114 protein-coding genes, 13 tRNA genes and 3 pseudogenes (1 of these 130 running past the window's edge) are annotated in these 115,343 nt (G+C 37.0%); 70 read left to right on the top strand and 60 right to left on the bottom strand.

What is annotated here, in order from left to right; all coding sequences use genetic code 11:
- On the top strand, window positions 1-226 hold a 226-nt coding region (locus A3854_RS09625), incomplete at its 5' end, for a hypothetical protein (RefSeq protein WP_180378661.1).
- A 221-nt stretch (window positions 227-447) separates the two neighbouring features.
- Here A3854_RS09625 and A3854_RS06145 read toward each other — a convergent pair.
- Both A3854_RS06145 and A3854_RS06150 read right to left on the bottom strand, forming a co-directional pair.
- Window positions 448-1,473 (bottom strand): annotated as a pseudogene (locus A3854_RS06145) (ABC transporter substrate-binding protein).
- 211 nt (window positions 1,474-1,684) lie between these two features.
- Window positions 1,685-3,520 (bottom strand): aryl-sulfate sulfotransferase, encoded by a 1,836-nt coding sequence (locus A3854_RS06150; protein WP_084041751.1) that lies wholly within the window; start codon window positions 3,518-3,520, stop codon window positions 1,685-1,687.
- Window positions 3,521-3,808: 288 nt separating this feature from the next.
- Here A3854_RS06150 and A3854_RS06155 point away from each other — a divergent pair, with 288 nt between their 5' ends.
- From A3854_RS06155 to A3854_RS06185, 7 genes are all read left to right on the top strand, one after another.
- Entirely contained in the window at window positions 3,809-4,555 is a 747-nt protein-coding gene (locus A3854_RS06155; RefSeq protein ID WP_084041752.1) for a carboxymuconolactone decarboxylase family protein, read from the top strand.
- A gap of 115 nt (window positions 4,556-4,670) precedes the next feature.
- Window positions 4,671-5,327, top strand: a complete 657-nt coding sequence (locus A3854_RS06160; protein WP_084041753.1) for a thiol:disulfide interchange protein DsbA/DsbL — start codon at window positions 4,671-4,673, stop codon at window positions 5,325-5,327.
- Window positions 5,328-5,335: 8 nt separating this feature from the next.
- The gene (gene dsbI, locus A3854_RS06165) at window positions 5,336-5,956 is read left to right on the top strand and encodes a protein-disulfide oxidoreductase DsbI (RefSeq protein WP_084041754.1); all 621 of its coding nucleotides are present in this window, start codon (window positions 5,336-5,338) and stop codon (window positions 5,954-5,956) included.
- A 45-nt stretch (window positions 5,957-6,001) separates the two neighbouring features.
- Window positions 6,002-7,651 carry a sensor histidine kinase gene (locus A3854_RS06170; RefSeq protein ID WP_084041755.1) on the top strand — a complete coding sequence of 550 codons (1,650 nt, stop codon included), beginning with the start codon at window positions 6,002-6,004 and terminating at the stop codon, window positions 7,649-7,651.
- 1 nt (window position 7,652) lies between these two features.
- Entirely contained in the window at window positions 7,653-8,333 is a 681-nt protein-coding gene (locus tag A3854_RS06175; RefSeq protein WP_021090255.1) for a response regulator transcription factor, read from the top strand.
- A gap of 90 nt (window positions 8,334-8,423) precedes the next feature.
- A complete protein-coding gene (locus tag A3854_RS06180; RefSeq protein ID WP_084041756.1) occupies window positions 8,424-8,993 on the top strand; it encodes a hypothetical protein in 570 nt (189 codons plus the stop codon).
- A 92-nt stretch (window positions 8,994-9,085) separates the two neighbouring features.
- A complete protein-coding gene (locus A3854_RS06185; protein ID WP_084041757.1) occupies window positions 9,086-9,820 on the top strand; it encodes a hydroxymethylpyrimidine/phosphomethylpyrimidine kinase in 735 nt (244 codons plus the stop codon).
- A 4-nt stretch (window positions 9,821-9,824) separates the two neighbouring features.
- Here the strand turns inward: A3854_RS06185 and A3854_RS06190 are convergent, their stop codons facing one another.
- From A3854_RS06190 to purM, 3 genes are read right to left on the bottom strand one after another with little or no spacing between them, the layout of a single operon-like run.
- A complete protein-coding gene (locus tag A3854_RS06190) occupies window positions 9,825-10,247 on the bottom strand; it encodes an RDD family protein (RefSeq protein WP_084041758.1) in 423 nt (140 codons plus the stop codon).
- A gap of 1 nt (window position 10,248) precedes the next feature.
- Entirely contained in the window at window positions 10,249-10,506 is a 258-nt protein-coding gene (locus tag A3854_RS06195) for a hypothetical protein (RefSeq protein WP_084041759.1), read from the bottom strand.
- Window positions 10,506-11,489, bottom strand: coding sequence for a phosphoribosylformylglycinamidine cyclo-ligase (purM, locus tag A3854_RS06200; RefSeq protein WP_084041760.1), 984 nt, complete (start codon window positions 11,487-11,489; stop codon window positions 10,506-10,508). The genes A3854_RS06195 and purM overlap by 1 nt, the downstream gene beginning before the upstream one ends.
- Window positions 11,490-11,569: 80 nt before the next feature.
- Here purM and coaE point away from each other — a divergent pair, with 80 nt between their 5' ends.
- Together coaE and dapF are read left to right on the top strand one after the other, a co-directional pair.
- The gene (coaE, locus tag A3854_RS06205) at window positions 11,570-12,166 is read left to right on the top strand and encodes a dephospho-CoA kinase (protein WP_084041761.1); all 597 of its coding nucleotides are present in this window, start codon (window positions 11,570-11,572) and stop codon (window positions 12,164-12,166) included.
- Window positions 12,167-12,213: 47 nt separating this feature from the next.
- On the top strand, window positions 12,214-12,957 hold the full coding sequence (gene dapF / locus A3854_RS06210; RefSeq protein ID WP_084041762.1) for a diaminopimelate epimerase: 744 nt from the start codon (window positions 12,214-12,216) through the stop codon (window positions 12,955-12,957).
- A gap of 228 nt (window positions 12,958-13,185) precedes the next feature.
- On the opposite strand, the gene rplT is transcribed toward dapF, so the two are convergent.
- Both rplT and rpmI read right to left on the bottom strand, forming a co-directional pair.
- Window positions 13,186-13,542 carry a 50S ribosomal protein L20 gene (gene rplT, locus A3854_RS06215; RefSeq protein WP_004317321.1) on the bottom strand — a complete coding sequence of 119 codons (357 nt, stop codon included), beginning with the start codon at window positions 13,540-13,542 and terminating at the stop codon, window positions 13,186-13,188.
- Between the two features lie 99 nt (window positions 13,543-13,641).
- Complete coding sequence (gene rpmI, locus A3854_RS06220) at window positions 13,642-13,833, bottom strand: 50S ribosomal protein L35 (protein ID WP_054195943.1); 192 nt, start codon at window positions 13,831-13,833, stop codon at window positions 13,642-13,644.
- Between the two features lie 202 nt (window positions 13,834-14,035).
- Between rpmI and A3854_RS06225 the strand changes: the two genes are divergently transcribed.
- From A3854_RS06225 to A3854_RS06315, 18 genes are all read left to right on the top strand, one after another.
- Window positions 14,036-15,532, top strand: coding sequence for a C69 family dipeptidase (locus tag A3854_RS06225; protein WP_084041763.1), 1,497 nt, complete (start codon window positions 14,036-14,038; stop codon window positions 15,530-15,532).
- A gap of 540 nt (window positions 15,533-16,072) precedes the next feature.
- Entirely contained in the window at window positions 16,073-18,346 is a 2,274-nt protein-coding gene (metE, locus tag A3854_RS06235; protein WP_084041764.1) for a 5-methyltetrahydropteroyltriglutamate--homocysteine S-methyltransferase, read from the top strand.
- Between the two features lie 66 nt (window positions 18,347-18,412).
- On the top strand, window positions 18,413-19,300 hold the full coding sequence (locus tag A3854_RS06240) for a DNA-binding protein (protein ID WP_084041765.1): 888 nt from the start codon (window positions 18,413-18,415) through the stop codon (window positions 19,298-19,300).
- Window positions 19,301-19,411: 111 nt separating this feature from the next.
- A complete protein-coding gene (locus tag A3854_RS06245) occupies window positions 19,412-20,782 on the top strand; it encodes a mannose-1-phosphate guanylyltransferase/mannose-6-phosphate isomerase (protein ID WP_084041766.1) in 1,371 nt (456 codons plus the stop codon).
- Between the two features lie 3 nt (window positions 20,783-20,785).
- A complete protein-coding gene (gmd, locus tag A3854_RS06250; RefSeq protein ID WP_084041767.1) occupies window positions 20,786-21,928 on the top strand; it encodes a GDP-mannose 4,6-dehydratase in 1,143 nt (380 codons plus the stop codon).
- A 3-nt stretch (window positions 21,929-21,931) separates the two neighbouring features.
- Entirely contained in the window at window positions 21,932-22,987 is a 1,056-nt protein-coding gene (locus A3854_RS06255; RefSeq protein ID WP_084041768.1) for a GDP-L-fucose synthase family protein, read from the top strand.
- Window positions 22,977-24,299 (top strand): flippase, encoded by a 1,323-nt coding sequence (locus A3854_RS06260; RefSeq protein ID WP_257639882.1) that lies wholly within the window; start codon window positions 22,977-22,979, stop codon window positions 24,297-24,299. Before A3854_RS06255 ends, A3854_RS06260 begins: the two co-directional genes overlap by 11 nt.
- A gap of 55 nt (window positions 24,300-24,354) precedes the next feature.
- Entirely contained in the window at window positions 24,355-25,377 is a 1,023-nt protein-coding gene (locus A3854_RS06265) for a polysaccharide pyruvyl transferase family protein (protein WP_084041769.1), read from the top strand.
- A gap of 119 nt (window positions 25,378-25,496) precedes the next feature.
- Complete coding sequence (locus A3854_RS06270; protein WP_180378662.1) at window positions 25,497-26,291, top strand: nitroreductase family protein; 795 nt, start codon at window positions 25,497-25,499, stop codon at window positions 26,289-26,291.
- A gap of 5 nt (window positions 26,292-26,296) precedes the next feature.
- Window positions 26,297-27,394 carry a DegT/DnrJ/EryC1/StrS family aminotransferase gene (locus tag A3854_RS06275; protein WP_084041771.1) on the top strand — a complete coding sequence of 366 codons (1,098 nt, stop codon included), beginning with the start codon at window positions 26,297-26,299 and terminating at the stop codon, window positions 27,392-27,394.
- Window positions 27,384-28,151 (top strand): DUF268 domain-containing protein, encoded by a 768-nt coding sequence (locus A3854_RS06280; RefSeq protein ID WP_084041772.1) that lies wholly within the window; start codon window positions 27,384-27,386, stop codon window positions 28,149-28,151. The genes A3854_RS06275 and A3854_RS06280 overlap by 11 nt, the downstream gene beginning before the upstream one ends.
- On the top strand, window positions 28,148-29,293 hold the full coding sequence (locus A3854_RS06285) for a glycosyltransferase family 4 protein (RefSeq protein ID WP_084041773.1): 1,146 nt from the start codon (window positions 28,148-28,150) through the stop codon (window positions 29,291-29,293). The genes A3854_RS06280 and A3854_RS06285 overlap by 4 nt, the downstream gene beginning before the upstream one ends.
- Window positions 29,290-30,054, top strand: coding sequence for a glycosyltransferase family 2 protein (locus A3854_RS06290; protein WP_084041774.1), 765 nt, complete (start codon window positions 29,290-29,292; stop codon window positions 30,052-30,054). Before A3854_RS06285 ends, A3854_RS06290 begins: the two co-directional genes overlap by 4 nt.
- Entirely contained in the window at window positions 30,041-30,832 is a 792-nt protein-coding gene (locus A3854_RS06295) for an FkbM family methyltransferase (protein ID WP_159070924.1), read from the top strand. Before A3854_RS06290 ends, A3854_RS06295 begins: the two co-directional genes overlap by 14 nt.
- Window positions 30,816-31,751 (top strand): acyltransferase family protein, encoded by a 936-nt coding sequence (locus A3854_RS06300; RefSeq protein WP_257639886.1) that lies wholly within the window; start codon window positions 30,816-30,818, stop codon window positions 31,749-31,751. The genes A3854_RS06295 and A3854_RS06300 overlap by 17 nt, the downstream gene beginning before the upstream one ends.
- A gap of 79 nt (window positions 31,752-31,830) precedes the next feature.
- A complete protein-coding gene (locus A3854_RS06305; protein ID WP_219336937.1) occupies window positions 31,831-32,769 on the top strand; it encodes a glycosyltransferase family 4 protein in 939 nt (312 codons plus the stop codon).
- Window positions 32,766-33,917 carry a glycosyltransferase family 4 protein gene (locus A3854_RS06310; protein WP_084041778.1) on the top strand — a complete coding sequence of 384 codons (1,152 nt, stop codon included), beginning with the start codon at window positions 32,766-32,768 and terminating at the stop codon, window positions 33,915-33,917. Before A3854_RS06305 ends, A3854_RS06310 begins: the two co-directional genes overlap by 4 nt.
- The gene (locus tag A3854_RS06315; protein WP_084041779.1) at window positions 33,914-34,669 is read left to right on the top strand and encodes a glycosyltransferase family 2 protein; all 756 of its coding nucleotides are present in this window, start codon (window positions 33,914-33,916) and stop codon (window positions 34,667-34,669) included. The genes A3854_RS06310 and A3854_RS06315 overlap by 4 nt, the downstream gene beginning before the upstream one ends.
- Before the next feature lie 252 nt (window positions 34,670-34,921).
- On the opposite strand, the gene A3854_RS06320 is transcribed toward A3854_RS06315, so the two are convergent.
- Entirely contained in the window at window positions 34,922-35,110 is a 189-nt protein-coding gene (locus tag A3854_RS06320) for a hypothetical protein (RefSeq protein WP_141081840.1), read from the bottom strand.
- Between the two features lie 224 nt (window positions 35,111-35,334).
- Between A3854_RS06320 and A3854_RS06325 the strand changes: the two genes are divergently transcribed.
- A tRNA-Val gene (locus A3854_RS06325) sits at window positions 35,335-35,410 on the top strand.
- 74 nt (window positions 35,411-35,484) lie between these two features.
- Here A3854_RS06325 and A3854_RS06330 read toward each other — a convergent pair.
- The 3 genes from A3854_RS06330 to A3854_RS06340 all read right to left on the bottom strand — a co-directional run bounded on the left by A3854_RS06330 (window position 35,485) and on the right by A3854_RS06340 (window position 39,297).
- Window positions 35,485-36,903, bottom strand: a complete 1,419-nt coding sequence (locus tag A3854_RS06330; RefSeq protein ID WP_084041781.1) for an alanine/glycine:cation symporter family protein — start codon at window positions 36,901-36,903, stop codon at window positions 35,485-35,487.
- Window positions 36,904-37,579: 676 nt separating this feature from the next.
- Window positions 37,580-38,746 (bottom strand): replication-associated recombination protein A, encoded by a 1,167-nt coding sequence (locus A3854_RS06335; protein WP_257639887.1) that lies wholly within the window; start codon window positions 38,744-38,746, stop codon window positions 37,580-37,582.
- Between the two features lie 20 nt (window positions 38,747-38,766).
- Window positions 38,767-39,297, bottom strand: coding sequence for a pyridoxamine 5'-phosphate oxidase family protein (locus A3854_RS06340; protein WP_084041783.1), 531 nt, complete (start codon window positions 39,295-39,297; stop codon window positions 38,767-38,769).
- An 81-nt stretch (window positions 39,298-39,378) separates the two neighbouring features.
- Here A3854_RS06340 and A3854_RS06345 point away from each other — a divergent pair, with 81 nt between their 5' ends.
- Window positions 39,379-39,672: a hypothetical protein gene (locus tag A3854_RS06345; RefSeq protein WP_072594049.1), complete on the top strand. Its 294-nt coding sequence runs from the start codon at window positions 39,379-39,381 to the stop codon at window positions 39,670-39,672.
- A 1-nt stretch (window position 39,673) separates the two neighbouring features.
- Here A3854_RS06345 and ung read toward each other — a convergent pair whose 3' ends face one another.
- The gene (gene ung / locus A3854_RS06350) at window positions 39,674-40,366 is read right to left on the bottom strand and encodes a uracil-DNA glycosylase (RefSeq protein WP_084041784.1); all 693 of its coding nucleotides are present in this window, start codon (window positions 40,364-40,366) and stop codon (window positions 39,674-39,676) included.
- Window positions 40,367-40,430: 64 nt separating this feature from the next.
- On the opposite strand from ung, the gene A3854_RS06355 reads away from it, so the two are divergent.
- The 3 genes from A3854_RS06355 (at window position 40,431) to infC (ending at window position 43,683) form a co-directional block, all read left to right on the top strand.
- A complete protein-coding gene (locus tag A3854_RS06355) occupies window positions 40,431-40,997 on the top strand; it encodes a YbaK/EbsC family protein (RefSeq protein WP_084041785.1) in 567 nt (188 codons plus the stop codon).
- 350 nt (window positions 40,998-41,347) lie between these two features.
- Window positions 41,348-43,168, top strand: coding sequence for a threonine--tRNA ligase (thrS, locus tag A3854_RS06360; protein ID WP_084041786.1), 1,821 nt, complete (start codon window positions 41,348-41,350; stop codon window positions 43,166-43,168).
- A complete protein-coding gene (gene infC / locus A3854_RS06365) occupies window positions 43,165-43,683 on the top strand; it encodes a translation initiation factor IF-3 (RefSeq protein WP_054195973.1) in 519 nt (172 codons plus the stop codon). Before thrS ends, infC begins: the two co-directional genes overlap by 4 nt.
- 1,271 nt (window positions 43,684-44,954) lie before the next feature.
- On the opposite strand, the gene gdhA is transcribed toward infC, so the two are convergent.
- Window positions 44,955-46,313, bottom strand: a complete 1,359-nt coding sequence (gene gdhA, locus A3854_RS06370) for an NADP-specific glutamate dehydrogenase (protein ID WP_084041787.1) — start codon at window positions 46,311-46,313, stop codon at window positions 44,955-44,957.
- A gap of 196 nt (window positions 46,314-46,509) precedes the next feature.
- A complete protein-coding gene (locus tag A3854_RS06375) occupies window positions 46,510-47,097 on the bottom strand; it encodes an SMI1/KNR4 family protein (RefSeq protein WP_084041788.1) in 588 nt (195 codons plus the stop codon).
- A 260-nt stretch (window positions 47,098-47,357) separates the two neighbouring features.
- On the opposite strand from A3854_RS06375, the gene A3854_RS09825 reads away from it, so the two are divergent.
- Both A3854_RS09825 and A3854_RS09830 read left to right on the top strand, forming a co-directional pair.
- Complete coding sequence (locus tag A3854_RS09825; RefSeq protein ID WP_257639883.1) at window positions 47,358-47,651, top strand: PQQ-binding-like beta-propeller repeat protein; 294 nt, start codon at window positions 47,358-47,360, stop codon at window positions 47,649-47,651.
- 56 nt (window positions 47,652-47,707) lie between these two features.
- Window positions 47,708-47,860 carry a hypothetical protein gene (locus A3854_RS09830; protein ID WP_257639884.1) on the top strand — a complete coding sequence of 51 codons (153 nt, stop codon included), beginning with the start codon at window positions 47,708-47,710 and terminating at the stop codon, window positions 47,858-47,860.
- Window positions 47,861-47,900: 40 nt separating this feature from the next.
- On the opposite strand, the gene A3854_RS06385 is transcribed toward A3854_RS09830, so the two are convergent.
- The 6 genes from A3854_RS06385 to glmM all read right to left on the bottom strand — a co-directional run bounded on the left by A3854_RS06385 (window position 47,901) and on the right by glmM (window position 52,593).
- The gene (locus A3854_RS06385) at window positions 47,901-49,340 is read right to left on the bottom strand and encodes an acetyl-CoA carboxylase subunit A (RefSeq protein ID WP_054195976.1); all 1,440 of its coding nucleotides are present in this window, start codon (window positions 49,338-49,340) and stop codon (window positions 47,901-47,903) included.
- Between the two features lie 116 nt (window positions 49,341-49,456).
- Entirely contained in the window at window positions 49,457-50,002 is a 546-nt protein-coding gene (locus A3854_RS06390; protein WP_084041789.1) for a hypothetical protein, read from the bottom strand.
- Window positions 50,003-50,011: 9 nt separating this feature from the next.
- Window positions 50,012-50,446, bottom strand: coding sequence for a CopD family protein (locus A3854_RS06395; protein WP_004317437.1), 435 nt, complete (start codon window positions 50,444-50,446; stop codon window positions 50,012-50,014).
- Window positions 50,447-50,455: 9 nt separating this feature from the next.
- Complete coding sequence (locus A3854_RS06400; protein WP_084041790.1) at window positions 50,456-50,818, bottom strand: NINE protein; 363 nt, start codon at window positions 50,816-50,818, stop codon at window positions 50,456-50,458.
- Entirely contained in the window at window positions 50,808-51,260 is a 453-nt protein-coding gene (gene lspA, locus A3854_RS06405) for a signal peptidase II (protein WP_084041791.1), read from the bottom strand. Before lspA ends, A3854_RS06400 begins: the two co-directional genes overlap by 11 nt.
- Entirely contained in the window at window positions 51,253-52,593 is a 1,341-nt protein-coding gene (gene glmM / locus A3854_RS06410; RefSeq protein ID WP_004317384.1) for a phosphoglucosamine mutase, read from the bottom strand. Before glmM ends, lspA begins: the two co-directional genes overlap by 8 nt.
- A 157-nt stretch (window positions 52,594-52,750) precedes the next feature.
- On the opposite strand from glmM, the gene rpsT reads away from it, so the two are divergent.
- The 4 genes and pseudogenes from rpsT to A3854_RS06430 form a co-directional block, all read left to right on the top strand.
- Window positions 52,751-53,020, top strand: coding sequence for a 30S ribosomal protein S20 (rpsT, locus tag A3854_RS06415; RefSeq protein WP_004317319.1), 270 nt, complete (start codon window positions 52,751-52,753; stop codon window positions 53,018-53,020).
- 13 nt (window positions 53,021-53,033) lie between these two features.
- Complete coding sequence (prfA, locus tag A3854_RS06420; RefSeq protein WP_084041792.1) at window positions 53,034-54,101, top strand: peptide chain release factor 1; 1,068 nt, start codon at window positions 53,034-53,036, stop codon at window positions 54,099-54,101.
- A gap of 326 nt (window positions 54,102-54,427) precedes the next feature.
- Window positions 54,428-54,847 carry a TOBE domain-containing protein gene (locus A3854_RS06425; protein WP_084041793.1) on the top strand — a complete coding sequence of 140 codons (420 nt, stop codon included), beginning with the start codon at window positions 54,428-54,430 and terminating at the stop codon, window positions 54,845-54,847.
- Between the two features lie 174 nt (window positions 54,848-55,021).
- Window positions 55,022-55,257, top strand: a pseudogene (locus tag A3854_RS06430) (FAD-binding protein); the annotation flags it as partial.
- A gap of 29 nt (window positions 55,258-55,286) precedes the next feature.
- Here A3854_RS06430 and A3854_RS06435 read toward each other — a convergent pair.
- Complete coding sequence (locus A3854_RS06435) at window positions 55,287-55,514, bottom strand: replication/maintenance protein RepL (protein ID WP_084041794.1); 228 nt, start codon at window positions 55,512-55,514, stop codon at window positions 55,287-55,289.
- 1 nt (window position 55,515) lies between these two features.
- On the bottom strand, window positions 55,516-55,881 hold the full coding sequence (locus tag A3854_RS06440) for a diacylglycerol kinase (RefSeq protein ID WP_084041795.1): 366 nt from the start codon (window positions 55,879-55,881) through the stop codon (window positions 55,516-55,518).
- 53 nt (window positions 55,882-55,934) lie between these two features.
- Here A3854_RS06440 and A3854_RS06445 point away from each other — a divergent pair, with 53 nt between their 5' ends.
- Entirely contained in the window at window positions 55,935-56,693 is a 759-nt protein-coding gene (locus A3854_RS06445) for an exodeoxyribonuclease III (RefSeq protein WP_084041796.1), read from the top strand.
- 3 nt (window positions 56,694-56,696) lie between these two features.
- Here A3854_RS06445 and A3854_RS06450 read toward each other — a convergent pair whose 3' ends face one another.
- Both A3854_RS06450 and A3854_RS06455 read right to left on the bottom strand, forming a co-directional pair.
- Window positions 56,697-59,117, bottom strand: coding sequence for a bifunctional diguanylate cyclase/phosphodiesterase (locus A3854_RS06450; protein WP_084041797.1), 2,421 nt, complete (start codon window positions 59,115-59,117; stop codon window positions 56,697-56,699).
- A complete protein-coding gene (locus A3854_RS06455) occupies window positions 59,107-59,979 on the bottom strand; it encodes a cytochrome-c peroxidase (RefSeq protein ID WP_084041798.1) in 873 nt (290 codons plus the stop codon). Before A3854_RS06455 ends, A3854_RS06450 begins: the two co-directional genes overlap by 11 nt.
- Before the next feature lie 141 nt (window positions 59,980-60,120).
- Here A3854_RS06455 and A3854_RS06460 point away from each other — a divergent pair, with 141 nt between their 5' ends.
- Entirely contained in the window at window positions 60,121-60,567 is a 447-nt protein-coding gene (locus A3854_RS06460) for a type II secretion system protein (protein WP_054195989.1), read from the top strand.
- A gap of 248 nt (window positions 60,568-60,815) precedes the next feature.
- On the top strand, window positions 60,816-62,147 hold the full coding sequence (locus A3854_RS06465; RefSeq protein ID WP_084041799.1) for an MATE family efflux transporter: 1,332 nt from the start codon (window positions 60,816-60,818) through the stop codon (window positions 62,145-62,147).
- On the opposite strand, the gene A3854_RS06470 is transcribed toward A3854_RS06465, so the two are convergent.
- Genes A3854_RS06470 through A3854_RS06485 form a run of 4 tightly spaced genes read right to left on the bottom strand, consistent with a single transcriptional unit; the run spans window position 62,128 to window position 66,171 of the window.
- Window positions 62,128-62,934 (bottom strand): metal ABC transporter permease, encoded by an 807-nt coding sequence (locus A3854_RS06470; protein WP_084041800.1) that lies wholly within the window; start codon window positions 62,932-62,934, stop codon window positions 62,128-62,130. The genes A3854_RS06465 and A3854_RS06470 overlap by 20 nt on opposite strands.
- 1 nt (window position 62,935) lies before the next feature.
- Window positions 62,936-63,721, bottom strand: coding sequence for a metal ABC transporter ATP-binding protein (locus tag A3854_RS06475; protein WP_084041801.1), 786 nt, complete (start codon window positions 63,719-63,721; stop codon window positions 62,936-62,938).
- The gene (locus A3854_RS06480; RefSeq protein WP_084041802.1) at window positions 63,718-65,223 is read right to left on the bottom strand and encodes a nickel/cobalt transporter; all 1,506 of its coding nucleotides are present in this window, start codon (window positions 65,221-65,223) and stop codon (window positions 63,718-63,720) included. The genes A3854_RS06475 and A3854_RS06480 overlap by 4 nt, the downstream gene beginning before the upstream one ends.
- A 3-nt stretch (window positions 65,224-65,226) precedes the next feature.
- Window positions 65,227-66,171 (bottom strand): metal ABC transporter solute-binding protein, Zn/Mn family, encoded by a 945-nt coding sequence (locus A3854_RS06485; RefSeq protein ID WP_084041803.1) that lies wholly within the window; start codon window positions 66,169-66,171, stop codon window positions 65,227-65,229.
- Between the two features lie 146 nt (window positions 66,172-66,317).
- On the opposite strand from A3854_RS06485, the gene A3854_RS06490 reads away from it, so the two are divergent.
- A complete protein-coding gene (locus tag A3854_RS06490) occupies window positions 66,318-66,677 on the top strand; it encodes a Fur family transcriptional regulator (RefSeq protein WP_084041848.1) in 360 nt (119 codons plus the stop codon).
- Here A3854_RS06490 and A3854_RS06495 read toward each other — a convergent pair.
- Window positions 66,668-67,060 (bottom strand): acyl-CoA thioesterase, encoded by a 393-nt coding sequence (locus A3854_RS06495; RefSeq protein WP_021090236.1) that lies wholly within the window; start codon window positions 67,058-67,060, stop codon window positions 66,668-66,670. The genes A3854_RS06490 and A3854_RS06495 overlap by 10 nt on opposite strands.
- 46 nt (window positions 67,061-67,106) lie before the next feature.
- On the opposite strand from A3854_RS06495, the gene A3854_RS06500 reads away from it, so the two are divergent.
- Window positions 67,107-67,832, top strand: coding sequence for a class I SAM-dependent methyltransferase (locus A3854_RS06500; protein WP_084041804.1), 726 nt, complete (start codon window positions 67,107-67,109; stop codon window positions 67,830-67,832).
- Here the strand turns inward: A3854_RS06500 and A3854_RS06505 are convergent.
- Both A3854_RS06505 and A3854_RS06510 read right to left on the bottom strand, forming a co-directional pair.
- Window positions 67,829-68,710 carry a DMT family transporter gene (locus A3854_RS06505; protein ID WP_084041805.1) on the bottom strand — a complete coding sequence of 294 codons (882 nt, stop codon included), beginning with the start codon at window positions 68,708-68,710 and terminating at the stop codon, window positions 67,829-67,831. The two genes, A3854_RS06500 and A3854_RS06505, sit on opposite strands and share 4 nt — an antisense overlap.
- A complete protein-coding gene (locus A3854_RS06510; RefSeq protein WP_021088817.1) occupies window positions 68,707-69,456 on the bottom strand; it encodes a DUF4197 domain-containing protein in 750 nt (249 codons plus the stop codon). The genes A3854_RS06505 and A3854_RS06510 overlap by 4 nt, the downstream gene beginning before the upstream one ends.
- Window positions 69,457-69,564: 108 nt before the next feature.
- Here A3854_RS06510 and A3854_RS06515 point away from each other — a divergent pair.
- Window positions 69,565-70,126: pseudogene (locus A3854_RS06515) on the top strand (manganese efflux pump MntP).
- Window positions 70,127-70,209: 83 nt separating this feature from the next.
- Here A3854_RS06515 and A3854_RS06520 read toward each other — a convergent pair.
- A tRNA-Glu gene (locus A3854_RS06520) sits at window positions 70,210-70,284 on the bottom strand.
- Between the two features lie 68 nt (window positions 70,285-70,352).
- Here A3854_RS06520 and A3854_RS06525 point away from each other — a divergent pair.
- The 5 genes from A3854_RS06525 to A3854_RS06545 are packed head-to-tail and all read left to right on the top strand — an operon-like array spanning window position 70,353 to window position 76,322.
- Window positions 70,353-70,823, top strand: a complete 471-nt coding sequence (locus A3854_RS06525; RefSeq protein WP_084041806.1) for a hypothetical protein — start codon at window positions 70,353-70,355, stop codon at window positions 70,821-70,823.
- Window positions 70,820-71,671 (top strand): deoxyribonuclease IV, encoded by an 852-nt coding sequence (gene nfo, locus A3854_RS06530; RefSeq protein WP_084041807.1) that lies wholly within the window; start codon window positions 70,820-70,822, stop codon window positions 71,669-71,671. The genes A3854_RS06525 and nfo overlap by 4 nt, the downstream gene beginning before the upstream one ends.
- Window positions 71,668-72,900, top strand: a complete 1,233-nt coding sequence (locus tag A3854_RS06535) for an OmpP1/FadL family transporter (RefSeq protein WP_084041808.1) — start codon at window positions 71,668-71,670, stop codon at window positions 72,898-72,900. The genes nfo and A3854_RS06535 overlap by 4 nt, the downstream gene beginning before the upstream one ends.
- 12 nt (window positions 72,901-72,912) lie before the next feature.
- On the top strand, window positions 72,913-74,589 hold the full coding sequence (locus tag A3854_RS06540; protein ID WP_084041809.1) for a fatty acid--CoA ligase: 1,677 nt from the start codon (window positions 72,913-72,915) through the stop codon (window positions 74,587-74,589).
- Window positions 74,589-76,322 carry an ATP-binding protein gene (locus A3854_RS06545; RefSeq protein ID WP_084041810.1) on the top strand — a complete coding sequence of 578 codons (1,734 nt, stop codon included), beginning with the start codon at window positions 74,589-74,591 and terminating at the stop codon, window positions 76,320-76,322. The genes A3854_RS06540 and A3854_RS06545 overlap by 1 nt, the downstream gene beginning before the upstream one ends.
- 603 nt (window positions 76,323-76,925) lie before the next feature.
- Here the strand turns inward: A3854_RS06545 and fliI are convergent.
- Both fliI and folE read right to left on the bottom strand, forming a co-directional pair.
- Window positions 76,926-78,218 (bottom strand): flagellar protein export ATPase FliI, encoded by a 1,293-nt coding sequence (gene fliI, locus A3854_RS06550; protein WP_374057405.1) that lies wholly within the window; start codon window positions 78,216-78,218, stop codon window positions 76,926-76,928.
- Between the two features lie 11 nt (window positions 78,219-78,229).
- Window positions 78,230-78,802, bottom strand: coding sequence for a GTP cyclohydrolase I FolE (gene folE / locus A3854_RS06555; RefSeq protein WP_021090409.1), 573 nt, complete (start codon window positions 78,800-78,802; stop codon window positions 78,230-78,232).
- Window positions 78,803-78,939: 137 nt separating this feature from the next.
- Between folE and tig the strand changes: the two genes are divergently transcribed.
- The 19 genes from tig to A3854_RS06650 all read left to right on the top strand — a co-directional run bounded on the left by tig (window position 78,940) and on the right by A3854_RS06650 (window position 88,243).
- Window positions 78,940-80,271: a trigger factor gene (tig, locus tag A3854_RS06560; protein ID WP_084041812.1), complete on the top strand. Its 1,332-nt coding sequence runs from the start codon at window positions 78,940-78,942 to the stop codon at window positions 80,269-80,271.
- Window positions 80,271-80,861 carry an ATP-dependent Clp endopeptidase proteolytic subunit ClpP gene (gene clpP / locus A3854_RS06565; RefSeq protein WP_054196008.1) on the top strand — a complete coding sequence of 197 codons (591 nt, stop codon included), beginning with the start codon at window positions 80,271-80,273 and terminating at the stop codon, window positions 80,859-80,861. Before tig ends, clpP begins: the two co-directional genes overlap by 1 nt.
- Before the next feature lie 8 nt (window positions 80,862-80,869).
- Window positions 80,870-81,892, top strand: a complete 1,023-nt coding sequence (locus A3854_RS06570; RefSeq protein ID WP_084041813.1) for a GGDEF domain-containing protein — start codon at window positions 80,870-80,872, stop codon at window positions 81,890-81,892.
- Between the two features lie 14 nt (window positions 81,893-81,906).
- Window positions 81,907-82,425 (top strand): peptide deformylase, encoded by a 519-nt coding sequence (gene def / locus A3854_RS06575; protein ID WP_084041814.1) that lies wholly within the window; start codon window positions 81,907-81,909, stop codon window positions 82,423-82,425.
- Entirely contained in the window at window positions 82,422-83,927 is a 1,506-nt protein-coding gene (locus A3854_RS06580; protein WP_084041815.1) for a YifB family Mg chelatase-like AAA ATPase, read from the top strand. The genes def and A3854_RS06580 overlap by 4 nt, the downstream gene beginning before the upstream one ends.
- A 1-nt stretch (window position 83,928) precedes the next feature.
- A complete protein-coding gene (locus A3854_RS06585) occupies window positions 83,929-85,332 on the top strand; it encodes an NAD(P)H-hydrate dehydratase (protein WP_084041816.1) in 1,404 nt (467 codons plus the stop codon).
- Window positions 85,314-85,901 carry a phosphoribosylglycinamide formyltransferase gene (gene purN, locus A3854_RS06590; RefSeq protein WP_084041817.1) on the top strand — a complete coding sequence of 196 codons (588 nt, stop codon included), beginning with the start codon at window positions 85,314-85,316 and terminating at the stop codon, window positions 85,899-85,901. Before A3854_RS06585 ends, purN begins: the two co-directional genes overlap by 19 nt.
- Window positions 85,894-86,616 (top strand): TerC family protein, encoded by a 723-nt coding sequence (locus tag A3854_RS06595; protein WP_084041818.1) that lies wholly within the window; start codon window positions 85,894-85,896, stop codon window positions 86,614-86,616. The genes purN and A3854_RS06595 overlap by 8 nt, the downstream gene beginning before the upstream one ends.
- A gap of 428 nt (window positions 86,617-87,044) precedes the next feature.
- Window positions 87,045-87,122: transfer RNA gene (locus A3854_RS06600), tRNA-Pro, on the top strand.
- Window positions 87,123-87,131: 9 nt separating this feature from the next.
- Window positions 87,132-87,208 (top strand) — tRNA-His (locus A3854_RS06605).
- Between the two features lie 6 nt (window positions 87,209-87,214).
- Window positions 87,215-87,291: transfer RNA gene (locus A3854_RS06610), tRNA-Arg, on the top strand.
- A gap of 15 nt (window positions 87,292-87,306) precedes the next feature.
- Window positions 87,307-87,383, top strand: a tRNA-Arg gene (locus tag A3854_RS06615).
- 15 nt (window positions 87,384-87,398) lie between these two features.
- Window positions 87,399-87,483 (top strand) — tRNA-Leu (locus A3854_RS06620).
- A gap of 138 nt (window positions 87,484-87,621) precedes the next feature.
- Window positions 87,622-87,697: transfer RNA gene (locus A3854_RS06625), tRNA-Lys, on the top strand.
- Between the two features lie 13 nt (window positions 87,698-87,710).
- A tRNA-Glu gene (locus tag A3854_RS06630) sits at window positions 87,711-87,786 on the top strand.
- Between the two features lie 16 nt (window positions 87,787-87,802).
- A tRNA-Val gene (locus A3854_RS06635) sits at window positions 87,803-87,878 on the top strand.
- Between the two features lie 8 nt (window positions 87,879-87,886).
- A tRNA-Asp gene (locus tag A3854_RS06640) sits at window positions 87,887-87,963 on the top strand.
- Between the two features lie 121 nt (window positions 87,964-88,084).
- Window positions 88,085-88,160, top strand: a tRNA-Lys gene (locus A3854_RS06645).
- A gap of 8 nt (window positions 88,161-88,168) precedes the next feature.
- Window positions 88,169-88,243, top strand: a tRNA-Glu gene (locus A3854_RS06650).
- Between the two features lie 584 nt (window positions 88,244-88,827).
- Here A3854_RS06650 and A3854_RS06655 read toward each other — a convergent pair.
- The 26 genes from A3854_RS06655 to rpsU all read right to left on the bottom strand — a co-directional run bounded on the left by A3854_RS06655 (window position 88,828) and on the right by rpsU (window position 115,107).
- The gene (locus A3854_RS06655; protein WP_084041849.1) at window positions 88,828-91,203 is read right to left on the bottom strand and encodes a tetratricopeptide repeat protein; all 2,376 of its coding nucleotides are present in this window, start codon (window positions 91,201-91,203) and stop codon (window positions 88,828-88,830) included.
- Between the two features lie 22 nt (window positions 91,204-91,225).
- Window positions 91,226-92,716: an NADH-quinone oxidoreductase subunit NuoN gene (nuoN, locus tag A3854_RS06660; protein WP_084041819.1), complete on the bottom strand. Its 1,491-nt coding sequence runs from the start codon at window positions 92,714-92,716 to the stop codon at window positions 91,226-91,228.
- On the bottom strand, window positions 92,713-94,224 hold the full coding sequence (locus tag A3854_RS06665; protein WP_084041820.1) for an NADH-quinone oxidoreductase subunit M: 1,512 nt from the start codon (window positions 94,222-94,224) through the stop codon (window positions 92,713-92,715). The genes nuoN and A3854_RS06665 overlap by 4 nt, the downstream gene beginning before the upstream one ends.
- Window positions 94,224-96,062, bottom strand: a complete 1,839-nt coding sequence (nuoL, locus tag A3854_RS06670) for an NADH-quinone oxidoreductase subunit L (protein WP_084041821.1) — start codon at window positions 96,060-96,062, stop codon at window positions 94,224-94,226. Before nuoL ends, A3854_RS06665 begins: the two co-directional genes overlap by 1 nt.
- A gap of 3 nt (window positions 96,063-96,065) precedes the next feature.
- Window positions 96,066-96,368: an NADH-quinone oxidoreductase subunit NuoK gene (gene nuoK, locus A3854_RS06675; protein ID WP_084041822.1), complete on the bottom strand. Its 303-nt coding sequence runs from the start codon at window positions 96,366-96,368 to the stop codon at window positions 96,066-96,068.
- A complete protein-coding gene (locus A3854_RS06680) occupies window positions 96,365-96,901 on the bottom strand; it encodes an NADH-quinone oxidoreductase subunit J (RefSeq protein ID WP_084041823.1) in 537 nt (178 codons plus the stop codon). Before A3854_RS06680 ends, nuoK begins: the two co-directional genes overlap by 4 nt.
- A 23-nt stretch (window positions 96,902-96,924) precedes the next feature.
- Window positions 96,925-97,542 carry an NADH-quinone oxidoreductase subunit NuoI gene (gene nuoI, locus A3854_RS06685; protein ID WP_084041824.1) on the bottom strand — a complete coding sequence of 206 codons (618 nt, stop codon included), beginning with the start codon at window positions 97,540-97,542 and terminating at the stop codon, window positions 96,925-96,927.
- 8 nt (window positions 97,543-97,550) lie between these two features.
- Window positions 97,551-98,546: an NADH-quinone oxidoreductase subunit NuoH gene (nuoH, locus tag A3854_RS06690; protein WP_084041825.1), complete on the bottom strand. Its 996-nt coding sequence runs from the start codon at window positions 98,544-98,546 to the stop codon at window positions 97,551-97,553.
- On the bottom strand, window positions 98,539-100,839 hold the full coding sequence (locus A3854_RS06695) for an NADH-quinone oxidoreductase subunit G (RefSeq protein ID WP_084041826.1): 2,301 nt from the start codon (window positions 100,837-100,839) through the stop codon (window positions 98,539-98,541). The genes nuoH and A3854_RS06695 overlap by 8 nt, the downstream gene beginning before the upstream one ends.
- Window positions 100,836-101,546 carry an NADH dehydrogenase gene (locus tag A3854_RS06700; RefSeq protein WP_084041827.1) on the bottom strand — a complete coding sequence of 237 codons (711 nt, stop codon included), beginning with the start codon at window positions 101,544-101,546 and terminating at the stop codon, window positions 100,836-100,838. The genes A3854_RS06695 and A3854_RS06700 overlap by 4 nt, the downstream gene beginning before the upstream one ends.
- On the bottom strand, window positions 101,543-101,773 hold the full coding sequence (locus A3854_RS06705; RefSeq protein ID WP_072593998.1) for an NADH-ubiquinone oxidoreductase subunit E family protein: 231 nt from the start codon (window positions 101,771-101,773) through the stop codon (window positions 101,543-101,545). Before A3854_RS06705 ends, A3854_RS06700 begins: the two co-directional genes overlap by 4 nt.
- Window positions 101,770-102,999: an NADH dehydrogenase (quinone) subunit D gene (gene nuoD, locus A3854_RS06710; protein WP_084041828.1), complete on the bottom strand. Its 1,230-nt coding sequence runs from the start codon at window positions 102,997-102,999 to the stop codon at window positions 101,770-101,772. The genes A3854_RS06705 and nuoD overlap by 4 nt, the downstream gene beginning before the upstream one ends.
- A complete protein-coding gene (locus tag A3854_RS06715; RefSeq protein ID WP_084041829.1) occupies window positions 102,996-103,754 on the bottom strand; it encodes an NADH-quinone oxidoreductase subunit C in 759 nt (252 codons plus the stop codon). Before A3854_RS06715 ends, nuoD begins: the two co-directional genes overlap by 4 nt.
- Window positions 103,751-104,263 carry a NuoB/complex I 20 kDa subunit family protein gene (locus A3854_RS06720; protein WP_012001120.1) on the bottom strand — a complete coding sequence of 171 codons (513 nt, stop codon included), beginning with the start codon at window positions 104,261-104,263 and terminating at the stop codon, window positions 103,751-103,753. Before A3854_RS06720 ends, A3854_RS06715 begins: the two co-directional genes overlap by 4 nt.
- A complete protein-coding gene (locus A3854_RS06725; protein WP_021090439.1) occupies window positions 104,245-104,634 on the bottom strand; it encodes an NAD(P)H-quinone oxidoreductase subunit 3 in 390 nt (129 codons plus the stop codon). Before A3854_RS06725 ends, A3854_RS06720 begins: the two co-directional genes overlap by 19 nt.
- A 105-nt stretch (window positions 104,635-104,739) precedes the next feature.
- Window positions 104,740-106,374, bottom strand: a complete 1,635-nt coding sequence (locus A3854_RS06730) for a multidrug ABC transporter permease/ATP-binding protein (protein ID WP_084041830.1) — start codon at window positions 106,372-106,374, stop codon at window positions 104,740-104,742.
- Complete coding sequence (locus tag A3854_RS06735) at window positions 106,374-107,738, bottom strand: coproporphyrinogen III oxidase family protein (RefSeq protein ID WP_084041831.1); 1,365 nt, start codon at window positions 107,736-107,738, stop codon at window positions 106,374-106,376. Before A3854_RS06735 ends, A3854_RS06730 begins: the two co-directional genes overlap by 1 nt.
- 185 nt (window positions 107,739-107,923) lie before the next feature.
- Window positions 107,924-108,934, bottom strand: a complete 1,011-nt coding sequence (locus A3854_RS06740) for a hypothetical protein (protein ID WP_084041832.1) — start codon at window positions 108,932-108,934, stop codon at window positions 107,924-107,926.
- Window positions 108,935-108,964: 30 nt separating this feature from the next.
- Window positions 108,965-109,756: a DUF2314 domain-containing protein gene (locus A3854_RS06745; protein ID WP_084041833.1), complete on the bottom strand. Its 792-nt coding sequence runs from the start codon at window positions 109,754-109,756 to the stop codon at window positions 108,965-108,967.
- A 393-nt stretch (window positions 109,757-110,149) separates the two neighbouring features.
- A complete protein-coding gene (locus A3854_RS06750; RefSeq protein ID WP_021090433.1) occupies window positions 110,150-110,647 on the bottom strand; it encodes a YajQ family cyclic di-GMP-binding protein in 498 nt (165 codons plus the stop codon).
- Window positions 110,648-110,663: 16 nt separating this feature from the next.
- Window positions 110,664-111,422, bottom strand: coding sequence for a hypothetical protein (locus A3854_RS06755; RefSeq protein WP_084041834.1), 759 nt, complete (start codon window positions 111,420-111,422; stop codon window positions 110,664-110,666).
- Window positions 111,422-112,357: a D-2-hydroxyacid dehydrogenase gene (locus tag A3854_RS06760; RefSeq protein WP_084041835.1), complete on the bottom strand. Its 936-nt coding sequence runs from the start codon at window positions 112,355-112,357 to the stop codon at window positions 111,422-111,424. Before A3854_RS06760 ends, A3854_RS06755 begins: the two co-directional genes overlap by 1 nt.
- A 2-nt stretch (window positions 112,358-112,359) precedes the next feature.
- Entirely contained in the window at window positions 112,360-113,541 is a 1,182-nt protein-coding gene (locus A3854_RS06765) for a glutathionylspermidine synthase family protein (RefSeq protein ID WP_084041836.1), read from the bottom strand.
- 3 nt (window positions 113,542-113,544) lie between these two features.
- The gene (locus A3854_RS06770) at window positions 113,545-114,162 is read right to left on the bottom strand and encodes a UPF0323 family lipoprotein (RefSeq protein ID WP_084041837.1); all 618 of its coding nucleotides are present in this window, start codon (window positions 114,160-114,162) and stop codon (window positions 113,545-113,547) included.
- Window positions 114,159-114,791 (bottom strand): DNA-binding protein, encoded by a 633-nt coding sequence (locus tag A3854_RS06775; RefSeq protein WP_084041838.1) that lies wholly within the window; start codon window positions 114,789-114,791, stop codon window positions 114,159-114,161. Before A3854_RS06775 ends, A3854_RS06770 begins: the two co-directional genes overlap by 4 nt.
- Before the next feature lie 103 nt (window positions 114,792-114,894).
- Window positions 114,895-115,107, bottom strand: coding sequence for a 30S ribosomal protein S21 (gene rpsU / locus A3854_RS06780; protein WP_009294994.1), 213 nt, complete (start codon window positions 115,105-115,107; stop codon window positions 114,895-114,897).
- A gap of 138 nt (window positions 115,108-115,245) precedes the next feature.
- On the opposite strand from rpsU, the gene ccoG reads away from it, so the two are divergent.
- Window positions 115,246-115,343 carry the 5' end (the start) of a cytochrome c oxidase accessory protein CcoG gene (ccoG, locus tag A3854_RS06785; protein ID WP_084041839.1) on the top strand. Its footprint extends 1,228 nt past the window's final position, so the window shows 98 of its 1,326 coding nt (coding positions 1-98); the start codon lies at window positions 115,246-115,248; its stop codon lies beyond the right edge, outside the window.

Genomic DNA, 115,343 nt, shown 5'->3' on the forward strand with positions numbered 1-115,343 from the left:
ACTAGATATGACTAATGGAGAAAAGACAACCTTATCTCTTACAGCTAGCAATGTTCAAGATATATTACGTGATAGTAATGAGAATAAGCTAAAAATAGATGGTGATAGTAACGATGAGCTTACTCTTGGAAGTAGTTGGACTAAAGGTGCTAGTTCTGGTGGTTATACTACTTATACTAGTGGTACAACTACAATCGAAGTTCAAGACCAAATACACGTACTTTAATATCTAGACTTTTAATCCCAAAGGAAATTCCTTTGGGATATTCTTTCTTATCATTAAATTTTTATAATTGTTTATATTTTTAACTAGCATCAGATCTACAAAATTTTAGTTGTTTAAGTAGTTGGTATATATAAATCAGTAAGTCTGGATGATAAATAAAAGTTGAAAATGGATTAAAATTTGGTGGTAAATGTAGATAAATTTACCGCCGTAAGGATAAATTATTTTCCAGTTGGGTCTAAGCCATTTAAGATGTAATTTACTTCATCATCGCTTAGCTCGTAGTGTAAAAACTCTTTATAAAATTTCTTTGTCTCAGCTGCTATATCTATATCTTTAAAAATTTCAGGGTGTAATATCTTAGCCGCCCATAAAATTTGCAATGCTCCCTCGGCGCCGTATCTATCCCAGCTAAAAACGCCAGTAGGATTTACGTAAACTCTTTTATTTTTTACAGCGTTAATGTCTGCGTAGATAGGGTTTTCATATATCTTTTTTAAAATTTCGGGAGCTTTGGCTCTACCTATGATGATCACATCTGGATTTATATTTGGGATCTCTTCTGCGTTTAGTTCAAGCATATTTCCAGCTTTTTGTACTGCATTTACTCCGCCTGCGACTCTTATCCACTTGTCTATGATTGTATTTGTGCCATCAACCTTGAATAAATTTTTGCCGCCGGCTATGTGAAGTACTTTTGGTTTATTGTATGATGGCGCGATCTTGCCTATTTCGTTTTGTACTCTTTTAAGGTTGCCGTCAAAATACTCATTAAATTTTTGAGCTATCTTCGGCGCTTCGCCGCCTATGACCTCAGCCATTATAGATACGCTTTTTTTCATATCCGCATGATTCGTAAATGATGGATAAAGTACGGTAAAGCCGTTTTTGGTTAGCTCTTCTTTGTTCTTTTTATCGGCGGCTATAACGATGTCTGGGCTTAGTTTAATTAGCTCTTCTACCTACAAATCTTTGCCGTTTACGCCGTTTGGGATGCTTGAAATTCTAGGATAAACGTGCGCAAACCATTTGTTATTTTTGATTAGATCGGTAGTCGCTACTATCTTGTCTGCGCCGCCTAGCATTAATATGATTTGATTGTTCGCATACCAAAGCGTGGCGATTTTTTCTACTTTTGCGGGAACCTTTACGACGTCGCCAGTGACGTCTTTGACGTCTCTAAACTCAGCTGCATTAAGTAAAATGCCTGCAAACAGCACCACTAAAGCCATGAAAAATTTTGTCATTTTTTCTCCTTATATTAAATATATATTTTTATATATAAGTGCTAATACTATATGTTATCGCCTTAATAAATAATATCTTTACAATATAAATTTCTAATTTTATAGTTTTAAAATTTATGAGCGAATGTAGATTTTTATCTATTATTGATAGATTAAATTTGTAGTAATGGCTCCCCTTCTTGCACTTGGCAAAAAGGGGAGAAAAGAGAGATTATTTCTCGAAAGCTTTTTGTAAGCTAAATGGAAATGCTTGATAGCCCATAGTATTTGTCATTTTTATCTCGATGCTAGGCTCTTTTGCGCCCCACTCAAACTCATCGATGTGCGGACTAGGAAGTCCTACTGGGCGACCTTTTGCGATGTCAAACTGCATGCCAGCAACAGCTGAATAGACCATCACACTATCAAGGTCATCTTGATACTGCGTAAGGCTAGTAACTGAGCTATACCACTCTTTGCCGCGCTCTTTGCCGTACTCCCAGATCTGCTCAACGGTCTTTTTGTTCTCATCGATCTTATAAACGACCGCACGAGAGTACTTCATGCCAGCGATGGCTGGTTGCTCCATGCCCCTTGTGTCGCCGTTATCAAAGACGCTTAGATAAATTTCGCCTTTTTTAGACTTGCTATCTATCCTAAATGCAGTATGTTGCGTCCATTGCCAGTCAAAGCCACCTTTATCGCTCTCGTATCCTGGGCATTTTGAGTACTCATCTTCGCAGACTATTTTATTGCCTTTGCTATCAACTGGCTGGAGGAGTTTGTCTTTAAATTTATCGCTCCAGCCCTTGTGAGCACCCATAATCCATTTTACTTGTTTATCACGGCCGATCTTGATAACTGCGTCTTGGTGGCGGCTTGAGATGATGATACTATCATCGCTTGGGTCATAATCCACGCTATTTACGTGCGCCCAGTTGCGTCCGGGACCAGCGCCAACTATGTCGCCCCATTTATCGTGCGTATCCATAGACTGAAGCTCATCTGTGCTTGCAGTGTGGCCTGCTTTTTTAGCGTCTATATTTAAGCAAACTGCGCCTTGATCAAGCGTTTTTAGCACGATGTCGCGATAAGGATCAAGAATTTCATATAGTCTAAAGTCATCAACTACGTTGCCATCGCGGTCAAGCTCAACGATCACGTCGCGCACTGTTCTTACGTTTTTGCCATCAGCTCTTTTATAATCAGCATTTGCCACGCGTAAGAAGTAGTGTCCGTTTTGTGCTACGTCCATTGAGTGAGAGAAGTCGTTGTAGCTAGCTGGTAGCTCACGGTTGAAAATTTCTCTACCCATGATGTCGTATTTTGCGTATCTTTGACCATATCCCCAAGTCATCGCACCATCGTCATTTTGCTTAAAGCCCATCATTACGCCAGCGTGAAATGGCTGTTTTAGATCGTAAATTTTACTTGGTTCAAGATACCATCTAACCTCGCCTTTTGTATCAAGGATGAAGTTATTTGGGCTGTAGTTCCACTCGATCGCACCGCCAGCTGGGTTGTTCCAAACGACTTTTGTGCCCTTGCCTGTTTTATTTACGAAGTTATTTACGTAGTAGAGGCGGTTTGCAAATTTAGCACTCGCAGGCTTAGTAACCTCGATCTTATCAAAGAGCGCGCCCTTTTGATTTGGTGTGCCTGAGCTTTCTAGGTAGATAGCTGGAGCGTAAATTTTATAGCTCTCTTTTACGTGCTCGCTTTTGCCCTTGTAAATCTTGTCGTATTCGACTTCAACTGTATTTTGATAGTCAGGATACATGCCAAAAACTGGAATACCGCCATGTGTGCGAAGATGCTTGTCAGCCACTTTATAGCTTATTACTTGACCGCCTTGTTTTGGTACGATGGTTACTTTGGCATTGCTTAGTGTGTAGCCACCATTTTTGATAACTGCGGTAAGTGGAGCAGTGTCGTAAGGATTTACTACTACTTCGCCGATTTGCCCAGTGATAGCATAGTCAAGCTTGGCTCCACTTGGACCTCCTATGGCAAAGGCCGATGAACAAAGCACAGAAGCTAGTGCAAGACAACTCAAAGTATTTTTCATAACATCTCCTTTAAATAAATTTTATAAATTCTACCCATAGAACTTATAAAATTTAGTAAAGCCCTGGAACACCCAAGGCTTAAATCAGGTAAAAGGAGTAATAAAAAATAATTGTCTCCTTTGTAATTGTAATAAAACCTTATAACATAAAAATCACAACAAGCTTTATAGTAACTTAAAATTTAAAAATATATTTAATTTGAGGGCAAAAATAGGCGTATCAAAGTGCTTAAGCTGGCATTTACGCTTTAGTACTTATAATCTGCCCTAAACAATGGAGCAGACCTCATGAAATTAACTAATAACGCAAAGAAAATTTATGAAACTTGGTTTAACTCAAGTTGTGAGCTTGAGTCAGATAGTAGCGATTTTCTAGAGGATTATTTAAATTTTTTAGGTGATATCGGCGATAAGATAAACATCGACGAACAAACAAGGCTTTTGGTTATCGTCGCCTCTCTTTGCGTGAGTGGAGGCGCAAAAAGCTCATTTAAAAGCTTTGTTAGAGCTGCTTTAAACGTAGGCATATCAGCAGGAGATATCAAAGAAATTTTATATCAAGCAGTCCCTTATGCCGGGCTTGGCAGAGTAGAAGATCAGATATTTTTAGCTTATGAGATTTTTAATGATCGTTGCATAAAGCTCGAAAATATGCCTAAAAAATCAAGAGAAGGTAGAGGTGAACGAGGCCTTGAGATACAAAGAAAACTCTTTCCAGCAGTTGATAAATTTATCGCCTCAACGCCAAATGACCAAAGGCATATAATGGAATTTTTATCGCAGAACTGCTTTGGTGACTTTTATGCAAGAGGTGTGCTTAGCCTGGAGCTTAGAGAGCTTTTAACCTTTGTTTATATTGTAACTCTTGGTTTTGCAAAGCCACAGCTTTTAGGACACATTGCGGCAAATTTTGGCATCGGCAATGATAGAGCTAAACTAATAAGCGTTGTTACGACACTTATACCATTTATAGGCTATCCAAGTGCTTTAAACGCATTATCAGCAATAAATGAGATAAGTTCTAGTAAAAATTAAATTTTTAATCAATGCGATATCTTATAAATTTCAGCCAAAATTTATTCTAGCGTTAAATTTGCGGTTGAGCTTGGTTGTAGAATAACTCAAAATAAATCATCTAAAGGAGATTGTTATGAGTTTTCTATCTAAATTTAGCAAGGCTATCTTTGCTGTTGCGGTGGCTGGAGCGATTAGTGCTAGTGCATTTAGTGAGGGCGAGGACTACGTCAAGCTTGAAAAGCCACTAAGCGTCGGACAAAATACGCTAGTTAAAATTTTTAGCTACGCTTGCCCATTTTGTTACAAGTACGACAAGAGCGTCACTCCAAAGGTGGTCGAGAAAATTCCTGGACTAAAATACGAGCCATTTCACCTAAAGACAAAGGGCGATTATGGCGAGGTTGCGAGTAAGATTTTTGCCGTGCTTATCGTTATGGACGAGGCAAAGGGTATTAGCTTATTTGATGAAAATTCGCTATTTAAAAAGGCTAAATTTGCCTACTACAAAGCTTATCACGACAAAAAAGAGCGCTGGGGTGATGGCAAAGACGCTGAGGGCTTTTTAAAGACTGGACTTGATGCTGCTGGCGTTAGTAAAGCAGACTACGAAAAAGAGCTAGCTAATCCAAAAGTGACTGAGCTACTTAAAAAGTGGGATGAAAGCTATGACGTGGCTAAAATTCAAGGCGTACCAGCATTTGTCGTAAATGGCAAATATCTCATCATGACAAAATCAATCAGCTCGCTTGACGGCATGGCAGCACTCATCGAAGAGCTTCTTAAAAAATAAGGCGCCACATGAGCTTTTTTAAAAAAATGGCTAAATTTCAAGACTCACGCATCTCTTGGGCGATCTTAGTCTTTGTAAGCGTCGCGCTTGTCGTTATCGCGCATTCGCTCTTTCAAAACTACGCCTATATGCCTCCTTGCGAGCAGTGCGTCTATATACGTTTTGCATTTTTATGTATGGCGCTTGGCGGCGTGATCGCTATGATAAACCCAAAAAATTTGTTCTTTGCTCTAATTGGCTACGTCTTTGCCTTTTGGGGAGCGGTGCAGGGCATAATGTATAGCGTAAAGCTAGCTAAAATTCACGATGCAGTGCATGGCGATGATCCTTTTGGTGTGCAGGGCTGCTCGACTGAGCCGCACTATCCGTTTGGTTTGCCACTTGAAAAGTGGGCGCCTGACTGGTTTATGCCAACAGGCGACTGCGGATATGACAGCCCTATGGTGCCTGACGGAGCGGTGCTAAGCGATTTGCAAAAGAGCATAGTTGATCTTTATGCGGACGGCTGGTATCTTGTGCCATCATCTAAATTTATGTCGATGGCTGATTGTACGCTACTTGGATTTGGTGTTTGTTTTGTAGTGCTTGCACTTATGCTCGTTTCAAAGCTTTTATCCTTTTTAAAATGAATTTAGTTAGCCCAAATTTGGGCTAACTTAGGATATACTGCGCGTATGGGTATTAATTTAAAATCACAAAATATTAAAATCTACGCCATTATCTTGCTTGCTAGCCTTTTTGTGATACTTCTTGGGCTAAATATTTACAGCAACGCCAAAGAGAAAATCATAGAGCTATCTGATAAAAATAACATAGCAGTTAGCAAAAATATCGTAAACAACTTTCAAATTTGGCTTGATGAGCGGATAAATTCACTCATTCGTGCGTCAAAATTTATACAAAATGCAGGCATCGTAGATGACGATGAAAAGATAGCTGGCTTTATAAAGCTCTTTAAACAAAACGCGAAAGAATTTGATCTAATGCAGCTTTTAAGGGATGATGGAGAAATTTTTGTAGACGGAGAAAAAATTTTAGAAGAAGTTATGCCAAAGAGTGAAAGAGCAGGGCTTATCTGGTATGTGGAGACAAAAAATACAAATGCCCCAAGTGTAAATTTCATGCAAAAACATAAAATTTTAAAAGGCTCAACTCTAAATTTATGCGTTCCAGTCACAAAACAAGCGGAATTTAAAGCAGCACTTTGTGGCGTCGTGCGTATAGAAAATATCTTTAACAGCATTAAAAATTTTACTCTTGCGCCAAATTCTTACTCATTTTTAGTGACTCATAGCGGTGAAATTTTAACATCGATACCTGATCTTGCTTTAAAAAAAGAGATCGAGGAGAAATTTAAAGAGTTGTTTTTAAAAGATGAAGACATTACAAGCTTAAAAATAGGACAAAATTTAATCCAAGTAGCTGAGATACCAACGATAAATTGGTTCATAGGAGCTGGCACAAATAATGAAGAGGAAATTTCAGCTTTAACAAAAGAAGCTTTAAAAAATGCTCTAAGCTTGCTCTTTGCCTTCGTTGCGCTCACATTTTTGGCAAATATTCTTCATAATTTTATGTATAACAAGATAAAAAAGATACAAGATGAGTATGAAACCTTACTAACTCATAGAGCCAAAATGAGTGAGGCTGGCGAGCTAATAAGTGGTATCAATCATCAATTCATTCAGCCAGTAAATTCGCTAAAACTAATGCTAAGCTCGGCGATAATGTTAAAAAAAGAAGGTAAATTAAGCGACGAGGAGCTAATAAATTTGCTTGAAAAAGGACAAAGCTCAGTCAAACTTCTTTCAAGTACTATTGAAATTTTTAGAAATTTTTACAAAAGCGCTGAAAATGTGAGCGAATTTGAGGTGCAAACAAGCATTAAAAATCTAATAACTCTTATGCACACAGAGCTAAGCCGTGCAAATGTTAGTGTAAAATTTAGCGGCTTTAACGAGCAAAAAGTTCGTCAGATAGAAAATATAATCCAACAAATTTTACTAATCCTAATACACAACGCAAAAGACTCACTTGTCGAAAGCTACAAAGATGAGCCACTAAAACGTATCATCGAAATAAAATTTAGAAGCTTTGAAGATAAGTGCTACATCGGAGTTTATGACAATGGAAATGGCGTAAGCGAGCAAATGAGTGAGAAAATTTTTACTTGGCTAAATACCACCAAAAAGCAAGGAAATGGTATAGGACTTTATTTTGCTAAAAAGCTAGCACAAGAAAAGCTAAATGGTGACGTAAGACTCGTAAATAACGCAAAGCCAACGGTGTTTGAGCTAAGTTTTGATATAAATTTAAAGGACTAAAATGCAAGAAGTCTTAGAAATTTTAAAAAAGACGTCCGTTTTGGTAGTCGAAGATGACGATATGGCAAGAGAGCTTATTATTAGTGGGCTTAAGCCTTATTGCGAACAGGTAATTGGTGCTTGCAATGGACAAGATGGCGTGGAGAAATTTAAAAAGCAAGGCTTTGATATTGTGATGAGTGATATTCACATGCCAGTGCTTAATGGCTTTGAGATGATGAATGAGATGAAGCGTACAAAACCGCACCAAAAATTTATCGTCTTTACCTCTTATGATAGCGATGAAAATTTGATAAAAAGCATGGAGGAAGGGGCGATGCTCTTTTTAAAAAAGCCTATTGATATGAAAGATCTTAGAGCAATGCTTATTAGTTTAAGTTTTGAACGAGATGAAAAGCTAGTTTATTTAAGCGATGAGGTGAGTATAAATTTAAAAAGAGAGAAAATTTATAAAAACGGTATTGAAATTTATCTTAGCTTTTTACAAAATAAGATATTTTGGCTCTTTGCTTATAATCTAAATAAGCTAGTTACTTATGAGATGATAGAAGAATTTGTCTATGAAAGCGATGTTAGCAAGGCGGCTATCCAAAATGTGATACTTCGTCTAAAGCGTGAGCTTGGTGTGAAATTTAAAAATATCAGCGAGAGTGGATATATTTTAATCACAAAATCTGAATGATTTAGAATTATCGCCACCTTGTACCATAGTACAATATACAAAAGTAATTAAATATACTAAAATACCGACAAATAAAAATAAGGAATAAAGATGGCAGCAGTAGCTGGTATAGTTAAAAGCGTTTCATCTGATGTTATAGCGATAGACCAAAATGATCATGTAAGAGTTTTAGACGTAAATGATAAAGTATATATCGGAGAGGCTATAAAGGGCGAGAGTGAAAGCTCAAGCATCACAATCACTGCAAATGATGGACAAGATATATCAATAAACGGATATGATACTCTTTGGCTAGATAGTAGCGTAGTAAGCGATGATATTGGTGAGTCTAGCATAGATACTGACGCATTGTTTAAAGCACTTCTTGGCAATGATTATGTATCGATTTTAGATCATATAAATGAAAAAGTAGATGATATTCTTAGCGCAACCAATTTAGAGCAAGAAGAGCCAAATGATGAGGCTAGCGTAAATATTAGTTTTAATGAAATAGATCCAAATTTAGCAAATGAGCATGGATTAAGAGAAGATGATCTTTTAACTAAAATGAATGAACATAAAGAGAGCGATAAGCATATAGATCCTAGCTTTGAGCATACAAATCTTAATGCAACTACGATATATATAGATATCGATAACGACTTAAATAAACTTTCATAAATTTGAGCTTTTTGCTCAAATTTCTTCTGTTTTAAAAAACTCAAATTTATCTAATATCCTCTATAATAAGCCAAAAATTTCAAAGGAAAACGATGAAAAAAATTCTAATCATCGCAGGCTCTTGTAATAGTGGCACAGCTGGGCTTCAAGCAGATATAAAAACATGTGCTAGGCTTAATTGTTATAGTGCAACAGCAGTAACCTCTTTGGTCGCTGAGACTACGGATGCTGTAAAGAGTGTAGTTTGTTTAGAGCCTAGTTTTGTCAAAGATCAGCTAAATACGCTCGCGGAAGAATTTAGTTTTGATGCGATAAAAATTGGCATGCTATTTAGTGAAGAGATCATGGAGGTGGTGCGTGAGTTTTTACTAGCTCAAAATACCAAAGTAGTGCTTGATCCAGTTTGCGTCTCAAAAAGCGGACACAAGCTTATAAAAGATAGTGCGGTGGCAAAACTAAAAGAGCTAATGAGCTTAGCTACAGTAACTACTCCAAATTTAGATGAGGCAAATGTGCTTTTTGGTGATGATTATAAAGATTTGCCTTGTGACGTCATCGTAAAGAAACATATCAGTGAAGATAGCAGTATAGACACACTTTATAAAAAAGATGGCTCACTAAGGAATTTTAAAACCCCACTTGTTAATCCGCTTGTAATGAGTGGGACTGGTTGTAGCTTTTCAACTGCACTTGCTTGCTTTTTAGCAAAGGGCAAGAGCTTAGAGGAGTCTATACAACTTTCAAAAGAGTATATTTGCTCTATTATAAAAGAGAGCATTGATACAAAGCTTGGCAAAAACCGCCTACTTTGGCATGGAGCTAAGTAAAAATTTACCCCTCTGATCTTTGCACGGCAGCTGAGTGAGTGATGATGTCGTGCAGATTTAGTTTATCTTTTCTAAAAAAACAAAGGCAAAGTCCAACTATGCTAAAGCCAGCAAAAGCAAAGCAAATTTGGCGCAAGATGGTGTGAAAAAAGCTTAGTTTTCTGCCAGTTTTTAGGTTTATCAGATAAATTTCTTGTGCTTTATAGCCTGGAGTTTGTGCTTTTATGCTAAAAAAAAGGCACATTATAAGTGAGATCAGGCTATTTGCACCAAAAATAGCAATTTGGTTATGCAAAAATGCCTCTTTACCATCAAGCACAAGATATGTTGTCGCATAAAATATCGGCATACCGATGATAAAAAGATCGATGATAAAGGCCTTCGCTCTAGCCCAAACAGATGCGATTTTTGCCTTTTGTTTTGCCAACTCAATTTCCTGTATTTATGTAGATACGGCTAAATTTCTCCCAGTCATATAGATAGACTAGGTTGTCACTCTCGCCGCTATCATGCGTGACGCAGAGCATAGTAGAGGCACGTGAGACCTTGCACCAGTGACTATAGAGATCAAGTTTTTTGATATCGCTTTCTAGTACACCAAAACAGCCTATATATTCATAAATACTAAGATCAAAAAAGCTCTTATTTTCGGTCTTTAGCAGGCGTTTTTTGCTATTTTCTTGCATTAAACTAGCTCTACGCCTTTACCATTTACTACTTCACCGATCACGTAGCCATCGCTACTAGCTAGGACGGTATCAACATTTTCTTTTGGCACAACTAATATCATGCCAACGCCCATGTTAAAAGTCCTCATCATCTCACTTTCTTCTACTTTTTGAGCGATGATTTTAAAAATTTCAGGCGTTTTTATAGCGTTTTTTTGAACCTTCGCACCAAGTCCAGCAGGGAAGACGCGAGGCAAGTTCTCAACTATGCCACCACCAGTGATGTGAGCCATTGCTGTGATCTTATCTTTTAAACTTAAAAAGTCGCTCACATAAATTCTTGTTGGCTCAAGAAGCACGTCGATGAGCTTTTTATCGCCTACTTTTTCATCAAATTTTAGTCCAAGCTCGCTTACCACTTTTCTTGCAAGAGAGAAGCCATTTGAGTGTAGACCACTGCTTGGAAGTGCAACTAAAACATCACCAGATTTTACAAATTTGCTTCTGTCGATCTCATCAGCCTCGGCAATACCAACGGCAAATCCAGCAAGGTCAAAATCACCCTTTTCATACATCGATGGCATCTCGGCTGTCTCACCGCCTATTAGCGCGCATTGAGCCTTTTTGCAACCATTTGCGATGCTTTTTACTACCTCTTTGGCACTCTCTATCTCAAGCTTTGCTGTTGCGTAGTAGTCGAGGAAAAAGAGTGGTGTAGCGAAGTTGCAGATGAGATCATTTACGCACATTGCGACTAGATCCTCGCCCACACCGTCAAATTTCTTAGCATCGATAGCTAGGCGAAGCTTTGTGCCAACGCCATCAGTTGCACCTAAAATGGCAGGATTTTTATATCCACTTGGTAGTCTGACCGCTCCTGAAAATGACCCAATGCCACCTATGACGTTTGGTGTTTGTGTAGATTTTACGAAAGGCTTTATCGCCTCAACAAAGCTATTTCCAGCATCTATATCCACTCCAGCATCTTTATAGCTTATCATCTTTGCCCTTTTTTGTAATTTTTTAAAACTTTAGCCAAAAGTTGCTAAAATTGTCATCAATTTTCAAAAATGGAGCGAGTTTGCAGAAATTTCCAAACGCTTATGTCTTTACAGGCTCTATTGCTAGCGGTAAAAGCACAGCTATAAATTTGCTAAAAGAACGAGGCTTTAGCGTGATTGATGCGGACCTCATCGCGCACGAGCAGCTTGAAATTTGCAAATGTGAGATAGTAGAAGCTTTTGGCGAGCAAATTTTAGATGAGGCTGGCAAGATAGATCGCAAAAAATTAGGTGACACCGTCTTTAACGAGCCAAAAAAACTTAAAAATTTAGAGCAAATTTTACATCCAAAGATAAAGGAAGAAATTTTGTCTTGCGCTGTAAAGCTTGAGTGCTTGGGGCAGGTTTATTTTGTCGATATCCCTTTGTTTTTTGAAAAAGAGGATCGCTACGATGAGTTTAAAAATGTAGCCGTGATCTACGCGCCAAAAGAGCTTTTGCTAAGCCGCTTAATGAACCGAAACGGTCTAAAATTAGAAGAAGCAAAAGTAAGAGTGGAGCTTCAGATGGATATCGAGCAAAAGCGAAAAAAAGCAAATTTTATAATAGATAATAGTGGCGATAAAGAAAATTTAGAGAAAGAACTAGAGAAATTTCTAAGGCAAATTTGTGGCTGAGTTTATATAAATTTGGCAGAAAATAGAGCAATTTTAAAGGAAAAATAATGCAAGTTTCAAAGTACAACGCTAGCGGCAATGATTTTGTCATATTTCATACATTTTTGAGCAAAGATAGAAGTGAGCTAGCAAGGCAAATTTGCAGCCGAACAAACGGCGTGGGAGCTGATGGGCTAATAGTACTTTTGCCTTACGAAAAGGGCGTGAAATGGGAGTTTTACAACAGCGATGGAAGCTACGCTGCGATGTGTGGCAATGGCTCGCGCGCGGCTGCTAGATATGCCTATCTAAACGGTCTTGTTAGTTCAAACGAATTTGTCTTGCTAACTGGCAGTGGCGAGGTGATGGCAAGCGTGAAAGACGAGTGCGTCGAGGTCGTGCTAACAAGTCCAAAAATTTTAAGCGAGCCACTAAATGAAGGCGGCAAAACTTGGTATTTTTACGACACAGGTGTGCCTCATCTTGTAAATTTCACACAAAATTTAGATGAATTTGACATCAAAGAGTGCAGGGTACTTCGTCAAAAATACAATGCAAATGTAAATTTAGCCAAATTTGAGGGTGGAGTTTTAAAGGTTAGAACCTACGAAAGGGGTGTGGAGGACGAGACGCTAGCTTGTGGAACTGGCATGGCGGCTTGCTTTTACGGCGCTACTTTAAATTTAAACGCAGCGCAATGCCTAAAAGTCTATCCAAAAAGTGACGAGGAGCTTGGACTTAGGCTAGAAAATGATAAAATTTTATTTAGTGGAGCGGTGAAACACTGTTTTGATACGAGTATTGAAATTTAGCTTTTAGAACGAGTTTTAAGGTCTACTCTTAGCTAGTTATGGTAAGCAAATTTTTCAAATTTATATTACTAAATTTGCACCTAGCTGATGAAGTAAAATTTTATAGTGGCATTAATTTAAAATTTGAATACAAAATAACTAATTAAAAACTCAAAAAAATAGATTTTAATAAAAATTTGAATAGAAATTTAAAAAAAAGAAGATCTCCGCCGAAGCGGAGAAAAGGTGTTATTTTAAAGCATCTTTTGCTTGTTTTGCAAGTGCCGCAAATGCCTTCGCGTCATTCATAGCTAGATCAGCTAAAATTTTTCTATCAAGTTCGATCTTAGCTTTGTTTAAGCCGTTGATAAATCTTGAATAGCTAATGTCGTTTAGTCTGCAAGCTGCATTGATACGAACAATCCATAAACGTCTGAAATCACGTTTTTTCTGGCGTCTGTCGCGGTATGCGTAAACTAAACTTCTCTCTAGTTGCTCTTTAGCTTTTCTAAAGTGTTTGTGTCTAGCACTAAAAAAGCCACGTGCTAGCTTTAAAACTTTCTTATGGCGTCTTCTTCTAACTACGCCTGTTTTTACTCTTGCCATATTTATCCTTTTACAAATTGGCGCTCACGAAGTGAGTCTTGCCCCTAAATTTGGGGGAGTTTGAATGACTTTTTTGTCAAAAACTTAAATCTACGCTGCTTATACGCCGAGCATTTTGCGAACGGCTGAGACATTTGTGCTATCCACGTAGTGTGGGCCACGAAGGTCTCTCATACGCTTACTAGGTTTTTTTGTTAAGATATGGCTTCTAAAAGCAGAGCCTCTTTTTATCTTATTTTTACCTACTTTAAAGCGCTTAGCAGCACCGCGAACGGTTTTCATCTTTGGCATGCTAATCCTTTTTAAAATTTTATACGCAATTGCGTAAGTTTTGGATTATAGCGAAAAATCCTTTAGAAAATTTAAATTTCACTTAGACAAAATTTGCAATAAATTTACATTAAACTTAAAAGAATTTTAAAATTTATAATTAAATTATTAAAAATTGCATATAATTACATAAAGAAATTTTATTTCACTAAAGGAGTAAAGAATGAAAGGCAAAATTCTTGCATCAATTGTTGCTATGAGTGCGATTTTAGGCACAAGTAGCTTGGCATGCACTACCATTTTAGTAGGAGATAAAGCTTCAAATGACGGTTCCATGCTGGTTGCCAGGAGTGCAGACAGCAAGGCTGTAAAGGCACAAGTCTTTTTGATCCATCCAGCAAAAAAGAATCAAACTGGTATGCATAGCTCAAAAGCCCATGACGGCGCAAATGACTTTACATATCCGCTTCCAAAAGATGGTATGAGATACACAACCATCGCAAACTCGCACACAAAGCTTCATGGAGCGGTCGGCTACAATGAAGCTGGCGTTGGGCTAAGCGGCACTGAGACTATTTACGCAAAAGACGAGCTTTTAAAGATCGACCCATATAACGAAGAGAGCGGCATCACCGAGGATGACATCCCAGACGTGCTTTTGCCACGTATGAAGAGTGCAAAAGAGGGTGTTAAGCTCCTTGGCGAGATAGTCGAGACTAATGGCGCTGGAGAGGGCTTTGGTGTGGTATTTATCGATGCAAACGAGCTTTGGTACTTTGAGACTGGTACAGGCCATAAGTGGATCGCTACAAAGATCGCTCCAGATGAGTACTTCGTCACTGCAAACCAAGGCAGACTTCACGCTTATAAAGAGAATGATCCAAATTTCATGGGAGCAAAAGACGTCATTAAATTTGCGATCGATAACAAGACTTATGACCCTGCAAAAGATGGCGAATTTAACTTCACAAAGGCCTATACAAGGGATGATGAGAGAGATGTGACTTACAACTACCCACGCGTTTGCTGGGTACAAAGCATGTTTAACCCAAGTCTAAAACAAGACTTCGCCGATGGTCAGAAATTTCCTGTATTTTTAAAACCAGAGAAAAAAATAAGTGTTGAAGACCTAAAAGCTGCGATGAGAGCCCACTACAACGGCACTGCGTTTGATAACTACGCTAGCAAAGACGAAGATAAGAAAAACATCTACCGCGCCATAAGCGTCTTTAGAACATACGAGTCTCACGTCATGCAGGTACGCCCTTGGCTACCAAAAGAGATCGGCCGCGTGACATATGTAGCTCTTGGCATGGCTGATCTTAGTGTTTATTTGCCGTATTACGAGGGACTTGATGGCTTTATAAAAGGCTACTCAGATGGCTCATACGACGCTGATGACACCTCAATATACTGGGTTTATAGAAAGCTTCAAACCCTTGTGATGACTGATTATGAGAAGTATTCGCCAGTGGTTAAAGAGGCCTACGCTAAATTTGAAAAGGAGTTGGCGGTAAAACAGGCTAAATTTGAAGATGAGTACATGAAGCTTTACAAAAAAGATAAGAAAAAAGCAGACAAACTCTTAAACGAATTTAGCCAAAAGACTATGCAAGAGGCTAAAGATCTAACTCAGCAGCTTACAAATAAGGTCTTTACGATGCTCACAGCTGATATGGATGCTAAGCTAAAATCCCTAAATAAAGGTAAAAAAGACTAAAAAAATCTGGGCGTGAAATTTAGTAGCGCCCAAACTTTAAACAAAAATTTGGCAAAGAGCGTTTATAATGCCGGACAAAATTTATCTCAAAGGAAAAACGCTGATGCCTTGTCCCATGCATAAAGCTCATTAATCTCGGCAAAAAACATATCAGCGATTTTCAAAAATCACGCAAATTTTTAAACAATTTCACATTTTTTTATATTGAAATAAATCCCTTTTTGCTAGCAGGTCCGCTGCATTGTAACTGCATTTTTAATAGCAAAGCTAAGCAGTGTTTAAAATTTGGCAAGGATCTTTTTAGTAGAGCTTTTTATAAATTTTACTTTAGTTTAAGAAGAAGCGGGTGTCATCCGCCGTGTTTTGGGTGACCCAGACTTGTGCGCAGCACAACAACATTGAACATGCTGGGGGTTTGGGTCGCAGGGATAAGGGGGCGGTTTCGTAATTCTGACCCCTTGTACCTGCATAAAAATATTCAAGGTTGCTGTGCAGGGTACAGATTTAATTTAAAAAATTAGAAATTTATAAAGGATAAAAATGATAAAAAGTTATGTTTTAGGTTTTCCAAGAATCGGAGAAAAAAGAGAGTTAAAGCGTGCATTAGAGGGCTTTTGGGCTGGTAAAGAGGGCTTTAGTGAAGAAAATTTACAAGAGACTGCAAAATCGCTTCGCCAAAGACACTGGAAATATCAACAAGACGCTGGCATCTCGGCTATCAGCGTCAATGATTTTTCATTTTACGATCTAATGCTTGATAACATCATCGCTTTTGGTGCTACGCCTCCAAGATTTGCAAATTTAAGCGGCTTGGAGCAATATTTCGCTTGCTCAAGAGGCAACAAAAGTGGCGTTGCGATGGAGATGACAAAGTGGTTTAACACAAACTACCACTACATCGTGCCAGAGCTTAGCAGCGAGAGTAAATTTAGCCTAAAAGCAGACAAAATTTTAAATGAATACAAAGAGGCGAAGGCTAACGGCGTAAAAGGCAAGGTAAATTTGATCGGCCCTATCACATTTTTGGCCCTTTCAAAGACGACTGACGGTAGCTGCCCATTTAAGCATCTTGACGCGCTTGTAAGCGAGTACAAAAAGTTACTTGAGCAAATTTCTAAGCTTGATGATGAAATTTTAGTGCAGTTTGACGAGCCGATCTTTGTAACAGACAAAAACGAAAGCGATCTTTTGCCACTTATCACAAAGGTCTATAACGAGCTAACAAGCGTAGCTAGCAACGTTAAGATCGTATTTGCGACATATTTTGAGCATGCGATTAAAGCAGTTAGCGAAGTGGCTAAAACTAAAATTTACGGCATCGCACTTGACTTCATCCACGGTAAGAGAAATTTCGAAGCACTTGAGACTATCAAAAACAGCCATTTGACGCTATTTGCTGGCGTGATCGACGGCAGAAATATCTGGAAAAGCAACATCGATGAGAAAGTAAAACTTGTTTGTGAAATTTCAGAGAAAATAGGCGGCAAAGACTTTTACATCGGCACTTCGTGCTCGCTTCTTCACGTACCATACACTCTAAAATATGAAGAGAATTTAAACAAAGAGATCAAAAGCTGGCTAAGCTTTGCGGTTGAGAAGCTTGATGAGATCAAGATCATCACAAAACTAGCAAATGGTGAGAAGCTTGATGAGAGCGAAACAAAAATTTACGAAGAGAACAAAAATGCCGTTAAAACTCGCGCTACTTCAAAGCTCATCCACTCTGAAAGCGTTCAAAACCGCGTTAAAAATTTAAGCAAATTTGAGCGTGATGAGAAATTTGAAGACCGCATCAAAATTCAACGTGAAACGCTAAAATACGGCATCTTACCAACAACAACGATAGGTAGCTTCCCTCAAACGGTTGATCTTCGTGTACTTCGCCAAAATTTCAAAAAAGGCGAGATCGACGCAGCTGCTTATGAAGCTGGCATCAAAAAATATATCGATCACTGCGTGAAATTTCAAGAGGATATCGGCCTAGACGTGCTAGTACACGGCGAGCCAGAGAGAAACGACATGGTTGAGTACTTTGGCGAGCAGATCAGCGGATATGCATTTAGCCAAAATGGCTGGGTACAAAGCTACGGCAGCCGCTGCGTCAAACCACCACTTCTCTTTGGTGACGTAAGCCGCCCAGAGCCGATGACTGTTAAGTGGATGAAATACGCTCAAAGTATCACAAAACACGTAATGAAGGGTATGCTAACAGGTCCTGTGACTATGCTAAACTGGAGCTTTGTGCGTGATGACTTGCCAAGAAGTGAGGTGGCAAAACAGCTTGCACTTTGTATCTATGACGAGATCGCAGACCTTCAAAATGCGGGCATCAGAGTGATCCAAGTCGATGAAGCGGCGTTTAAAGAGGGCTATCCGCTAAGAGCTGAAAATATCCCAGCTTATGAGAAATTTGCGGTTGATTGCTTCAAGCTTTCAGTAAGCTCGGCTGAAGCAAAAACTCAGATCCATACGCATATGTGCTACTCTGAATTTAACGATATTATTAAGACCATCGAGGCAATGGACGCTGATGTTATCAGTATCGAAACTGCGAGAAGCGGCAACGAACTACTTAAAATTTTCAAAGCCGTTGGCTACAAACAAGAGGTCGGACCTGGCGTTTACGACATCCACAGCCCACGTGTGCCAAGTGTCGAGGAGATCGTCGCTCAGATCAAAGCTCTACTTGAAGTCTTGCCAAAAGAGCAACTCTGGATCAACCCAGATTGTGGCCTAAAAACTAGAAAATGGGAAGAGGTCGAGCCAAGCCTTAAAAACATGGTAGAAGCTGTCAAGATCGTAAGAGGTCTATAATCCAAATTTTAGCGTCTAGCTAGCCTAGGCGCTAAACTCCGTTTAAATTTCAAAAAAAGTTAGAAAATGTTAAAAGATAAGATCATAAACAATGAAAGTGGCATAGTGCTTTATGGCCTAACGCCTCCAAAGGCTGAATTTGACGAGGTGAAGCTTAAAGAGATCGCTGCAAAATGGGACAAGAGGATTACAGATGTGCAGGCTGATGGCTTGGTGCTTTACGAGATCCAAGATGAAAGTAGCCGCATAAAAAGCGAGCGAACTTTTGAATTTAGCGATACATTAAGCCCTGAAATTTACTATTCAAAATATCTAAATTTAAAAACACCAAGTATCTTTTATAGAGTCGCAAATAAATATAATGAGAGCGAATTTAGAGCAAATTTAGCCAAAAGTAGTAGCGATATAAATGTCTTTGTTGGCGTTGCTTCTGGTAAAGTAGAGTCTAAAATGAGCTTAGAGCGTGCTTATAAGATCGCTAGAGACGAGTTTAAAGAGCTTGTAGTGGGTGGTGTTTGCATAGCTGAGAGGCACGCTAAAAAGGGTGATGAAGAGCAAAGGATGAGCCAAAAGGCCAAAATGGGAGCAAAATTTTTCATCTCACAGGCGGTTTTTGATGTAAATTTGGCTAAAAATTTACTAACAAGTGTGGCAAGAAGTGGGTTAAATTTGCCTATTATTTTGACATTTACCACTTGTGGCACGCCAAAAACGCTAGAGTTTATCAAGTGGCTTGGAATAAGCGTTGATGAAAAGAGTGAAAAAAGGATGCTTGAGAGTGATAATTTTTTAGCCACGGCATCGCAAATTTGCCTTGAAAATTTTGCAGAGCTTTATGAATTTACTAAAAAGCTTGGTATAAATATCGGTGTCAATGTTGAAAGTGTAATGGCAAAAAGAGCCGAGATAGAAGCGAGCCTAGAGCTAACGCATAAGATGAGAGAGGTGTTTTGATAGTTTAAAAGCTATCAAAACTTATATTTTATATGGTTTTAGTAAGTTCTTAGTCTTTTTTAGCTTTAATTATATAAGATTTTTAAGCTCATTTTAAAGTAGATAAAATTTATGACAAATATATTATTATGTGGTGGTTCTGGTACGAGGTTGTGGCCTATTAGCAGGACTTTAATGCCAAAACAATTTATTAAATTATTTGACAATAGGTCACTTTTTCAGCTAACTGCACTACGAAATAGTGAAATTTGTGACAATACATTTGTGATTACAAATATTGATCATTACTACTTGGCGATAGATCAGATAGAGAATTTAAATATCACAAATTTCAAATATCTTCTCGAGCCAGTCGGTAGAAATACTGCACCAGCGATCACATTGGCTTGTCTAGCACTTGATCCAAATGAAGTGGTTTTAGTAACGCCATCGGATCATTTGATAAAAGAGATTAAAGCATACCACACAAGCGTAAAAGCTGCAAAAGAGCTGGCAGAGCAAAATTTCTTAGTTACTTTTGGCATAAAGTCAAGGTCGCCTGAGACGGGATTTGGATATATAGAAAGCTATAATGGTGATGTAAAGGCTTTTTATGAAAAGCCAGACTATGAAAGGGCATTGAAATTTCTAAAAGATCAAAATTTCTACTGGAATTCAGGTATGTTTGTCTTTAAGGCAGGCGTTTTCTTGGATCAGATGAAAACTTTTGCTCCTGAGATACTTGAAGCATGTAAATTAGCTTTTGATAACGCAAAAAAAGACGAAATTGATATCAAGATAGATGTTATTGACATGCAAAATATTCCGCAAAATAGCATAGATTATGCTGTGATGGAAAAGTCTGATATCGTAAAAATGGTAGCCCTAGATGCATCTTGGAGTGATCTTGGAAGTTTTGATAGTTTGGATGAGCAGCTACAAAAAGATATCAATGGAAACACAATAAATAGCGATCTGGTGCAGATAAATTCTCACAATAATCTAGTCCTATCTAGTGGTAAAAAAATAGCTTTGATAGATGTTGATGATCTAACTATAGTTGATACAAAAGATGCTCTTTTAATATCTAAAAAATCCTCTAGCCAAAAAGTAAAAAATGTGGTGGAAATTTTAAAAGAGGAGAGCTCTGAGCTTTGTAATACTCATCTTACTACGAACAGACCATGGGGAAACTACACTGTCCTTGAAAATCAAGATGGTTATAAGATAAAGATAATAGAGGTAAAACCTGGCAAAAGACTATCTTTGCAAAAGCATTTTCATAGAAATGAGCATTGGATAGTGTTATCAGGTAGCGCTACCGTTACGATAGGTGAGACAACTAGACTCGTTTGTCCTAATGAGTCTATCTATATAAAAATGGGTGAAATTCATAGGCTGTCTAATGAAGGAAAAATTCCTGTGGTTTTAATAGAAGCTCAGGTCGGTGAATATACAGGTGAAGATGATATAATTCGCCTAGATGATGATTTTAAAAGGTGATTTATGGATAAAAAAGTAGCGTTAATAACTGGTATAACTGGTCAAGATGGATCGTATTTAGCGGAATTTTTACTAAAAAAGGGCTATATAGTCCATGGTGTAAAAAGGCGAACGAGTCTTTTTAATACAGATAGGATAGATCATCTTTACCAAGATCCTCATGTTGATAATAGAAATTTTTTCTTGCACTATGGCGATATGACAGACTCTATGAACTTAACAAGGATCATCCAAGAAGTACAGCCAGATGAAATTTACAACCTAGCTGCCATGAGCCACGTGCATGTTAGCTTTGAAACCCCAGAATATGTCGCAAATGCTGATGGCACAGGCACTCTTAGATTGCTTGAAGCTATAAGGATATTAGGGCTTGAGAAAAAGACTAAAATTTATCAAGCCTCTACATCTGAGCTTTACGGAAAAGTGCAAGAGACACCGCAAAGCGAAACGACTCCATTTTATCCAAGAAGTCCTTATGCGGTCGCAAAGATGTATGCGTACTGGATAACGGTTAATTATAGAGAGGCTTATGGCATTTTTGCTTGTAATGGCATATTATTTAATCACGAATCACCAGTTAGAGGTGAGACATTTGTAACTAGAAAGATCACAAGGGCAGCTAGTAAGATAGCGCTTGGGCTTCAAGACAAGCTTTACCTTGGAAATTTAGACGCCAAAAGAGACTGGGGTCATGCAAAAGATTATGTAAAGATGATGTGGATGATACTACAAGCCCCAGAGCCAGAAGACTGGGTGATAGCAACTGGACAAACAACAGCGGTTAGAGATTTTGTAAAATTTGCATTTGCTTATGCTGGCATAAATTTGAGATTTGAAGGGGCTGGTGTAGATGAGGTAGGAGTCGTGGACTCACTAAATTTTGAAAAAGCAAAAGAGTTAAATTTAGATATATTACATTTAAGTATCGGACAAACTGTGGTTTGCGTAGATCCAAGATATTTTAGGCCAACAGAGGTTGACTTACTGCTTGGAGATCCTAGTAAAGCAGAGAAAAAACTAGGCTGGAAAAGAGAATTTAACCTTCAAGACCTAGTAAACGATATGATGAAGTCGGACTTAAAGCTCATGGCAAAAGATGTCTATCTAAAATATGGTGGATATGAGATAATGAGCTATTTTGAGTAAAAAATGGATAAAAATAGCAAAATTTATGTAGCAGGACATAAAGGACTAGTAGGCTCTGCTATAGTGAGAAATTTAAAATCAAAGGGCTATGAAAATATAATCACAAGAACTCATAGCGAGCTTGATCTAATGGATCAAAAGGTAGTTTGTGAGTTTTTTGAAAAAGAAAAGCCCGAGTACGTGGTGCTAGCTGCTGCAAAGGTTGGTGGAATAGTGGCAAATAGTACCTATAGAGCTGACTTTATCTATGAAAATTTACAAATTCAAAATAATGTGATCCACCAAAGCTATGTGCATAAGGTAAAAAAACTACTATTTCTGGGAAGTACTTGTATATATCCTAAAAATGCTCCACAGCCAATGAGCGAAGATGTGCTTTTGACATCTCCACTTGAATATACAAATGAGCCATATGCGATCGCTAAAATAGCTGGCATGAAGATGTGTGAGAGCTATAATCTGCAGTATGGTACAAATTTTATATCTGTTATGCCTACAAATTTATATGGTCCAAATGATAACTTTGATCTAGAAACCTCGCATGTGTTGCCAGCACTTATAAGAAAGATACACTTAGCAAAGCTTTTAAGCGAAGAAAAATTTGACGCAGTGGTAAAAGATCTAAAAGCAAAAGATATAAATGAAGCTATGGCTTATCTTGGTAAATTTGGTATTTCAAAAGATAGAGTAGAAATTTGGGGTACAGGAGAGCCTAGGCGAGAGTTTCTACACTCAGAAGATATGGCCGATGCTTGTGTATTTTTACTGAAAAATAGAGACTTTAAAGATACTTATGACAAAAATAGCAAAGAGATAAGAAATACGCATATAAATATAGGAACTGGCAAAGATATCTCTATAAAAGAGCTAGCAAATTTGGTTAAAAACATAGTTGGCTTTAAAGGTGAGCTATATTTTAATGATAACAAGCCTGATGGAACGATGCTAAAACTAACTGACCCATCTAAGCTCCACTCTCTTGGCTGGAGTCATAAAGTAGAGCTTGAAGACGGGATAAAGACACTTTATGAGTGGTATTTGAAAATAAATGATAGATAAAATAATATTATTAAAAAATCATCAAGGCTTTATGAAGTATTTTAAAAATACCTCATGGATTTTTTTTGAAAAAATACTCCGTATGTTTGTTGGACTTTTTGTGGGTATTTGGGTGGCTAGATATTTAGGACCTGAAAGATTTGGGCTTTTTTCATACGCTCAAAGTTTTGTAGGACTTTTTACTACTATTGCTACACTTGGACTTGATAGTATAGTGGTGCGAGAGATAGTAAAAGATGAAAGCAAAGCAACCGAGCTAATAGGTACCGCTTTTTATCTTAAGCTCATGGGTGCTATTTTGACGCTATTGGTTTTGGCAATTGCTACCTATTTTACTTCGAATGATAGATATACAAATTTATTAGTGTTTATTATAGCTAGTGCTACTATATTTCAAGCATTTAATGTTGTCGATATGTATTTTCAATCAAAAGTTTTATCGAAATATATAGTGTTTTCTAATATTATCTCTCTTTTTGCAAGTAGTATAGTAAAAATTATACTCATTTTGATTGATGCCCCACTCGTAGCTTTTGCATGGGCTATTCTATTTGATAGTATAGTTTTAGCTTTAGGGTTTATTTATTTTTTCTTGAAATATTCAACTCTTATGGTAAGAAAAATATATTTTAGTAAATTGATTGCAGCTGATTTATTAAAAAATTCTTATCCGATTATATTGAGTTCGGCAGTAATTGCAATTTATTTGAAAATAGATCAAGTTATGATTAAAAGTATGTTAGGAGAAATAGCTGTTGGACAATATACGGCTGCAACTAAGTTAAGCGAATCTTTTTATTTTATTCCACTGGTTATTTCTTACAGTTTCTTTCCTGCGATTGTGAATTCAAAAAATTGCAATGAAATATACTATGCTAGGCTTCAAATGCTTTATAATTTGGTGGTATGGATAGCTATTGCGATAGCGCTCCCAGTTACTATTTTGTCTGATAATATTATAGATATACTTTATGGTGATCAATATTATCAGGCTGGAAGTATTTTAATAATACATATTTGGACCAACATACTGATTTCCATAGGTGTTATTAGTGGAGATTGGTTTATAGCGGAAAATTTACAAATTTTTGCATTTTGGAGATCATTTTGTGGAGCTAGCATAAATATAATTTTAAATTTTGTATTAATTCCAAAATATGGAATTCAAGGGGCTGCTGTTGCAACTTTGATTAGTTACTTTATTTCAAACTTAGCTTTTGATTTTTTTAATAAGAAAACTAGAAAAATTTTTTTTATTAAATTAAAAACAGTTATTTTAACAAGAAGAATATTGTCATGGCGTCAATTTTAATTTTAAAAGATTTATTTTATATAAATAAAACTATAAATATATTTTGGAATAAAGTATGAAAATAGGCATTATAACAACGTATGACGAATTAAATTTTGGAGCCTATCTTCAGGCCTATTCGTTATCAAATTTTATAGAAAGTTTGGGGCATAATGTTGAGCTTGTTAATTATAAAAGCTTAGAATATAAGATAGCTGAACTTAAGGCAACATATAAAATAAAAAATCCAATATATCTTTTAAGGGTATTTTATAAAAGTATAAAATTTAATAGAGTGCTTTCGCTATTAAATATATCTAAAAATTTTAATAATATTAAAGAAATAAATGATTGTTCATATGACCTATTGATCTTTGGAAGCGATGAGATATGGAATTTAAACAATGCCTTAGGCGGCATTATAGATACGTATTTTTTTGGAGATGGGCTGGCTGGTAAAAAAATTTCTTATGCAGCCAGCTTCGGAAGTACAGATGTATATGATGGAAAAATAAGTAATATTAAAAATATGCTTTTAGACTTTTCAGCTATTTCTGTTAGAGACCAAAATTCAAAAGATATTGTGTCAAAAATTTCTAATATGCCAGTAGACATAGTTCTTGATCCGACATTTTTGATAGATCATAACGTTCCAAAGCCAAATTTGGACGGTAGGTATATTTTTTATTACTATCTTGGCAATAATAAAAATTTAGAAGATGAAATGATAGCTTTTGCCAAAGGAAAATCACTTGATATCATTTCTTTTGGATATAAGAGTAAAAGATTTAAAAATATTATTTCTATAGATCCATTCGAGTGGTTAAGTTATTTAAAATATTCCGATTTCGTAGTTACTAATATGTTTCATGGAACGGTTTTTTCTATTTTATTTGGTAAAAAATTTATGGTTGATATTACGGATTATAGAAAAAACAAACTAGAGTTTTTAATAAATATGTTTGAGCTAAAATATAGAAAATATTGTGAGGGTTGCTTTCAAAATATTGATAGTGATATAAATTATGAGCACGTATTTAATATCCTTAAAGCCCATAGAGCCACTTCTATAAACTTTTTAATGGAAGCATTAAAATGATAAATATATTAAGAACCATAAAAGCTTATATTATGTTGTATTATTCGTGTTTGTCTGATATACATAGGTATTTTAAATACTCATTAACAAATCCAAATAATAAATTTAAAGATGATAATATGAGTTCTATAGTATTGGCTCAAATACATTCGATAGAAAGAGCGTTTAGTTTAAAAAATATTAAAAAGGAGTTTGGAAAAGAATTAGTAAGTAATTTGAAAAATAATATTAAATTTATAAAAAATAATGAGAATTATAAATACGAGTTAACACTTTTTAATAGCGCTATTGCGGAATATAATAAACATCATGATTATTCCAAGGAAAATATTTTAGAGATAAAACCGTATAAAAAATATAAACATATCAGATTTAATACATCTAGTAGCTTTAAAAAAGTTATATTAAGTAGACACTCCATAAGAAATTTTGGCGATACAAAGATAAATGATTCTGATGTTGTCAAGGCTATATATATGGCAAAAAACACAACCCCATCTGTGTGTAATAGGCAAGGATATGAAGCATTAGTTGTAAGAAACAAAGAAACCTGCAAAAAAATATTGGCACTACAAAATGGCAATAGTGGAATAAGCGGTATTCAAAATATAATTGTAGTTTGTTCTTTGATACCGTCGTTCTTTGGGTCAAATGAGAGAAATCAGCCATATATAGATGGTGGGATATTTTTAATGTCCCTATTGAATTGTCTTCATTTTAATAATATAGCAAGTTGCACGCTAAATTGGTCTACGGATACAAAGACAGACAAGAATCTTAGGGGGTTGTTGAAAATTCATGACTCAAGGGTTATTATAGCGTTAATAGCTATTGGCACATATGAAGTAAAAGAGATAAACATAGCGTCATCACACAGAAAAAAATTAAATAAAATTATTAAAATAGTGGAGTAGTTAAAATGGAAAATATACCAATATCTATGCCTTATATAGGTAAAAAAGAAAAGGAATATGTTCTTAAAGCATTAGAATCCGGATGGGTGTCATCTATAGGTGAATACATAGATACTTTTGAAAAAAAATTTGCAAAATATTGTGATACCAAATTTGCCCTAACTACATCAAATGGTACCACTGCTTTGCATTTGGCTTTAGCGGCATTTGGTATTTCAAGTGGAGATGAGGTGATTGTACCAGATTTTACATTTGTTGCTACAGCTAATGCTGTAAAATATACTGGCGCAAATGTAGTTTTTGCTGATATAGACAAAGATAGTTTGTGTATTTGTGTAGACAGTATAAAAAAACTAATAACAAAAAAAACAAAGGCCATAATACCGGTTCATATATATGGTCATCCAGCCAACATGGATGAAATAAATAATATAGCTAAAGAAAATAATCTTATTGTTATAGAGGATGCGGCTGAAGCTCATGGTGCCGAGTGGAATGGTAAAAAAGTTGGTAGTCTTGGAGATGTTGGAATTTTTAGTTTTTATGGTAATAAGATTATAACCTCTGGAGAAGGAGGTATGATCACAACAAATGATGAAAACATATATAGTAGGCTTAGATTTTTACGAGATCATGCCATGAGCAAAGAGAAAAGATATTGGCATACAGATATAGGTTTTAACTATAGGATGACAAATATCCAGGCAGCATTAGGGTTGGCCCAGTTGGAGAGTATTGACAAATTTATAGATAAGAAAAGACTTATCTATAAATGGTATAAAGATGAATTAAGTGGTATTGAAAATATAAGATTAAATTATGAGCACCCTTTAGCGAGAAATGTTTATTGGATGGTGTGTTTAGAGTTAAAAGATTATTCAGAAGAGAAAAGAGCGGAATTTATGCAAAGAATTAAGGAATTGGGCATTGACTCTAGACCATATTTTTATCCTATATCTGATATGCCAATGTATAGTGGTGTCAATTGTGATACTAAGATCACTCATATGATTTATAAGACTGGAGTGAATTTGCCAAGTTACTATACTATTACTCAAGAGGAAGTTAAATATATTTGCGGGAGTATTCAAAATGTTTTATAAATTTTTAAAGAAGCATCCAGTAAAGGAGTTTAGTGATTTTAAGAAAAAGGTTCAACACAAGTACAACACTCTTGGTATAGATTTTAATATCATAAATTATCCAGTTAGTAAAGAAAACCCTATGGAAAATCCAGATCACTATGCAATATTTGCATACTGGATAGCAAAAAAAATACTTAATAATAGATTGATAGAGGGGGGGGGTGAATCTAAGTTGGAAATACTAGATGCAGGAAATACGAAATTTTCTAATATGTTTAATAGTATTACTAATAATGTTACTGCATTAGTACTAGAAGAGCCTTTGGACAATATATCGGACGTGAAATATATAAAACATGATATATCAAACGCGTTACCATTTTCAGATAAAACTTTTGATGTCTTTACTTCTCCAGGAACACTACATCTTATTGGACAAGGAAGATATGGTGATGAATTAAACCCTTGTGCTTTATTGGAATTTTTAGAGGAATTAAATAGAGTGACAAAAGATAATTCTAAAGCATATATCATGCTTCCATTGGGTAAAGATGCTTTATTATTCGGATATCATTTTATTTATTCATATGAGTCTATAGTAAAGATATTTAAATATTGGAATGTTACAGATTATATGGTAGATAATTTAGTAAAATTTGGAACTATTTCAAAGTTACCTTTACCATCTTGTGGTAGATTTAATAAGGATACAGATATATCTAATTTTAAAATAGGCGATTATAAAATTATATATTTAGAGCTCTCTAAAAAATGAAAAAAATAGGTATTCTTGCATTTGGAGATCCAGAAGGTGGTGGTGTTTATCAATATACTCGCTCTATTATAGATATAATCATTCAAGACAAAGATAATACATATATTGTATTTGCTGATGCTAACAATGATAGTTTTGATGACTATAATATAGAGATTAGAAAGATAAATAAACCAAATATCTTTATTTTCAATAAATTAATAAGATTCTTTCAAATTTTATTATTAATTAGAAAGCCATTGTTTTTTACAAAATCTGAGAAGGATATTTTTCTTGATATAGATAAATTCATTTGTCCTGCTATATCCTTATATCCGCATTTCTATTTAAATAAGCCTTTTGTTTTTACATTGCATGACATGCAAGAAAGATACTATCCATATTTTTTTACATTAAGAGATAAGGTTATAAGATGGCTAAATAATAGGTCTTTATCAAAAACAGCAGATAAAATTTTATGTGAATCTCAATTTGTAAAAAGTGATATTATAAAATTTTTGGGAGTTGATCCCAATAAGGTGCATGTAGTCCAATCACCGCCTCCAAAGTGCTTTAATAGTAGCACCATAGATGAAAATTTGTATAAAACCATAAAAGCAAAATATAACCTTCCTGAAGAATATATCTTCTATCCAGCTCAATTTTGGCCACATAAAAACCATATAAAATTATTAGAAGCCTTTAGCATTGTTAAAAAGGAATTCAAGGATTTAAAATTGGTCTTTACTGGTTCAAAGCAAAATAACTTTCAAAATGTGGATCATAAAATAAAAGGACTACAATTGCAAAATAGTGTTATTTATCTTGGATATATAGATTATTCTGATCTTCCATTCTTATATAAGATGTCTAAATTTTTGGTGATGCCCACACTTTTCGAGAGCATTAGCATCCCCATATATGAAGCATTTTCATTAAAAGTTGCAGTTTGCTGTTCTAATGTTGTAGCTTTGCCTGAGCAAGTGGGTGAGGCTGGCTTGTTATTTGATCCAAATAATGAAAAAGATATTGCTAAAAAGATGACCATGTATTTAAGAAATGATGAGCTACTGACAGAAAAAGCAGAACTAGGGTGTTTAAAAATAAATAGTTTTGATTATGAGACTTACAAAAAATCCATCCTAGAGATAATAAATTCATGAGCTTAGAACAACCAAAAATTTCTATTATAACAGCTGTTTTCAATGGTGAGAAGTATTTAGAGCAGACTATTAAAAGCATCATAAATCAGACCTATAAAAATTTTGAATATATCATAATAGATGGTGGAAGTACCGATGGCACAGTAGAGATCATTAAAAAATATGAAGATAAAATTTCTTATTGGACCAGCGAAAAAGATAAAGGTATAAGTGATGCTTTTAATAAGGGTGTAATGGCTGCAAAAGGCGATTATATAAATTTTCAAGGCGATGGTGATGGATTTTTGTCTGGTGAAACTTTAGAAGAGATTTTTAAAGATATAAAGGCTGGAGAGCTATCTATAATAAGCACAAGAATACAAAGGGTAGATGAAAATGGAAATGAAATTTATAGGTCCAAATTTATAAAGAATTTTAATAAAAGATCACTACTATTTAGGATGTCTTTACCGCATCAGGGGTTGTTTGTGCCAAAGAGCTATTTTGATAAATATGGTCTTTTTGATCTAAATAATAAATTTTGCATGGACTATGAGCACTTGATTAGAAGTTATAAAAATTTCCCAAGCGTTATAACTATGGATATTATTTCTGCTAGATGGCGAGATGACGGCATTGGGAATGGAAGAACTCTGGAGATATTTAAAGAGTATGATAAGATAAAAAGAGATAATAAAGTAGCCAGTGCATTAGTTTTGGATCTAATTAAATATTGGATTTTATTTAAATACTATGTCAAAAGGTTTATTGGGAGATCATGAAATGCTAAATGTATTAAAATATATATGGAATAAAAATAATGGTATATATAAAATAAAATATTTGTTTATTGGCATATCTTTTCAAATTTTTAAAAGATTATCAAAAAAGATAATATCAAAGACCATTTTTAATGGCAAAAATATTTTTTTATATCCTAATTGCAATGTGTCGAGCATGTATGCATATACCGATATACCAGATAGAGAAGAAATTTTACTATTAAGAGAATTTGCAAAGCAAAACAATTGTCAGAAATGCGGTAAAACTATATTTTTAGATATTGGTGCAAATATTGGTTCCTATAGTATCTCAATGATGGATGTTTGTGATAGTATTATAGCCTTTGAGCCACATCCATATACTTCCAAAAGATGTAAAATAAATTTTTTGCTAAATAATTTGGACGAAACACTTGTAAAACAATTGGCTCTATCAGATAGTATAGGTAGTGTTCATTTCTCAGATTATGGCGGGAGTTCAACTGTAAATCATATAATTCAAACGGAAGATGGCATAGAGGTACAAGCAATAACATTAGATAAATTTATCGTTGATAATAATTTTGCCCAAGATGATAGATATATAATAAAAATAGATGTTGAAGGCTTCGAAGAACAAGTGCTAAAGGGAGGAAGGAACTTTTTTACACAATATAATGTTCAAGCTATTGTATTTGAATGTTTTTCTCAAAATAGAGTATTTAATATATTAAAAACGTATGGTTTTACAGAAATTAAAAAATTAAGTGAGAATAACTATTGTGCAACAAAGAGTTGAATGGGTTGATACTTTAAAATTCATAGGAATATTGTCGGTTATATTAGGTTATATAAATTTCCCACTAAATGGCTTCATATATACTTGGCATATGCCGCTGTTTTTTATGGTCTCTGGCTTTTTTATAAAATTTGAAACCCATTTTAAAGATTTTGTAGTTAAAAATTTTAAAAGATTAATGATCCCATACTTTATTTTTTCTATTGTTGGTCTTTTTATAGAGATACTAAAAAGATATCTGCTACATAGAGAGGCTCTAGATTATACACATGAGATCAAGGGAACTTTTATAGATATGGATTTCGCTGGACTTTGCAACACCTATGCTTTCGTGCTATGGTTTTTGCCAGCACTATTTTTTTCAAGAGTATTTTTATATTTGATAAAAAATAAAATACCTAGCTTGCTCTTACAATCACTTGTAGTTGTGTTTTTATTTATGGCTAGCTTTTATATCGATCTCCCATTTGGGATTGATAATGCCCTTAACTCATTTATGTTTGTCTATGTGGGGAATATTATTTTTGAAAAAAGATTGCCTAATATATTGGTTTTGCTGTCTTTTACAGTGCTTGTGGCGATCTATCTTTTTGGATTTAACTTAAATTTGGACATGGCAAGTAAGGTTTATTCTAACAAATTTTTAAATGTGATTTGGACTGTCTCTTTCGTCTATGGGCTTATTTTTTGCATAAAAAATATAAGATTAAATAGTAAATTTATCAAAATATGGGGCAGCAACACCATGCTACTTTTTATACTGCACCCATATACCAACAATATTGCTCACATAGTTGTTCAAAAGGTTTTACAATCAGATTACTGGTTGTTTAAATTTATTATTTCTATAGTGTTACTATCTCTTGTGATTTTTATAAAAGAGAAAAATAAAAGTTGGTTGGTTTTTAAATATGTATGATTATTTGATAATTACACATATACCAGCTTTTTACAAAGTAAATTTATATAATGAACTGGCAAAAAGATTAAAAATATTTGTGATATTTATCTCTTCAGATACTTCAGAAAAGCGCTCAAATAGTTTTTCTAGCGTAAATGATGTATTGTTTGATTATGAGATTTTATACCAAGGAAATTTTCAAACAAGAAAAATTTTTAAAAATATACTGGCTATTCAAACCATACTCAGCAGAGTAAAATTTAAGAAGATTTTGGTTAGCGGATGGGATTTGCCAGAATTTTGGTATATAGCTTTTATGAGCAAAAAAGGCAAAAATTGCCTGGCTCTTGAGTCAACTATCTTTGAAAGTAGTTATAAGGGATTAAAGGGTTTTATAAAAAAGATCTTTTTGTCAAGGATTTCTACTGTTTTTGCCTCTGGTAGCTTGCATTATGATTTGCTAAAAGCATTAAATTTTCAAGGAGAAGTAAAAGTCACAAATGGTGTTGGTATCATAAATAAACCAGAATTTATAAAAACTCAAAAGAAATTTAGTGGTAGATTTTTATATATTGGCAGGATTGTGGATATCAAAAATTTAAAATTTATAGTAGAGATTTTTAATGCTATGCCAAATTTTACCCTCACTATTATCGGTGTTGGGGAGCAGCAGGAGTTTTTGCAGTCTATTTCAAATAAAAATATAATCTTTAGAGGAGCTGTAGAAAATAAATTTATGGGTGACGAATTTGCCAAAAACGATGTTTTAATTTTGCCTAGTTTGATCGAACCTTGGGGGTTGGTGGTAGAGGAGGCGTTGTATTTTGGACTACCGGTTTTGGTAAGCGATCGTTGCGGATCTTCTGAATTAATCAAAAACGGTATAAATGGCTTTACATTTGATCCTGCAAACAAAAATAGTCTTATGCAGATAATAAGAAATTTTGACGATACATTATTGCAAAATTTGTGTAGCAATGCTGATAGCTATGATATTAATGCCAAAGATACACAGCAAATAAGCGCATACTTATGAAAATTCTAATAATCCACAATAAATACCAATCAAACAATATTGGTGGTGAGGATATTGTTTATAAAAATGAGCTAAACGTCCTACGCAAAAAACTAGGAGATGAAAATGTTTTTTGCTATGAAGTTTCAAATGATAATATCAATAAATTTAAACTTCTTTTTGAGATATGGTTTTCAAAAAAATATTACAAAGAGGTTAGAGAAATAATAAAAGAAAATGGTATTGAAATTGTTCATGTTCATAACTTTTTCCCACTTCTTACGCCTGCTGTTTTTAAGACCGCTAAAGATAGTAAAACAAAAGTAATCCATACCCTGCATAATTATAGATTATGGTGCATATCTGGGATCTTATATAGAGATGGTTTTGGTATTTGTGAAATTTGTGCGCATAAAAAATTTTCTTTATCTGGCATTTTAAATAGATGTTATAGAAAGTCGCTTTTGCAAAGTTTTGTGGCACAGCTAGCTTTTTGGTTTTATAAATTATCTGGGGTTTTTAAAAACATTGACTACTTTTTTGTCTTAACAAATTTTCAAAAAGATAAGATTAAAAGTTTTGGAGTAGATGAGGGTAAGATCATTTTAAAGCCAAATAGCTTACAAATGAGTTTTAATACGGAGACACAAAAATACGACTATGTATATGTAGGGCGGCTAGAAGAGTCAAAGGGGATTTTGAAACTTTTAGAAATCTGGGATCAGCTGGACGAAAAGTATATTTTAACCATTGTTGGTGGTGGAGATATTGAGGCACAGCTTAGACAAAAATATAAAAAGCCAAATATAATATTTAAAGGGAAGTGTTCAAGAAAAGAAACTATGACTATCGTATCACGTTCAAAGTATTTGATACAATCATCGCTCTTGTATGAGACTTTTGGTTTGACTATTATCGAAGCTATGAGCGCAGGAGTGCCTGTTATAGGATATGATATAGGAACTCGTCGAGATTTTATAGAAGATGGCATAAATGGATTTTTAAGTGGGCCTGATGAGCTAAAAAGTGTGATAGAAAGATCATATGACTTTGAGGGCTACGATAGACTTTCAATGGCTGCAAAAGAGAGTGTAAAGCAATATGAAAATGAGTATGTTATTGAAAAGCAGATTGAAATTTATAAAAATATTCTGGAGAACAAAATTTGAAAATATCAATCATAACGGTAGTATGGAACAATGCAAAAACTATAAGAGATGCTATAAATTCTGTTTTAAATCAAAGCTATAAAGATGTAGAGTATATCGTTGTAGACGGAGCTAGCACTGATGGTACTATTAAGATAGTTCAAAGCTATGGTGATAAGATCAAATTTATCAGCGAAAAGGATAATGGCCTATACGATGCTATGAATAAAGGCATTAGGATGGCTACTGGGGATATTGTGGGTATATTAAATAGTGATGATTTTTATGCCAGTGATAAAATTTTACAAATAGTGGCTAATGAGTTTTTAAATAGTAATACCGATAGTGTATATGCAAATCTTGAATACGTATATGCAAATAATCCAAAAAAAGTTATAAGATATTGGAAGTCAAAAAAATATCAAGATAGCCTTTTTAGGTCCGGTTGGCATCCTGCACATCCTACCTTTTTTGTTAAAAGTGAAATTTATAAAAAATATGGAATGTTTGATCTTAGCTTTAAAATCGCCGCTGATTATGAGCTCATGTTAAGATTTTTTGAAAAATATAAGATCACAAGTAGTTATGTTGATGAGGTTTTTGTCAAAATGAGGATGGGTGGTGAAAGCAACAAAAGTATTAAAAATATTATAAAAGCAAATATTGAGTCATATAGAGCGTGGCAGGCCAATGGGCTTTATATAAATCCATTAATGTTTCTTCTAAAACCTTTTTCAAAGATAGTTCAGTTTATAAATAAATCATATGGGTAAAAGTATTTCTGCTCTAATGCTTGTCAAATATCGCTAGAATACCTTAAAACAAAAAGCTTATACAGATTTCTTAAATTTTAAAAACTAAAATTTATTATTTTATCTTTAGTATTTCTATAAATTTTGCCAATTTAGATTTATCTATATCTTTATAATAAAATTTGTATTAAAAAGCTTTACGTAAGAGATAAAATTAGGCAAGATTAAAGTACTTACCTGATTTACTAGAAAGTTTAAACTCCGCCCCGCTAACTATGTATTGTTCCTATCAGCCTTTTGCTTTAAAAATTCATCTTCCTCTTTTGTAGGGTTATAATCATCTCTCAAAATTTTTTTCTTAGTATCAATCTTTTGCTCCAACATCTTATTTTCATAAATTTTTATATATTGGCTTCCAGTATTCAAGGTAATTTCCAAAGCTAGTGCTATGTCCTGCATCATAGTGGCAGCTTGCACGTTTTGGCTCTTTATCGCTATCAAGGAGTTTTTATGACGACATGTGAGTTGCAGATATTGACTAGGTAGTTTTCATCTTTACCGATAACTGCGAAGCAAGCGTTAGCTAATTCTAAATTTATCCATTGCATTTACTGCTTATAAACAAATTTAATTACTAAAGAATTAAGCTAAATAAAATAGAAAATAAAATATAATCCCAAATCTTTGGTCCCGTAGCTCAGTTGGTAGAGCACTACCTTGACATGGTAGTGGTCGATGGTTCGAGTCCATTCGGGGCCACCACTTCTAATAAAACATCCTAAACAAGAGATTTAAAAATTAATTATTAGTAAATTTTATAAAGATGCGGTAAAGACTTATTTTAAATAATCTTTCACATCATACTCTTTACCAGCATCGTGATCTTTTAAAAGCTTTGCCACAATAGGGCTTAAAATGATGATGGCAATTAAATTTGGTACGACCATCAAGCCATTAAACATATCTGCTAGGCTCCAGACAAAATCAACCTTTTGCAAGCTTCCCAAAAAGACAAAAACGACTACTAAAATTTGAAAAGCTCTGACCGCTTTTGCCCCAAGAAGATATCTTACGTTGATCTCAGCAAAATAGTACCATCCAAGAATCGTTGTAAATGCAAAGAAAAATAGGCAAACAGCTACGAAACTATATCCGCCAACCTTGCCAAAGATATGCGATGAGAAGGCTTCTTGCACTAAGGTTATACCTGTAAAGACTGCTTTACCATTTTCAAAGCTAATAACATTTGCAGTGAGCACTACAAAAACGGTTATATTTAAAACGATAAAAGTATCTACAAAGACGCTCATTATGCCAAGTACGGCTTGATCGACTGGGTGTTTGACATTAGCTGCGGCGTGTGCGTGTGGAGTTGAGCCCATGCCAGCTTCATTGCTAAAAAGCCCTCTTGCTATGCCGTATCTCATCGCAGCTGCTATGCTAGCTCCAGTAGCTCCACCCCACGCAGCTGAGGGATCAAATGCTGCTTTGTAGATAAGCAAAACTGCATCTGGAATTTCGTGAAAATTTAAAGCGATAATGATTAGTCCAACACCTACATAAAGTAAAGCCATCAAAGGCACGATCTTTTCAGCCACTCTTGCGATCGCCTTTACGCCACCTATAAAGATGACCGCGCAGATGACTGCTAAAAAAGCTCCAGTTATCCACTGAGGTATACCAAAAGCACCTTTAAAGCCGTCTGAGATAGAGTTTGCTTGAACCATATTGCCGATAAAGCCAAGTGCGATGATGATAGCGATAGCGAAAAATCCAGCTAAAATTTTTGCCCATTTTCCCTTTAATCCACGACTTATATAAAATGCCGGACCGCCTATCGTGTGTCCGCTATCGTCTTTTGTTCGGTAAATTTGAGCTAGGCAAATTTCAGCAAAATTTGTAGCCATGCCTAAAAACGCAGCGCACCACATCCAAAATATCGCTCCAGGACCACCCATGATAAGTGCTGTTGTCGCACCTACTAGATTGCCAGTGCCAACTTGTGCGGCGATTGCGGTTGCAACTGCTTGAAACTGGCTCATACCAGCCTTGCCAGCAGCTTCGCCGTGAAGCGAGAAATTCCCAAAAAGCTCTTTTAAGCCCATTTTAAACTTAAAAATTTGAACAAACCCAAGCCTAATAGTAAAAAATAGTCCAGTGCCGCAAAGTAGGGCGATAAGGAAGTATGGACCCCAAAGAAATGAATTTATACTTTCAACACAATTATTTAAAATTTCAGCAAAATTTGTAGGCATTTTCTTGACTTTCATTGGTGTAGTTTAGAGAGCGAGTATATTTAAAAAAATATAAAATTAGAATAAATAAGAAAAATTTTTTAGCTTGGCTTAAAATTTCGTGCTAGTTTTCGGCTTACTCGTGGCAAGCGTGTTTTTGATAGCTAGATTTTATAGCAGATATTTTTACGCTCTAAGTTATTTTTTGATTGATAATTTCTAAATTTATTCCGCAAAGACGGCTTATGAGGACTAAAATTATTTCTTGATTTTTGGATTTTAAAATTAGGTTTTTGCGTGTTTAAGACGGCTTTTTAAGAGAAATTTGCAATTTTTATTGCGCGGATATAACTTGGCAAAACGTATTTAGCTCTTAGTTTTGCTAAAAATTTTATCAAAAGCGTTTAAAAGGCTTTGGCGTTAAATTTTGCTTCATTGTTATTTGCTGGATTTGCCATATTTTATCCGCTATTTGACTTGTCAGTAGCCACGCTCTGCGTCAAATTTTTCTCGCCGATCGTCGCCTAAAGCTGTTTAAAAATTTCTGGAAATTCGCTTGCTCTGCTATAAGCCGTCGTTAATCTACCCCGAGGCACGTATTCTATCTTTAAATTTGTGATGTATGCTAAATTTTGCTCGTTCATCTACATTTCGTTTAAAATTTACTCCATAAATCCGACAGAGTAAAGCCAAAAATTTAGCCCTTGGATTTTATTTTCTCTAGCCACTCATTTAGCGTTTTTTCAAAGCCTATGCCCTTGCTTTTGTAAAAAACGAGCGGTTTTTCTAGGTATTTTTGCTCGACCCAGCCGCCAAAATCATGCGGATAAAGGTAGTCTTTGCTCTCTTTTGTGTGATTTTTTAGGTATGGTGGAATCTTTAAAATTTCTTCGCTTTGCACGTATCTTAGTGCGGCATTTATCGCGTTGTAGCTGGAGTTTGACTTTGGCGAGCTGACTAGATAGATAGCACACTGAGCCAGTATGATCCTAGCCTCTGGAAAGCCTATCTCTTTTACCGTGCTTACCGTACTTGCGGCTAAATTTAGCGCATTTGGGTTTGCGTTGCCGATGTCTTCGCTCGCAAATATCGCCATGCGTCTTGCGATAAAATCTGCACTTTCGCCAGAGTCTATGAGTCTTGCGAGATAGTAGATGACGGCATTTTCGTCGCTTCCGCGCAGGCTTTTTATAAAAGCGCTTGCTAGCTCGTAGTGCGTATCGTCCTCTTTTGCCCCCTCTTTTAGGGCGTTTTGGCGAAGTGTCTTTAAATTTTCCAGACTCACATTTTCATCAAGCGTGATGGCAAATTCAAGTAAATTTAGCATGGCTCTTGCGTCACCACCACTACTTTTAAATAAATATTCTTTGGCTTCATCATTTATACTAAAAGAAATTTGCTCTCTGATCTTGCCAAGAAGCTCCTCAAAATCGCTACTGCTAAGCGGTCTAAACTCAAAGAGCATCGAGCGGCTTCTGATACCTGAGCTTAGTGTGAAAAAGGGATTCTCCGTGCTAGCGCCAATAACTAGGGCTTTGTAGTTTTCCATGGGGATTAGCAGTGCTTCTTGTTGGGTTTTGCTAAGCCTGTGGATCTCGTCTATGAAAAAGAGTGGCTTATTTAGGGCGTTTTCGTAGTTTTTTAAAATTTTGCGAAAGTCATCTATCTTTAAATTTCCGCCATCAAACTCGTAAAAGTCGTAGTTTGCACCACTTGCCACCGCCCTTGCAAAGCTTGTCTTGCCACAGCCTGCTGGACCATAAAAGATGGAGTGTGGGATTTTGCTAGAGGCTATAAATTTTAAAAATGCCGCCTTAACCGCCTTTTGTCCGCAAATTTCATCCAAGCTTTTTGGTCTAAACATCAGTGCAAGTGAGCTCAAATTTACTCCTTTGCCGCTTTTGGCAAAATTTTGGCCTTTGCGCTAAGGCTCTCTATCTTTAGCTCGTAAATTTTCATGTTTTTTAGCCCATACTGCGCCGCTGTTTCAAAGGTGTTCATCGCATAAGCTGTGTACTTTAGGCTGAGAATTTTTAAAATTTCATATTTTTTAGCTTCGTCTGTGATCTCGTAAACTTTAGTTTTTGCGATGGCACTTTTATATTCAGTCGTAAAAACCTTGCCACCAAGTGCCTTGCCGTCGTCTTTTATCGCCTCTAGCTCGCTATCATTTAGATGCGGGACTTTATTAAAGCTTACACAAACAAACTCCACTTTTCGTCCATCTTGAAGTAGTTTTGCCTTACAGCCAGCGGTAGCTCCGTGTATAAAAATGCTTTCACCAACTCTAACAGGCGAGATCGGTACGCTAAAAATTTCTCCCTCATCATCCACGCATGAAATTACTGCATATTCGCATTCATCTATGATTTTTAGGCCATCTTCGCGGCTTAGCTCTCTATCTTTTCGTCTCATTTTTTATCCTTTTTTTGAAAGAGCATTTTAAAATTTAAGTGCTTAAAGGCTAGTATAACGCAAAATTTTTCAAGGAAAAACATGAAAAAAATAGCTATTTTTGCCATTTTACTTGGCGTAAATTTAGTCCATGCAAACGATGTTTGCAATGAATATATCAAGCAAAGTAGGCTCTATCTTGATGAGTTTTATGCCAAAGAGAGCAAACGACTCGCAAACGATGAAAAGGCGTTAAGGCTTTTTGAGCTTAAATTTGATGAGTTTAAACAAAGGCAAAGCGGCCAAGAAGCCATAATTTTGCAAAACAAAGATGAAAAATTTTGCAAAAGAAAGCTTGAAGAGACAAACAAACTTTTAAATGATCTAAAAAAATAGATCAAATTTTTACGTTTAGATCCCAGTCTATTGGCGTTTTGCCGTGTTTTGCTAGATAAATGTTTGCTTTCGAGAAGTGACGGCAGCCAAAAAATGCTCCACGAGCCAGTGGGCTTGGGTGGGCTGCTTCTAAGATGAGGTGCTTGCTAGCGTCTATTAGCGGCGCTTTGGCTCTAGCCGGGTTGCCCCAAAGCATGAAAACTACGTTTTGTAAATTTTGGCTAACTTTTTTTATTACAGCGCCAGTAAAGCCTTGCCAGCCAAAGCTTGCGTGGGAATTTGCCACTCCAGCGCTGACGCTTAAAGTCGAGTTTAGTAGTAGTACGCCTTGTTTTGCCCATTTTGTGAGATCGCCGCTATTTGGCTCTTTTATGCCAAGATCAGCATAAATTTCTTTATAGATATTCACAAGACTTGGCGGGACTTTTACGCCACTAGGTACTGAAAAGCTTAATCCCATGGCTTGATTTGCGCCGTGATATGGATCTTGGCCTAGGATTACGACTTTGACATCGTGAAATGGCGTTAGGTTAAATGCATTAAATATAAGCGCACTTGGTGGATAGACGGTGCCAGCGCTCTTTGCTTTTAAGAAATTTTCTTTGATACGCGCGAAATTTTCACTCAAAAACTCATCTTTTAGCACCTCTTTCCAGCTTGGCTCGATCTTTATGTCGTCTAAATTTATCTGCATTTTCCTGCCCTTTATAAGTTTTAGCGGTATAATTTTAACTAAAATTTATCCAAAGGAAAGAGCTGTGTCTGAGCAAATTTTTAATAAGATATATGAGCTTCTTAGCAAGAATGAAGCCAAATTTAAAGTCCTAAATCATGAGAGTGCGACCACTTCAGAAGAAGTGGCAAAACTTAGAGGAACAAAGATGAGCCAAGGCGCAAAGGCTCTAGTTTGCTCTATTAAAGGAGTGAATGAGGAGAAATTTAGGCAAATTTTTAAAGATGAAAATGTGCTAAATGATTATTTGCTAAGCGATGAAAAGCCAGCGATGAAGGCTGGTAAAGCTTATATCTTGGCTATTTTGCCAGCCGATATGCAAGCAAATCTTGATAGCTTGACAAAAAAATTTGACGGCAAAAGGGCAAGCCTAGCTAGTCCAGATGAAGTTTTGGCATTGACAGATTGTGTTTTTGGTTCGGTGCCACCATTTAGCTTTCATAAAAATTTACACATTGTAGTTGATGAAAGGTTGCTACAAAGAAACGATGAGATCGCATTTAATGCAGGACTACTTGATAGATCGATCATTTTAAATACAAAAGATTATACGAAGATAGTACGACCAACGCTAATAAATTTTGCAGAATAAAAAAGTGCTAGGCTAACCACTTCCTAGCACTAAATATTGTCGGGAGAAAAATGAATTTAAATAATGCAAAGACGAGAAATTGCTAAATTCATTTCAAGAACAAATATTATCAAGCATAATCTTAAAATATAATAAATTATATAAATAAAAAGCTTTAAATTTAGGGATTTACATATTTAAATATAAATATATATATTTCATAAATAAATTTATATATCAAAGCTTGTGGATTTAAAAAGAATTTATAAAAAATTGCTTAGTAAATATTAAGTTTAGCTTAAAGCCCATTTAGATAAAATCCTTAATCGTTCTTTTATCGTAAAAAAGACAATTTGATATAAGGAAAAACAATGAGCGATATCATCGCATACAAACTAAATGGCGAAATAGTCGATACTCAAAGTATCGCAGGGCGCGAGAGTAGTGCCGAGCCTATCTATTTTGACAACTCAAAAGAAGCACTACACGTTATTAGACACTCCTGTGCGCACCTAATGGCACAAGCTATCAAATCACTCTATCCAAAGGCAAAATTCTTTGTCGGACCAAACGTAGAAGATGGATTTTATTATGATTTTAGAGTTGATGATGAGGGCACGAAGCTAGGCGAGAGCGATCTAGCTGCAATCGAAGATAAGATGAAAGAGCTTGCTGAGAAGAAATTTGACATCGTAAAAACCTGCTCAACCAAAGCTAATATGAGCGATAAATTTAAAGATGACGACCTAAAACAAGAGGTCTTAAAAAGAATCCCAGATGGCGAAGTGAGCAGCTACTCACAAGGTGATTTTGAAGATCTTTGCCGTGGACCACACGTACCAAATACTAAATTTTTAAAATTTTTCAAACTTACACGCGTGGCTGGCGCATATCTTGGCGGCGATGAGAGCCGTGAGATGCTAACTAGAATTTACGGCACAGCCTATGCAGATAAAGAGAGCTTAAAAGAGCACATCCGAATCATCGAAGAGGCCAAAAAGCGTGACCACAGAAAGCTTGGCACCGAGATGAAACTATTTACTTTTGATGAAGAAGTGGGTGGCGGCTTGCCGATATGGTTACCAAATGGTGGACGGTTGCGATCGAAGTTAGAGCAAATTTTATACAAAGCTCACCGCGACCGCGGCTACGAGCCAGTGCGTGGGCCTGAGCTTTTAAAGGCCGACGTATGGAGAAGAAGCGGCCACTACGCAAACTATAAAGAAAATATGTACTTTACGACGATCGACGAGACAGAATATGGCATAAAGCCGATGAACTGCGTTGGTCACATCAAAGTTTATCAAAGTGATATCAGGTCTTACCGCGATCTACCGCTTAAATTTTTCGAATACGGCGTAGTGCATCGCCATGAAAAAAGCGGCGTTTTACATGGACTTTTTAGAGTTCGCGAATTTGCACAAGATGACTCGCATATCTTTTGTATGCCAAGCCAGATCAAAGAAAATATCCTAGAAATTTTAAAATTTGCCGGCAAAATAATGGAAAATTTCGGCTTCCACTACGAGATGGAGATTTCGACCAAGCCTGCAAAAGCGATCGGTGGCGATCAAATTTGGGATACAGCTACAAAAGCGCTAAAAGAAGCTCTTGATGAAAATGGCTTTAAATACGGCATCGATGAGGGTGGCGGCGCATTTTATGGACCAAAGATCGACATCAAGATCACTGACGCACTTAAGAGAAAATGGCAGTGTGGCACGATCCAAGTTGATTTTAACTTGCCAGAGCGCTTTGATCTAGGCTACATCGACGCAAATAATGAACGCCAGCGTCCTGTAATGCTACATAGAGCCTTACTTGGCAGTTTTGAGAGATTTATAGGAATTTTACTTGAGCACACTGCTGGCGAGCTACCATTTTTCATAGCTCCTACGCAAGTCGTCATTGTGCCGATTAGCGACGCGCATTTAGACTACGCAAAAGAAATTTCACGCGAGCTAAGAAAGATCAACGTCGATAGTGAGATCGCAAGTAAAAATGAGAGTTTAAATAAGAGAATAAGAACGGCAGAAAAACAAAGGGTGCCTATGATAGTCGTGCTAGGTGACAACGAAGTAGCAAACAAGAGCGTTGCGCTACGCGACAGACAGGCTAGGACGCAGAGCGATATGAGCTTGGCGGAATTTATAAATTTAACGAAGGAGAAACTTAGTGAGGTACATTTTTGAGTAAGGAAAATGAAGTATTGCTCAATGAGGACATAAGGGCGAGAGAGGTAAGATGTGTAGGGGATGATGGCACGGCATACGGTGTCATCTCAAGAGAAGAGGCTTTAGAGATCTCAAATAAGCTTGGGCTTGATCTAGTGCTTATAGCGCCAGACGCGAAGCCACCAGTTTGCAAGATAATGGACTACGGCAAATTCCGCTATCAGCAAGAGAAAAAGCAAAAAGAGGCCAAGAAAAAGCAAAAAACCATCGAGATAAAAGAGATAAAACTCTCTGTCAAGATCGCCCAAAACGATATAAACTACAAGGTTAAACACGCAAGCGAGTTTTTGCAAGATGGCAAACACGTTAAATTTCGTGTATTTTTAAAGGGTCGCGAGATGAGCACCCCAGAAGCTGGCGTAGCTATGCTTGAGAAGGTCTGGGAAATGATAAAAAATGAAGCTGATCGTGATAAAGAACCTATGATAGAAGGTCGTTATGTAAATATGCTTGTAACTCCAAAAAAGGGTTAAATTTTCACAAAGAGCAGGCTAGGGCTTGCTCTTTGTTACATTAAATTTTTTAATACAAAAACTTATAAATAACTATTTTCAAAAATCCTATCATTTTTATATGTGTTAAATTTACGCAAAGGCGTTTGCAGGGTTGATATACCTTATGGTTAAATTTGATAGGCAAAATTTGGATGTGGCTTAAATTTAGTAAATTTTGGTCTTTACTTGCTGGAATTTACCCGCTTTGTTATCGCTCATATGGATGTTGTGCTGAAAATAATCTAGGCAAATCGACTCTCTTGCGAGCTTACAAATTTTTAGTACTTGCGTGAGTATTTTTAAGCTAAATTTTGCCTAATATTTAGCTAAATTTGGTAATGGGATATCGCTTTAATAATACTTTTTATAAAAAGCTTTGACTACTCTTGGTTTTATGTGGCGACCAAATTTGACGAAAAATTTGCTTGTTCGTGGATTAAATGTAGCAAATTTTAATTTTTACTTACTAGAATTTATTCCATCCTTTTTCCGCCAACCATTACATGGGCACTTTGCTGAAATTCGACTAGGCAAGAGCTCGCCTGAAAGAGTAAATTTGATAACTTCTTTCGAGTTGTAAATTCATGGTGCCTGTGCGAGTGTTATAAGCTAAATTTCGCCTAGTAGCTGTATAAATTTGCTAAAAAATCGCTTGTTTGTAGTTTAAATTTATAAAAGAGAATTTAGGCTGGGTGAGCATAAATTTACTAAATTTTATAAGCCACTTCTTGGCAAAAATCAAATACCCTATAATCTGCTTGGATAAAATTTAGTGTTTGCTCATTCTCTGCCAGGACTTCTTCATTTTGTCTTGCTATATCTATGCCAGCTAACACTATAAAAATTTCTCGATCGCAACGCGCCTGCTACAAATTTCTTCATTTTTAAACAGCCACACATAAACATACCACTCGTGTAATCAAGCAAAAGCATCCATGGCAAAAACTTTCAAATTTGTTGCACAAACCTCGCCACTCCACCATTTGCCACCGTATCAGCTCTTTTGGTAAAATTTGCACTAAAAGATCTAAAAATAGTGATCTGCTCGCCAACTTAGTGTAAATACTTTAAATTTAGGCGAGCTTCAAATCCACATATATACAATGCTTCAATCCAGCATAAATTTTAATAGTTTGCTATTAAAATTTGCCATACAAAAGGCAAATTCCTTTTTACCTAAAAGCCCAAAGTAACTTCATATTGAAATTTAACTTGGACGTAATTTTATAAAGCTAAGAGATAAAATTAGCCTACACATATCCTTGATCTATCATCGCATCAGCCACTTTTCTAAAGCCCGCGATATTTGAGCCAAGTACCAAATTTCCCTCGTCGCCAAACTCCTTGCTAGTCTCGTAGCTAAGCTCGAAGATGTGATTCATGATGCCGTGCAGTCTGTGATCGACCTTTTCAAAGCTCCACGCGGTCATGCCAGCGTTTTGCATCATCTCAAGGCCGCTTGTGCCCACGCCGCCCGCGTTTGCCGCCTTTGCCGGAGCGAAGTAAAAATCCTTTTGCGCTAGCATAAAATTTATCGCATCAAGCGTGCTTGGCATATTTGCGCCCTCAGCCACGAAGCGACAGCCGTTGGCGTAAAGCACTTTTATGTCGGCTAGATGCAGCTCGTTTTGCGTCGCGCACGGAAACGCTCCGTCGCACGGCACATCCCACACGCCGTTTCTGCCCTCTTTGTACTCGCTTACGCTTACGTATTTTGCGTTCGGTCTAAATTTAACGTATTCGCTAAGGCGCGCGCGTCTCACTTCTTTTAGCTCTTTAAGCACCGCTAGATCGATGCCCTCGGCGTCGTAAACGTATCCGTTTGAATCAGAAACCGTGATAGGCAGCGCGCCTACTTGATAGAGCTTTTCTGCCGTGTAGATGGCGACGTTTCCGCTACCGCTTATGCTGCATTTTTTGCCCTCTAGCCCCAGGCCCGCCTTTTGCAGCATGTTTTGCGTAAAATAGACCAGTCCGTATCCGGTCGCCTCCGTGCGCGCTAGGCTGCCGCCCCAGTTTAGCCCCTTGCCCGTTAGTATGCCGTCAAATCTGCCCGTGAGTTTTTTATACTGCCCAAACATATAGCCGATCTCGCGCGCGCCCACGCCGATATCGCCTGCCGGTACGTCCACGGTGTTGCCGATGTGGCGGTATAGCTCGCTCATAAATGCTTGGCAAAAGCGCATTATCTCGCCCTCGCTCTTGCCTTTTGGATCAAAGGTGCTGCCGCCTTTTGCGCCGCCGATATTTACGCCCGTGAGCGAGTTTTTAAAAATTTGCTCAAATCCTAGAAATTTTAGCACGCCAAGATCCACGCTAGGATGCAGTCTGATGCCGCCTTTATAGGGGCCCACGGCTGAGTTAAACTGCACGCGGTAGCCGTTATTTACCTGCGGTCTGCCGTCGTCGCCCGTGTACGTGACGCGAAAGATTACCGTGCGCTCAGGGATAACTATGCGCTCTAGGATCGCGTGTTTTTGGTACTTGCTCTCTCTTTTTATAAGCGGCTCGAGGCTGTTTAAAACCTCGGTCGCAGCCTGGACAAAGACACCTTGACCCGGATTGGTCTTTTTTATCCACTCCATCGTTTTTTCGATGTACTCGCTCATTTTGGCTCCTATTCGTCAAATTTTCGTAGTTGAATATTAACTCTCCTAGAAAAAATTTTTATTTAAATTTATTTTTATATTTTTATTTTAGGCAATGAGCGTTACATATCGAAACTAAATTTATAAAAAGTGGTTTTTGTTTCGATCGCTGGGATAAATTTATAAAAGAGATTTTAGGCTAAGAAGCCTAATTTTGCTAAATTTCATATGCCATCTCTTGCCAGAAAAGAAGAGCTCTACCATCTGCTTGGACAAATTTTAGGATTTGCTCGGTTGATAGCATAGCTTTATCATTTAGTCTTGCTATATCGATGCTAGCAAGTGCTATGAACAATTTCTCAAAGTCACTTGCGATGCATCTACCGCAAAGCTCCTCATCTCCAAAGAGCCATGCATAGACCGCGCCACTTGTGCAATCAAGCAAAAATATCCACGGATCACCCATGGCAAAGACTATCAAATTTAAAGGGCGAGCCTTGCCACTCCACCATTTGCCACCAAACTCATCTACGCTATTTAGCCGCACTAGCTCGCTCGCGTAATCGCCTCTGGAGCCAAATTTGACATTGCAAATTTCAAAATTTCCAAGGTCAAATTTGCTTATTAGCTCTAAAAATTTAGCTGGGAAATTTACGCCAAGAGCCTTTTCTGCGTTTTTAAGTGCTTGTGTGGTAGCTTTAATGTCATTTTGAAGCAAGAGTCTCATGCCAGTCATACCCTCTTGCTCTAGTCGCAAGAAAATTTGATCTAACTTTTGAGCGATTTCATCTAGCTTTAAAAACATATCAGTCCTTTAATCTGCTGGATTTTGGCAAATTTTATCAAATTTATTTCAGTACATTTTTAATTTTAACCCATTTGTCGCCAAATTTAGACCACAATCTTCATAAATTTAAGAAACTGGCAGAGATAACTAAGAAAACTAGCAATCACTAAATGTGAGATGTTATAAAGGATTAATGATGAGGTAAATTGGCTTGGTAAAGCCACGTAGCCCATAAAAGAGAATTGAAACTACGCTAAAGCATACGAGCTTGAGGACTTTTGCGTACGAATGAGCTCGCACTTATAGTGGGGTGTAAAGAAAATTTGGGCGGCGCAGCATTCAAAAGTGAAGCAAAAGATGAAAATTTAAATGAGAGTGTGTCGCCTAAAGAGCAGAGTGTAAGAATAGGCAAAACTATCTGGCGGCTAAAGCTTGGCATATATCTTTACGCGCCAGTTTGCCTGCGCGAGGGAGTGCTATACTTTGGCACCGCTGACAAGGGCGGAGATCTATACGCAGTGGAGGCGAAAAGTGGCGAGGTGATATTTAAATTTAAAACAAGTGGCACATAGCACTTTGCTTGAACTAATGGTTAAATTTTGCTCGCAAACCGCAAAATAAGCCAGTTTTGATAAATGCTAAAAATGGCTTGCTATTAAAAGAGATAGAGTTTGAAAATTTTGGTTTAGTCACAGATCGGATCATGCTAGTAAGCGGTGGCAAGCTCTATGCTATGGCAAATGACGGAGCTAAGACGTACGCAGTTTGCGCGAGGATTTAGCCTTGGCGAAATTTATCGCCAAAGCCGCAATGAGATAAATTCATCTCTTCTTTTTATATCTTTTTATCGCCTCTACGATGACCTCTTCTAGGTCGTCATTTGGCTCTTTATTCATATCGTCATAGGTGTTTTCAAGGATAGTTTTTAAGTTTTTCTCAACGTAGCTAGTATCGAAAAATCCTCGTCTAAACTCCTTACTTTTGCTGATCGTTAGCAAAAATGGGATGATCGTTCGCACGCCTTCGATGGTAAATTCTTCAAGTGCTCTTTCAAGCTTATTTACCGCTAGATCGTAGTCGGTCGCCTTTACGATCAACTTTGCGATTAGTGAGTCATAAAATGGCGGTATGGTGTAGTCTTTATAGACGTGGCTATCGACACGCACAGATGGGCCAAGGGCTGGGTAGTAGCCCTCGATCGTGCCTGGTGCTGGGATGAAATTCTCCCAGACATTTTCAGCCGTGATCCTTGCTTCTATCGCGTAGCCGCGCGGCTTGATGTCGCTTTGCTCGATCTCTAAAATTTCACCCGCAGCGATCCTTATCTGCCTAACGACTAAGTCGTGGCCGGTGATCTCTTCAGTGATGCCATGCTCCACTTGGATACGGGTATTCATCTCCATGAAGTAAAAGTTGTTGTAGTCATCTAGCAAAAACTCGATCGTTCCGACGTTTGAGTAGCCCACAGCCTTTGCAGCAGCCACTGCGGTCACACCCATTATCTTTCTTAAATTTTCGCTGATCGATGGGCAAGGTGCGATCTCAATGATCTTTTGGTGGCGCCTTTGGATAGAGCAGTCACGCTCGCAAAGGTGGATGATATTGCCGTAGTTGTCACCTAAAATTTGAAACTCGATGTGACGAGGATTTACGACAAGCTTCTCCATAAAGACTTCATCGTTGTTAAAGTAGGTCTTTGCTTCTCTGGTGCACGACTCAAAGGCATCTTGCATATCTTCTTCTTGCCAAACTTCTCTGATGCCACGTCCGCCTCCGCCTCCACTTGCTTTTAAGATGACTGGGTAGCCGATGCGTCTAGCGTGCTCTTTTATGGCATCCATGCTCTCGTCATTTAGCTTTTCTGTGCCTGGAACGATTGGTATGCCGTTTCTCTTCATTAGGTATCTTGCGATATTTTTATCACCCATTTTTCTGATCACTTCAGCCTTTGGACCGATAAATATAAGCCCAGCATCCTCAACCGCCTTTGCAAATTCGTAGTTTTCGCTTAAAAAGCCGTATCCTGGGTGTATCGCGTCAGCCCCGCACTCTTTAGCAAGCTTTACGATAGCTTTGGCGTCAAGATAGCCTTTGATCGGATCTTCGCCCACTTGATAGGCCTCATCAGCGATCCTCACATGTAAGCACTCGCTATCTGGTGCTGTGTAAATCCCTACGCTTTGAATGTGTAAATCCCTACAAGCTCTGACTATCCTAACTGCGATCTCACCACGATTTGCGATAAGAATTTTATGTATCATAGGCTATCCTTTTTGAGTTTTGCTTATCATATAACTATTCGTTTTATTTTTAGATAAATTTATTAAGTCTGGTTTTAAAATTTGAGTGCAAAGGCTAAATTTACACTCAAATTTGTCTATCTATTGATGATTTGTGGAAAAGGTGTGGCTAGGGCTTTTTTGCTAAAATCTTGCGACTCGATCGTAAAATTTGTAGCAAATCTTTGAATGCCCTCTTTTTTATAAGCACGCCTTTGGATGGTAAAAAGGACTAAATTTCCGCCTTGTTTGGTGTAGCGATATATCGAGTGCTCGGCTGTTGGAGTGCCATTTAGGTTTGAAAATATCGTGATATCAAGATAAATTTCATTTGCGAGTGAGCCCTTTTTATAAGCTACTTTTAGCCCTTTTGCTTTTAGCTCTTTTAGATCATTTATCTTTTGCTCGACCGCTTGCTCTGGTGTAGCGTCAAATTTAAGGGTATTTAGCGAGAGCATGTAGCTAAAACTATCTATCTTCTCGCCAGGGAGCAAGTACTCCTGTGTGAATAAATTTGGCACAGGCTTGGCTGAATATGCTAGTGAATATAGTCTGTTGTCAAATTTTATCTGCATCGGCTCAAAATACTGAGTAGCTGCGAGCAAGAGCGCTGGCAAAGTGATAAATGCTAAAAATTTCTTCATCAAATTCCTTTAAAATGGATTTACTATCATTACCCAGATGATGATGAGCATCGCGATAGTTGGCACTTCGTTGTAAGCTCTAAAGAAGATGCCGCTTTTGTTACAGCGTTTTTCTTTGAGCTGCTTCATGTAGCGTCCAAGGTCTAGGTGATAGATAGCCATTAAGATGACAACTAAAATTTTGACATGGATGTGACCAGTTTTTATAAGATCAGGCATCGCGATAAGTATCAATATACCAGTGACAAATGAGCCAATTAGTGCGACCCAGCCGATGTAGTGATACATTTTGTACTCCATCACTTCGACTACTTTTACAAAGTCAGGTTTATCCATGTTTTCTACGTGATAAACGTAGAGCCTTGGCTGATAAAACAGCACTGCCATCCACGAGATGAAAAACAAATAGTGGAGGTATTTTAAGTAAAGATAATATTCTGCCATAACGTCTCCTTATCTAAAAAGTATCTCTTTTCTAGCTTCAAATTCAGCCTTGCTGATCGCACCACTCTCAAAAAGCTCGTAAAGCCTTTTTAAGTCCTCTTCTTTATCTTTTAGTTTTAGTCTCTCTTTTAGCTCGACTTTTTGTAAATTTTTCTCGACATAAGCGCCAACTAAAAATGCATCGATGATCCACCAAATGCCCCAAATAGCTAAGAATAAATAACCAACGAGGATGATTTGTAAAGAGTAGCCGATAAAAAATAGTCCCATCATCAAAAAGCCAGTGATAAATTTACCAAGGTAAATTCTATGCGCTCCAAGCCAGCCAGTAAGTAGCCAAAGCGCGTATGCGACGTAGATATTATTTCCCACTCTCTCTCCTTTTTCTAAAACTTTGCCAAAATATCATCACAACGCAAAGATCGATCATCACATCAGCGAAGTTAAAGACTGCAAAGTTAAACCACTTGTGCCAAAAGACGTAATCCACGACGCCGCCATGGATAAATCTATCTGTGATATTTGAGCTGCCAGCTCCTAGCAAAGCTCCAAGCCAAATGGCATGCGAGCAAAGCAGTTTTTTTTCAATGACTAGATAGACAAAAACACCTAAAATGAGAGCTATCTGGATAAATTTAAGCCACTTATCTAAAAAGGCAAACATCGAAAATGCAACGCCCTTATTATATGTAAGAACTAGCGAGAAAAACTCGCCCTCCCACGAAAAACCATCTATAAATATCATCTTTATCGCTTGATCAACGATAAAGATGAGAAAAAACGCTATGAAAAATTTAATCAAATTTTTACGCATTTAGGGCTTTTACAAAAAATTTCTCAACTTCATCCATGCGTTTTTCAACTAAAGTTTGATTTTTACCTTCAAGCAAAAGTCTGATCAAATTTTCAGTGCCAGAGTATCTAAAGAGTGATCTTATGCCCTCTTTTGCGAGGCTAGCCTCAAGCTCTTTTAGCCCCTCTATCTTATCAAGTGGCTTTTTCTCTGTGATCTTTAAATTTAGCAAAATTTGTGGATACGGCTTTAACTCGCCAAAAATTTCACTAGCTTTTTTACCTTTTTTAAGCATCATAGCAACTACTTGCATCGATGTAACAAGGCCGTCTCCAGTCTTGGCGTAGTCGTTAAATATGACGTGGCCGCTTTGCTCGCCACCAAAATTTATGCCATTTTCTTTCATCATCTCAAGCACGTATTTATCGCCTACGTTTGAGCGAAGTAACTTGATCTTATGGGCTTTTAGATAGTCATCAAGTGCGGCATTACTCATCACCGTAGCCACGATGGCTCCACCTTTTAGCGCCTTTTGCTCGTGTAAAAATGCAGCTAGTGAGCCAAGTATCGCATCGCCATGCACAACTTCGCCGTTTTCATCGACGACTACAAGTCTATCAGCATCGCCGTCAAATGCAAAGCCGATGTCAGCACGAAGCCTTTTTACCTCGCTTGCTAGATCTTCTGGGTGAAGTGCGCCGCAGTTTTGGTTGATGTTGCTACCATTTGGCTCGTTGTTTATGACGATGACATCAGCTCCAAGCTCGCTAAATACAGTTGGTGCGACCTTGTAAGCAGCTCCATTTGCTACGTCTAAAACTACTCGTAAATTCTTTAAATTTAGCTCTTTTGGGAATGAATTTTTGATCTGCACGATATATCTGCCGATAACGTCGTCAATTCTCTTGTTTGCACCGATCTCTGTCATTGTCTTTTGGGCGTTTGCGATGAGCTCGTCATCGTAGAAGATTTTTTCTATCTCGGCTTCTATCGTCTCATCAAGTTTGTTGCCAAAGCTATCAAAAAATTTGATGCCGTTATCGTAGTATGGGTTGTGCGATGCGCTTATCATTATGCCAGCGTCACAGCGCATATTTTCTGTTAAAAATGCAATCGCAGGTGTTGGCATAGGGCCTATTTGAAGGACGTTGTAGCCAACTGCAGTTAGCCCTGCAACGATGGCGGTTTCTATCATATAGCCACTTTTTCTAGTATCTTTTCCAACCAAAATCACATTTGTCGCTGAAGTTTTTCTAAAATAAATTCCAGCTGCCATTGCAAGACGCATAGATGTTTGAGCTGAAAGCTTTTCGCCAGCCTTACCACGAACTCCATCCGTTCCAAATAGTTTCATAAATTTATCCTTTTTATTATAAAATTGTGCTATTTTATCAGAATTTACCTAATTTAAAATCTAAAATTTTACTTTCATTAAGGATGACTTAAATTAAGGTTAAATTTATTATATCTTTAATATAATCATCGACTAAAATTATTCAAAAAGGTATATTATGGCAAACCATAAATCTGCTGAAAAAAGAGCTAGACAAACTATAAAAAGAACAGAAAGAAATAGATTTTACCGCACAAGACTTAAAAATATCACAAAAGCAGTGCGTGTAGCTGTAGAAGCTAAAGATCTAAATGCTGCAAATGAAGCTTTAAAAGTTGCTAACAAAAGCATACACAGCTTCGTAAGTAGAGGCTTTTTGAAGAAACAAACTGCTGCTCGTCGCGTTAGTCGTCTTGCACAATTAGTAAATACTCTAAAAGCTGCTTAATCTATAAAATTTAATGTTTGCTGATAAACTTCATCCATTTTTGGATCGCTATAATGAAATTTCTGCGCTTCTAAGCGATCCAAATATAGCAAACGATATCGAAAAGATGACAAAGCTCTCAAAAGAGCAATCATCTATCGAGCCAGTCGCAACTGCCTCAACAAAATATCTAGAAATTTTAAAAGACATCGACGAAAATAAAGCCCTACTTGAGGACTCTGAGCTTGGCGAGCTTGCAAAAGATGAGCTTAAAAATTTAGAAATTTCAAGAGAGAAGCTTGAAGAAGAGATCAAAATTTTACTTCTTCCAAAAGATCCAAACGATGATAAAAATATATTTTTAGAAATTCGCGCAGGTACTGGTGGTGACGAGGCTGCACTATTTGTTGGAGATCTTTTCAATGCTTACATTAGATATGCTGAGCTTCGTGGATATAAATTTGAGATCGTTAGCCAAAGCGAAGGCAATACTGGCGGCTTTAAAGAGATCATAGTGCTTATAAAAGGTAAAGGTGCTTACTCAAGGCTAAAATTTGAAGGTGGTACACATAGAGTTCAGCGTGTGCCAGAGACTGAGAGTCAGGGCAGGGTGCACACTTCGGCTGTGACTGTAGCTATCATGCCAGAGGTTGAGGATAGTGAGATCGAGATCAATCCAAATGATATAAGAGTCGATGTGATGAGAAGCTCAGGCCATGGCGGTCAGTCAGTAAATACAACTGATAGTGCCGTTAGGATCACGCACATACCAACTGGACTTGTTGTCACAAACCAAGATGGCAAGAGTCAGCACAAAAATAAAGAAGCTGCGATGAAGGTGCTAAAAGCTAGACTTTATGAGATACAAGAGCAAGAGAGACTTGCAAAAGAAACTAGTGAGCGAAAGAGCCAAGTTGGCACTGGGGATCGTTCTGGTAGGATAAGGACATACAACTATCCGCAAAACCGCATAAGTGATCACCGTATAAATTTAACACTTTACCGCCTTGATGCGATTATGGCTGCGGGATTATTTGATGAGATCGTCGAGCCACTTATTACGCATTATCAAGCAGAAGCTATGCTAGAAGCTGGCATTTAAACTTTCAAATTTCTATTTCAAATTTTATAATTTATTTCTTTACCTAAAAATACTTTTAAATTTACAAAGCTTTAAAGTCAAATTTACAAGAATTTTATAAAAATAGATATTTAGAAGTAGTAGCTAGTAATATTTTTTCTCATTTTTTTCAAAATAATATAAATTAAATTTTTAGATTTTATTTCTCAAATAGCGATTTATAGGGCATCTAAAAGTATAAAGTTTTTATTTTTGATATTATAATTTTGTATAAATAGTTTTTAAGTTTTACTTAATAATTCTACCTTACAATTTCACCATAATTTAATTCAAAACAAGGAGACAAAATGTCAATAAGTGCAAGAAATCAACTAAATGTTGAGATCACAGAGGTAAGAACAGGTGCGGTAAATTCGCTAATATCTGGCAAACTAGCAGGTGGCGAGGTGCTAAAAGCAACTGTTACAGTTGATAGTGAAAAAGGTCTTGATCTTAAAGTTGGCAAAAAAGCTATCTTTTTATTCAAAGCTTCAAGCGTTATCGTTTCAAAAGACGACAGCATCAAGCTTAGTGCTACAAACCAAATCAAAGGTGTTGTTAGCGAGATAAAAGACGGAGCTGTAAATGCTGAAGTTATTATCGATGTAAATGGCAGTAAAATTTCAGCTATCATCACAAGAGAGTCAGTTAGCAGCCTAGCTTTAAAAGCAGGGGATAAAGTAACTGCGATCATTAAAGCAACTCAAATTATAGTTGGTGTTAAATAATTTACGGAGCAATTTTGCTCCGTTCCTTCTAAATTAAATTTTATTCTTAAGCTAAAATCTAAAATACTCTAAAAATTATCAGCCAAGTTATAAATTTAAAGAAGTTGTAGTAAATATTTTTAAAGCTATTTACTTAAAAATTTATAGCTAAAATTTATATTACTTTTTACTTTTGTAGCCTATCCATCATTTTATGCAGAGTGTAGCATGCCAAAAGTTCAGCACACAATAGGTGGTCTAAATATCAATACAAAAGTCCATGTCATAAGCTCTCAAACAGCTGTGCCTATACCAAATCTATATGTAGCTGGCAAGATCACTGGTGGCGTTCATGAGCTAGCCGTCTAGGATCAGTCGTGATAACTGATTGCTTGATATTTGGTATGATTGCTGTTAAGGCTATCGGCTAAAAAGAGGTAGCAGGTGGGTTTGCTTGCCACTATAAATTTTTAAATCTATAAACTCCATTTTTCACTCGCTCGAAAATTTTCTTCTCTTCAAGTAGCTTAAACGTATTTATCACGGTTGGTTTGCTCACATCTAGCTTTTCACAAATTTCTGAAATTTTTACTACAATAAAGCCATTTTCATCACAGCTTTTAACTAGCAAATTTATAATTTCTACCTTTTTCTCACCAATGATTGCCTTGTAAATTCCTTCATTCATGCTAGCCCCAAATTTTATATCCTATTGCCACGCACCAAAGCGCGCCACATAAGAAATTTGCGATCATCACAGCTGCACTTCCTGCATCTTTTGCCGCCTTTGCTAGGGCGTGATAGTCTGGGCTTGCAAGATCAGTTACTCGCTCTAAGCCAGAGTTTAGGCACTCGCAAACTAGCACAAATGCCATGCTAAAGATCAAAAATAGATTAAAAACAAGATCAAAATTCCAAAAAAATAACGATAGTGCTACTAATAAAAATATGCAAATTTCTATCCTAAAGCTCTTTTCATTTTTAAAAATTTCAGCCAAACCCTCTCTTGCGTAGCCAAAATTTTTAAAAAATTTATACTCTGGCTGGTTTCTCATAATTTTCCTTTTTGCGATTTTTGGCATAATTATAATTAAAAAAAGGATGAAATTTGAAACTTATTAGCTGGAATGTAAATGGCCTTAGAGCACTTGTAACAAAAGATGGCTTTGGTTGGCTTGATGAGATAAGGCCTGATTTCCTGGCACTTCAAGAGATCAAGGTCAAAGAAAGTGACGTGCCAAAAGAAATTTATAACCTTGGCTTTAAAGATATAAGTGTAAACTCAGGCGAGAGGGCTGGATACTCTGGCGTGATGAGCCTAGCAAATTTTGACATTTCAACACAAAAGGCAGTTTTTTTTGACGATACGGAGGGGCGTGTTTTGGAGCATAGATTTAGCGATATCGTGCTTTTTAATATCTATTTTCCAAACGGCCAAAAGGATGACGAGCGCCTAGCCTATAAAATGGATTTTTATGAGAAATTTCTAGCTTACTGCAAAGAGCTTATAAAAAGTGGCAAAGAGGTGATATTTTGTGGCGATGTAAATACCGCTCACCGTGAGATCGACCTTAAAAATCCAAAGGCAAATGCCAAAACTTCAGGCTTTTTGCCTATTGAGCGAGCGTGGATAGATGAGGTGCTAAAAAGTGGCTTTATAGATACCTTTAGAGCCATAAATGGCGACGTAGCGGACGCTTACTCGTGGTGGAGTTACCGCTTTAATGCAAGGGCGAAAAATGTTGGCTGGAGGATTGATTATTTCTTTATCTCGCAAGGATTAAAAGATAGGCTAAAAGACGCATTTATTTTGCCAGAGATCACAGGCAGCGATCACTGCCCAGTTGGGATAGATATAGAAATTTAGCTACTATTCCATTCTACGAGGCTTGCCCAGTAAGAAACCTTGTGCGTAAGGTATTCCAAAATTTTTGATTTGGTTTAAAATTTCTTCTGAGCTTGCGAACTCGGCTACTATTTTGTAGCCTTGTTTTTTTGCAAAGCTTACGATGGTTTCTACTAGAACTCTAGCATTTTCGTCAAATGGAAGCTTTTTGATTATTGAGCCATCTATCTTTATGGTGTCTATATCAAGCTCCAAAATTCGGTAATAGTTTGAGTATCCTGAGCCAAAGTCATCAATCGAAATTTTACATCCATAGCCTTTGACGCGTTTTATGAAAGAATTTACCGCAACATAGTCGCTAAGCTCTTCGCTCTCTAGCATTTCAAAACAAATTTTATTAGGATCTTTGCACTCTATTAGTTTATTTTCTATAAGCTCTCTCATACTAGCGTCGGCTATGTCTGTATTAGATAAATTTATTGAGAACATATAATCTGGATATCTTTTAGCTAGATCAAACGCAAGACTTATCACCTTTTTGGTTATTTGCGGATATAGTTGCGTCTTCATGGCAATATCTAAAAATTCGCCCGGATAGTGTATCTTGCCATTTTGATCGATTATACGAACCAAAACTTCATAATATTTTGCTTCAGTTTCATTTTCTTCTAAGTTAAAGATGCCTTGTGCTTCTACGATGACTCTATCATTTTCTAACGCATCTTCGATTAGCTGAACTGCTAGCTGGTTTTTGTGATATTTCATCTCAATGGCGTCATTTTCTAAATAGTAGTAAATATTGCTACCATTTTCTATTGCGAGCTGATTTGCAAGGACTGATTGCATTAGACGGTTAGTTTGTGGGGTATCGTTTGGCAATGAAACACCAAATACCATCTTTATGCCTGGTAAATTTTCAAATTTTTCATCAATAGCAACATTTATTCTATTTGAACCAAAATATTCTCTAATATACTCAATATCTCTTACGATATTATCGCCTTCATACCACATATAAAATGCGTCATCTTGAAATCTAAATAGCTTTGCTTTTATCTCAGAAGTATCTATACAAAGCTTTAGTGTATCAGCCACTGCTTTTAGCATTGCATCAATAATCTTAGTTTGATAAAAGAATCTTAAAATTTTAAAATTTTTAATGCTTAAGCAAATTAGCACTCCATCTTTTTGTGCGTCTAAAATTTCAGTTAAAGCAAAGTAGTTACCAAAGCCTGTTAGCTTATCGATCGAAGATTGTATTTTTATTTGTTCATTTTTTTGAGTCAGCTCGTTTAGTATTAGCGTCTCTTTAGTCCTATCAAGTTTTACCGCTATATAGCCCTCAAATTTATTTTTAAAGAAAAATGGTGAAAATTTTACCTTTTCATATAAAAAATTACCGTTTTTTGTTCTGCTTATAAGCTCATCGCTCTCCCAAGGTAGAGATTTTTGCAGAGCATCTTTTATGGATTCATAAAAGCTTTGTGGGTGCATATATGATTTTAGTATTCTAGGATTTTTGCCTATTACTTCTTTTAGCTTGTAGCCAGTTTTTTCTTCAAAGGTTTTATTTACATATGAAATTCTATTGTATTTGTCGCAATAGACAATAGAGCTATGATCATTTTCGATTGTAGAACTTAGAAGTTTGATCTGCCTTAAGCGCTCTGAGGCCATTTTAATTTGATATAGGCCAAATGCACAAAATATTATAAATGCAAGTAAGCAAATTGTTTGAGCTATTTTTGTGTTATCTACTGCGTCAGAGTGAAATTCTAGGATTTTATTTCTAAAATTTTCTAGCATATTATCAAGATGTAGCTCTTTTGCACTATTTGAGATTGTATGTAAAGTTTTTGTAGCTTGAGTTGCATAAAGTATCTTGTCTAATACGCTTTGAGCTTTTTGGTTATCTTTATACTCGTTTTTATACATTTTTATTTGCTTTGAAATTTCATCTATTGCTTCAGGACTAAGCATCAAAGCACCTTTTATCGCATAAAATATAGGCTCAAGCTTATTTGGAAGTGCGAGATTTTGTATTTCATATTGACTTATTTGGATATAAGAATCTATAGATGAGTTTACATAAGCTGATCTTTGTAAAAAAAATACTTTTTTAATAAATACATCTCTTATGTTTTGTAGGTCTTTTGTTATTTCATTTTGATGAAACAACATCATCTCATCACTAAGCATTGAAAGGTTGCTCAAATTTGTATCAAAAGAATTTATGTCAGCATTGAGTTTGTCGTAGTTCGAGACATCATAAATATTATTCAAAGAAAAAGTTATCTCATTGTCTATAAATTTTAGATTTAAAATTCCATCATCAAATTTATGAGCCGTATCAATGGCTATATTTGCTTTATATATAAAAAATGCACTAATGAAAAATATAGCTACTAAGAAGCTAAGTACGGTTCTTGTTCGTTTAGTACTCATTTAGTATCCTAGGCTTTTTACCATTTAATGTTAGAAAAAATGAGCATAAAGCATCAATTTCATCTTTGCTAAGAACGTATCCTAGCTGATAGTTGCCAATAAAGCTTATAGCCTCTTTTAGATCATTTATCTCTCCATGGGATAAATATGGGGCAGTTTTTGTAATATTTCTTAGTGATGGCACTCTTCTTAATCTTTTGTTTGTATCTAAGGCAGAAATTCTTTCTCGGCCAATATCTTGTGTCAAATTTCCTCCTAAATTTCTACCATTGTGACAAGCGGCACAGCCTATATTATTAAATATCTCAAATCCTTTCTTAGCGCTATCATCTATGGCATTGTTATCACCTGATATAAAACGATCAAATGGCGAATCAACACTTAAGACAGCCTTTTCAAACTCAGCTATTGCATCTGCAATATTATCAAAATTAATGCCGTCATTATAAATTTTTTTAAATAAAATTTTGTACTCAGAGATATTATTTACAGAATCCACTATTTTGTCGTTATCTGAGTTTAGTTCTATTCTAGAGGTTATGGACTCTTTTACTTGATCTTTTAAATTGCTAATCTTTGCATCGCTATAAAATAGATAGTTTGCTGCAGCATTTAATATGGTTGGGGGATTTAAAGTGCCTTTTTCCATGCTATCTTGGTTGCTCCCACTTAAATTCCAATATAAGTTGTGACAAGTTTGGCAAGAGTAGTTTTCGTTTGGGCTTAGTCTTTTGTCAAAAAAGAGTTTTTTACCAAGCAGAGCCTTTTCTTCATTATATTTTACTACCGTAAGAGGTTTGTAGGATTCATATTTGCAAAATGAAATCGTGATGATAAATAGACAAAGTATAACGCCCTTCATAACGCCCCTAATTTTTAATTTTCTTTTTTATATCGGCAAATTTTTGATTTTTTATATAGTACATTATTTTATTGTTTTTTTGAAATTTATGATACAATTCGCTCGATTTAGAAAATATTTATATTTCAGGGAGGAGAAGTCATGAAAAAAGGCTTTACGATGATTGAGTTGATCTTCGTGATCGTTATATTGGGCATATTAGCTGCGGTTGCTATACCAAAATTAGCTGCAACAAGGGATGATGCAGAGATAGCAAAAACTGCTACAAATATACAAACACTTATTGCTGATTTGGGTTCTTACTACACTTCACAAGGTGAATTTGCTAGTAATTCGGATATTAAAGAAGCTGTCAAAAAAATGTCAAATGTAAAAATACCAGTAAAAGCAAAAAATGATGAGTGTTTAGAGGTACGTCCTGGAAATAACACTAGTGGTGAAATAGGCATTACTATAAAAACAGGTGGTCTTTGTGAACAAGTTTGGGGATTGCCAGGACTAGTAGATGTTAAAGCTCTAATCGAAAGTAGCGACAATAAGACAGCTAATACGCTTAAATTTGGCGGTATGGGCATAAAATATAAATAAAATTTTTAGCAAGGTTTTTCCTTGCTTTTTATGATATTTGGCCTACTAAATTTTTAATATAACAAAGACTAATAGAAATACAAATTTTTTACACAAATAATTTATATACATAAAAATAAGCTTTCTAAGATTTAATGCGTTGCCAAAAGATATCAATCATAATTATGCTAATGGGTAATGGCTTTTTATTAAATTTAATTGATTTTATCCTTTACAAATTTTAAAGATAAAAAACGTAAAATCAAACCATGGATTTACTAAAAGACCCGTTAAACAAGCTCATCATTTCGCTTTCGCTTCCAGCTGGCACCGCAATGATGTTTAATACTCTTTATAATGTTACCGGCACATTTTTTGCAGCAAAAATTTCTACCCTTGCCGTAGCTGGTATGGCTATGAGCTTTTTGCTTTATCTAAGTATTGTAGGCATTGGGCTTGGTTTTGGCTCAGCACTAACTGCGCTAATAGGTAATAGCCTTGGAGCAGGAAAGATAAAAATGGCTAAATTTTATGCAGCAAATGGAATTATCTTTGTGCTAGTATTTGCTATTTTTATGGGGTTTTGTGGCTATTTTTTAGCACCAAATTTACTCACTTTTTTAGGAGCCGATCATCACTATTTAAAAGAGGCGCTTGATTATGCGGGTGTTATCTTTCTTGCTGCGCCATTTTTCTTGATTATCAAATCTCTAAACGGAGTGCTTGTGGCACTTGGAGATACAAAAAGTTACCGCGATTGGCTATTTTATGGCCTTTTTATTAACGCATTTTTTTGCTACTTTTTTGCATTCATTTTGGATCTTGGTGTAAAAGGACTTGCTCTAGCAACAGCGAGTGTTCAGCTTTTGGGCATGATCTACCTTTTTGCAAAAGTTAAAAAAGCTAAGATGATCGAGCCAAGAAATTTAAGCTATTTTGTGCCAAATTTTAGCATTTGGACAAAGATTACAAAGCAAGCTCTACCAGCTTGTTTGAACTATCTATCGATGTCGCTTGGCTCACTTGTACTTTTAAAATTTATAAGCTACTATGGTGTAAATGCCGTAGCAGGATATGGTATAGCTTTAAGGATAGAGCAAATTTTGGTATTGCCGACCATTGGTATGGCCGCAGCAGTTTTAAGTATCGTTTCAAGAAACTATGGTGCTAAAAATTTTAAAAGAGCTAAGCAATGCTATAAAATTTCGCTTCTTTTTTTACTTATTTATTGTGTATTTGCTTGTGTTTTTATTAGATTTTTTGGTGAAGATATGATAAGAATCTTTGATGATACGCCAGCGGTTTTGGAGATAGCAGGGCTTTATCTTGGTATAAATTCTCTTGCTTACGTAGCCTATGGCACGATAAATGTCTCAGGCAGCACTCTTCAGGCCATAAAACGCCCAGTGGCCATCTTTTTGCTAAATGGATTTAGGCAATTTGTGCTTCAAGGATCACTTTTTTACGCGGTAGTCTTCTATTTTGATCTTGAGATAAAATTTATATGGCTGGCTCTATTTTTTAGTGTCTATCTCACAGCCATTTGCTTCGTCTTTTGGACGCTTTATCAGCTAAAAAGGGCTACTGGCGTAAGCTTTTAAATTTAAAACAAAAAGCAAAAAAGCAAAGTGAAGCAACTAAGATTATGCTAGCTCCGCCTGTTAGGTTAAAATAAAAGCTAATAAATAGACCGCTAAAACAAAAAATGATTGAAAAGATAGTAGAGATTAGCATCATCAGTCCAAGTCTTTTGGCAAAAATTTGTGCTAAATATGGCGGTATAGTAAGAAGAGCGATGACTAAAATCAGCCCAACAACACGAATCGTAGCCACCACACAAAGTGCCATCATGCACACTAATAAATAGTGAAAAAATGTTGTATTTACACCGCGCAACTTTGCAAACTCTGCATCAAAGCTAATAGCTACAAACTGACGATAAAAAAGAGCAATGAGTGCTAAAAATAAGATATCTAAAATACTCATAAATGTTATATCTTGCCCACTTACTGCTAAGATAGAGCCAAAAAGATAACTCATAAGATCGGCATTGTATCCCGGAGTTAAGTCAATAAAGATGATACCAATAGCCATGCCAAATGCCCAAATAGCACCGATAACTGAGTCGATGTTGGTTTTATCTTTTAACGTGATAGTGGCGATTATAAGGGCTAAAAAGAGTGAAAATATGCTAGCGCCAAGAAGTGGTTCAAGCGAGAAGAAAAAGGCAAGTCCTATGCCGCCATACGCTCCGTGCGCGATACCGCCAGCGATAAAAGTCATTTTATTTATAACAACAAGCGAGCCTATGAGCCCACAAATGATACTAACTAAAATGCCAGCAATAAAGGCATTTTGCATAAAATTTAACTCTAAAATTTCACTCATTTTATCTCTTTAGCTTAAAAACATTACTTTTGATTTTGCACTCACATTCGCCAAGTGCGATCTCGACATCGCAAAAATGGCTATGAGATTTTGCTAAATGCTCTATAAATTCTCTTTTTGCAGTATCTTCATGAGTTTTATGAATATGTAAATTTTTACTCACGTAGGCGATTTTTGTAGCATAATTTAGCACGATATTTAGATCGTGACTTACTAAAACTACGCCAACACCACTTGCATTTATATTTTTTAAAATTTCATAAATTTCAGCCTGGCCCTTTGTGTCGATACTAGCTGTTGGTTCGTCTAAAACGAGAACTTTTGCATTTGCACAAAGCGCTCTTGCGATATATACACGCTGTCTTTGACCACCGCTTAGCTCACCAATTCTAGCGCTTGCAAATTCTTTCATGCCAACTTTCTCAAGGGCAGCAAGAGCCATTTGTTTCTCACCTCGCGAGTAAAAACCAAAAATTTTTTTGTCTATTAGCCCCATTAAAACTACTTCTAAAACCATCATTGGAAAGCTTTGATTTGAGAGAAAATTTTGAGGCACATAACCTATAAATTTACTGACTTCACTTGGCTCTTTTCCAAAGAGCTTTATCTCGCCACTTTGAGGTTTAAGTAGCCCTAAGATAAGCTTTAAAAGTGTGCTTTTGCCACCACCATTTGGACCGATGATGGCTAAAAACTCATCGCTACTATAATCTAAATTGATACCTTCTAAAACCACTTGCTTATCGTAGCTAAAGTTTAAATTTTTAATTTTTATAATTTCTTTCAAAACAGACTCTTTTGCGTAAATGTCGTAGTAAAAATAAAAAGTCCAAGCCAAAGCATAACGCTAAGAGCCATAAATTCGGCATAGATTTTAAACTTTTTTAACTTAATGTTTGTGCTCTCATTTATCTTGGCTCCAAAAATAGCCGCTAAAAATATCACTGCGCTCATGCCAAGCGCCATAAATAGGCCGCTTATAATGCCTGCAATGTAGCTGCCTAGCTCATTTGCTAGCACAAAGACAAGTATCGTGCCGGGACAAGGAATAAGTGCCGCAGCAGCCGCAACCAGCCATTCTTCTTTGCTTTTTGGTTTTTTTGTAATGCAGATATTACAGCCACAGTCGCTAGTAAATTTTGTATTTTTACTCAAATTTTGGCTTAAACTTGAGCTAAAAATATAAAATTTATTTAACTCTTTTTTGCTTGAAAGATAAATTTTGACCTTTTTATAAAGCATAAAAATCGCTACAAAAAAAATAATAATGCCAGAAAATGCTGTCGTAACGCTTGCTGTATCTTTTGTCAGATCGCTACTGATCTCACGCAATATCATAAAACTAGCAAGCACAAAGATAAAAGCACCCACAACATGTAAAAATCCGATCTTTAAAGAGAAGAAAAAGGCTTTGGCGTAGCTTCCACCAGTTGCGGCAAAATAGGAGCTTGTAAGCACCTTGCCATGTCCCGCAGATGCAGCGTGCAAAAAGCCATAACCAAATGATATGAGCGCTAAAAATAGCAGAGTTAGCGGACTTTTTTGATCAAAATTTCTTAGAATTTGCTTTAATCTATCAAGCATGCTTAGACTTGTTTTTGAAACAAGATCAAACTTAGCTTCATCGATTTTATCGATCTGGCTTAAATTTTCATCTTCAAAATTTACTGAGTTTGGCTCTTTTAGAAGCTCTTTTAATGCAGGTTTTTCGTTATGAGCCTTGGCTGCAGCCTTACTTGAAAATGTAAAAAATATTAAATTTGCATTTGGATTTGGTATCGTCCAAAACTGATCTGATACCAAAAATGCGTTATTTTGTGTAAATTTAAAATTAAAATATCCCTCTTTATCGTCCATTTCGACAGACACCACAAAGCCATCTTTGATAAGCAAATTTGTCTTAAAACTAACATCGAATTTTAATCTGCCCTCATCAAAATAGAGTTTATACTTTTTTAAATTTAGCTCAAGCTTTGTAGCATTTTCATCTTTGTAAAAGTACTCAATATTCGTTAAATAGTGCCTTGGCACAAGATAATCAAGTAAATTTAAGCGGATCTTTTTGATCTCGCTTTCATCTATCTTTTCATCCTGATTTAGGTCAAAATTTTGCCTCATAAGCTCTGAGAAATTTTGTGAAAATGTCCATGAAAAAGCAATTATAGTGATATTGTTTTCGTTTGAGTCAAATTTAACGCTCACGTGAGCGGTCGGGCTATAAAGCGAGCAAAGAGCACACCCGAAGGCATTTATAGCAAAGAAGCAAATGACAATCAGGCGTGCTAACATTTTTTATAGACTCTTAGCAAAAATTTCTGCTGTTTTTTTCATCTCATTTAGCCAATTTTCTGGGAGCTGATCAATGCTTATGACCTTTGAGCCAGTCTCTTTTGCTACTAAATTTGCAGCCTTTGTTGGAAACTGCGGAGCCACGAAAATAACCTTTACACCGTGCTCTTTAGCCTCTTCGATGAGCTCTTTTAGCTCAGCTGGCTTTGGCTCTTTGCCCTCTATCTCGATGGCAATTTGCTCTAAGTTATAGCGTTTTGCAAAATATCCCCAAGATGGGTGATATACGATAAATTCGCGAGTTTTCACATCTTTTAGAGTATTTTTGATAAAGCCATCAAGCTCGTCAAGACTAGCTTTAAATTTAGCTAAATTTTCCTCATAGAGCTTTGCATTTTGCGGGAATTTCTCTATTAGCGCCTTAGCTATATTATCAGCTTGAGTTTTTACTAAAACTGGATCAAGCCAAATGTGTGGATCAAGGCCGTCATGATGATGGTGATGATGTTCGCCAGCTTCGTGGTCATGGTCATGGTGCTCGTGATGCTCATGTTTATGCTCGCCCTCATGCTTATGCTCGTGATGTTCATGGTGTTCATGGTGTTCATGATGCTCGTGTTCATCGTTCATAGCGATCTTTTCGATACCTTCTTGTGTTTTTACAATGTGTAAATTTTTAAAAGATTTTGAAAAACGCTCTAGCCAAGTATCTTCAAACTCAATGCCTATAGCAAAGTAAAGCTCGCTCTTTTCAAGCTCCTTCATCTGTTTTGGCTTTGGCTCATAAGTGTGCGGATCAGCACCTTTGCCAACCATTGTATTTACGCTTAGTGTATCACCAGCGATCTGCTCAACAAAAAATTTTGTAGGCAATATACTAGTCGTAACAACTGGCTTTGCAAAAAGTGACAAAGCGCAAACTGCTAAAAAAACAAAAATCTTTCTCACCATCTCTCCTTTGTTTGAAAAATATTGCGGAAGTTTAGCAGATTGCAACTTGGTTGCAACTTAAAGAACGAAAGCCTAAATATAGTGCTTTTTAAATGAAATTTAAAACTTTTAGCGTTAATATACAAAAAATAAAAAGGGCAAAGATGAATGCAAGAAATTTCTTAGAAGAGCATAGTATCAAGGCAACTGCTTTTCGCATAAAGCTCGTTGAAATTTTGCAAAATGCCAAAACTCCATTAAGTTATGATGAAATTTTAGAAAGCCTTAATGCAAATAAAACTACTTTTTATAGAAGCATAGAAATTTTTGAAAAAAAGGGCCTTGTCATAAAAACCGAAAATAATCATAAAAGCTACTACGAACTAGCAAATGAAGCAAAAGCGTACTTTATCTGCGATATCTGTCATAAAGTCACAAACATCGATATGCCTCATCTAAACGTCGCTAAAAATATAAAAAGCGCCGTGATAAAAGGCGTTTGTGATGAGTGTGATCACGAGTAAAGAGCGATGATCTCAGCTGGAATAGCTTTTGGGCGATTTGTTTTTAGATCAACATAAACAAACTCGGTCTTACCAGTTGCTATTAGCTCGTCATCTTTTTTAAACTCAAAATATCTACAAGAAGTCGCCTTGCCTTCAGCTTGTGTGTAAGTGTGAATTTCTATCTCATCCATCAATTTTACGCTTTTTATATATTTGGCTTCATTTTTTCTAATGAGCCAAATTTCACCCCTTTTATACTGCGCCTCGACCGTATCGCCAACCGCGGCAGAGTGTGCGAATGCAGCCTCTTGCATAAGAGTAAAATAATAGACATTATTCATATGTCCGTGCATATCAATGGCTTGTGGCGGGATTATTACTTTGTAGATAAAATCTTTCATTTCTAGCCTTTTTTGCTAGAATTATAACCAAAAATAAGGAGCTAAAATGCAAAATTTATGGGATAAAAAGGCGTCAAATTATCAAAGGTTTGATGGCAAAGTAAGTGCTATCCAGCAACAAATTTTTGCTAAAGCCTTAGCTTGGGGAGTTGATTTTAGCGGTAAAGAAATTCTTGATATAGGTTGTGGTACCGGTGTTTGGACGATATTTTTATCAAAAACTGCAAAAAATATAACAGGTATCGATAGCTCAAAAAATATGATAGAAATTTTAAATGAAGATGCTAAAAGATTTGGGGTGACAAATTTAACTAGTGAGGTTTGCTCTTGGAGAGAATTTAAGCCCGCAAAGCACTTTGATCTTGCAATTTGCACGATGAGTCCAGCGATTGCTAGCGATGAAGATTTCGCTAAATTTCATAGCATCGCAAAGCAAAAACTCTACCTTGGCTGGGATAAGCCTAGAAGCTCTGATTTGATTGAGCCATTTTTTGAAAAATTTGGACGCACTCTCTCTCAAAAAAATGTTGTAAATAGACTTGAAGCGTGGCTAAATGAGCAAGGGATCGCTTATAAGAGTGAAATTTTAAACGAAACAAGGATCGCTAGACGAAGCATGCAGGAAGCTGCTGAGAATATCTGCTGGCACCTTGAGATAAACGGAGCTAAAAACTACGATGAAAAGGCGGTTTTAGCGATGTTAAAAGAGAGATTTGATGGCGAGTTTATAGATGAAAAGATAGAGTCGCAGATGAAGCTTTTTGTCTTTTAAGCTAGTTTTGATCTGGAGAAAAATTTTTTACCAAATTCGCTAAAAATAACTCCAAAGATTATTAAGATCGCGCCAAAAATTTGTATGAGTGTTAGCTTTTCACCAGCGAAAAAATAGCCGATAAAGCCAGCAGAAACTGGCTCAAGACAGAAAAATAAAGCTGCTTTGCTGGCTGTTGTATATCTTTGAGCGATGGTTTGTACAAAGTAGCAAAAAATGGTACCAATAAATGCAGTTATAAAAATTGCTATAAAAAATTCCCTATCGTAATTTGGCACCACACTACCTTCAATAAACGCAAAGACAAATGAGAGTAAAGATACAGTGAGAAATACCACAAATACAAGCAAATAAAGCTCGCATTTTCTTACAAAGTGGCCATTTAAGCTTGTATAAAGTGCGTAAAATATGGCACAAAGTAGGGCAAATGCCTCGCCAGCTCCTAAAGCAAGAGTGGCTCCACTTAAAAGCCAAAGCCCAAAAATGGCAACAAGTGCGCCAAAAATAGCAAAAATGGTTATTTTATTTTTAAAAATGAGTGCTGTCATAAAAGGCACAATCACACACTCAAGCCCTGTAATAAAAGCAACACTTGAGCTAAAAGTAAGCTTTAGAGCGTAAGTTTGAGCAACAAACGAGCCAAATAGAACTACGCCAAGGATAATGCCATAAACTACACTTCTTTTATCAAAAATTTTAGAAAATTTAAATGCTATAAGTCCCATAAAGACAGCGGAAATAAAAAATCTACAAAAGAGCATGACAAAGACGCCATTTGTCTTTAGCGCGTTTGACATGGGTAAAAACGTAGCGCCCCAAACGATAGCAACTACGATAAGAGCGATGTCGGCTTTGTTTTGAGCGCTTAAATTTCTCATTTAAAGATCGAGTCTAGCACCTTTTTGCCGCTATCTAGGCTAAAGCCGCTTCTTAGCCCCTTTTCCTTCTCGCTCATCACGTTAAATAGCCCATCTAGCGTCTTTCTCGTGATATAGGCGTTTAGATCCTCGCCATCATCTGGCACATACTCGCTTGCGCCTAAATTTTTAGCTAGGCTCTTTACTGATTTTATCGTTTCGTTGTTTTTTACTGAGCCGCCGATGAAAGAATTTAGCCCATTATAGGCAGTCGCAAAGCTATTATCACTCATCATTTTCTCAATTATCGGCGTAAATGCCGCCTTTAGCTTTTGACTGGAGCTTTTCTCTAAATACTTCGTAACGCTGTCGCTGCCGCCGTTAAAGAGCTTTTTGACGTCAGCCTCGCTCATATTTTTTATGCTCTCGCTAAAAATTTCAGCAGCCTTTGGCACGGCCGTGGTTGCGGCGTTGTTTATCGACTTGCTAAGGTCCTGCGCCCACTTCTCGCCGCCCACTTTTTTGGCTAAATTTGACGCCATTTCAAGGCTTTTTGGGAGTGGGATTTTGGCTGTGGCATTGTTTATAAAGCCCTCTTTTGAAAGCTCGCTCACAGCGGCATTTAGTGCCTCGCTAACTAGGCTTTTATAGTCGCCACTTGATGCGTGAGTGGCGATTTTGACACCTTTGTTTATCATATCATCCATGCTTGCGGCTTGCAGATTTAAAGCAAGCGCGCCACAAAGAATAACAAGAGATCTTTTCATCTTCTCTCCTTTTTTAAATTTAAAGCAAAATCATACAAAAAATATCTAAACGCTTAAAATAAATTTAATATTTTTGCACTAAAATTCGCTCTTTTTTAAAGGGAATTTATGCAGCTTTTACTTCTTAGCTTCGCTCTTAGCATGGATAGCGCAGCTCTAAATATGGCAAACGGCGCAAGGTATAAAAGCCTTGCTCTTGGCAAAATTTTATTTATCGCTTTTATGCTTGGCTTTTTTCAGTTTCTCATGCCGCTTCTTGGCTATTTTCTAGGCATTAGCTTTGCTAAATTTATAAGCTCTATCGATCACTTCATAGCATTTTTTATACTTTGTTTTCTTGGTTTTAGAATGTTTAAAGAGGCCTGTAGCAAAGAGGAGTGTGAGTATCTTAAGATAGGATTTAAGACCATTTTGTATGGGACGTTTGCTACTAGTGTGGATGCTCTTGCCGTTGGCGTCACACTTAGCTTTGAAGAGATAAATATCTTTCAAAGCTCGCTCATCATCGGTATAGTCTGCTTTGCATTAAGTTTGATTGCTTTTTATATAGGTAAATTTATGGGTGAAATTTTAGAAAAAAAAGGCGCTCTTTTTGGGAGGAGCGATATTAATTTTTCTAGGTTTTAAAATTTTAATAACGCATTTAATTGGAAGCGGCGCGGTTCAATAAAAATTTAAAATAACAATTAAAAATAATATTTAAGATTAACTATATTTTAAAGCTTATATGGATAAGATTTTGATTTTTAGAAGTGGTGACCCATACGAGACTCGAACTCGTGTTACCGCCGTGAAAGGGCGATGTCCTAACCGCTAGACGAATGGGCCACATGTCGGTTATGAAGTTGGGATTATATTTCTTTTATACTTAATTTTAGATTAATAAGGAAAAATTTTTGAAAAATTTTTTATTTACTTTGTTATCTGTTTTTATTTTTACAGGTTGTGTAGCTACCAAAACACCGCAAAATTCACAAGCTTTTCAAGTTACTTTATTTTCTCCGATGATCAAGATAAATGATGTTGGATTTTTCCATAAATATAAAAATGAGCTAAATTTGCAAATTTATAGTTCTGGCGTAAATACCGCAAATATAAACATAAGAGATAAAATTTGTATAAATAGCGCTTGTTTTAACAAGACTGAGTTTAATGAGAAATTTTTTCTAGCTCCGCACTATGAGAGCCTTTTTGAGGAAATTTTGCAAAAAGAAAAGATTTATGATGGCAAAGGCTTGATAAATACGGAGTGTGGCTTTAGACAAGATCTAAGTTCATATTTTATAAAATACGAGGTTTGCGACAACTACGTCAAATTTATAGATAGCAAAAATAAAATAAGAGTGATAATAAAAGAGTTAAAATGAGATACATCGGAGCTCACGTAAGTGCTGCTGGGGGCGTGTTTAACGCTCCATTAAATGCTGCAAAAATAGGAGCAAATGCCTTTGCGCTTTTTACAAAAAATCAACGCCAGTGGAATGCAAAAGAGCTAAGTGCTAGCGAAATAGAGCAGTTTAAAGAAAATCTAAAAATTTCTGGCATAAGCACAAAGCATGTTTTGCCACACAGTAGCTACTTGATAAATTTAGGCCATCCAGATGAGGAGGCAAGAGCAAAGTCGCTTGAGGCCTTTGTGGATGAGATAGATCGCGCTAGTAAGCTTGGGCTAGAGCTTTTAAATTTTCATGCAGGCTCGCACCTAAAACAAATAAGCGAAAAAGAGTGTTTAGATAATATCGCAAGCTGCATGAACACAGCACTTAAGCGCACAAGCGGTGTAAAGCTAGTCATCGAAAATACAGCTGCGCAAGGCTCAAATTTAGGCTTTAGTTTTAAGCAGATCGCTTATTTGATAGAGCGAGTAGACGATGAGAACAGAGTTGGTGTTTGCTTTGATACCTGTCACGCATTTGCTGCTGGATATGATCTAAGAAGCAAAGAGGCCTACGCTAAAACTATGGAGGAATTTGATGCGATCATTGGCTATAAATTTTTATCCGGCATGCATTTAAATGATGCAAAATTTGGGCTTGGCTCGAAAAAAGATAGACACGAGAGTCTTGGCAAGGGCGAGCTTGGATTTAGTGCTTTTAAAAATATAATAAATGATGATAAAATAGGCGAAATTCCTTTAATATTAGAGACGATTGACGAGAGTATTTGGGAAGACGAGATAAAAATTTTAAGAAATTTCGAAAAGGAAAAACTATGAAAAAAGTGCTATTAAGCATTATTATGGCATCTACTTTGCTAAATGCTGGAGGTTATAAAGTTCCTGAGCAAAGCGCTGATTCTTTAGGCCTTGCTGCTAGTAACGTGGCCTTTAGTTTTGGAGCTGATGCGGCGTATTTTAACCCAGCAAATATGATGTTTTTAGATGGACGCCATCACATAGAAAGTACCCTCGGCTGGTTTCATATAAATAAGCTTGAGTTTAAAAGTGATAGTGGTAAAAGCTACAAGTCAGAAAAATTTGACTCACTAGCTGGTACATTTAGTTTTGTAACGCCGGAAATTTATGAAAACTGGAAATTTGGTTTAGCTCTTGCCGTTCCTGCTGCTGTTGGTGTATCATGGGAAGATCCAGCTACCGCATTTACCGCTAAAAGGTTTAAACTGCAAGTTGTTGAGTTAAATCCAACCGTAGCTTACCGCATAAACGATAAGCTCGCCGTTGCTCTTGGTGCTAGAGGTGTTTACACCAAAGGTAAGATAGCAAGTGACTTTGGACGAATAGGCTACAGAGAGATAAAAGGCGATGGTATGGGCTATGGCTATAATGTCGCGCTTACTTATAGGCCTATTGAGGATTTAAGCTTTGCCGTTACTTACCGCTCAAATGTAAATTTAGAACTTAAAGGCCATACAGATGCTGATTTTAACGGAGCGCTATCTCCTATAAGCTATCATGGCAAAACAAAAGTCGAGATCCCACTTCCTGCACAGCTTGTACTTGCAACTGGATATAAATTTAGCGATTTTACCCTTTTGCTAGCTTTTGAGAGGACGTATTGGTCTAAATTTAAAGGCTATGACTTTGAATACATGGATAAAGGTCCTGCTCACTCGAATCAAGCTTTTGCAAGATTCATGGATGATCCAGTCATTAAAAATGCAAAAGATACAAATACATATAGACTAGGTCTTGCCTACGACGTAAATGAAAAATTTAGGCTAATGGCTGGCTTTGCCTATGATGAAGACATTACAAGCAGTAAGCATACTGGATTAGAGCTTCCAAATACTACATCTAAGGTGTATTCTTTTGGAGTAAATTATAAATTTACACCAAATCTTGAAATGGCACTTGGATATGTTTATCAACACCGTGATAAGAAGCGTGCGACAGGTATTACCAACAGTATTGCTACAAAAATGTCAGGGGAATTTGATACTGGTACGATCCAAATCCTTGGTACGACTTTTAAATATACATTTTAGTTAGGGTCAAGAATGCGATACTCTTATAATAATTTTTATGAAATTTTAACCAAAGTAGCAAAGGAAAATCCAAATCAAGTAGTTCTTTTTGAAGAAAAAGAGAAGCTAAAATATCGCGAATTAAAGCAAAATGTCGATAAAGTGGCAGCTTATTTGCAACTTGCTGGAGTAAAATTTGGTGATAAAGTAGCTATGGCGGTTACAAACTCGAAAGAATTTATCATCTCATACCTTGCGATAACCGCAATAGGCGGTATCGCAGTGCCTATGAATACTTTTTTAAAAGCAAATGAGTTTGAATATATCATAAATGATTGCGGCGCAAAGGTGCTTTTTGCGTCTAGCTCGCTTGCAAAAGAGTTAATCGCATTAAATGAGCTTGAAATTTTAAGAAAGATAATCTGGATCGGAGCAATACCAAAGAAACTTCAAAGTGCCTCAAAGGATGAATATATAGACACTGACGAAGAGTATGGCGAGAGCGCGTATCTTACTTCAACACCTCAAATTTCAAAAGAGGATATGAGCAAGGGCTATGAAAATAATGGGCTCGTTAAAAACATAAATTTTACAGAAACTCTAAATCACAAATATGCTCTTAGTATCACAAAGTATCCGGTAATAGATGATTTAATGCATATAATTTACACTTCAGGTACTACGGGTAAGCCAAAGGGTGCGATGATAAGCTATAAAAATATCTTTTCAAATTTAATTGGAGCTCATGATCGTTTCATAGTAAAAAAAAGTGATCGTTTCATAGTCTTTTTGCCGATGTTTCATAGTTTTACGCTAACTGCAATGGTGTTGCTTCCGATATTTGCGAGCGCTTCGATGGTTCTTGTAAAATCAGTATTTCCATTTTCAAATGTGTTAAAACAAACCTTGTTAAAGCGTGTAACTGTATTTTTAGGAATCCCAGCCATCTATACAGCTATCGGTAAGGCAAAAATTCCTTGGTATTTTAGATGGTTTAACCGCATTAGATTATTTGTAAGTGGTGCAGCTCCGCTTGCAAAGCAGACTATAGATGACTTTAGGGTGAAATTTCCACGTGCAACACTTGTCGAGGGATATGGCCTTAGCGAATGCTCGCCAGTCGTAGCTGCAAATTTATATGATAAACAAAAGCTGTTAAGTGTAGGGCCTGTGCTTGATGGATATGAGGTGAAGATAGTAAATGATGAGATGATGGAGCTTCCAGTTGGCCAGATCGGTGAGATCATCATAAAGGGCGACTGCGTCATGCAAGGCTACTATGGTATGCCAAGCATCACTGATGAGACCATAATAAACGGCTGGTTAAAGACCGGAGATCTTGGCAAGGTCGATGAAGAGGGCTTTATCTATATCGTTGATCGTAAAAAAGACCTCATCATATCAAAGGGCATTAACATCTATCCACGTGAGATCGAAGAGGTTATTTACAAACTTGAAGCAGTCGAAGCAACAGCGGTAATTGGCGTAAAAGACGTACATGCTGATGAAGAGGTTGTGGCGTTTATTCAGGTAAAAGATGGCATGGATCTTGATGAAAAAACAGCAAGAGAGCATTTGAAGAAAAATTTAGCAAATTTCAAGATACCAAAGAGTATCTATTTTGCCGAAGAGTTGCCTAGAAATGCCACTGGTAAGGTGCTAAAGCGTGTATTAAAAGAGCAAATAGAGCAGATGAAGGATAAATTTTAGTGAAATACTTGCTTGATTTTTTAAACCAGGATCTCAAAAAAAGCAAAATTTACGAGCTGATAAAGTGCGGCGACGAAGAGGGAGAAATTTTAAAATATCTAAGTAAAGCTTATGTGCAAGGAACAGCTAATATGAGTGTTTTTGAGCTACTTGGAGCAGTCTTTGGCACGCAAAATGATAAGCAGCTTTTGTATCTAAAATTTATAAAAAATTTGCTTGATAGTGGTTGGATTGTACAAAATTATAGTCTTTTTAAAATACCTGAGAGTACACAAAGGGCTTCAGCTCAAGGGCTTCTTTCGTTGCTTCATTCTGAAATTTCTCTATCAGCCACATTTTTAAAAATTCTTGAAGATGGCAACGCTGATATAAATTTACCAGAGCTTACGCCATATGAGGATCATTTGGAGTATTTAAAAGATCAGTTTTTAAAGGTGGAGCTTTACTCAAAGGCTGCCATTTTTGGCGATGGCTCAAGTGATGCAAAAAAGCGCATAAATGAACAAATTTCTGAACTTACAAAGCGAATCAACGAGCGCGTCAAACTAAGCAAGATTAGCCTAAAAATAGAGCAAATTTTTAAAGAAAACTCACTTGATGAAAAAGAGCAGATCATATTTTTAGCCCTTTTAAAAGAGGAGTACGCGGGCGATTTTGAAAACGGACGAGATCTAAACACGCTAGTTGGGCTAATAAGCAAAGACGAGCTTGAACGCATCAAAAATCGCACGCTTTTAGAGGACGGCTCAAGGCTCATTGAAGGTGCACTGATCGATTATGACGAGGTTTTAAACGCTTACGGCAATGTAAGCAAGAGCTTTTTTATAAATGAAGAGATCTTGCAAAGCATAATGCACCCAAAAAATGACAAAAATAGCAAAAAAATCAAGATCGAAAGCCTGGTAAAAGAGCAAGAAATTTTTGAGCTAATAGAACCAGTAACGAGCCTAGAAGACGTCGTGCTAAACGAAAAGACAAAGCAGCTTTTAAGCACGATACTAAAGCAAGTCGATAAAAAAGTGCTCGCCAGACTTAGCAGCTGGGGGATAAAAACTAGAAAAAACATAGACGCTAAGATCATCTTTTATGGCGAGCCTGGCACTGGCAAGACGATGAGCGCCGTTGGGCTTGCAAAGAGCCTAAAGAAGCAAATTCTAAGCTTTGACTGCTCAAAAATTTTAAGCAAATATGTCGGCGAGAGCGAGCAAAATGTAAGGAAAATTTTTGATACTTACAAAGAAATTTGCAAAAAAAGTGGCAGCGAGCCGGTGCTCTTGCTAAACGAGGCCGATCAGTTTTTAAGCACGAGAGTGGAGAGCTCGAGCGGGGCTGAGAAGATGCATAATCAAATGCAAAATATCTTTTTAGAGCAGATCGAGCGCTTTGAGGGTGTGCTGATCGCCACGACAAATTTCTTACAAAGCCTTGATGTGGCGTTTTCTAGGAGATTTGACTACAAGATCGAGTTTAAAAAGCCTGATTATAACGGCAGGCTTGCCATTTGGCGTAAAATTTTGCCCGAAAATGCAAGCTTTGAAGATGGCTTTAGCGTAGAAAGGCTGGCTGAGTTTAACCTAAGTGGCGCGCAGATCGTCCTTGCACTAAAAAATACCGCTTTGAAAGTGGCGATAAAAGATGATGGGATTTTTACCTTTGAGGACTTTAAAACGACGATAGAGCGCGAGCTAAACTCAAGCTTTGGCGAGGATAAAAAGATGGGATTTGGCTCTTAATCTCTTCCAAATTTTACTATCTCGTGTGGCTATACGCTTTTGCCAAGAGGTAAAGTCTAAAGTGCTAGGGATTACTGGACTAAACGTAAAATTTTGATTTTATAATTAAATTTGCGCTATGACTGCCACCAAAATTTATAGCAAGACAGGCATCAGCATATAATTACTTAGTATAAATTTGGCCCGCTTACTTGCCTTAAAATTGTAACATGGTCTTTGCTAAACAAGTAGTTTTTGTTAAAAAATCCTAAATTTTTGGAGTTTATCCACTCCATGACCGCTGCTTGGAATGTATATTTGCACGTTTGGTGCTTTAAAAAAGTTTTATTAAAATCTTGTCATTTTGTGTAATACAAAAATAGCCGTCTCACGAAGTCTAAAATAAAAAGCCTCATAAATTTTAAATTCTCTTTCATGATATTTGTAGCAGCGCTTTTTGAAATCAAAAAAGAGATGAGAAAATAGAAATTTATAGGTCTTTGAGTGCGATTTTTACATCCGAAGTAAAGAAGTAATGCGTGATAACTTTAACAATTAGTATAAAAAATTGATTATATTTTTAGTATCCAAATTTTATAAAAATGCTTATAAATTTTTAGAAATTTACTGATTGATCTTATCGAGCAGCTCTTCGACCTCTTCAAGGGAAAAGGCTTCTTCTGAGCTTTGTTTCAAGAAATTTTCCATAAATTCTTTTTTTGAGATCGCAAGATCAAGCTCCTTGTCGCTACCCTTTTGATAAGCACCGATACGAAGCAAGACTTCGTTTTCTTTTAAAAGCGAGTAAAGACGCTTAAATTTCATCGCATTTAGCTTATGCTCTTTGCTGATCACATCGCCCATGACACGCGAGGCCGAGTTTTGGATGTTGATAGGTGGATATATGCCAAAGTCCGTTAACTCGCGGCTTAGCACGATGTGTCCGTCTAGGATAGAGCGGCTTTGGTCAGCTATCGGGTCGCTCATATCATCGCCCTCGACTAGCACGGTGAAAAATGCCGTGATACTGCCCTTGCCCTCCTCCTTGCCAGCACGCTCCATTAGCTGAGGTAAAAGTGTGAGTGAGCTTGGCGGATAGCCTTTTGATGTAGGTGGCTCGCCAAGTGCGAGGCCGATCTCACGCTGTGCCATCGCAAAACGTGTGACGCTATCCATAATAAAAAGCACGTCGTTACCCTGCTGTTTGAAGTACTCAGCCACGCTCATTGCGCAAAATGCGCCGTATTTTCGCATGAGCGAGCTATCATCACTGGTCGCTACGATGATGACCGTACCCTCCAGGTCACCACCCAGGTTTTTTTCAATAAATTCAGGTACCTCACGGCCACGCTCGCCTATTAGTGCGACTACTTTTATTGGTGCTAGCGTATTTTTTACGATCATGCCCATAAGAGTTGATTTGCCCACGCCTGAGCCTGCAAAAATTCCCAGCTTTTGCCCCTTACCACAAGTAAGCAGCCCATCTATCGTCTTTATACCAACGCTAAAAGGCTCGTTTATAAGCCCTCTCTTCATCGCATCTATCGGTGCTCTCATGATCGGCATATATTCAGTCGTCTCAATCGCTCCTTTGCCGTCAATGGGCTTCATAAATGGATCGACCACGCGCCCTAGTAAATTTGGCCCCACTGGTATGCTCATGCCTTGATCACTCTCATAGACAAAGTCACCTATCCTAAAGCCCTCGACAAAGCCAAATGGGCTGATATAAGCGCCATCTGTCTTTATTTGTGTGACCATTCCAAGGCCATTTTTGCTCTTGTCTTTTGCGACTATTCGCACGATGTCACCAATGCTTGGACGAAGTCCAGTGATCTCGATAGTCGTAGCTGTGATTTTGGTTATGATACCAAAGGTGTTTGAGAGTTTCACACCCTCTTTAAGCTTTAAATTTATATGCTCTAAGCTCAAAAATGCGTTTCCCTAGGAGAATTTATAAGCGAGAAAAATTCTCGCCTTGTGTCTGCGTTTTTGATAAAGCAGCCTCTAAGTGCTGAGGTCGTGGTGGTTGAGTTTATCTTTTGCACACCCCTCATCTCAACGCACATATGTCTAGCCTCGACGACGACTCCAACGCCTTTTGGAGCGATCACATCCTCAAGTGCTTTTGCGATCTGCTCAGTCATCTGCTCTTGAATTTGCAAGCGTCTTGCGTAGATATTTACCATGCGTGGAATTTTACTAAGGCCAACGACCTTGCCATTTGGGATGTAAGCCACATGCACACGGCCGATAATAGGTAACAAATGGTGCTCACAAAGGCTGTAAAACTCGATGTTTCGCATTAAAACCATCTCGTTATTTGAGCTAGTAAAAAGTGCGTCACCAAGAACCTCTTTTGGATCTTCATCATATCCGCTAGTTAGAAATTTAAATGCTTTAAAGACACGCTCAGGCGTCTTTATAAGCCCTTCTCTGTTTGGATCTTCACCTATTATCGTTAGCATGTTTTTAACCGAATTTTCAAAACTCTCTTGCATAAATTTTCTCCATAATTTTATTGCTAGATTCTACGTTAAAACGCCTTTTATATCTATAAAAATTTACAAATTTACAATGAAATAAGGAAAATTCTGCTATATTTTGGGCTAAAAATTTGTATTCATAAAGGAATTAGATGGAAATCAAAACAAAAGCTCTAGATAGCGTAAATACCTTAGCAAGTACGACTATAAGTGCGGATGCTATAAAATCTAGCGTAGAGAAACTAGCAAAAAAAGCAGCAAAAACTATGAAAGTAGATGGCTTTAGACAAGGCCATGTACCAGTTGCTATTGTGCTAAAACGCTACGAGAAAGAGCTAACAAATGATGCTGAACAAGATGTCTTAAGAGATGTTGTTGATGAGGCTATAAAGCAAGCAGGCAAGAAAAACGATGACCTTATCGGCGAGCCTATCGTTTCAAAATTTGACAGAAAAGATGGTAAGATCGACGTTGAGCTAACAGTTTCATTTAAACCAAGCGTCGATGTGAGCGGCTATGAGAGCTTGATACCTGAGTTTTCAAACCCACGTGTTTTGAAAAAAGATATCGATGAGAAAAAAACTGAACTTTTAAAAATGATAGCTCCACTTGAGAAAATTGATGGCAAAAGAGGTCTAAAGGTTGGCGATTTTGCTAAATTTGACTTTGAAGGCTTTGTTGATGGCGTTGCATTTGATGGTGGCAAGGCTGAAAACTATGTGCTTGAGATCGGCTCAAATCAATTCATCCCAGGCTTTGAAGATGGCATGGTAGGCATAAAAGCTGGTGGCGAAAAAGATATCGAGGTTAAATTCCCAGAAAACTACGGCGCTGCACATTTAGCTGGCAAAGATGCTGTTTTTAAAGTCAAACTTCATGAAATTCAAGAGAGAAAAATTCCTGAAAAACTAGATGAAGAGATACTAAAAACTTTACTTCCAAATGAAGAAAAACCAACTGAAGAGTTACTTGATGAGCGTATAAAAGAGCAAATCCGTCAAGAGAAAATTTATAAACTTATAAATGATGAGCTTAAGCCAAAATTTGCTGAAGCTGCGGTCGAGAAATTTAAATTTGACGTGCCAAAAAATATTGTCGAGCAAGAGATTGATATGCAGTTTAGAAACGCATGGAGCTCATTTACTCCAGACGATATGAAAAAATTTAGAGAGGACAAAGATGCTCTTTCTAAAAAACGTGACGAGTTTAGAAAAGACGCTGAAAATAGTGTTCGTTTAACTTTCATCATTGATGAACTAGCTCGTGTAAGAGGCGTGAAAGTAAGCGATCAAGAGGTTGTTCAAGCGATCTATTTTGAGGCGTATAGAAGCGGACAAGATCCAAAAGCACACCTTGAGATGTACCGCAACCAAGGCATGCTTCCAGCTATAAAGATGTCAATGATCGAAGAGAAGCTATTTGGTGAGCTCTTTAACAAAGAAAAAGACGAGAAAAAAGCAAGTAAAAAAGAGAAGGCCGAGTAATGAGCTATTACGTTCCTGTCGTAGTTGAAAGAACTAGTAGGGGTGAGCGAAGCTATGATATATATTCCCGTCTTTTAAAAGACAGGATCGTTATGCTAAGTGGTGAGATAGAGGACGGCATGGCCGCTTCTATTGTCGCCCAGCTTCTATTTTTAGAGGCTGAAGATCCAGATAAAGATATCTATCTATATATAAACTCACCAGGTGGCGTTATAACAAGTGGCTTTAGCATCTATGATACGATGAATTACATAAAGCCAGATGTTTGCACGATCTGTATCGGCCAAGCTGCTAGCATGGGTGCATTTTTGCTAAGCTGTGGCGCGCCAGGTAAAAGATATGCATTGCCAAATTCTCGCATCATGATACATCAACCACTTGGCGGTGCTAGAGGACAAGCGACTGATATCGAGATACAAGCTCGTGAAATTTTGCGTATGAAAGAGATTTTAAATGGAATTTTGGCCAAAAATACAGGTCAGAAGCTAAGTAAGATCGTAAAAGATACTGAACGTGACTTCTTTATGAGTTCGGCCGAAGCCAAAGAGTACGGACTTGTTGATAAAATTTTGGAGAAAAGTTTTAAATAAGGCCCAAAGTGATAAAGATAGATAATGCACCAGACCCTAAGAAAAAAGCGGTTGAGGTAAAATATATTCTAGAAAAAGAAAAGGTAGATATCTACAAATTTTCAGAAAATGTTTTGCATGAATTAAGCGACGATAATGTTCCATCTACACCAAATAATTACTCTATTTATTTTGAGAAAATGCTTGATGGACAGCCTGATGAATTTAGAAAAGAGATCGGTGATATGATAGTTATAAATTCCGAGATCTCAGTACCATCAGGCAGTAATATCTCTATTGAAAAAGAGATAAAGCAAGGATTTATCCAGATAAAAAGCATGCTTCAAGCCGTGGTGCTAATCTATAAAAATTTAGGCATCATGAGAGGCCTAGTGCAAAAGCGCATGGATGCACTCAAAAATAATACAAATATCCTAGCTCTTCAAAATGTTTTAAGCGCATTTAATCATGACCTAATAAAATTAAACAGCCTTATGGATAAGCATCTTGATGTCATTAAAGTAAGCTATGACGAAGTAGCTAAAATGCTTAAATCTATTGAAGAGCAGTCGATTTATGATACGACATATGACGTCTATAATAAAAAATTTCTAGTAGCCACAGTACAAAGTGAAGTAGAAGCTGTTAAGAGATATGGCTATAATGCATCATTTTTACTAGTAAGAGCAAAAGATAGATTTACAAATCGTGTTAAAAATTTAAAAGAGCGAAACAATATGTATAAAGCTATATCACAGCTTCTTTTAAGAACTTCTAGAAGAAGCGATATAGTAGCTCATTATGGTGATGGCTGTTTTGCTATGGTTATGAAATATACTGATGAAAATGGCACAAAACAAGCCGGTAGCAGAATTTTAAATATGCTTTCATCTATACCTTGGAAGATAGATGGTGAAGAGTGTAAGCTTGACATCCAAGTGGTTTCAAGCATGATAACAAAGACAAGAAGTGCTGAAGAATTAATCTCTTACTCGTTAGATCAACTAATACTAACACAAGATGATGAGCAGCCTATATTTTTGGGTGAATAAGTAGGAGTTTGAGCTTGATCTTAGAGGTTTTATCTTATCCAAATAAAAAGCTTTACGAAGTCTCAAAAGAGGTTAAAATTTTTGACGAGGAACTTCACAAACTACTTGATGATATGTATGATACGATGATTGCAAAAGAAGGCATCGGCCTTGCTGCTATTCAGGTAGGTGTTGCAAAAAGAATTTTTATTATAAATTTAGCCAATGATGAGGGCGTGCAAGATAAAGAAAATTTAATCGAAATCATAAATCCAAAGTTTGAACTACGTGAAGGAGAATGCATCTATCAAGAGGGTTGCCTTAGTGTGCCTGGATATTATGAAGATGTAAAAAGAAATGAGGTTGTGGCTATCAAATATCAAGACCGCTTTGGCAAAGAGCAAAGCTTAAAGGCTGATGGGCTTTTAGCTATCGCTATCCAGCATGAAAACGATCATTTAGATGGACATCTTTTTATAGAAAAAATCGGCTTTAATAAACGCAAAAAATTTGACAAGGAATACAAAAAGCAAAAAAAAGAAAAAGCTTCATGAAGTCTTTAAGATGTGCTACTTACGGCGATGGACTAAAGATAATTGATGTTGAGTCTATCTTCTCTCGCGGGCTTCCTGGTTTTAGCATCGTTGGGCTTGCAAGCACAAGTATAAAAGAGAGCACAGAACGTGTAAAAGCAGCACTTCTAGCACTTGATTTTTCCTTTCCAGCACAAAAGATAACCATAAATTTATCCCCTTCAGATCTGCCAAAAAGTGGCTCACATTTTGACCTGGCTATCGCTCTTCTTATAGCTCTTCAAAAGGCAAAAAGCTTAGAGAAAATTTTTGTTTTTGGCGAGCTTGGACTTGATGGAAGTGTAAAAAGCACAGCAAATTTATTCTCAATCCTTCTTTTTTTAAGCACGCAGGTAAAAAACGTAAAAGTCTTAGTACCAAAAGAGATAGCACAAAAAGCCTCTATGATCCCAAATTTAGAGATTTATGCGGTTAGTACTCTAGAGGAAGCGATTAGTTTTTTTAGTGACGCAGAATTTGCAAAAAATATACGTTTTAACGCTACTCATGAGTTATTTTCAAACGTGATAGAAATTTCTGGTAAAAGATATATTCCAAATTTAAACTTCGAGCTTGATTTTAGGGATGTTTTGGGTCAGGATCGCGCAAAAAGAGCCTGCGTTATTGCAGCTGTTGGTATGCACAATATTTTATTTGAAGGCAGCCCAGGAAGCGGCAAAAGTATGTGCGCAAAACGCCTAGTTTATATCATGGCGCCACAAAGCTTAGAAGAGGTGCTAAAGTCTGCCGCTTACCGCTCTTTAAATCTTCAAGATAGTGAATTTACAAGCACTAGAGCTTTTCGCTCACCACATCATACCTCGACAAAAAGTTCAATATTTGGTGGTGGCTCAAATGTCGCAAAGATCGGTGAAATCGCACTTGCAAATGGCGGAGTACTTTTTTTTGACGAGTTTCCTCACTTTTCTAAACAAGTGATAGAAAGCCTAAGAGAGCCACTTGAAGACAATCAAATCCATATCGCAAGAGTGAATTCAAAAGTGACTTATGAGACTAAATTTATCTTCGTAGCCGCTCAAAATCCATGTCCTTGTGGAAATTTATTCTCTCGCAATCTAAATTGCAAATGCAGCGAAAATGAGATAAAAAACTACAAATCAAGAATTTCAGCTCCAGTGCTCGACCGCATTGATTTAAAAGTTGCTATGGACGAGAGCTCGCCAAATGATAGGTCAAGCTTGAGTTCAAAACAGATGAGCGATATGGTTTTAAAGGCGTTTATGTTTCAAAAAAAGCGCAATCAAGATGAGCTAAATGGAAAACTAAATGACGCACAAGTAGAAAAATTTTGTCTACTGGATAATGAAGCAAGAGAAATTTTACAAAAGGCAGCCTCGAAGTACAATCTTTCCCAAAGGGGCATAAAAAGGACACTTAGAGTGGCTAGAAGCATCGCTGACCTTGATGAGAGCGAGCAAATTTTAAAGCCCCACATCTTAGAGGCGCTTAGTTTTAGGGCATAGAATGAAAAATTTATATTTAGACACAAGAGTTTTAGACAAGAGGGCGAGCGAGAAATTTGACCTCAGTGAAGAAATTTTAATGGAAAACGCCGCCGCCAGCATAGCAAATTTCGTACGTAAGAAATTTAAAAAAGGTATGAGGGTACTAGGCATTTGCGGTGGTGGGAATAACGGTGCTGACGTGCTTTGTGCTTTAAGGATGTTAGAGGGCGAGTTTGAATGCGAATTTATCTTAGCTAGTCAGAATTTAAAGCCACTAGCCATTAAGCAGCTTGAGCGAGCTAAATCTGCTGGCGTGTGTGAGTGTAAAGATGTAGAAAATGGCTTAAATGGTGCAAAATGCGTCATAGACGGACTTTTTGGCTATGGCTTAAATAGAAATTTAGATGAAAATCACATAGAGCTTGTCTCAAAGATAAACAAAAGCTCTGCCTACACTATCGCTTGTGATATGCCAAGCGGACTAAGTAGTGATGGCAAGGTGCTAGGTGCTTGCTTAAAAGCAGATACTACGATCACGATGGGAGCTAGAAAGCTTGGGCTTTATAGCGACGCTGCAAAAGACTTTGTTGGCAAGATAAAGGTCGCTGATCTTGGCATAAGCGGGCAAAACTATGAGTGCGAGAGCGGCTATCACCTGCTTGAAAAATGCGACCTTATACTTCCAAATAGAAAAAATCAGTGCGTAAATAAGGGCGACTTTGGCCATGCTTTTATCATATCTGGCGAGCATGTTGGAGCTAGCATGCTTTGCGCAAAGGCGGCATTTGCCTTTGGGGCCGGGCTAGTTAGCGTGATAGGTGAGCAGGGCTTAAATTTACCAACGCATATCATGCAAGCTAGCAAGATAAGCGATAAAATGAACGCTGGAGCCGTTGGCATGGGGCTTGGCAAAAAGGGCATAGAAGAGCTTGATACGCAAATTTTAAAGAGCAAAAAGCTTGTTCTTGACGCTGATATTTTTTACAGCGCAAAAGTGCTTGATCTGCTAAATAAAAACTGTGTTTTGACGCCTCACCCAAAGGAATTTTGCTCACTTTTAAAGCTTTGTGATATAGCAGATATCGACGTAAAAACATTACAAGAAAATAGGTTTGCCTATACTAAGTCTTGGAGTGAGAAATTTAAGGCCGTGCTAGTACTTAAAGGCGCAAATACAATAATCGCTAAAGGCGGGCAAATTTACATCATGACTTATGGTAAAAATATACTTGCAAAGGGTGGCAGTGGTGACGTGCTAAGCGGACTTGTACTTGCTCTTTTGGCTCAAAGCTACGAGCCACTGGATGCTGCCATCTCGGCTACACTAGCTCATGCACTAAGCCTTAGAAATTTTGGCAAAAACAGCTACGCGCTCGAGCCAACAGACATTATAAAAGGAGTAAAATGCTTACAAAAAAAATAGCCGTACTTTTTAGCGGTAGTGGCTCAAATTTAGAAGCGATACTTAAAAAAGTTCATAATCAAATTTTTAACGGCGTAAAGATCGAAGTTTGCCTTTGTATTTGCAACAAGCCAGGAGCATATGGCATCGAGCGAGCTAAGAAATTTGGGCTTGATACGACGATAATAGAGAGTGCCAAAATTGCAAATAGAGAAGAATTTGACGCTGCAGTTGTGGAGCAAATTTTAAAAAGTGGCGCTGAACTAACAGTGCTTGCCGGGTTTATGAGGATATTAACTCCTGTTTTTACATCAAAGATAAAAGCCATAAATTTACACCCATCTATATTGCCACTTTTTAAGGGAGCTCATGCGATAAAAGAGAGCTTTGAGAGCGATATGATGATAGGTGGTGTGAGCGTGCACTACGTGAGCGAGGAGCTTGACGGAGGTAAACTCATCGCACAAAGAGCGTTTGAAAGAGAAGATGGTATGAGCTTAGAGGATTGGGAGAGCAAAATCCATGCGATAGAGCATGAAATTTTGTCTGAGAGCATAATAAAAATTTTAACAAAGGAAGCAAATGTTTGAATGGTTTAGTTCGCCAGAAGCGTGGATATCGCTACTTACGTTAACTGGCTTAGAGATAGTTTTAGGCATAGATAACATTATATTTATCGCTATTTTGGTAGGTAAACTACCTCAAGAGCAGCGCGGCAGTGGTAGGATTGTCGGCTTAGGGCTAGCTATGGTGACTAGAATTTTACTTTTACTTTCATTGTTTTGGATCATGAAGCTAACAAAGCCACTTTTTACTATCGCAGAATTTAGCATAAGCGGCCGAGATTTGGTACTTATACTAGGTGGTCTATTTTTACTTGTAAAATCAACCCTTGAAATACATTCTAGTGTTTCTGGTGAAGGCGAAGAGCATAAAAATAGCAAAAAATCACATGCAAATTTCTTGGTTATTGTAAGCGAGATAGCTGTTTTGGATATTGTTTTTTCTCTTGATAGTGTTATCACGGCTGTTGGAATGGCCGAGCATATAGAGATAATGATCATAGCTGTTATTTTAGCAGTTGGTGTAATGATGATAGCGTCAAAAGGTATTTCTAATTTTGTAGATAATAACCCGACTATAAAAATTTTAGCACTTGCATTTTTGGTGCTTGTGGGCATGACACTAGTTGCTGAAGGATTAGGATTTCATATTCCAAAGGGATATATCTATTTTGCGATGGCATTTTCATTGGCAGTGGAAAGTATAAATATCTATGCAAAAAAGAAAGCAATAGCTAAATAATATTTTTACGACGATGAAAAGCTAATGATATGATGGATAAAATGTTAATCAAAAAATTTTAGCCCGAAAAGATAAATATGTTTAAATTTGAAGGTAAAATTTTGATAAGCATAAAATGCATAATAGATAATAGGTCGATATTTATTCCTTTGTAATATTAGTTAAAATATTCGTGCCAGGATACTTAAAAATCCGTGAAATAAAGGTTATGCTTTATGGTTGGGTAATAAGATAGAGAAGTATAAAAAGCTGACTTTTGTAAAAAAATTATGTATTTTGTGAAGTATTAATTAATATTTTTGATTGAATTATCTTTTATATATAATTTCTATTAATTTAAGTGTTTTTTAATTGACTTTATAAAAAAAACAAGTTAAAATACGACTTTTTAATGAGGTAGTGGCATAAACTTACAAACACGACTCAGGCGGGGTGTAGCGCAGTCTGGTTAGCGCATCTGGTTTGGGACCAGAGGGCCGAAGGTTCGAATCCTTTCACCCCGACCATGTTAAATGGTGAGTGTAGCTCAGTCGGTTAGAGCATCAGATTGTGGTCCTGAGGGTCGTGGGTTCGATTCCCATCACTCACCCCATTTTGGGCGCTCGTAGCTCAATTGGATAGAGCGACAGACTTCGGATCTGTAGGTTATGGGTTCGACTCCTATCGGGCGCGCCACTTAAAATACTTTATGCGCTCATAGCTCAGCTGGATAGAGCAACGGCCTTCTAAGCCGTAGGCCTCAGGTTCGAATCCTGATGGGCGTACCACTTTATTATTGTTGTGCGGATGTGGTGAAATTGGCAGACACGCCAGACTTAGGATCTGGTGCCCCACGGCGTGAAGGTTCAAGTCCTTTCATCCGCACCATTCTTTTTTATAATCTGAAACAATCTTATGTCATTAAAATTAAGGTTAGCCTTGATTGTAGAAAATATTAGATATTTTTATTGTTCCTTGACATGTAATAATGTTTTTTGTATAATCTCAATTCTTTTTTAAGCAAATGTCTTGCTAGCTCAGTCGGTAGAGCATCTCACTTTTAATGAGGGGGCCGTTGGTTCGAATCCAACGCAGGACACCATTTTTGGGTTTATGACCCTTTCGTCTAGTGGCTCAGGACTCTACTTTCTCTGTGTAGAAACAGAGGTTCAAATCCTCTAAGGGTCGCCAGATACTTAAATTTTTAGGTCGCTTAGCTCAGTTGGTAGAGCGCCACCCTTACAAGGTGGATGTCATAAGTTCGAGTCTTATAGCGACCACCATTTTAGGTGCAGCGGTAGTTCAGTTGGTTAGAATGCCGCCCTGTCACGGCGGAGGTCGCGGGTTCGAGCCCCGTCCGCTGCGCCATCTTTTAAACCTTAGGTTAAGGTCGTGTCTAATAAAGCACCCATTATTGAGTGTCAAATTAAATTTTAAGATTATAAGTTCTAAGATAACACTTTAAGATTTATTATTACTATTTAATCTTGCCTCGTTAGCTCAGTTGGTAGAGCATATCACTCTTAATGATGGGGTCGTAGGTTCGAGGCCTACACGGGGCACCATCCATTTTGGCCCATTCGTCTAGCGGTTAGGACACCAGCCTCTCACGTTGGTAACACGAGTTCGAGTCTCGTATGGGTCACCATTTTTCTAATCCTTGTTACTTTTCAATTTGTTACATAGAAATTTTTATAGAAAATTTCTTAAAAATGTATACTTATTTGCTTGGCAAATTGATACTAAAAACGTAAAAATCAATTTTTATAATATTGTGCTTAATGAGTGTGTATTAAGCGATAAATTCTAGAAGTTAGCTTGTAGTAAGCTAAAAAATCTTTATAAATATAATAAAAGTACATCATAGAAACGTGATTACAGAGCATTGCAAATTATTTTTGCTTTGATCTATTGGACAAAAAACTTATAAGCATTTTTAATTTTTAAGCTTATAAAACATAAAACAGCTATATTTGGTAATAAAATGGCCAATTCTCTTGTTTATGAGAAAGGTACTTAAAATTTTTAATATCATACCAGGGCTCGTGCGTTAAAAACATATTAAGGCTTACGATAAAATATAGTTCTTTTTATAATATAAAGAGTATTTGGTGGCAATGTAAAAAATATTAAAGACTCAATTATAAAGAAAGCTCAATTTAAATAGCAAAAATAAAGCCTACTAATTTTAAGCTCAAATATAAAACTAGCAAACAAGCTATCTTTTTGTATTTAGTTTTTGCCTATCATATCAAGCTTAGCTTTGCAAGCATCTTTATACGGGCTTACAAAATTTGAGTCAGAGCACTCGTTTAAATAAGGCCTAGCCAACTTAAACTGCTTTTGTCTTATATAAATTTCGCTTATCAAATTTAAAGCGTGTAAGCGATCTTCTGGCTCAAGTTTCATGTTTAGTATAAATTTCGCCTCGTCAAGTGCCTCACTTAGGTTATCTGTCTTTAGTGAAGCTTCTGAGTAGTTAAAATTTATCTTTGGCGAAAATGTATTTATCTTGGCTTTTGTTTGTAGTTCAAGAGCTTTTTTAGCATACGTTGTAGCGATGGCGTAGTCATTACTTTTCATCGCATAGTCACTTATGGCCGTATATGCTTCGATAATCTTAAAGTCTTGGCCTCTTAGTTGCTCGATAGCGCTTATGGTTGAGATCGCCTCCGTAAAGCGTTTTAATGCAAGTAATGAGTAAAACCTATCAAAAAGAGATGGTGTTGGATCTGAGTATTCGACTGATGAGCCAAGTGAAAGTGCGTCATTTGCAGCAATGATCGCATGCTCGTAGTCTTTATTTTTATATAAAATTTTGCTCAAATTTACTAGCCACTCAACTCTATCTTCTAAATTTTCATCTTTTGCATGAGCTTTTGCGAGCTCAAGTGCATCGTTGTAGCGGGCCGTTCTGTAATAGCAGTTAAAGAGCTTAAATTGCGGTAATGAGATTTTGTTTATATCGTAGTTTTCAAGTAAATTTATAACAGCCGTGCAATCATCTTTTATAAAATACTCTTTTGTAAGCTCTAGCGCAGCTTCATTTATCAGTTCCATTGCCTTACTTAAATTTCCATCTTTTGCCATGGTTTTGTAAGATAGTGCATCGGAGAATTTACGCTCTTTAATATCCAGTTCAAGCTCGCTTATTAAAGCCTTTTGGCTAATATTTGTCCCAGCATATTTTTCAATTAACTCTTTATATCTTGCATGAAGTGCAGTGGCATTTTTGTCCTTTTCTTCAAAAAATAAACCATCTTTTGCCTTAGTGACTTCATCGATATAATCACCATATTTAAACTCTGTCTCATATCTATTTAAGTATTCGTATGCTTTTTTCTCATCTTTTGTTTTGGCTAGATTTAGTGCTAAATTTTTTAAAGCAACTTCATAAAAATCTTTCGTTCTATCGCTATTATTTATCAAGATTTCATAAATTTTAGCAGCCACATCAGGCATATCTTTACTTGCAAATGTAGTTGCAAGATTCATCGACTTTGTTGGGTTGTTCATAAAAAATTTTTCATTCGCATTTGCGATTTTTAGTATAAATTTCTTTGCTTCATCAAATTTTTCTTTATCGATATTTGCATCAGCTAGGCTTAGCGCTGCTCTACTTGCAAGGTCGATGTCGTTCGTGGAGTAAAGCACTTTTTCATAGTCTTTTAGCGCCTCTTTTTGTCTGCCTATCTTGTAGAGATAATCAGCGTAATCAAGCGCTGCAAGTTTTGTAAATTTTGAGTTTGCGTGCTCTTCGTTTAATATATCAAGCATATATTTTGCATCACTTGCGATGCTATCTTTTAGGTAGGCTCTAGCGATTAGATATAGCACCTCTGGATAGTTTTCATCAGATGGGAATTTTCTAATCCAAGCCCTACCTTCACTTACGATATCTTTTGGCTCGATCTCTTCAAACTCATTTTTTGTCTCAAAAATTTTATCAAGAGCCCTTAGACGAAATAGTAAAAATTCACTTGAAAAAAGGCTATTTGGGTGCCTTTTTATCGCTGTTTGAGTATCTTTTACTACATTTTCATAAGCACCCTTTTCATAAGCTCTTTTTATGCTTATGTAGATATCAATGTCATTACTATCAAGTCCAGCAATAGGAGCTTTGTTAAGATCAAGTGCTCCAATACTAGGATTTAGCATATCTTTAAAATCAGGTTTAAAATTTAGCCCAGACTTTCTCTTGCTATTTTCACTGAGCGAAGTATCTATAATTATGCTAAAGTGTTTTGAAATGGTTGTTTTTGGGCTATCTTGTACGTTTTGACTGCTATAAAGCTCAGTTTTTATATTTAGCAGTTTTGACGGTGCTTTTGGCATAATGACGATAAAAAGCTTGCCATCTTGCTTTTTATATTTTATATCCATTAATGGCAGTGTTGTATCTTCAATTTTTGGCAAAATTTCATCATCTAGCATGCATACATAGCGTTTGGTGTCGTAAGCTAAAATTTGCTCCACGCATTCAAATTCTTGCTCATCGCTTAGCTGAAGGACGCTATAAGGTTTATCACCATTTGCGCCACTGTTTAGGCTAAGATTAAAAGAGGTTAGATAAAGCGGAAAAAATAAAATAATTAAGAGCTTTTTCATGCCGCAATTATAGTTAAATTTTCTAAAATCCTGAAGCAAAGACAAAATGCTCAATAAATTCCAAAATCGCTCCAGAAAATAAAAACGAAAAGGCTGTTCCAGCTACCGCAATGCCAACAATTACTTTTAATGCCATCGAGATATTTGCGGTGTAGAGATTTTTATCTTTTACGATTGGCTCTTTTAAAAACATAAAGACGATTAGCTTTAAATAGTAATAAATCGCAATGGCAGAATTTATCATAATTATAACGCTAAGCACGACGTAATCAGACTTTATGAGCGATGAGATAAGCACCATCTTGCCCCAAAAGACGCTAAAAGGCGGTATGCCAGCAAGGGCGATCATGAAAATTCCCATTATAACTGCGTAGCTTGGTAAAATTTTTATAAGCCCTGAAAATTTCTCAAATGGGTGCTTAAAGCGCTTGTCCCAGCAGACAACGTCGTCGCATCTTGCCACCCAGAGCATAGAAAATGCGCCCAAATTTGCAAACAAAAACATGATCCAGTAAAAAAACAAGGCGACATTTGCCTCGTGAGAATTTACCACAAGTGCGCAAAGCACGACACCAGCGTGAGCTATGGAGCTAAAAGCAAGCATTCTTTTGACGTCTTTTTGCACTAGCGCCATGATGTTTGCAAGGCTCATCGTAAGCACGGCAATGATGTAGAGCATATCTTTTATCCACAAAATTTGTGAGCCTTCAAGCATCGCAAAAATTCTTAACGCAACGATAAAAGCTGCTACCTTTGGCACGATCGACATATAGCCAGCAAGTGGTGCATTTGAGCCTTCATAAACGTCTGGTATCCATGTGTGAAATGGTATGAGCGAGAGCTTAAAACCAATGGCTGAGGCGATGAAAACGCAGCCTAATAAAATGATCAAATTTTGATTTAGGCTAAGATCTTTTATCACAACGCCGATACGGGTGATGTCTATTGAGTATGTGGCTAGATAAAACATCGCTATCGCCATTGCAAAAAAGCCAGCTGAGAGCGAGCCCATCGCAAAGTATTTTATCGCAGCTTCTACGCTTTTTGCTTTGTTGTGAAGGGCTATTAGCGTATAGAGGCAAAGTGAGCTGATCTCAAGGCCTAAAAAGATGATGAGTAGGTTATTTGAGCTCACCATAAATAAAAAGCCAGCGATCATAAACAAAAATAGAGCGTAATACTCATAAATTTTGTACTCAAAATACTCTTTTGTGCTAAGTGCAAGCGGGATAAAAAGGGCTGAGGCGATTAGGATGATGACTTGAGAGATGACCGAAACGCCATCAACCAAAAGCATATCCCAAAAGCTAAGGCTAAGACCGTTAAAATCAAGTATTAGGCCCAAATTTACAAATATTGCGATGATACAAAATACGCAGTAGAAATTTCTTGAAAGATCCTTTTTTATGATGCCAACGATTAAGATAAAAAGCGCAAATATTATCATACTAAGCATCGGAGCAACCGAAGATAAAGAAATTTCTTTAAGGTCTAAAAAGGCTATTTCGTTCATAGTTTGCTCCCGCCATTTAAAGATAAAATTTTATCCTTTGTACTGCTATCTACCGCTCTAGTTTGCATTTTGCTTATGATATTTTGCACGCTTGGCTCAAGCGGCTTTAGGATTAAATTTGGAGCAACACCAAGGGTGATTATGAGCAAGCAAAGTGGCACAAGAGCGGCTAACTCTTTAAAATTTAGATCCTTAAGGCTTAAATTTTTCTCCTTGCACTCGCCAAAAAAGACCCTTTTATAAAGCACCAGCATATAAACAGCGCCCACGATGATACTAAAACCTCCAAGTAGCGCAAAGAGCTTGTTTAGCTTAAAGACGCCAAGCAGGCTCAAAAACTCGCCCACAAAGCCAATGGTTAGTGGCAGGCCGATACTTGCAAGCGTTGCTATAAAAAACACAAGCGCATACTTTGGCATCACCTTAGCAAGGCCGCCAAATTCGCAAATTTCTTTTGTGTGAGCTCTCTCATATATGACGCCAACTAATAAAAATAGCGCGCCACTAACGATGCCATGGCTTATCATTAAAAATATTGAGCCGCCAAGGCCTATTAAATTTAGTGAAAAGATGCCAAGCATGATGACGCCCATGTGTGAAATAGAGCTATAAGCGATCACTTGCTTCATATCGCTTTGTGCGTAGGCAACAAGGGCTGCATAGATGATCATGATGATAGCTATGACGCAGACAAAGCCACTTAAAAGTAGGCTCGCATCTGGAAAAAGTGGGAGTGAAAATCTCACAAAGCCGTAAGTGCCCATCTTTAAAAGTACGCTAGCAAGCAGCACCGAACCGATAGTCGGAGCCTGTCCGTGTGCGTAAGGTAGCCACGTGTGAAATGGAAATAGCGGAGTTTTCACGCCAAAAGCAAGGAAAAATGCTAAAAATAGCCAAATTTGAGCATTTTCTCCGATTCCAAGCTTGTACCAATCAAGCAGATTAAAGCTAAATACGCCACTTTTTTGGTAGCACAGATATCCGATAAAGATGATCGCTACTAGCATAAAGACAGAGCCTAAAAATGTGTAAATGAAAAATTTAATCGCCGCGTAAATTCTATTTTTACTACCAAATGCGCCGATGATGTAAAGAAGCGGTATGAGGCTAAGCTCCCAAAAGCTGTAAAACAAGATCATATCAAGCGCGCTAAAGACGCCCATCATCGTGCTCTCTAAAAATAGTACGCTAATAACCAGGTGCTTTAAATTTCCATCATCGCTAAGTGCGGCGATAGAGATGAAGCTCATAAATGCGCTAAGGACTATAAGCACAAGCGAGATGGTGTCGATGCCGACAAAGTAGCTGATATTTAGGCTTGGTATGAGCGAGACTTGATGCGTTAGAACAAAGTCATAACCCTGAAAATCGACATTTACGCAGATAAAAATAGCTAGCAAAAGCTCGATAAGAGCGATGCTTGCTCCATAAAATTTGATGCTTTTATTTTCTATCAAAAAGCCAAGTATTGCGCTTATTGCAGGGAAAAATATGATGACACTTAGCATTATTTGGCTCCGTTTAATAAAAATATAAAGCTTAAAAGCAAGGCAAGACCTGCGACCATAAACCTAAGCATAATGCTTAAGTCGCCACTTTGCATTTTGTTTGTTAAATTTGCAAATTTATTTAGCGCTGTTGCGACTAGATCGACACTACGATCGATTATAATCTCATCAATCTTTTTACAAATTTGTGAGATCAATGCATAGCCATTTATAAAAAATTTCTCATAAAATTTTGGGATAAAGTAGGCATTTTGTAAAATTTTATAAGCTCTACTCTCACAAACACTCTCTTTAAAAATTTCTTTTTTATAGGCATATACTGCAAAGCCAGCGCTTGCTAGCACTAGACTAAGTGTTAAAACGAGCAAGAAAATTTCGCTACCGTGAGATAAATTTAGTGAAAAATCTTTTAAGCTTTTTTCTAAAAACTCACTAAAGTTGCTCCAAAAAAAGCCACTTATGACTGAGAGAATTCCAAGTACGCCCATGCCAGCTAGCATATAGTTTTTAGCTTCATGCACGTGTTTCTCGCTCTTTGGCTTTGTAAAAAAGACAAGCATAACGAGTCTAAAACTATAAAACGCTGTAAGTACCGCACCAAAGAGTAAAATGATCCATAAAAATTTATTTTCACTAAAAGCAACCTCTAAAATTTTATCCTTTGAGAAAAAGCCAGCAAATGGATAAAAGCCAGCTAGCGCACAGCTTGCGATGATAGAAAGGAGCGCCGTTGGCTTCATAAATTTATAAAGTCCGCCCATTTTTTTGATATTTAGCTCATCATTCATCGCGTGCATGACGTTGCCAGCGCATAAAAATAGAAGTGATTTGAAAAATGCGTGCGTGACAAGGTGAAAAAGTGCGATCTTATAAGCGCCAAGTCCAGCAGCTACGAACATATAGCCAAGCTGCGAAAGTGTCGAGTAAGCGATGATTTTTTTAAGGTCATTATGCACAAGCGCGATGCTAGCCGCAAATATCGCTACAAATGTGCCAAGGTAAGCGATAAAGTGCGAGACTTCAGGTGCGTTTGTAAAGATAAAATTTGCTCGTATGACTAGATAAACGCCAGCTGTTACCATGGTCGCTGCGTGAATGAGTGCTGAGACTGGAGTTGGCCCCTCCATGGCATTTGCAAGCCATGTGTGAAATGGAAACTGAGCGCTTTTACCCATGGCGCCTATAAAAAGAAGTGTGGCGATGATACCTAAATTTAGCCCAGAAAAGTCGCTTCTAGCGTTAAAAACCTCGCTAAATTTAAGTGAGCCAAAGCTATAAAATATATAAAAAATGCCAACAAGCATGGCTAGATCAGCGACTCTATTCATTATAAAGGCTTCGTTTGCAGCGACGTTTGCGCTAGGCTTTTTATACCAAAAGCCAATGAGTAGCCAAGAGCAAAGCCCAACGCCCTCCCAGCCGATGAAAAGTCCTATGAAATTATCGCTTGATACAAGGACATTCATGCAAAAGACAAAGAGCCCCAAGTAGCTAAAAAAGCGGTTAAAGCTTGCATCATCTCTCATATAGCCAACCGAGTAGATATGCACGATACTTGCTACGATACCAACGGTGCTAAGCATAACAAGGCTAATGGCATCAAGATAGAAGCCAAAATTTAAATCCAGACCGCCAAAATTTATAAATTCTTTTAGTGATAAATTTAGCGGTTCATCTATGCCAAGGCTAGCTGTTAGCATGAGTGAGGCGGTTGTGCTAATTATCATTAAAAGTGAGCAAAAGATACCAAGTAAAAAATTTTTACTGCTATGTGAAAAGATGCCAGCTATAATGAAGCTAAGAAGTGGAAAAAATAGTGAAATGCAAAATAAAGTCATCCCTTAGCCTTTCATATTTGTCATCGAATCTAGGCTAATGCTGCCAGTCTTTTTGTACCAAAGCACTAGTAGCCCTAACCCCACGGCGACCTCGCTAGCCGCGATGGCAACTATAAAAAATGCAACTATTTGTCCAGTTAGATCAAAGTGGTATTTTGAGATAGCTGCGAGTGCGATATTTGCCGAGTTTAGTAAAATTTCACTTGAGAAAAATAGCATGATTAAATTTCTTCTTCGCATTATGCCAACTAGCCCTATGACAAAGACCAGACTTGCAAGGATGAGGTAGTGAGTAAGTCCTATCATAGCATCTCCTCTAGCGTATTTTGAGTATTTAGGTCTTTATGTATCAAGATAATGCCAGCAACCATTGCCACAAGAAGCATTACAGCACACATCTCAAAAGCGATTAAATACTTGCTAAAAAGCAAAATTCCGATAGCCTCGATATTGCCAAGCTCGCTAGCAATGGGACTTAATCTATCAAATTTTGCACCATAAATAGGAGCTAAAAATATAAATATCAAAAGAAGCGCTATAAAGCTACTTAAAAGATAGATGGTGATCTTTGCTTTTTTGCTACTTTTTGGCTCACACTCTTTACTGCTATCAAAAAACATCATCGCAAATGCATATAAAACGACCACAGCACCTGTGTATACGATGATCTGCACTACGCCTAGAAATTCCGCTCCAAGTAAGAAAAATATAGCCGAGATAAAGACCATGCCAGCAGCTAGCGCAGAGACTGCATTTAGTGCGTTTTTACAAAATACGCTAAAAGAGAAACTAACTAAAACCAAGGCGCTAAAAAGATAAAATGCAAAGCTCTCATACATCTTTTGCCCTTTTAAAATTTATACTACTCATCACTTTTTGTCTCATTTTCATTTTCGCCTATAAATGCATTTGGCGTCTTTTTGATTAAGCTATCAGCATTTTTAGGAAGTGCGCCATAGCCTTCAAACTCGCTTTGATCTTTTAAAAATTTATCCTTTGTCAAAAATTCATCTTTTGTGCCAAATATAATCCTGCTCTCACTTGCGACTTCGTACTCTTGCCCGCAGACTATCGCAAGCTCAGGACAAACATCAGCACAAAATCCACAATACACGCATCTACTTAAATTTATCGAGTAGCTTGCGACCTTTTTGCGCCCATTTTCGCCAAGTGAAGTCTTCATCGAAATGCAGTTGCTAACGCAAATTTTCTCACATAGCCCGCATCCAATGCAACGTTCATTTTCACTTTCAACAAATTTCAAAAGCTTGTGAATGCCCCTATATCTAGCATTTAGCTCCATCTTTTGCATAGGATATTTTAAAGTATGCGACTTGCTAAAGAGCATCTGCTTTATCGTGACTTTTAGTCCGATCAAAAGATCAGGCTTAAATGTAACAGCGATGAAGTGCTTAAATTTATCAAACGCACTCTTTGGCTTTAACTTTTCATCTATTAAAATATATTTTTTCTCACTCATTTTTCGCCTTAGATTAGTAGCATAAAGCCAGTGATTACGATATTTAAAATTCCAAGCGGAAGCAAAATTTTCCAGCAAAATGCACTTAACTGATCAACTCTTAAATGTGCCCATGAAGCCCTTACCCAAAGAAAAAAGAAAAAGACAATGCTTGATTTTAAGATGATCATCAAAGCACCTGGGATAAATAAAAATTCGTTAAATCCACCTAAAAATAAAATCGTAATGATGATGCTAGCAGCGATCATATTTGTGTATTCGCCGATGAAAAACATCGCCCATCTCATGCCGCTATACTCGGTGCCATATCCTGCTACTATTTCTGTTTCGTTTTCTGTTAAGCAAAATGGCGTTCTATTGCACTCCACGAAGCTTGCTATTAAAAAGAGTAAAAAGGCAAGGGGCTGCTTGAATATAAGCCAGCCAAAAATTCCTTTTTGATAGTTGTTTATATCCACAAGTGAGAGTGAGCTAGTTACCATTACGACGCTTAAAAGAGCCATGCCAGCGACTATTTCGAAACTAAGAAGTGAGACTACTGCGCGAGCTGCACTAATTAATGCAAATTTATTATAGCTTGCAAGACCTGCTGCAAGTGGAGAAAAGACGCAAACTGAAGCAACACCAGCGATGTATAAAATACCAACATTTATATCTGAGAGAATCGGACGTAATGTATGTCCAAAAATTTCAAACTCAGGCAAAAACGGCACAGGTGCAAGCGCTGCAAATGCGGCAATGGCTGATATTAATGGAGCTATTAAAAAGATAAATTTATTCGTATTTGCTGGTACGATGTCCTCTTTTGTAAAGAGTTTTATCATGTCAGCTACTATCTGTAAAATTCCAGCAGGTCCCACCATATCAGGTCCAACGCGGCGCTGCATGTAGGCTAGTACCTTTCTCTCAGCATAAGTTGCTAGTCCTGCAAGGCTTGCCATGACGGCTAAGATGACCACGGCTTTAATGATAGTGCTTAGCACAAAAAATAGTGTTTCACTCATCTTTTGCCTTTATAATTTTAACTGCGGCGTAGCTTTTGCCATTAAATATAACGCCCACTTCAAGCTTATCGTCATAATTACCTAAATACGCAGCGACTCCGCTAAGCTCGCTATCAAGCTCTACGCAAATGGCAAGCTTATACCCATCTTTTTCTAAAATAATTGCTTCATTTTGTGAAATTTCAAATTTAGCCATAAATTCGCTACTTGCATAAAGCTTCGCTCTTTTGGCTGTTTGCGTGGCATAGTTTGCAAAAAATGATGGCAAATTTATAGGATTTGAAAGACTTATAAGTGCCTCGTCGTCTTTTAAATTTATACTCTTGCTATCTTTTAAAAGTGGCTCTATATCATCATTTGGTGTGAAATTTAAAATTTCTAGTTTATAACCTCTGTGACTTGTGCCGTCGTTTGCGTAAAAATTTTCTAAATCATCAAATTTAATGCCTTTGTAACCCTTTTCTTTTGGTAAATTTGGTGTGTAATCAATCGTATTTTTAGCCATTAGTCCAAGTGCGTTTGCGATATCGTTTAGAAAATAACCTTTGTGCGGTATCGCCACATTTGTTGGCACTAGGGCGTTATTTATGCTTGTAAATGTGCCTTCTTGCTGATTTAGCGCGCTAGCATCGATATCGCCTTCAAAGATGCTAAATTTATAATCGCCATTTTCGTTATAGCCAAGCGTCTTGCCAGGCTTTTTCTCGCTTGTAAGAGTGCAAATTTTAGCAACGCCAAGTGAGTTTGTGCGTGGTGGTATTAGCATCACACGAAAAGGCGTAGCTCTTGCGATCACTCCAGTAAGTGCGGCTAGTAAATTTGCATTTTCATCCGTATAAAAATCGCTTCCTAAAATGAGCGTAAATTTGCTTTTGCCCTCACTTAAAGCCGGTATATCTAAGCTAAAATTTTCATCAAAATTTTCAAGTTTTGATGTAAGTGCGCTAGGTAAATTTTCACCCCAGTTTTTAAGTATAAAAAGTAAAATTTGCTCTAACTCTCCAGCTTCATGCGCTACATAGATAAAATTTTTAGAATATTTTTTAACGATCTCATCGGTTATGTGATGAAAATAAATTCCAGCTGCTTTATTCATTTTTAAAACGTTATTTAACTTAAAGCTTGTCACTGGGCTTTCGTGCCTTAAGAAACTGCCAGCACTGATGACAAAATCGCTATTTTTAATATCTGTATAGTCTGCGTTATATGAGCTAAGCCCACTAAATTCGCTAAATTTATTTAAAAATTTTTGATAATTTAGCGCTTCATTATTTATTAAATTTAGATCAAATTTTTCTCTTAAACGCTCTAAAATAAGGGCCTCTTCGTTTGTGATGAAGCTATTAAATTTTATATTTTTGATCGCACCATTTTTAATATTTAAAACAATTTCTTCAAATTTCTCTTCATTCTTACAGGCAAGCTCGTTGTGAAAGTCATAACCAAACCTAGCTGCTCCACTTATTTCGCCAAATGTAAAATCATTGCTGACGCGGTAAATTTGCTTACTTCTGTCGCTAGTGTTCTTTTCTTTTACGTCATAGTAAATTAGCTCACAGTCGCTTTGGTGTGGATTTGCTGCTGGGATAGGGTTTAGCTCCCAGATATTTGTGCTATATTGAAAATGTGAACTAATAAGCGCTCCAGTAGGGCAAACGCTGATACACTCGCCACAAAATGAGCAGTCAAGACTCTCGCCCACGCTTGGACCTATTAAGCTTTTTTGCATCTTACTAAAAACTGCGTAGGCATCTTTTGGCATACTCTCTTTTAGCTCTTTTGGTACCTCAACGCCCCTTGGTACGGTCTTTAGTGCACTCTCGCCAATCCTATCTTTACAAACAGTGACACATCTTTCGCAGACTATGCAAAGAGCTGGATCGTAGTTGATTAGCCCCCATTTTTTATGTGGTTTGTGCGTGTCAGCGATGGCAAATTTTTGTTCATTTACCTTTAGATGTGTGGTTAAATTTTGTAGTTCGCATTCGCCACTTTTGTCACAAACGCCACATTGAATCGGATGATTTACGCAGTAAGTCTGCATGATCGCATTTCGCTCGGCAGCGATTTCTGGCGTGTTTGTATAAATTTGCATATCCTCTTTTGCTTTGGCATTGCAGCTATAGACCACTTTGCCATTTGCCTCGACCATGCAAAGCCTACAAGCAAGAGTTGGTGAGCAGCCGCTAAGATAACAAAGAGCTGGGATATAAATTCCATTTGCTCTTGCGATATTTAGGATGCTCTCGCCCTCATCTGCTTCTAAAATTTGATCATTTATGCTTATTTTCATTTACTAACTACTACTTGTTTAAATGCGTATCCATCAAAATTTTTTGCGCCAAAAATCGCAACTGTGCCTTTTAGCGAATGGTCTAGTTTAAATTTTGCCTTCGCGCTAAAATCTTTTGCTTTAAGCTCTAGCATATCGCCATCTTTTGCCTTTGCTACGATACCAAATTGCACGCCGCCTACGATCTCATCGCTTGCGTTTTTGTTTAGATAAACGACCGCTCCGTCAAAATTTTCAAGCTCTTTTAGCTCGTCTATTTTGTGATAATCGTTAAATTCTTTCCTGCAACCACCAGCTAAAACGACATTTTTGCCTAAAATTTCAAGTAGCCAAAAGATCGCATCTTTATCTGGATGAGTAAAAAATGAATCATCAATAACGATGTTTTTAACGTCCTTTATCCACTCGCCTAGCTCTTCAAATTCCTCTTCACCAACATTGCACTCGCCACTTATCAGCCCATCATCAAGCTCGCTAAAAAACTCATCGCAAGATAAATTTGCGTATTTGCAAAGAAGAGCTAAGACGTAGCTTATTGAGCCTATTTCACAGCGGATTAAATTTTCGCCGCCAAGCTCGCTATCTTCAATGCAAGAGATGTATTTAAACTCATGCTCTTTTATCTTTTTTGCTAAATTTTTATCGCTCAAGCTTAGTAAATTTGCGATGCTTAAGCTTTTGCCTGCTATTAAATCATTAAATTTCATATCTTGCCCTTTTTTATAGTTAATACCCAATCAACTTGGTTAAATTTAAGCGAGTTCATCACTTCGCAGTTTAGATTATAGGCTAAATTTACAGCCTTTGTCACGCCGCTAAAATCGCCTATCTCAAATAAAAATATAATCACTTCGCCAGCCTCGCTAGCCTTTATTTGCTGTCCAAGAGCGCTCAAAAACTCACTCTTTAAGTGCCTAAGATCGACCCTTCTCATCTATCGACCTCGCCTAAGATGATATTTGTGCTACCAATTATCGTAGCGACGTCAGCAACGTACTGGCCTACCAATAAATCTTCATAAATAGCGCAGTGCCAAAAGCTAGGTGTACGAATTTTTAGGCGATATGGGCTTGCACTACCGTCTGAGTTTATATAAATTCCAAGCTCTCCCTTTGGCGACTCACTGGCAAAGTAAATTTCGCCTTTTGGCGGCTTTAGACCCTGAGTTATAAGCACAAAATGCTGCATTAATGAGTAGTTTTGGCTCATTATTTGCTCTTTTGAAGCGCTCACATATTCTGGTGCGTCGGCGATGATGGCGGGGCTGCTGGTCTGATACTTGCTAACGCACTGCTTTAAAATTTTCACGCACTCACGCATCTCTTTCATGTAAAGCAGATACCTTGCGTAGCAGTCGCCGTGTATCGCATAAGGCACGTCAAATTCTAGCTCATCATAGATGAGATATGGCTCTTCTTTTCTTATATCACGCGCCACACCGCTTGCTCTTAGCATGACGCCAGAGCAGCCAGTACTAAGGGCTAGTTCTTTACTAATTACGCCCACATCTACAAGCCTTGCTTGCCAAATTCTATTTTCACTTAGCAAATCTTCATAAAGCGTGATATCGCTTGGAAATTTTTCACAAAATTTAAGCAGCTCCTCGCACCAGCCATCAGGCAGATCAAGCGGCACACCACCGATCCTTATCGAGCTGTGAGTTAGTCTTGCGCCGCAGTATTTTTCTATTAGATCAAGGACATATTCGCGCTCTCTAAATGCGTATAAAAAGACGCTCATTGCCCCAACATCAAGGGCGTGTGTAGCTAAAAATAAAAGGTGAGAGCTAATGCGGTTTAGCTCCAAAAGCATCACTCTAATGATCTGCGCACGGCGAGGCACTTCTATAGCACAAAGCTTCTCCACAGCCGCGCAAAATGCGTAGTTATTCGCACTTGATGCGATGTAATCGACCCTGTCTGTTACTGGGATAAATTCCTGATAGGTCATATTTTCAGCCATTTTTTCAACGCCTCGGTGCATGAAGCCAACCTCTGGCATGGCGCGCACGACCTTTTCGCCATCAAGCTCAAGCACAAGCTTTAACTGACCATGAGCACTTGGGTGCTGTGGGCCAAAATTTAGTATCATCTTGCCGTCATTTTGTTCAAATTCTAAATTTTCAAAAAATGGTTTTAAGCGGTTTGGTGCCTGGCTCAAGGTCTTTCCTTTACTATCTGGCTCTGGCTAAATTTAGCCTTTTTGACAAATTTTACGCCGCCATCTTCTTGATACTCGTACTCCTCGCTAAATACTCTTGAAAATCCAAAGGTATCTTTCTCTTCAATATAAGCTGGATCGCGGTTCTCTTCGCCAATTTGCTCTCTAAATTCACGCCCAAAAATTTTATCCACCTCGTACCATTTGGCAGCCTCGTCGCCAACTAGCGGATAACTCTTTAAAAGTGGATGTGAGTACCAATCATCAGGCATGATGAGGCGTTTTAAATTTGGATGATCTTTAATGAGAACGCCACTTAGATCATACATCTCGCGCTCAGCCCAGTTTGCGCTTTTGTAAAGTTCGCAAACGCTTTTTAGCATTTCATCCTTTTTAACAAAGCATTTTATGCGAGTGCGTCTATTTTTACTAATGCTAAGAAGCTGATAAAAGACTTCGTATCCACCTTTTTGACTTGTGAAATCAAGTGCTGCAAGCTCGCTAAGCTGTTCGTAACCAAAGCTTTTTAGTCTCTCAAGAGCTTTAAAATTTTCACTAGAATTTACATAAATTACAAGCTGATCAAACTCTATATAGCTAGATAAAATTTCTACTCCGCTTTGCTCTAAGATGGCTAGCTCTTCATCAAATTTAGAACCTCTTGCCTCATCTTTTGGCGTCTGCTTTTCTATATAAAATTTTTCTTTGTAATACTGCTTTTTTTGCAGATCATTATTTGGCTTATACTCTCTCATATCTCAAGCTTTCTTGGCTTTTGCGCTCTAAATGCACTTTGCTTTCTTATCTTTTTTTGAAGCATCATAAGTGCGTATTGAAGCGTCTCTGGACGTGGGGCACAGCCTGGGATGTAGATATCGACGGGGATTATGCGATCGACACCTTGAACGGTTGAATAGGTGTTAAACATGCCACCAGTGTTTGCGCAGCTACCCATTGAGATGACCCATTTTGGCTCAGGCATCTGATCATAAAGACGCCTTGTAAATTCAGCGTGTTTTTTAGTTAGCGTGCCAGCTATGATCATCACCTCTGAGTGTCTTGGGCTAGCCCTAAAAATGGTACCAAACCTATCAAAGTCATATCTACTAGCGCCACTTGCCATCATCTCGATCGCACAGCAAGCAAGCCCGTAGCTAAGTGCCCAAAGCGAGTTGCTCCTGCCCCACTGAACGAGCTTATCAACGGTTGTTAAAACGACTGGCAAGCCACCATTTGCAGCATAATTTATCTGATGCTTTGCCATTTAAAGACTCCTTTTTGCCAAGCATAAGCAAAGCCGATAAGTAAAATCGCCACAAAAAGCAACATTTCGATTAGTCCAAAAATTCCAAGTAGCCTAAAATCCACCGCCCACGGATACATAAAGATGACCTCAACGTCAAATAAAATAAATAAAATTCCATAAAAAAAGTAGTGGATATTTATCTTATTTGGCTGTTTTACGGTTGTCGGTCCGCACTCGTAAAAGCCAAGTTTTAGACGCTGGGTATTGCGGTTGGCTAGTTTTTTGCTTATTTTTGAAGATAAGAATGTTATTAAACAAAATGAACAAGTCGCTAGTAAAAGTATGATAAATGCACCAAAATAAGTACTTTCAAGCTCTGAATGTGACATACTTTGCCTTTTTTAATTTTTAAGATTCTACTAAATTTAAATTTATTTGAGCTTGAAATGGCTTAAGAGTAGGGTGAGTATTGTGCTTTTGTGTAAAAATTACTCCTATTTTATCTTCTCGACTGCATCCTTTGCAGCACTTATTCGCTCGCTCTCATCTAGCTCACGCACAAAGCCATCTTTTACCAAAATGATCCTAGTTGCTACATCAAAGTAGCTATCATCGTGGCTAACAGCAATTATGCTGATGCCTTTACTTTGTAAAAATGGCAAAATTTCTTTATAAAATTTTCGCTTAAAGAGCGGATCTTGATCGGCAGCCCATTCATCTAGGATAAGGATAGAGCGGTGCTCTAAAATAGCTATTAAAAGACTTAGACGCTTTCGCTGACCGGTTGAGAGTTGCGTGGTGCTAAGCTTATTATCTATGACACTTACTTTTTTGTCGATCTCAAGCAAGGCTAAAAGCTCGTCTATTTCGTTTTGGCTAGCAAAGCCATTATGAGAAAGCGTTTGTGAAAATAGATAAAAATCAGCAAAAATAGCGCTAATCTTTGCCTGATAGCTTTGTAAATTTGCTTCATATATTTTTGTGCTATCAAGGTAAATTTCGCCACTACTTGGGCGTATTAGCCCGCAAAGTAAATTTATAAGCGTACTTTTACCACTGCCATTTTTACCGATGATAAATGTTATCTCACCGCGTTTGATCTCTAAATTTACATCTTTTAGGCTAAATTTGCCGTGAGTGTAGTTGAAATTTATATCCTTTAGCCTAATGCTTCGCCACTCGTCACTTAGGCTATCGTCAAATTTAAAGCCTTCCTTAAATTTATTTAGATTTAAGCTCATGATCTTTTCTAAACTCACTTTTGCACTCAGCGCAGCCGGTATGGAGCCAACCATACTCATAAACGAGCCTCTTAAAAATAGTATCGTAAGACTTATGCTAAGCGCAGTTTGCAGGCTCGCCCAGTCAAATGCCACGCACAAAAATACACAAAGACCAACTGAGCCAAGAAGCATAATGTTTGTAAAATTATCACTTAATGCGTGATAAATATCGGCCTTTACCATATTTTGACGTTTTTTATCGCCTGTAAAATTTAACTCATCAAAGCAGACACTTGCCCTTGCTCTATTTAAACTAAGCTCTCTATGCCCCTCTACGATATCGTCGTAGTGCTTTTGCAATGCGTCATCTTGAACTCTAGAATGCTTAAAATAAAGATGAATTTTTTTCATAAAAAGCGTATTTATAAAAAGAGTCGCACCGATCCAAATGGACAAAAAGATAAAAATTTTTGGAGCGATTACACAAAGATAGATGCTAGCGCAGATTATAAAAACTAAGCTTTGTATAAAACCAGTAGCACTCATAAAAGCAAATGTGATCGTTTTTATGTCATTGTTTAGACTAGCTATGATCTTTGCTTTGCCGATCTCATTTATCACGCTATTTGGCGTATCTAAAATTTGCTTTACGCTTTGGTATCTTAGCTCGTAGATAAATTTATGCCCAAAATTTGTAAGCGATATATTTGCAGCGATGGCGCTTATAAAAAATAAAAGTAAAACCGCTATAAATTTAATTGCAAGAATCGGGTCAAATTCTTTTAAGCTTACAAGCTCATTATTTATAAATGAAAGGGTCCAGACACCAAGTCCGCTAAATACAAGTGTTAATAACACTATTTTAGAAATTTGGTAGATATTTTTTTTGATTAAATGTGCAAGCATTACATCGCAGCTCGCGGCTGAATGATATTTGGCTCATACTTTTGTTCAGTATTTTCGCTCATTATGCGAAGTACCTTGCTTCGTTTTATCTTAGCGTCATCTTTAAATATCGCACGAACTTTGTCCATACCAGCGTAAAAATCACGCATAAGCACGATGCAGATATATTTGCCAAAAAATGTCGGCTTTATAATGCCATTTTCTTCATATATCGCATTTACAAGTTTAAGTAAGCTAAGCTCCATAAATAAGGCTTTGTTAATGTTTGTGTTATTTTCATCGTTATATCTTTTAATATCAACTCCGCCATCAAAAAGCCTTGTTAAAAACGTGTATTTAAGTCGCTCTTTCTTACTAAAACCACATTTTGCAATGACTGGACTTTGCCTATTTTTTATCCTTTTGCCGTATTCAAGTAGATTAAACGCATTTATTACAAGCTCACCGTTAAGAAAGCTAAATGCTCCGCTACCAACGCCAAGATACTCTAAATTTGAGCCAACATATTCGTCACGAAGGTCAGCACTTTTTTCATTTGAAAATGCCCAAGCATTGCTTTGTTTGTAGTTACTTTTGCTAAATTCTTCAGTGATTATCTCATAAAATTCACGCTCATTATCTACGTTTGAAACGCCAAGCGAGCGAGCTATATTCTCTCTTGTTAGCTCTGATTTCATGAGTGGATAGAAGGTGATTTGTTGTGGAGAGATCGATTTTGCAGTATTTATGTCGTTTATGAGCTGCTCTTTTGTTTGATTTGGCAGGTTAAAGATGAGATCAAGGCTAATAACTGGGATCTTACCAAGAGCAAGCTCAAGCTTTCTTTTTACCTCCTTGGCTGAGCCGAATTTTTCGTATCTGCCAACTCTCTTTAACGTTTCATCATCAAAGCTTTGCACACCCACGCTTAAGCGACCAATTAATCCATCAAATCTAGCTAAACTCTCGGGTGAAATGTGATTTGGATCGCTTTCTGCTGAAATTTCATCTATACTAAAAAGCTCTTTTGCAAGCTTAAGCGTTTTCTCAAGCTCAGGTTCATTTATAAGCGTTGTGCCACCACCAACATAAAGTGAATCAAAGTCAAATCCAGCCTCTTTAACCTGTCTCATCTCCTCGCGCAAATTTTCAAAGTAAATTTTTGCAAGCTCTTGCTCATAATGGTACTTATGAAACGAGCAATATGGGCAGAATGTGTGACAAAATGGTATATGCGCGTAGAGCATATACTTTTTGTCTTTTTTGGGAGTTTTGGTATAGGTTGTGGTTAAAATGTCTATATTAAATTCATTATATAGTGATCTTTGAATAGAATTATGAGCGTAATTTACGGCAAAATTCTCGACAATATTTTTAAATATCATAACTAATCACCTTAAATAAGTTTAGTTTTAAAATAATGCGTTAGGATAGCTAACTTTTAATAAATTTAGCCTTGTGTTAAAGAAATTTTTTAGCTTAACCAGATAAATTTGGCCTATAAATTTTAATTTTTTAAATCTGCAAATTTCATGTATCGATCAAATTCTAGTCCCAAAACTTAAGGAAGTTACTCCTTAAATCTCGAGATAATTTTGCTTGCATCAAGCTCAAATTTTACTCCATCTTTTGTCTGCAGATAATAAAATTTACCAAGAGTTGATAGGGCTTTTACATTATAAAGTTTTATAACTCCGTTTGTTTCGTTTTCATCATAATAAGTTTTACTATCATCACAATATATGCCATTTTTGCAAATTTTTTCTGGCAAAGCACCTGCTATACTTTTTTCAATAGATAAATATTTATATTCCATGTTAGTGATTTCAAATTTCTTTGCGATGTCATCCGCTAGATAAAAAAATATAACTATTGGACATAAAAACATTAAAATAAGTGAAATTTCCTTGTGCGTACCATCCTTATAAATACCTTCACAAAAACACAAAATACCTAAGCAAAAAAAGATATATGTAATGTAAATAAAAAATAGATTTACCACCAAAATAGAAATTAGATTAGTTTGAAAATTAGACAAAAATATTAAAATAAAAATATAAGCGAGCCACATTATCATGCAAAGAGCAAATACTCTTTCCAATATTTTTCCCTTGATCCATATTGTAATACACGATAACAAATATGATAATGCTAAAAAAACCATAAAAGTAAATAGTACGCCTTTTGCATCTATATAGAAAGCTATACTTATAATAAAAGTAGTTAATAGTGCTAGAGGAAATGATAAAGATAATAAAAAAAGTGAAAAATATTCACCATTTTTATATCTGAGGGAGTATCTTATATGTCCAGGATAAAGCATTATGGGCAATATAATAAAAATAGTAAAAATAGCTACAACAAAAAACAATAATGCTCCGACATGAAAAATATCAGAATTACTTAAAACTGGAAAATATCCAACAAAGAGACTAAAATATACAAAATAACAAATCATACTAGCTAAACTAACACCAGTTAGTATCAGTGGATGAAATTTTAAAAGAATTTCAATATGACTTTTTTGGTAAGTCTTACTAGCCCGCCTTTTTCTTTCATCTAAAATATCTTGATAACTCAAATTTAAATCCTAAAATTTTATAAAAACTTGCTATTTAAGTACATTTTCGATTTCGCTCCAGCCTAAATTCTCAGCAAAATCAGCCGCCGTTTTGCCACTTTTTGTGCGGGCATTTTTGTCAGCACCGTTTTCTAGCAAAAGATTTACAAGATTTAAATTTCCTGCGATCGCCTCGTGGTGAAGCTGCGTATAGCCAAACTCATCAGCGTCTGTGACCATATTTGGGTGCTCTTTTATATACTGCTCCACCTGTTCATGTGTATTTTTGCTCATTGGATGCTCTATCAAATTTTCAGGGTGCTCTTTTTGCTCGTAAACTACCAAAATATCGTTAAAATCGCCAAAATCAAGCCCCCACTCTTTATCGTGCTCTTTTAGCTCTTTCTTTTGCATGCGTGAGCGCATCGCCTGCACGCTAAATCCGCCGTATGCGCGTCCATCTATCGAAAAGAGCCAGTCACTCATCTCGTCTATCTTTGCGCTTATTTGGTCGCCTAATTTCACGTTTTGCACGCTATCAGGCTCATTTACGAGCGTGCCATATATCGTTTCGCCGTCAAATTCCACATCGTCTATCCACATGTGCTCGCCGACTTCTTCACCATTTACGACATCTAAAAAGCAAATTTTTACCATTGCATAGTCAAGCATAGGTACGATCCTGTGGCGCTCCCAGTAAACCTCACGCCAAAAATATCTAAAGCTCTCTCTGGCCTGCTCAAACGCACGCTGCATATAATCTTCGTCGCTACTTACAAAATAGATTGGCATTTGCTTACCAAGATCGATTTGTTTACCGAGAATTTTCTTAAAAAAGCTCATTTTTTGTCCTTATTTTTCATTTTAGATAGATCAAATTTGAATGCAAAATAATAAGGTAAATTTCACTCATAAATCCGACAAATTTTAGATACAAAATCATACGAAATTTCGCGAATCTAGCCCAAAACCCTATAAAATTTTAAATATAAAAGTCACACAGCTATTTCACAAATTTAGCCTGCAAGTCTGCAAGATTTCACTATAAAAACCATACGATTATTTCGCAAAATTAGGCGAGGCGATTTCAAAAATTTAGCCTACCAATTTCAAATTTAAACAAAAATATCGTGAGATGGATTTAAATGTTGCGACGAAAAAATAAGCATGCGCTAGGCATACAGCCTGCGGAGTGAAAATTTTTCTAGCTCATTTAAAGGCACTCACGAGAGGCCGTTATTTTAGGTTTTTAAAGCTTATCGGAAGTTCTAAATTTAACCCCCTCACTAGCTTTATACACTCCTGCAAGTCATCTATGCTCTTACTTGTCACTCTGATCTCTTCACCCCTGATCTGCGCACTCACCTTGATCTTTGAGTCTTTGATCGCTTTGGTGATCTTTTTTGAGTTTTCAGCGTCAAGTGTGTCGTTTAGTTTTAGCGTCGCTTTTAAATTTCCACCACTCGCTGGCTCCCTTTTTGTCTCCGTGATTGCTACCGGTGGGATGTTGCGCTTGATGAGCTTTGAGATCACGATGTCTTTTAGTGCGTCGATCTTATTATCACTTGAGCTAAGAAGCGTGATAAATTTCTCTTTTTCATTTAGCTCGACTTCAGCTGCAAGCCCTTTAAAATCATACCTAGCCGCGATCTCTTTTTTTGCCGTCTCAAGAGCGTTTTTAACCTCCATCATATCGACCTCGGCACTTATATCAAAACTATGCTCGGTTGCCATTTTTATCCTTTCAAATTTATTTAAATAGCCCTTTGATCTTCTCAAAAAGTGACTTTTTGCCAGTCTCTTCTTGCTTTATCGTCTCTCCAATCTGTTGCACTGCGGTCTGTGCGTAGATGATAGCGCCCTTTGGATCGCAGTTAAAGAGGTTTGAATATGAGCTTGATTTGTTTAGATCAAGTGGATTTGGCTCCACGACCTCAGTGGCCTCAAGCAGGCCTATTTCTAGCTCGCATGCGTAGTTTAGAGCATCTAAAAATGCAGGTAAATTTTGCGCGTAAAAACCATCAACCGCCTCTTTTATCTCGCCACCTGCTTCATAGTCAGCCTTTAGTTTAGCTACGTTTTTAGCACTCACATAAGCACCACAGTAGTAGTTTTCGGTGATCTCATTGTAAATTTCGCCACTAAATTTATCCAAAAACTCACTTGGTAAAATTTTTCGCCAGTTGCTAATGTAGTTTTTAAATTTCTCATTTTGCCGGGCCAAAGAGCTTAGCGCTGTGCCTCGAGTGTAAAAATACTTTCTAAAAAATCCTTGTGTGACGGCGATACAAAAGCCGTGAGTTTTGTTAAAAATTTCATCGTCTTTATACTGCAACGCAGCACTTAGCGTATCTTTGTACTTTTGCGCGTAAAATTCCTCTACGCCAGCCTTACTAGCAAGCGCTAAAACCTCGTCAAATTTACCAGCCCTTGCAAGCTCAAGTGCCTCAAAATACCACTTTGAAATTTCATCTTCGCTAATGGCGTGATAGCTTATATCATAGCCCATTACTTGCTCTCATTGATGAAATTTTCGATGTTTGCGACGATCTTTGTGATGAGCGTCTTTCTAGCCTCCAAGCTACCCCATGCTACATGCGGCGTGATGAGTAGATTTTCTTTATTTTTTACATTTAAAAATGGGCTATTTTCGCTCATCGGTTCGCTTTCTAAAACGTCCGTACCAAAGCGTAAATTTCTCTCATCTATCGCCCTTGCCATCGCCACTTCGTCCACTATGCCACCACGTCCTAAATTTAGTACTATCGCATCATCTTTTAGTAAATTTATCTCGTTTATACCTAGTAAATTTCTAGTCTTTTCATTTAGCGGTGCATGGATACTGATGATGTCGCTACTTCTTAGTAGCTCGTCTAAGCTTTTTTGCCTAAATTCGCTATTTTTATTTGCTCCGCTTGTCGAGTAGTAGCTCACATTTGCGCCAAATGCACGTGCCACTGCCGCCACGCCACGTCCTATCTCGCCAAGTCCGATGATGCCAAATTCTTTGCCAGCGATCTCGCTGATATCCGCGCCAAGATAGGTGAAAATTTCACTCTTCACCCACTCTCCGCTTTTTACGTAGTGATCATAAAATTTGATGCGGTTTGTTAGCTCAAAAAGCATGGCAAATGTGTGCTGCACAACGCTTGCAGTTGAGTAGCCAGCGACGTTTTTAACAGCTATATTTTTAACTTTTGCATACTCTAGATCGACATTATTCATGCCAGTTGCGCTTATACAAATGAGCTTTAAATTTGTCGCCTCCATCACGGCTTTGTCGATGATGACCTTGTTTGTGATGACCACATCAACGCCCTTTAGACGAGGCATGATCTCTTCGATTTTTGTTTTTTGATAGCTGGTAAACTCGCCAAATTTCTTAAAGACACTAAGATCTACGTTTTCTCCCAGCGTTGCCGCGTCTAAACAAACGATCTTCATCTTTAGTCCTTAATGAAATGTCCTACAAATTTAGAGTAGTTATCTAAAATTTTGCCGCCCTTTCTATATCCAAGCGCACACGCTTCATAAGCGTAAAATACGCCTGCTTGGTAGTTATTGCCTCTCTCATCTTGGTTAAACTCGTAAAATTCTTGATAGATAGCTTTATTTGAGTCGTATTCGCCGTCATTACTTGCTATTTGTGCGCCGTTTTCATCGTGTATCGAGACGTTTGCGCCCTCTCTACCAAATACCGGCTTTTTCACATATTTTTTGCCCTTTAGCGGCTCGTTTGAGGTCTCAAGCAAAAGCGGGTGATTTGGATATAGATCCCAAAGAATTTTTAAAATTCCCTTGCTTTGGAAAAGTAGCGTGTAGGCTGGATTTATGATAATGGCTTTTTGGTTTTTGATGATATTTGAAAGTATGAGTGCTAGCTCACCCTCGTCGATCGCTATGCTCTCCCAAGGCACAAGCTTAAACCAGTATTCAAAATTTTCATCGCCTTTAAAAATGCCCTCGTCATCGTTAAAAACGACCTCATCAACGTAAGCAAAGTCAGTTTTAAAGCCGGCTTCTTTTGCGATGTATTGCAGTAATTTCACGGTTTGCTCATCCTCGATACTGCCAGCGATAGAGCTAAAGAGTATCCCCCAGCCCTCGTAAACATCCTCAAAATTTACATTATCATCGCCAAGAGTGATAAGGCGTTTAAAATTTTGCTTTAGAGCTTCGTAAAGGTTATTAAATTGTTCAGCTTCATCCATATGATTTAGCTTTAGCATCGCCCACTGGATAATCGCCGTCTCAAAGACTGCCGTTGGCGTGTCGGCGTTAAATTCGATCAGTTTTATCGGCTTGCCATCAAGCCCGCCTGCAAGATCAAATCTACCATAAAGATGCCAGTGAACGTCATTTTCCCAGCTTTTTTTGATGCTATCAACGAGATTAAACGGTATGCCTATCTCGTGAAAAAGGTTGTTGTCAATGACGTGTTGAGCAGCATTTACATACATATCGTATAGCTCATTTGCCGCTTCATAGTAAGCATCCGCCTCGCTTGCTTTTACCTGCACGATCTCATCTGCGATATATGAGCTGTTATCGTTATCTGTATGCCACGCAAAGCCGATTTTTTCCATAAATTCGTTATTTAACGGGGTGATTTTTCTTAAATTTATCATTTTTCAGCCTCCAAAGCTTGATGAGCTAGAGCTTGATTTTGAGCCACCACCGAAAAATCCGCTCTTGCCGCCACTACTTCTTGCAGCAGAATTTGCCGCTTTTTGCTTGTTAAAGCTATCAACGCTTCTTGTGTATGCACTTGGATTTTTGTAAGAATTTTGACGAGTAGCTTGGAAATTTTGATTTCCAAAAAGCTTGCTACCTATCCAGCTACCAAGTATCGCACCGGCTGCTGAGGCAAGTATCGTCTCACCAAGACTTAGCCCACCGCTACTTAGCTGGGCGTCGCTCGTTTTTGTTAAATTTGAAGTGCCATTGTCGATATTTGCGTTTGCTTGAGCTAGGAGCTTATCGATCTCGTCTTTGCTTAGCATACGCTCAGTGCCGTTGATATCTTTTAACACGACTCTAGTTTCAGTACTTGGATACTCTTCTAAAATTTTATAAATTCCAGGTGCGCTCTCTTCGATGATGACAAAGGCACCATTTTTTTGTGCAACCTCATTTAGTGCGTTTTCATTACCGCCATTGTTACTGCCGCAACCAGCAAGGCCAGCCATAACGATCGCACCAAATCCGCCTACTGCAGCATAAGTAGCTATCTTTTTAATGTGTTTCATATCTCTCCTATCAACTCTTTTAAATTTTTATGTCTTCTAACAAGTATCACACCTCGTTTAAATTTGATAAATTTGGAGTGATGTATCGCTTTTATTATCTTTTCACTAGCCTTTTTCGTTGCCTTTGGCTTTAGATTTAGCTCCTTTAAGTACTCGCTTAAATTTATCCATTTTGACTCATTTTCTATCTCGGCCTCTATCGCTTCATTATTTGGCATATCGTCATTTTTTTGTGCTAAAAGTGGCCTTTGCATAGCATTTAGAAACTGCATGAGCTTCTCATCTCTGTCTTTATAAATTTGTAAAATTTCATTTTTTCGCTCGATTAGCATCTGCTCTTTTTCTTTAAAAAGCCTATCTTTATCAGCTTGTAAGTTTAAATTTAAGCTCTTTAACTCGCTTAACTCATTTAGCAAATAATTTACAAACTCATCATTTTGGGATTTAGTTTTTGTGCTTTTTGGAGCGGATTTTGTGGCTTTTTCGCTACTTGGTTTCTCGTCAAGGATGACAAATTTTGTGCCATTTTCAATGACTGTATTTATCGAACCACGGCGGATTCTATTATAGACTGCTTCTTTTGTTATGCCTAAAATTTCTGCAGCTTCGTTTATAGCTAGCTTTTGCATCGAATTTCCGTTTAAAATAAAATAAAAAATTTGTTTTGATTATAAAAAAATAAGGCTAAAAGAAGAGTTAAACAAAGAGAGCAAAGCCCTCTTTGTCTTGGTTTTAGAGTCTTGACTCGTAGCGTCTAAGCATATAAAGACGTTTAAGCATTTTCTTGCGAGCAGCAATTTTTTGTTTCTTGCGGATCTCAGTTTTAGGCTCAAAGAAGCGTCTAGCTCTTGCTTCAGTTACTACTAAGTTACGGTCAGTTTGTTTTTTAAACTTTCTATAACCCTCGTCAAATGACTCGTTAGGATGTACCTTAATACCAGGCAACGTCCTCACCACCTTTCAGATTAAAATAAGCCGTGAGTATAGTTTAATTTTCATAAATTTAAGCTTTTAACTATTTTTTTTTAAAACTCTTTTAATGCCATAAGCTTTATAATCATAAAATTTCAAAAAAGGCTTATTATGTCAAAGGATTCTCATCTTAGCTACGCCAAGAGGCGTTACATTTTTTTCGCCTGTATTACGCTATTTGTCTTTGTTTTACCATTTATCAGAGTAAA

Origin of the sequence: Campylobacter concisus (assembly GCF_002092845.1) — a bacterium.
GTDB classification, from domain to species: Bacteria; Campylobacterota; Campylobacteria; order Campylobacterales; family Campylobacteraceae; genus Campylobacter_A; species Campylobacter_A concisus_AQ.

Coding starts and splice junctions, on each gene's coding strand:
- A3854_RS06225 (WP_084041763.1), top strand. CDS start 14,036: ATGAAAGGCAAAATTCTTGCATCAATTGTTGCTATGAGTGCGATTTTA.
- A3854_RS06665 (WP_084041820.1), bottom strand. CDS start 94,224: ATGCTAAGTGTCATCATATTTTTCCCTGCAATAAGCGCAATACTTGGC.
- A3854_RS06510 (WP_021088817.1), bottom strand. CDS start 69,456: ATGAAAAGATCTCTTGTTATTCTTTGTGGCGCGCTTGCTTTAAATCTG.
- A3854_RS06655 (WP_084041849.1), bottom strand. CDS start 91,203: ATGAAAAAGCTCTTAATTATTTTATTTTTTCCGCTTTATCTAACCTCT.
- A3854_RS06285 (WP_084041773.1), top strand. CDS start 28,148: ATGAAAAAAATAGGTATTCTTGCATTTGGAGATCCAGAAGGTGGTGGT.
- A3854_RS06585 (WP_084041816.1), top strand. CDS start 83,929: ATGAAAAATTTATATTTAGACACAAGAGTTTTAGACAAGAGGGCGAGC.
- A3854_RS06270 (WP_180378662.1), top strand. CDS start 25,497: ATGAGTTCTATAGTATTGGCTCAAATACATTCGATAGAAAGAGCGTTT.
- nuoK (WP_084041822.1), bottom strand. CDS start 96,368: ATGATAGGACTTACTCACTACCTCATCCTTGCAAGTCTGGTCTTTGTC.
- A3854_RS06290 (WP_084041774.1), top strand. CDS start 29,290: ATGAGCTTAGAACAACCAAAAATTTCTATTATAACAGCTGTTTTCAAT.
- purM (WP_084041760.1), bottom strand. CDS start 11,489: ATGATAAGCTATAAAGATGCTGGAGTGGATATAGATGCTGGAAATAGC.
- A3854_RS06735 (WP_084041831.1), bottom strand. CDS start 107,738: ATGATATTTAAAAATATTGTCGAGAATTTTGCCGTAAATTACGCTCAT.
- A3854_RS06265 (WP_084041769.1), top strand. CDS start 24,355: ATGAAAATAGGCATTATAACAACGTATGACGAATTAAATTTTGGAGCC.
- A3854_RS06770 (WP_084041837.1), bottom strand. CDS start 114,162: ATGAAACACATTAAAAAGATAGCTACTTATGCTGCAGTAGGCGGATTT.
- A3854_RS06160 (WP_084041753.1), top strand. CDS start 4,671: ATGAGTTTTCTATCTAAATTTAGCAAGGCTATCTTTGCTGTTGCGGTG.
- A3854_RS06330 (WP_084041781.1), bottom strand. CDS start 36,903: ATGCCTACAAATTTTGCTGAAATTTTAAATAATTGTGTTGAAAGTATA.
- A3854_RS06180 (WP_084041756.1), top strand. CDS start 8,424: ATGGCAGCAGTAGCTGGTATAGTTAAAAGCGTTTCATCTGATGTTATA.
- purN (WP_084041817.1), top strand. CDS start 85,314: ATGCTTACAAAAAAAATAGCCGTACTTTTTAGCGGTAGTGGCTCAAAT.
- ung (WP_084041784.1), bottom strand. CDS start 40,366: ATGCAGATAAATTTAGACGACATAAAGATCGAGCCAAGCTGGAAAGAG.
- A3854_RS06175 (WP_021090255.1), top strand. CDS start 7,653: ATGCAAGAAGTCTTAGAAATTTTAAAAAAGACGTCCGTTTTGGTAGTC.
- A3854_RS06240 (WP_084041765.1), top strand. CDS start 18,413: ATGTTAAAAGATAAGATCATAAACAATGAAAGTGGCATAGTGCTTTAT.
- A3854_RS06450 (WP_084041797.1), bottom strand. CDS start 59,117: ATGAGTACTAAACGAACAAGAACCGTACTTAGCTTCTTAGTAGCTATA.
- A3854_RS06500 (WP_084041804.1), top strand. CDS start 67,107: ATGCAAAATTTATGGGATAAAAAGGCGTCAAATTATCAAAGGTTTGAT.
- A3854_RS06340 (WP_084041783.1), bottom strand. CDS start 39,297: ATGAGACGAAAAGATAGAGAGCTAAGCCGCGAAGATGGCCTAAAAATC.
- A3854_RS06480 (WP_084041802.1), bottom strand. CDS start 65,223: ATGTTAGCACGCCTGATTGTCATTTGCTTCTTTGCTATAAATGCCTTC.
- A3854_RS06700 (WP_084041827.1), bottom strand. CDS start 101,546: ATGAAATTTAATGATTTAATAGCAGGCAAAAGCTTAAGCATCGCAAAT.
- rpmI (WP_054195943.1), bottom strand. CDS start 13,833: ATGCCAAAGATGAAAACCGTTCGCGGTGCTGCTAAGCGCTTTAAAGTA.
- nuoI (WP_084041824.1), bottom strand. CDS start 97,542: ATGAGTGAGAAAAAATATATTTTAATAGATGAAAAGTTAAAGCCAAAG.
- A3854_RS06725 (WP_021090439.1), bottom strand. CDS start 104,634: ATGTCACATTCAGAGCTTGAAAGTACTTATTTTGGTGCATTTATCATA.
- A3854_RS06755 (WP_084041834.1), bottom strand. CDS start 111,422: ATGGGCTATGATATAAGCTATCACGCCATTAGCGAAGATGAAATTTCA.
- A3854_RS06375 (WP_084041788.1), bottom strand. CDS start 47,097: ATGTTTTTAAAGCTAGATGAAATCGCTCAAAAGTTAGATCAAATTTTC.
- A3854_RS06385 (WP_054195976.1), bottom strand. CDS start 49,340: ATGATACATAAAATTCTTATCGCAAATCGTGGTGAGATCGCAGTTAGG.
- A3854_RS06490 (WP_084041848.1), top strand. CDS start 66,318: ATGAATGCAAGAAATTTCTTAGAAGAGCATAGTATCAAGGCAACTGCT.
- A3854_RS06435 (WP_084041794.1), bottom strand. CDS start 55,514: ATGAATGAAGGAATTTACAAGGCAATCATTGGTGAGAAAAAGGTAGAA.
- lspA (WP_084041791.1), bottom strand. CDS start 51,260: ATGCGTAAAAATTTGATTAAATTTTTCATAGCGTTTTTTCTCATCTTT.
- dapF (WP_084041762.1), top strand. CDS start 12,214: ATGCAAGTTTCAAAGTACAACGCTAGCGGCAATGATTTTGTCATATTT.
- A3854_RS06345 (WP_072594049.1), top strand. CDS start 39,379: ATGAAAAAAATAGCTATTTTTGCCATTTTACTTGGCGTAAATTTAGTC.
- gmd (WP_084041767.1), top strand. CDS start 20,786: ATGGATAAAAAAGTAGCGTTAATAACTGGTATAACTGGTCAAGATGGA.
- A3854_RS06275 (WP_084041771.1), top strand. CDS start 26,297: ATGGAAAATATACCAATATCTATGCCTTATATAGGTAAAAAAGAAAAG.
- A3854_RS06455 (WP_084041798.1), bottom strand. CDS start 59,979: ATGAAGGGCGTTATACTTTGTCTATTTATCATCACGATTTCATTTTGC.
- A3854_RS06505 (WP_084041805.1), bottom strand. CDS start 68,710: ATGAGAAATTTAAGCGCTCAAAACAAAGCCGACATCGCTCTTATCGTA.
- A3854_RS06280 (WP_084041772.1), top strand. CDS start 27,384: ATGTTTTATAAATTTTTAAAGAAGCATCCAGTAAAGGAGTTTAGTGAT.
- A3854_RS06310 (WP_084041778.1), top strand. CDS start 32,766: ATGAAAATTCTAATAATCCACAATAAATACCAATCAAACAATATTGGT.
- A3854_RS06245 (WP_084041766.1), top strand. CDS start 19,412: ATGACAAATATATTATTATGTGGTGGTTCTGGTACGAGGTTGTGGCCT.
- gdhA (WP_084041787.1), bottom strand. CDS start 46,313: ATGAGCGAGTACATCGAAAAAACGATGGAGTGGATAAAAAAGACCAAT.
- A3854_RS06335 (WP_257639887.1), bottom strand. CDS start 38,746: ATGTTTAGACCAAAAAGCTTGGATGAAATTTGCGGACAAAAGGCGGTT.
- A3854_RS06395 (WP_004317437.1), bottom strand. CDS start 50,446: ATGGCAGAATATTATCTTTACTTAAAATACCTCCACTATTTGTTTTTC.
- dsbI (WP_084041754.1), top strand. CDS start 5,336: ATGAGCTTTTTTAAAAAAATGGCTAAATTTCAAGACTCACGCATCTCT.
- A3854_RS06460 (WP_054195989.1), top strand. CDS start 60,121: ATGAAAAAAGGCTTTACGATGATTGAGTTGATCTTCGTGATCGTTATA.
- A3854_RS06540 (WP_084041809.1), top strand. CDS start 72,913: ATGCGATACTCTTATAATAATTTTTATGAAATTTTAACCAAAGTAGCA.
- A3854_RS06720 (WP_012001120.1), bottom strand. CDS start 104,263: ATGGCAAAGCATCAGATAAATTATGCTGCAAATGGTGGCTTGCCAGTC.
- thrS (WP_084041786.1), top strand. CDS start 41,348: ATGAGCGATATCATCGCATACAAACTAAATGGCGAAATAGTCGATACT.
- clpP (WP_054196008.1), top strand. CDS start 80,271: ATGAGCTATTACGTTCCTGTCGTAGTTGAAAGAACTAGTAGGGGTGAG.
- nfo (WP_084041807.1), top strand. CDS start 70,820: ATGAGATACATCGGAGCTCACGTAAGTGCTGCTGGGGGCGTGTTTAAC.
- A3854_RS06185 (WP_084041757.1), top strand. CDS start 9,086: ATGAAAAAAATTCTAATCATCGCAGGCTCTTGTAATAGTGGCACAGCT.
- nuoN (WP_084041819.1), bottom strand. CDS start 92,716: ATGAACGAAATAGCCTTTTTAGACCTTAAAGAAATTTCTTTATCTTCG.
- nuoL (WP_084041821.1), bottom strand. CDS start 96,062: ATGACTTTATTTTGCATTTCACTATTTTTTCCACTTCTTAGCTTCATT.
- A3854_RS06715 (WP_084041829.1), bottom strand. CDS start 103,754: ATGAGAGAGTATAAGCCAAATAATGATCTGCAAAAAAAGCAGTATTAC.
- A3854_RS06425 (WP_084041793.1), top strand. CDS start 54,428: ATGTCAATAAGTGCAAGAAATCAACTAAATGTTGAGATCACAGAGGTA.
- A3854_RS06595 (WP_084041818.1), top strand. CDS start 85,894: ATGTTTGAATGGTTTAGTTCGCCAGAAGCGTGGATATCGCTACTTACG.
- glmM (WP_004317384.1), bottom strand. CDS start 52,593: ATGAAACTATTTGGAACGGATGGAGTTCGTGGTAAGGCTGGCGAAAAG.
- A3854_RS06705 (WP_072593998.1), bottom strand. CDS start 101,773: ATGAGAAGGGTCGATCTTAGGCACTTAAAGAGTGAGTTTTTGAGCGCT.
- A3854_RS06680 (WP_084041823.1), bottom strand. CDS start 96,901: ATGTATGAGAGCTTTGCATTTTATCTTTTTAGCGCCTTGGTTTTAGTT.
- A3854_RS06320 (WP_141081840.1), bottom strand. CDS start 35,110: ATGATGCAGGACATAGCACTAGCTTTGGAAATTACCTTGAATACTGGA.
- A3854_RS06765 (WP_084041836.1), bottom strand. CDS start 113,541: ATGATAAATTTAAGAAAAATCACCCCGTTAAATAACGAATTTATGGAA.
- A3854_RS06195 (WP_084041759.1), bottom strand. CDS start 10,506: ATGCAAGAAAATAGCAAAAAACGCCTGCTAAAGACCGAAAATAAGAGC.
- metE (WP_084041764.1), top strand. CDS start 16,073: ATGATAAAAAGTTATGTTTTAGGTTTTCCAAGAATCGGAGAAAAAAGA.
- nuoH (WP_084041825.1), bottom strand. CDS start 98,546: ATGAGTGAAACACTATTTTTTGTGCTAAGCACTATCATTAAAGCCGTG.
- A3854_RS06695 (WP_084041826.1), bottom strand. CDS start 100,839: ATGAAAATAAGCATAAATGATCAAATTTTAGAAGCAGATGAGGGCGAG.
- A3854_RS06155 (WP_084041752.1), top strand. CDS start 3,809: ATGAAATTAACTAATAACGCAAAGAAAATTTATGAAACTTGGTTTAAC.
- A3854_RS06580 (WP_084041815.1), top strand. CDS start 82,422: ATGAAGTCTTTAAGATGTGCTACTTACGGCGATGGACTAAAGATAATT.
- A3854_RS06465 (WP_084041799.1), top strand. CDS start 60,816: ATGGATTTACTAAAAGACCCGTTAAACAAGCTCATCATTTCGCTTTCG.
- rpsT (WP_004317319.1), top strand. CDS start 52,751: ATGGCAAACCATAAATCTGCTGAAAAAAGAGCTAGACAAACTATAAAA.
- A3854_RS06535 (WP_084041808.1), top strand. CDS start 71,668: ATGAAAAAAGTGCTATTAAGCATTATTATGGCATCTACTTTGCTAAAT.
- A3854_RS06440 (WP_084041795.1), bottom strand. CDS start 55,881: ATGAGAAACCAGCCAGAGTATAAATTTTTTAAAAATTTTGGCTACGCA.
- rplT (WP_004317321.1), bottom strand. CDS start 13,542: ATGGCAAGAGTAAAAACAGGCGTAGTTAGAAGAAGACGCCATAAGAAA.
- A3854_RS06150 (WP_084041751.1), bottom strand. CDS start 3,520: ATGAAAAATACTTTGAGTTGTCTTGCACTAGCTTCTGTGCTTTGTTCA.
- A3854_RS06470 (WP_084041800.1), bottom strand. CDS start 62,934: ATGAGTGAAATTTTAGAGTTAAATTTTATGCAAAATGCCTTTATTGCT.
- A3854_RS06170 (WP_084041755.1), top strand. CDS start 6,002: ATGGGTATTAATTTAAAATCACAAAATATTAAAATCTACGCCATTATC.
- A3854_RS06750 (WP_021090433.1), bottom strand. CDS start 110,647: ATGGCAACCGAGCATAGTTTTGATATAAGTGCCGAGGTCGATATGATG.
- A3854_RS06775 (WP_084041838.1), bottom strand. CDS start 114,791: ATGCAAAAGCTAGCTATAAACGAAGCTGCAGAAATTTTAGGCATAACA.
- A3854_RS06255 (WP_084041768.1), top strand. CDS start 21,932: ATGGATAAAAATAGCAAAATTTATGTAGCAGGACATAAAGGACTAGTA.
- A3854_RS06730 (WP_084041830.1), bottom strand. CDS start 106,374: ATGCTTGCACATTTAATCAAAAAAAATATCTACCAAATTTCTAAAATA.
- folE (WP_021090409.1), bottom strand. CDS start 78,802: ATGCAAGAGAGTTTTGAAAATTCGGTTAAAAACATGCTAACGATAATA.
- A3854_RS06745 (WP_084041833.1), bottom strand. CDS start 109,756: ATGAGCTTTTTTAAGAAAATTCTCGGTAAACAAATCGATCTTGGTAAG.
- A3854_RS06760 (WP_084041835.1), bottom strand. CDS start 112,357: ATGAAGATCGTTTGTTTAGACGCGGCAACGCTGGGAGAAAACGTAGAT.
- A3854_RS06260 (WP_257639882.1), top strand. CDS start 22,977: ATGATAGATAAAATAATATTATTAAAAAATCATCAAGGCTTTATGAAG.
- prfA (WP_084041792.1), top strand. CDS start 53,034: ATGTTTGCTGATAAACTTCATCCATTTTTGGATCGCTATAATGAAATT.
- tig (WP_084041812.1), top strand. CDS start 78,940: ATGGAAATCAAAACAAAAGCTCTAGATAGCGTAAATACCTTAGCAAGT.
- A3854_RS06390 (WP_084041789.1), bottom strand. CDS start 50,002: ATGAAGAAATTTTTAGCATTTATCACTTTGCCAGCGCTCTTGCTCGCA.
- A3854_RS06495 (WP_021090236.1), bottom strand. CDS start 67,060: ATGAAAGATTTTATCTACAAAGTAATAATCCCGCCACAAGCCATTGAT.